Consider the following 115,343-nt stretch of genomic DNA (forward strand, 5'->3'; position numbering starts at 1 on the left):
GTACGTGATATCCAAAAAACTCAGGTCCAAAAATTTCAAGTCCCCTTTTACTTCTCCATTGCTCAAAAGCCTTTAGAGAAAACACCGTAACTTCCATACCCACTTTTGCATAGGGATTCAAAAGTGGCATATTTTTATCATTGTCCACTACATTTATTGAATCTGGAACCGTTACAAACACTTTTCCATTTTTCCAGGAAATTATATTTTCATTTTGAAACCAAATTCTTAAGTTTTGATTTTGATATTTTCCATTACCTTCAATATATATATTTCCAAAAGTAAATCCGGATTTATCTTCCCAACAAACCTTACTGACTTTTCCTTGAAACATGATGAATCCATCAAATTTTTCCACAATATCATAGGCAAAGTTTATATTTTTATTCCTAGCGATTCTGGCGATTTTGCCTACTTCCAGGCACATTGTAACAGTATTTTTGATAAGGGTATTTTTAATTACCTTCCATCTTGCAACATGATCTACCACCCCAACATGATTAAAGCTAGCAACAGCCGCTGCCCTGGCAAGGGCTTCTGCTCTTTCGTCACTTTCAACTTCTGTAAATATCATGGAATCTCCAAGCTTGTCTGCTACACCCATTGGAGTTATAGGTATCCCCTTTAAATTATAAGTTGAGTGTTGAAGGCAGGGAACACTTCTTCCCGCAGGATCCGCATCTATTATGGGCTTTCCGGTTCTAGCTGCCACGTCCAGTGCAGATGCCATATTGCCGCCGCCGAGCTCCGTTGTAACTACTCCATATAAGTCCTCTCCCAAATATTCTTCTATTGCATTGACAGCAGCCATTTCTGCAGTATATTTTATTTTGTACATATTTTTATATTTTTCTACCTGATCCTCAGAAAGAGGGCTTATAGAACCACATCCATATGGAGTTCCTACCAGGGCCTCATCTTCTATTTCACTTAAACCTGCGAGATAAAATTGATATCCTTCATTAAAAGAACCTTCTACCAATTTTATTCCATTTTCAAGACTTCCTCCTCCACCTGTGCCAACTATTGCAGCTCCAAGCAATATATCTCTCAAGTCCTGCATACTCAGCCTCTTCATAATTAAAGTCCACCTTCCTCCATATCATTTTTTAAATATTTCATCTACATATTTAACAAGATCAGGATGTATAATCCTACCATTGTCCATTATTTTTACGTTATCCACCCATATAGAAGAATTAAGACATATTCCATCACAATGGGATACAGCATTTTGTCCAAAAGGAGGCGCCTCACTTTTGCTCACATATCCTATTCCCCATTCAACAGCACCCCAGACCCTCTCGTCCTCTACTATATTCCCGGTAAGCATTGCTCCTGGTCCAAATCCATACGCTATATGGGCAAGCTTATACATACTGGGATCCTTCAATGATTTCAGCCATTCCTTAAATTCATCAGCTTGATGACCCCCTTCTATCTTAACGATGGTACTGTTCTCAATTTTCATCCTTATGGGTTCTTTTAAAAGCCCGCAAGGCGGAACAAGAGATCCGTCAAACACCAGCACACCGTTTATTGTGCCAAATCTAGGAATCACGTTTATCTGCCCCGGCATCATGAACATTCCAGGCTCATAAGCTTCTCCAGCATCACAAGCTACTACATGTGTGGGATCTAGTTGAAATTCAAGGTGAGTTCCAAGAGGCGTTTCAGCTGTCATAGCTGCGGCAGATCTATTCATCTCTGCTACTTTTCTCAAAAACTTCGCAAGTACTCTTATATTCACTTTTCCTATATTTCTTATCATAATATCCGGATTCATTCCCACAAGATTTATATATCTTAATTTTTTGTTGTTTTTAAATGCCACCTCAAAGGGTGTAGAATACAAAAGCCATTTCTCATTATATTCTATCCACACATCTGCTTTTGACAGTGCAGCTCCAAGAGCTTCAACTGGAAGCTTTGGATCTGCTGCCTTTCCAACTCCATCCGGAGTTGCAGTCCATATGACCATAGGCTTTCCCTTTACACTATATATGCTTGAAGCTGTGGTATTTACAACAGTTTCATTTGAAGAAGTATCTGCTGTTATCAAAACAGTTTCTCCTTCCTTGACTTTGAGTATTTCATTGACCAATTTATCTGCTGCCTTTTGTAATTCAAACTCGTATAATTTCATCAGATCACACCCTCCATATAAAATTTTAACCATTATGTTTTCTAACATCATAAATTTGTCACTGCCGAATCATATGACACCCTACCCTTCTCCCATCCTCCAACATAATCAATTCAGGCTCTTCAATACTGCATATACCCTTTGCATAGATACATCTAGTATGAAACCTGCATCCTTTTGGGGGATTTATTGAGCTTGGCACATTTCCCTTTAAAGTAACCATATCTTCTATATTTTCCATATTTATATCCGGTATAGCAGCAAACAGAGCCTGGGTATATGGATGCATTGGATGGTTGAACACAGTATCTGAATCCCCGTATTCAACAATTTTACCAAGATACATTATCGCAATCCTATCGGCCATATAGCTTACAACACTTAAATCATGAGATATTATTATATAAGTTAAATTGAACTTTTTTTTAAGCCTTTCCAACAATTCCAAAATTTGGGCCTGGGAAAATACATCTATAGATGATGTTGGTTCATCGAGAACAATGAGTTTTGGCATAAGTGCCAATGCCCTAGCTATCGCAATACGCTGTCTTTGACCTCCACTAAATTCATGAGGATATTTATAAGCACCATCTTTTGGAAGTCCAACCATTTCAAGAAGTTTTTCGACTCTTTTCATAATTTCAAAGTTATTTATTTTCTCCTGAACTTTAAGTGGTTCTCCCACGATATCTTTCACCAACATTCTAGGGTTCAAAGACCAAAAAGGATCCTGAAATACAATTTGTATGTACTTTCTTATACTTCTCAATTCCTTTTTACCCAGACTAAATAAATCTTTCCCGTCAAAAATAACTCTTCCAAAAGTCGGCGTTATCAAATCTAAAATAGTATTTACCAAAGTTGATTTTCCGCAGCCTGATTCTCCCACAAGCCCAAGAGTTTCTCCCTTTTTCACATCAAAAGATACATCATCAACGGCTTTTAAATAGGATTTAGTTTTAGAAAAAAGACCCTTTTTACCAATTTCAAAGTACTTTTTTAAATTTCTTACCTCTAATAATTTTTCATTCATCATCATTATCTCCTTTGTATAGACAGCATTTTACAAAGTGATTTTCCCCAAGTTGTAATAATTCTTGCTTTTTTCTGCACTTGTCCTGTCTTTTCAAACATCGGTCATAATATAAGCATCCTTTTCTATCATCTCCAGCATTTCCTTCTGTAAATACCAATTTGTTTAAATCTATTTCATTTTTTCTATTCTTCGGTACGGCATTTAAAAGCATCTGCGTATAGGGATGTTTGGCATTTTTTAATACTTCTCTAGTTTTCCCCCTTTCAACTATTTCTCCTCTGTATAATATTGCAGTATCATCACAAGTTGCAGAAACAAGTCCAGGATTATTTGCTATAAAAAACACTGTTACTTTTAGATTTTTTTGTAGTTCACGAATAAGTTTCAAAATACCTGCCTGTATTGTTACATCCAGGTTTCTCGTGGGTTCATCCGCGATGATAAATTGTGCTCCGCAGCTTAGCGCAAGTGCAATTATAACTCTTTGCCTCTGACCTCCACTTAATTCATGAGGATATTTTTTCATTATATTTTCAGCATCAGGGAGTTTAACAGTATTGATCATTTCCACCGCTTTTGAATATGCATCTCTTTTATTTAAATTTTGATTTTCCATTATTACTTTTATTATCTGATCTCCAATGTTAAAAACCGGATTTAAAGTAGACATCGGATCCTGAAATATCATGGATATTTTTTTACCTCTTATTTCACTCTGCATACGCTTCTGACTCATATTTAAGAGATTTTCTCCCTCCAAAGATATCTCTCCTCTCACCACTCTGCCAGGAGGCATTTGAAGGAGTTTCAGAATAGATAATGCTAGTACTGTTTTCCCTGTTCCGCTTTCTCCTATTATTCCATATGACTTCCCTCTATCTATTCTAATTTCATCTATATTGAGTACAGTCTTTTCTCCCTCAAAACTCTTAAAATTAATTTTAAGATCTTTTATATGAAAATACACTTTACTGCTCATATAACCACCTCACTTATCAGTTTTTTCTAGTTTTAGGATCAAGTATCTCTCTAAGTCCATCACCCAACAGATTGAATATGAGAACTGTAATAAATATGGCCAATCCAGGGAATATACTATACCACCAGGAATCCAAAAAATAATCTCTGCTTGTACTGACCATCAATCCCCATTCAGGAATGGGAGGCTGCGCACCCAGTCCTAAAAAACTCAAAGAGGCTATAGTCAAAATAACTCCTCCTATATCCATAGAAGCTTGAACTATTATAGGTGCTATACAATTGGGGATTATATGGCTTAAAATAATAGTATGAGGCGAAGCTCCTATAGCTTTCGCCGCCTTTACAAATTGCCTCTCTTTTATAGACACTGCCTGACCTCTCATTATTCTCGTATACCATGGCCACCATGACAACGCTATGGCAATCATAGCATTTTGAAGATTAGGTCCTAAAAATGCGGCAATAGCTATAGCAAGCAGCAAAGGTGGAAATCCTAAAAATATATCTGTAAATCTCATTATCAATTCATCTACAAATCCCCCAAAAAATCCGGCTACAGCACCTAATGGTATTCCTATAACAAGAGCCATCCCAACAGCCAAAAGAGCCGTTTTTAAGGAGATATTTGCACCTGCAATTATTCTTATAAATACATCTCTTCCAAGTTCATCTGTTCCAAAAATATGTTTTAGAGAAGGTGCCATCAATTTGTCCTGGGGAACTGCATTTTGAGCAATAATTTGAATAGACGGTACAAATATAGGAAGTATAAATGCAATGACAAGAAGAATTAAAACTCCATAATAGGCAATTCTGGTAAGTTTATTTCTTTTAAGTAAATAAACATTAACCCTTAATTTTTTGATTTTAGGTTTTATTGTTTTAGATAACTGCATACTATTCATCTTCTGCCATCCTCCCTATACTCTGACTCGTGGATCGAATGAAATTATTATATCTGCTATAAGGTTCAATAGTATATATGCACAGGCTGAAAACAGTGTGACCCCCATAATTGCGGGATAATCCAGTGATACAACAGCTGTGGATATATAATTTCCTATACCTGGCCAGCTAAAAATAGCTTCTACTAAAAACGTGTTGGTAAGTGTATATCCTATAGACAAAGCCAATACTGTAACTGTAGTTCCCATTGAATTTTTTAGGGCATATCTCCATATGATAAACCTCTCCTTAATTCCATAGGATCTTGCTGCTTTTATATAATCTTCCTCCAATATTTCCAAAAGGGAAGATCTCGTCATTCTCGCTACAAGCCCCATGGGATAAAGTGCTATAGTTACCGCCGGTAGAATAATATGCTTGGCAGCATTTAAAAATACAGGTATTTGGCCTGACAACAAACTGTCTAAAAGCAATAATCCCGTATTATGAGGCACATTATACAAGATGTTCATTTTTGTATCCAATTGCCCACCTAAAGGCAAAATCCCCAATTTTCTATAAAATATCAATTGTAAAAACAATGCCACCCAGAAGGTAGGTAGAGATACAGCCCCTACGGAGAAAAATCTACAGAAATGATCAAGTGCATGATCTTTTTTCCTTGCAGAATTCAAGCCAAGCGGTATTCCAATCAAAACTGCCATTATCGTAGACCAAAATACAAGTTCAATCGTAGGAGGCAAATAAGTTTCCAGCTCTTTTAAAACAGGTTGCTTAGTCCTAAGCGATGTTCCTAGATTACCATGGAACAGATCCACTACGTATTTTTCAAATTGAACATATATGGGTTTATCTAAACCCAATTCAATTCTTGCTTTCTGTATCTGCGCAGGCGTAGCTCTTGAACCTGCCCACTGTGCAGCTGGATTTGAAGGTATCACCCTAGTTAGAAAAAAGGTTATGAGAATTACTCCAAATAATACCACCACTCCAAGTAAAATTCTTTTTAATATATAACTTTTCAAATCTTCACCTCCTAGTTATCCTTGGATAAACTATTTTCTATAGCAGTCATAGAAAAACACTACTAGAGGATAAGCAGAATTTGCTTTAAATCCTCCTAAAGAAGAATTAGTTATCCATGCATCTTCTTTGTCGTAGATAAATACAGCTGGATTATCTTTAAGAAGAATTTTCTGTGCGTCTATAAATTTATTTTCTGCTTCTTCAATATTGGTGCTTGACATCTTATATCCATCATCAACCAATTGATCATACTGGCTATTTGAATAATAAGCTAAATTATACAGAGGATTTTTTTCACTGTGAAATAGATTATAGGCCCATGAATACGGACTTGAAATATCAGGCCACCAATACATCATGAGTATATCCTGTCTGCTCTGTATATCCGTACCTTTGGCTTGCTGCCATTGACTTTCCCAAGGCATAGCCCTTACCTCCAAGTTCACTCCAATTTTTGAAAGTTCACTTTTATACAGCTCTGCTGTTTTCTTTTCAGATTCATCTCCACTCATATAAGTAAGTGAAAGCTTCAACTGCCCTTCATTTATTCCAGCTTCTTTCAATAGAGATTTTGCTTTATCCAAGTTTAAGGAATACTTTGTCAAGCTGTCACCATGCCCCCACATTCCAACCGGTATAACTCCTGTAGATTGCTTTGCTAATCCTCCTGCCGCATACTTAACTGCATTTTCATATGGGAATGCATAAGTTAATGCCTCCCTGACTTTTTCATTATCCAGGGGTGCTTTCTTAGTATTAAAAAATGCTACTAAATTTGTAAATGAAGGCTCTATATCAACTTTTACATTTTGTGAGGATTTAAGAGCTTTTACATCTTCTGCAGGAAGATTGTTTGTTATATCAGCATCACCCTTTTCCACCATCTGCCTTCTAGATGAGGTCTCAGAAGTTTTCTTTATTACAGCTTTAGAAAAATGCTTTCCATTCCATCCTTTCCAATAGTCATTGAATTTAGAAAGTACCACTTCATCTCCCATTTTATTGCTGGAAAGCTTGTATGGTCCCGTCCCATCTTCATTGCCCTGTTCCAGCCAATTATCAGGTTTATCTTTAACCTTAGGTGAAATTATAAAAGCTGCATAAGGACAACTTGCTATCATGTCAAGTGGAGCTGCATAATTTAAGGTAAATTGAACAGTATAATCATCTATAGCCTTTATTTCTTTCACAGGAGCCCATATATAAGAAGCACCCACTTCTTTTTTCTGAGTTCTCTCTATAGAATATTTAACAGCATCTGCAGTCATTGTAGTTCCATCGTGAAATTTTACACCCTTTCTCAATTTAAAGGTCCATACAAGTCCGTCTGAGCTTTTTTTATAACTTGTTGCAAGTACATAATCGTATTTTTTAGTTGTAGGATTAAATCTGAGAAGTGTTTCGTAGACATTGTTTAACACAATAACTCCATTGGAAAATTCAACACTTGGATCCCAATTGAGTATCGGCTCACTATTATAGGCATAATAGGCAACATCATTTCCATCACTACTGCCACCACTATCACTGCTGCTTCCGCCGCATCCAGTAAACAATGACAAGATCATCATAAATACAGCTAAAAAACAAATTTTATTTTTCATAAGATAATGCCCCCTTATATCAAAATTATTTTGAAGCCACTTTTTTTTCTATAGGTACATAGTCCACATCAAATCCAAAAAATCTGGGATTTAGAAGTGAGATCCCCTCTTTGCTCCTCCATATCCCATGTGATTTAAACCCCAAAACAGCTATTTGGTCACCCTCCCTGCAATTAGGATTTGTTATTGGATAACCTTTTTCAGCATCTAAAACACATATAAGATCTGGACAAGTAATAAATATTTCATTATTTTTCCAGGAAATCATATTTTCATTTTTATACCATATCTTAAATTTTTCACCCCGGAATTGATTTTGTCCTCCTATAGATATCGTCCCTATTGTAAACCCATCTTTTATTTGAAATGTAGTTCCCTTTTCCACTTTTCCCTTAAAAAGCATATACCCTCCAGTATTTTTAATTATATTCTCTATTGGATCAACACCATTTTCTTCTGCTTCTCTTCTGGCCCTGCCAACTTTTTCAGCATAGCTCAGAGCATGCGGAACTACAGATCTTTTAAGTTCCATCCCATTTATAGGATGATCTGCCATTCCAACTTCGTTATCCGTAACCTCAGCCATAACCCTGGACAATGCTTCAGCTCTCTCATCTCCATGAACTTTGGTGACAATTATAGAATCTCCATATTTAGTTGCAATAGCAAAAGGACTTATAGGTTTGCTCTTAATGCAATATGTGGAAAATTGAAGCTCAGGTACTGCTCTCCCGGCTGCATCACAATCAACTATACATTTATTCATAATTGCAGCGGTTGCCATAGCTTGTCCTGTGTTACCCCCTCCATATTCTATAGAAACTATACCTTCAAATTCTATTCCCATATAATCTTCAAGTTTTTTCACTGCACGGATAGTTTCCATATTGTTTTTTTCACTATTCATTTCATCTTTCGGTTTAACTGAACCACAGTAATAAGGATTTACGTAATAAGAATCATCTCTAATTTCTTCAAACGCTAAAAGTTTAAATTCTCTTCCTTCATCAAATGTCCTTTTTACAGTTTTAATTCCTTTATCTAAATCTCCACCACCTCCAGTACTTAAAATCGTGCATCCAATCAGTATATCCTCTACTTCTTGATATAACAATTTTCGCATTAAAACTCCTCCAATATTAACAATTCGATAAATATACAACTATTTTATTGATATTTATTTACATAATTATATAACTAATTATGATATAATTTATTATAATTATTACAAATATCCATTTATTTTTTTTAGTTTTCTATAATTGATTTGGAAATTACATATCAATTCTGGAAACTGCATTATAACATTGTATAATAATGCAAATATTTTTTACATTTTATAAAAACTTTCAAAAAGTTCAGGAGCAAAAACCCTGTAAGACATAGGAGGGAGATAAATGGCAATCCAAATTAAAGACTTGCTATCATTGAATTTATTTAAAAGTGCTGTCATTGTATCCGGCAAAAATGGTATTTCAAATGAAATAAAAAGAGTTAATTTCGCAGATTGTCCTATTGTAGATGATATCTATGATAAAAATCTTGTAAAACAAGGTGATATATTCATAAGTAGTTTATATATAGTTAAAAATAGTACGGATAAAATGTTCAAACTTATTGATTTTTGTATAAAAAGCGAAAGTTGCGGTATGTTTGTAATAAACGAATATATAAAGAAACTGCCAGACAAAATCATAGAATTGTCTAATAGAAATAATTTCACCATAATATTAATCGATGCTGACATACCTTATGCAGAAATAATAAAAACTGTAACGGAAATGATCTTTCTCGAGCAATCTAACGTAATATCAGAGATGAGATTAGAAAAACTTTTAAATAAAAATATAACTACAAATGAAGTGATCTATTTAGCTAAGCTTTTAAATAGTAATTTCAAAAAAAATTATGCATCTATATATATAAATACAGATAATTTTACTCCTGGCAAAAATCACCTCATTAAGACTAATTTAAAAAATTTGACTAGATGTGAACTTTTAAGATATAAGAAAGGTTCTATACTCATTGTAAATTTTAATATCATAAGCGAATTCATTTCAACCGTTAACTATATAAAAAATTTGGTTGATTCTTATAAAGATACCTATTATATTGGTATAAGTAATTCTTTTTCCAATATTAAGGATTTTAATTTATGCATAAAGCAATGCATATCTTCATTTGAAATAGCAAAAATAATTGACGGTAATGTAGTTTATTACAAAGATTTAAATGTTTATAAAATCTTGTATCCACTAATAGATACCATATATCTCAATGATTTTTACAATGAAATTTTTATTCCAATAAAAAAATATGACGATTACTACAATGCTGATCTGATAAAAACCATAAACACTTATTTTGAAAATGACGGTGATTACAAGAAAACCTCTTTAAAACTTCATCAACATGAAAATACAATAAGATATAGAATTCTAAAGGCCAAAAAAATACTAAACCTTGAACACAACCATATAAAATTCATCGAACAAATGTCAATAGCCTTAAAAATAAATAAACTAAAAAATAATAAAAAATACTAACCAAATATAGATTTCAAATTTTTTTACTCAAAATCAATTTATTTTATATATTTTAGAATATTAACCAAAGTTATTGGCTATAATTTAAGACAGTATTGAAGGGGGATATGCATATGAAATTACCAAATCACATAGGTATAATTCCAGATGGAAACAGACGATGGGCTGTAAAAAATAAATTGAGTAAAGAAAAAGGTTATGTTTTTGGTCTAACCCCTGGTATGAAATTATTTAAACTATGCGAAAGATTAGGAATAAAAGAATTAACCTATTACGGTTTTACTACAGATAATACCAAAAGACCATTGATTCAGAGAAAGGCTTTTACTGAAGCATGTGTAGAAGCTGTAAAAATGCTTTCTAAAGAGGATGTTTCCCTACTGGTAGTGGGAAATACCGATTCTAATATGTTTCCAAAAGCTCTTCTACCCTATACCATTAGAAAAAATTTAGGCAGCGGTGGAATGAAACTTAATTTTCTGGTAAATTACGGGTGGGAATGGGATTTGGGAAAAACACAGCATTCCCGAACTACAAATAGACATTCCATTATTTCATCTCTAAATTCCCATGATATATCAAGAGTGGATCTGATAATACGATGGGGCGGCAGAAGGAGACTCAGCGGTTTTCTTCCTGTTCAATCAGTATATTCAGATTTTTATATAATAGATGATTATTGGCCGGATTTCAAAGCCGAGCATCTTATAAAAGCCCTAAAATGGTATAATAATCAAGATATAACCTTAGGAGGATAATTGAATTTACATATTACCTTATTACCTTATAGTATTTTATAAAATTTTTAAAAATTGTAATTAAAAGCCGTAATATTAGAAAAACTTTTCACTTATATATTGTGGTTTTTCGAAAATACTAAAATTGAGGTGATATAAACTATGTCAAAAAATAAAAAAAATCATAGAGAAAAAATCATAGAAAATCACGAAACTGCTTCATGGGCAAACATTACTAAGATCAAACCGCTTTCCAAGGTACCTATTCCAGATGAAAACGCGACTGAGAATTCTAAAGAATGGGTAGACAGTAATGAAAAATGAAATCTCAAAAAAATATATAACAAATAGTTATATTATAGGCTAAAAATTATGGATCGCTATTTTTAAAGCGATCCATAATTTTTAGCCTAGTTATTGTATTTGAGATAGTTTCTTGTATATGTCATATCTATCCATAGCATTTTTTTCTGATAACTTAAATAGTTCATCCACCCTTTCCGGGAATGTATTTTTGAGAGATGAAAATCTTATTTCTCCCTCTATATAATCCCTGAAAGATAATTTAGGTGGTTTAGAATCTAAAATAAATGGATTTTTATTCTCAAGTTTCAATAGAGGATTAAATCTATATAGATGCCAATATCCAGATTCCACTGCTTTTTTTTCTTCAGCTATGCTGGTTCCCATACCAGTTTTTATACCGTGGTTTATGCATGGTGCATAGGCTATTATCAGCGAAGGCCCTCTATAGTTTTCAGCTTCTGTTATAACTTTTAGAGCATGATTCATATTTGCCCCCATGGAGATCTGCGCTACATATACATACCCATAGCTCATTGCCATAAGTCCTAGATCTTTCTTTTTAAGGACTTTACCCGAAGCTGCAAACTTTGCCACGGCACCAGTTTGAGTCGCCTTTGAAGACTGTCCTCCTGTATTAGAATACACCTCTGTATCCATTACAAACAGATTTACATCTTCTCCAGAAGCCAATACATGATCTACACCTCCGAATCCTATATCATAGGCCCACCCATCTCCGCCTATTATCCACTGGGACTTTTTTACCAGATAATCCCTTTTATCCATTATTTCTCTCAGTACAGGATCTTTTTTATAATCACAGGATTCAATGGATTCTACTACTTTATCTGAAGAAACCTTAGATAAACTTCCATCTTCCATCGTGTTTAGCCACTCACTAAAGGCCTCTCTGATATTATCATACTTGCAGTCTTTTAAATAGGAGGTCATAAGAAGTTTAATTTTATCTCTCATCTGCTTTACAGCCAAAAACATACCATAGCCATATTCAGCATTGTCTTCAAACAGTGAGTTCCCCCAAGATGGACCCTTTCCATTTAAATTCTTAGTGTAGGCCATAGATGGTGCGCTTGCACCCCATATAGATGAGCAGCCTGTGGCATTTGCAATCATCATTCTTTCTCCAAAGAGCTGAGTTATAAGTCTTACATAAGGAGTCTCACCGCACCCAGGGCAGGCCCCATTAAACTCAAGAAGCGGTTTTATAAACTGACTTCCCTTTAAGGTATTCCTGCTCATTACATCCTCTTTTGGGACTATACTCATAGCATAATCCCAATTTTTCGATTCCACTTCCATCTTCTCTTCCAGTGGTTTCATAACAAGAGCTTTTCCCGGTGCCGGACATACATCCGCACAATTTCCACAGCCAGTGCAATCCATAGGACTTACCTGTATGCGAAAATCAAATTTTTCCAGCCCCCTGCCCACAGCTTTTTTACTCTCAAAACTTTCAGGTGAATTTTCTATCTCATCCTCATCTAGAAGGAATGACCTTATAGTAGCATGTGGACACACAAAGGCACACTGATTACACTGTATACATTTGTCAATCTGCCATTCCGGTATGGTCACTGCTATACCTCTCTTCTCATAAGCTGTGGTTCCAACAGGGTAAACCCCATCAGCTATATTAATGAAAGCACTTACAGGCAAATCATCTCCTTCATTTTTCGCCATAGTTCTTTGAATATTTCTCACAAAATCTGGTTCATCTCTTATTATCTCCATTTCCTCTACAGCGTCTTTCCACTTTTCAGGAACATTTACCTTTACAACAGCCTCCAGTCCTCTATCCACAGCTCTGTCATTCATCTCAACTATATTTTTCCCCTTACGTCCATAGGTTTTCTCTATGGATTCCTTCAAATATCTAATGGCATTACCTATTGGTATAACATTGGCCAGCTTAAAAAACACTGCCTGCATCACCATATTTATTCTGCCGCCAAGGCCTATTTCTCTGGCAATCTTAACTGCATCCACAATATAAAATTTTATATTATTCTGAGAAATATATTTTTTCATGGATGGGGGAAGTTTTTCATCCAACTCCTCTTGACTCCAGGGACAGTTTAATACAAAAGTCCCGCCTTTCTTCAAGCCTTTTAGTATATCATAATTATTTATAAAAGACCTATTGTGACAGGCTATATAATCCGCGCTATTCACAAGGTAAGGTGATTTAATAGGCTTTTTCCCAAATCTCAAATGAGATACCGTAGTTCCACCAGATTTCTTGCTGTCATAGGAAAAATAGGCCTGAGCATAAAGATCCGTATTATCACCTATGATCTTTACGGCAGATTTATTGGCTCCCACAGTACCGTCAGAACCAAGTCCCCAGAATTTGCAGCTTATAGTTCCCTCAGGAGTGGTTTCTATTGTACCATAATTTTTTAATGAAGTATTGGTAACATCATCTACTATGCCTATAGTAAACCTTTCTTTTGGCTCACTTTCCCTCATGTTTTCAAATACAGACAATATCTGGGAAGGGGTGGTATCCTTAGAACCAAGCCCATATCTTCCACCAAATATTGCAGGTGCATTTTGTCTTCCATAAAATATCTTGCATATATCCAGATACAGAGGCTCCCCCACAGAGCCCGGTTCTTTGGTCCTGTCTAAAACTGAGATTTTTCTAACAGTAGAGGGAAGTACCTTTAAAAAATGCTCTTTTGAAAAAGGCCTGTAAAGGTGCACCTTTATACACCCGACTTCTTTACCCTCTTTAATTAAATAATCTACAGTTTCATCAATGGTATCACATACGGATCCCATGGCCACAATTACACATTTGGCATTTTTATGCCCATAATACTCAAAAGGTCTATATTTTCTCCCAGTTATCTTATTTATTTCTTCCATATAGCTCTCTACTATCTCAGGAACTCTTTCATAAAATTTATTGGAAACCTCTCTGCTCTGAAAATATATATCTGGATTTTGCGCAGTTCCCTTAATTGTTGGATGTTCTGGATTTAAGGCCCTATCCCTAAATTCCTGTATTGCCTCATAATCTACCAATGGTTTAATATCATCATAGTCCATGACCTCTATTTTCTGGTATTCATGAGAGGTTCTAAATCCATCAAAAAAATGTAAAAATGGCACTTTAGACTCTATTGCACTCAGATGTGCAACAAATCCCAGGTCCATTGCTTCCTGAACATTAGAAGATGCCAGAAGAGCAAAACCCGTCTGTCTGCAGGCCATTACATCCTGATGATCCCCAAAAATTGAAAGTGCGTGGGTAGCAACTGCTCTGGCGCTCACCTGAAATACTCCCGGCAAATGCTCTCCTGCTATTTTGTACATGTTTGGTATCATCAGCAGAAGCCCCTGAGATGCAGTATAAGTAGTAGTCAATGCCCCTGCTGCTAGTGATCCATGCACTGCCCCTGCTGCTCCTGCCTCTGATTGCATTTCAGCTACTTTTACAGTCTGACCGAAAATATTCTTTTTCCCATGGGCAGACCATTCATCCACACCTTCGGCCATTGGAGTAGATGGAGTAATGGGATATATAGCAGCTACCTCAGTAAATGCATAAGAAGCATAGGCTGCAGCTTGATTTCCATCCATAGTCTTCATATTCTTAACCATAAAACTTGTCATCCTCCTTTATTATTTATAGATAGATATGTATAATATTCATAGAGTCTAGAGTCCCCATGAAATTCTCTCCACCTTTGTTTTTATCATTCCATTTTCTTCAATTTTAGGGTAGAAAGTATATCTTCTTTAACTTATTATTTGAAATATAAAGATTCTCATACATAAATATTTTAAAAATATCAGGTTTTCTAGATAATCACATTTAATTATTTTCTCTATATAATAAATAGATGGATTGAATTACATAGCTGTACTTTAAAAACGATTTTCTTTATCAATTGATAATGTTTATTATCTTATATTACTATTGACTTATAAGCTATTTTAGTCTATTATGATAGATATACTTAATTATCATTTGATAATTATTGAATCTTAGGAGATGTTTGAAATGGATGAAAGAGTAAAAACTGCTACACTCTCTATAATTTCTAATAGCAGTTTAATAATTATGAAATTAATAGTTGGGATATTTACAGGCTCGGTGAGCATTTTATCTGAGGCAATACATTCCACTATGGATTTAGCTGCATCCATAATATCCTTTTTTTCTGTCAAAATATCATCCAAGCCAGCAGATAAAGAGCATCCTTACGGTCATGGAAAATTTGAGGATGTATCTGGCGTACTGGAATCAATTTTAATTTTTACAGCCTCTATATTTATAATAATAGAGGCTTCCAAAAGATTAATTAGTGGGAAAGAAATAAATTCCTCCACTCTTGGATTTTTAATTATGTTTTTATCGGCAACTATAAACTTTTTGGTATCTAAAAGATTATACAAAGTGGCAGAAAAAAATGATTCTATGGCTTTAAGAGCAGATGCTCTTCATCTTAGAACAGATGTATATTCCTCTGCAGGAGTCGGCCTGGGGCTATTTTTAATATGGGTTACCAATCTTCATTTTCTAGATCCACTGATAGCTATATTCATAGCTCTCTTTATTTTAAAAGAAGCCGTCAATCTTTTAAAGTCTGCTTTTGATCCACTAGTAGATGTAAAATTATCCGACAGTGAGATCTCCATTATAACCAATACTATATCTAAATACAGCCCTGGCTGCGGCTTTCATAAATTGAGAACTAGAAAATCTGGAAATGAAAGATATGTAGATCTTCATCTGGTATTTCCCGGAAACATGCATATGAAAAAGGCTCATGATATATGCGATAATATAGAAAGCGAAATGGGTAATTCCCTTAAAAATACAGAAGTAATGATTCATTTAGAACCTTGCAATAATGATTGTAGAAATTGTGGACTCCTCAACAAGTCAAAATGTAAAAATAGATAGGAATTGAACATTCCTATCTATTTTAAAATTGATCTTTTTTATTCCACCTCATTTAGAGCTTTAATCAGCTTTCTCACGTTTATTCCATGTACCATGGCTGCTTCCTCTACTGTTTCGGCCAATGATGCAGGGCATCCTATGCATCCCATTCCAAAATCCATAAGTATTTCAGCATAGGTAGGATTTATCTTTAACACATCACCTATAGTCATATTTTTATTAATCTTAGCCATAATATTTAATCTCTCCTTACATTTTTTATTAAATATTCAGTATATATCCCTAATTATAATTTCCAGCATTTTAAATCTATATACAAGCTAAACAAGTGCGTTCAATGCCTTTAATAAATTGTCAACATCTATTCCATGTACCATGGCTGCTTCCTCTAAAGTCTCACCCTGAGCTGCACCACAAGCTACACATCCCATTCCAAATGCCATAAGCGTTTCAGCATGCCTCGGATGTAATCTGATTATTTCACCTATAGTCATATCCTTGGTTATCTCAGACATATTTTATACCTCATTTCATATTTATTTACATACTTTAATCAGCAGGTTTATATAATTACCTCATGAATAGTATAGAATAATTTTAATACTAAAATCATTTTACATCAAGCTTTACATAGATAAAATATTACAATACAATTTATTTAATCTTACCAACTAGTTTAAAACTTGAATCAGTGAGCTGGAAATTATTTTTCAATCCCTCTGTAACATAGACTTCTTTATTTTTAGTAATAAATATAGCATTCAACCCAGATATATTTTTTACATATTCTGCACCTTTATCTAAACCAAGATAAAATATATTCTTTGTCATGGCATCAGCATTCAGAGAAACATCTGTAACCAGAGTTACACTTGCCAAATCATTGTCCATAGGATACCCTGTAAAGGGATTTAATATATGGTGATACTTTTTTCCGTTCTTTTCAAAATATCTTTCATATATACCTGAAGTAACCACTGTTTTATTAGTTACACCTATAGTGCCAATTGGAGTTCCTCTTGCCTTGAAGGGGTTTTGTATTCCTATATTCCACGGTTTGCCATCAGGATCCCCATTTATAGTCAGAATATTTCCTCCTAAGTCCACAATTGCATGTTCAACTCCATTTTTTTTCAATACCTTTACCACCTCATCTGCTGCATATCCTTTTGCAATACCTCCCAGATCCAATGACATTCCAGGTTTCACGAGCATCGCTCTTTTACCTTTTTCATCAAGCAGAAGATTTTTATAATTAACCAGCGATTTTTTTTCATCAATTTCCTTTTGGGAAGGAAGTCTGGCATGATCCGTGCCTATTCCCCACAGCTTCACCAGCGGCCCGATAGTTATATCAAAAACTCCCGAGGATTGCTCTGAATAATATTTCCCCTTCTCAAGTACATAAAAGGTGTCATCAGACACTTTAACAAAATTCTTTCCTGCAGCATCTGCCACATTATCCACTTCTGTTCCCGACTTGTTCACGCTCATTTTATTTTCAATTTGCTTTACTCTGGAAAAGGCTTCATCCAAAGTTGTTTTGGACTCATGATCATATATGGTTATTGTGCATATTGTACCAAGCATAAATTCTGTTCTTGACATAGGTTCTGAACCAATGTCACTGCAGGAAGACAGCGGAATAATACATATCATTATGATTGCACTTAAAAAAATACTTAGTTTTTTTCTCTTGTACTTCACTGAATTGACTCCTTTTACTAAAAATTTTAACCTTCATGACCACTGCCATGTTATTTTAATTTCAATGGCAACCCGCAGACTGTCAAATATACTTCATTACTGTACTCAGCTATAAGCTGATTTACTCGTCCCAATATATCTGAAAATATTCTGCCCAGCCTATATTCCGGCACTACACTTAGACCAACCTCATTGGTTACAATTAATATACATTTTGAGCTTTCACTTATTGAAAAAATTATGTCTTTAACTTCTTCAATAATACAGTTCTCCAGTTTCTCTATTTCTTCATGATCTGCATTGTCTACGTCAACGCCATTTTCCAGAATTATATTGGTTATCATAGTACCTATACATTCCAACATTATATATTGACAACTGCTGTTTTTTATCACATTGCCCAATGCCCTATATCCCTCGTAAGTTATCCAATTGGGGTTTCTTCTGGATTTATGCTTTTCTATTCTATTTTTCATCTCTTCATCCGTGACCACAGCTGTTGCTATATAAAGAACCTTTTCCTTATCCTTTAAAAGCTTCTCAGCAAAGGTACTTTTACCACTTCTGCTTCCTCCTGTTACCAAAATTATTTTACCCATATCTTTATCCTCCAAACAAAGCACTATAGATTATCGGTTCAGTTCATGATTGCAACAGATACCATAAGCATCGTAACTATTTCCACCATTTCATTATCTGCTCCAAATAAATCTCCTGTAAGTCCTCCTATCTTTCTATTGCAATACAAATTGAACAAAGTTGCTACAATAAGAGCAGTTAATATAACCATAATCATATACTTCAGGTTCATATTGACTATAAAGAGCAGGATAGCCACAGTGATGCACGTAGTGATAAAAATTTGAAATTTTCCTATATTTCCTATAAAAAGATTCCCTGAACCTGTACTTTTTGCCGTTTTACCTATAAAAGCTATAAAAACTATAGAAAATCTGCCTATAACAGGGGCAGCTATTATTACAAAAGAGAATCTAGGGACTATAAAACAAAGAAGGCTATATTTCAAAAGCAAATCCATTACTATGGTAACACAAGCATAGCTTCCTATTCTGCTGTCCTTCATTATCTCTATTATTCTGTTATTTCCCTTAAAAGCAAAAAAACCATCACACATATCTCCCAGTCCATCTATATGTAATGCCCCGGTAAGTATTATTCCCACTAACATAACAACGGCTACAGAAACATTCACCGGCAATATGAGTACAGCCAATTTATACACTGCCCACTGTATTCCTCCTACTATAAGACCTATAACAGGCATAAAAATAGACGCCCTCTTAAAATTTTCTTTCCCACAATTTAAGTTTTTATTTACGGGAATTCTCGTTAAAAATTGAATCATCAAAAGAAAATCATTCATAAACTCCCTCATATAAATCCCTCCCAACACTCCAAAACCGCTAATATGAATTGGCCTATCCAATTAAAATTTACAACAATACAACTAAACATCAACATGAGTTATGCTGTCTATATACAAATTATCATACTCATATTTTACCAATGTAATATCACCATTTTTGGAGGCAAATTTCCAGAAAAAATCCAGATTATCATTTAGTATATAGCAGTAGGCAGATCTTATCACACCTCCATGAGTGACTATGAGAATATTTTTTCTATTTAATTTCAAAATATCCTCCATGAATCCACGTATTCTCGAATAGAACTCTATATAACTTTCACCGCCTGGAGGTGATTCATTTTTCCAATCACTGCACCACTTACCCCACTGCTCTGGATATAATTTTTTTATCTGTTCATAACTTTTACCCTCAAACTTTCCAAAATCCATTTCATCTATTCTTTTGTCTATATTGATCTTTTTAAAATTATGTCCTAAAATTATATCAGCTGTTTCAACAGCTCTTTTTCTCTCACTTACATATACTTCATCAAATTTTACACGATTTAAAAAAGCAGCTGCTCTTTTAGCCTGGCTTAAACCCTTTTCATTTAAGCATACATCCAGCTTTCCATAATAATACCTGTTATTATTTTCATCTGTTTGTCCATGTCTTACAAAATAAATATTCATATAAATTATTCCTTTACTCAGTCAATGATTTTATTATATAGCATTAAAATAAAATATACAAATTAAAAATCAAGGTTTTGTACAGCTTATCTTGACATATCAAAACAATTACTATAAAATTGTTTTTGACAAGTAATAATTTTTATTATATAGTTATAATTGATTATATAATGAGGATGGTGTCTATGGATAATTTAACTAGTATTTTTAGAAATAAAAAATTGAAACTCACTCCCCAACGTATTGCAGTATATAAATATCTACAATCTACTAAAGAACATCCATCAGCCGAGACAATATACAAGACTCTGCAGATAGATTATCCTACTATGAGTTTGGCAACTGTATACAAAGCTTTAAAAACATTGGTCGAAGTTAATCTCATACAGGAAATCAATGTGGGGGAAGGTAACTTCAGATACGATGGAAACGTTGAACCACACTCCCATATTCAATGTATAAACTGTGGAAAAGTAGATGATATAGAGGGAATTTGCTTTCAGGATCTAAATTATAAAATTAAAGATCTTGTAAACTACAAGGTATTGAGTAATCAGGTCTACTTTTATGGAATATGTGAAAACTGTCAAAAAAACTCAACAGACTAGATAAAAAAAATGACAACTGTCAATTGATTTACGACAGCTGTCATTTTTTATAGCATTTCAATAGGATTCTTCAACTACTTCATTCCATTCATTTCCCGTATATTTTCCTGAAAATATATCATCTATTTTCAGAGATATACTGTATCTAAAATTTTTAGGCATATTGTATATAACGGCTATATTATCTTCCGTACTATTTTTCAAATGTTCTATTATACTTTTATTTATACCTTTTTTAGGAGTATTTACTTTCCTATTTCCAGTTATAAAACCCTTATTATACAATTTTTTTTGGATATTGTCACTCAGTATAAATTTTATAAAATCATTTATTTGATCCATATTTTTGCTATTTACAGGTGTACTCATTATAACATCTGCCATAACTGGAACTTTAACATTATCAGATGCTGAATTGTCATATTGCAAACATTTTATCCTGGTATTTTTAATATCATTTATATAATAGGAAGATGTTATTATCACTGGTATATCATTTCCATTGAATTTTTGTATAGTACTTCCATTCCCAATCTCAAAGGTATCCTTATTTACATAACCATTTTTAACCATATCATTTAATCTGTGAAAACACTCCTGCATCTCCCCCAGTGATTTATAAGCTGAAGGTCCACTGTCATATATATCTTCTAGTTTTTTCATGGAAATCAAGTTATTTGACACTATAGAAAATAAAGCTGTATTTATATCCACATCCTCATTTAATACTACAGGTACTCTTTTTTGCAGAGAATTGAGAGCTTTCAAGCTGCCCATAAATTCATTCATGGAATTGGGCATTTTTAAATTCAATTTATTAAAAGCATCTTCATTACACAATATTTCTATAGTATAGGGAAATAATGCAATGCCATAGTATCTGTCATTAAATCTCCCAAAGGACTTCGATACGCTGTAATATCTTTCATTTAAATTATTTTCCCTGTATAAATTTCTCATATCAGACAGAGCACTTTTCCTAACTAAATTCAGCATGTCTGTTCTGGAAATAAATACAACATCCATATTGCTGTTGTCATTTATATCTCCATCTATTTTCTCACCTATGGAATTATCCACATTCAATTCAACCTTGGGATTGGCTTTTTTGTACTCATTTATAATATATTTTATCATATTTAAAGATTCTCTGTCTTTCACTCCAATATATAGATTTATTTGTCCATCATCACTTGCATTGCTATTTCCACCACAGGCAGATAAATTAAACAGTAATATCAGAGTTAGAAAAAATATTATTATTTTATTTCTATGAAGCATACATTTTCTCATCTCACTTCCAAATATAAACACTTCAAAAATTACTCATACTGAGTATGTACATAAAATTATGTTTCATACAGTCAATATTTTATAAATTTATTTTGTACATAAATAATTAAATATATAATAAATTCATATAATTAAATGGAGGTGAAATTTATGAAATTTAGAGTAATATTTCTAAAGAAACGACATATTTACTTTTTAATATTGTTAATCTTAATCATATTTTTATCTGTAACCTTTATAGTATCCAGACATTCTTCTCCTTCTTTCAATACTATCTCCAGCAGCAGAAAAATACGGGCAGATCTCAATGGTGACGGAAAGAATGATATACTGTCTATCATACGAGATGAAAACAGCTATCTAATAAAAGCAGTTATAGATAATAAAACTTTTAACTTCAATACTAATAAAAATTCACCAATAATTCAAAGCTATTCCCCATATTGGCCTTTAAGAATAACACTCATGGATGTATCCAGAAACAGAGTTCCTGAAATATTTGTGCAGGGTTCAATAAAAAATAAACCTGTTCAACGTGTCTTTATATATACTGGTACAGGATTTAAAAATATTATGTCAAATTCTAGCAACATACTTGGTTTTATGGATTGTAAAAACAACAGAACTCCAAAAATCATATCAGGTAAACTGAGTGAAAGCTCCATGTATCTCTCCAATTACATATTTTTAAATAATGGATTTAAAAACTATGATTATGAATACAGAAGTTCTCTTATGGGACAAGATACTATTTATACATTTGTAAAATTTATACAAAGTTTGCCTGAAAGCGAACCATATAAGCCAAAAGATATTTTTTCATCTAATATATCTAAAGAGAATATGGCCCTAATTGGCAACTTGACAGGAGAAAATAATACCTATGTATTTCAAGACGGTTTCTTCATGGAAAATAAATGCGATAAAGACGGCAATGCTTCTGAAATTTCCTGGTCATTAAATTTTAAGGGTATTTCCAGAACAGATAAAAATACAGTAAAAAATTATAAATTGGATTTAATTCTCGTACCTGACAGCAGTGATACTAAAAACTGTCGTTTCAAAATTGCCTCTATGTATAGAAATAGATAATTAAAAAGGGACCGTATATGCGGTCCCAAGGGGGATGGGGGGTTACACATCAAACAATAATTTATATTATTTGATGCTAAGGAGAATTTTATATCTCCTAATTACATTTATTATATTGTCCTAATATAAATAAATTATTCATATAAATTAAAATTTTTAATATTTTTTATATAACTCCTCTAATTCTAACTTAATATTTTTTCGCAGTTCTTCAGGTTCAATTATCTCAGCATCTTTTCCAAAACCCATCACCCATTTCTTCACATCTTCAATATCATCTATATAGAGACTTAAAATTATACTTCCATCTTCCAGATCGTCTATGCGCTGGTTGGTATTCCATTTTGTACTTTTTATAAAATGAGAGATGTTTCTGCTAAATTTTATTAGTACCTTTATCTTATCTCCCATAAACACTCCCCAATGCTGGTCTAAATAATCTTTAAGAGAGAATGTGTGGGGTCTCATATAAATATCATCGCTTATTTTCAAACTCTTGATTCTATCAAGCTTAAAAATTTCTATATCATCTTTCATATGACAGTACCCTACTACATACCAGTTCCCCTGTTTAAATACTAAGTCGTAGGGATCCACTTTTCTCATAGTCAGATTGTTTTTATTTACCGAAAAATAATTTACGTTCAGGCTTTTTCCTTTACTCATGGAATAACTTATCTGTGATATTTTATCCTCTAATTTTTTCAAATTGCCTATTGAATCTATAGAAAAGCCACCTGTGTCATCCATTTCACTTAAATTAATATCTGAATTTATAGAAACACTTTTTATCTTATAAACTGCATTCTTAAGCTCTTTTTCATATATGAATCCATTTTGCTTTGTAAGCACTTCTGAGGCCATGAGAAGTGCACTAAGTTCTCTTGCACTCAAATTTGCAGACTTCATGTAAAAATTTTTATCTATATAAAATCCACCATATCTTCCTTTTTTAGTGTACACAGGTACATTAGCTTTATTCAGACTACTTATATATCTATATACCGTTTTCTTATCCACCCCTAAAGTCTGGGCTAATTCCGATGCAGTAGTCAATCCCTTATATTGTATTATCATTATTATCTCTAATAAATTAGAAATTTTAGACATGTTTTTAACCTCCAGTGTAAAATTATCATAATATTTAATTATATCGTTACTTTCTATAATTTTTTTAGTGAAATTTTATATAAAATTAAATTTCTCTTATTATCCGGACATTTTACCATTACAATCTCCCATTTTTGTGTCAAATCTGTCCATCTTGAATAATATATAATATAAATTTAATTATGATAACTCAATGAATATAAGTATAAGTTCAACTTACCAAATACACAACATTAAAAACGAGGTGAATGTAAATGTCAAAACACCACAGGAACTATAATAATGGTTTTAATATAGGTGATATTTTAAACAATATAGATATAACTCAACTTCTATCCATATTATCCGCATTGGGTGGAAATAAAAATTTCTCCAATGATCAACTGGGTTCACTTATGGAAAATTTAAATTCTTCCAATGGAGGAACTCAGGGGAATTCTAACTTTAACGATTCAGATATAAAATCAAAACTGGCAGCATTGGAAAATAGATTATCTAAAATAGAAAACGGAGGAACTATAAAGGAAGAGCTTCTCCGTACAATAAAAGAGCTACAAGATTCCCCAGATGCAGCCAAAACATTAAATAATTATATAAATTCCATCAATTCCAGTAGAAACACACATAGAAGTTAATTAAAATTACATTAAAAAACACTATCAAAATTTGTAATTAGTTTCCGATAGTGTTTTTTACTTTAAAAATCAGCTTAATTTTTGCAGTAAAAGTGCTATTACAGTTACAGAATTAAATGCAAAATGATTGAACACTGCATACCAGTATCCCTTTTTATATATTAAATAACAATTATAAAGTCCAATCCACAGTATTATTGGAAATGCATTAAGGCTAAAATGAATTACAGCAAATAAAAAGCTGCTTAAAAATGCTCCCAGGTAAATTCCAATTCTCTTCGCAAATATTTTTTCAAATATAAGCCATCTAAATACAAATTCTTCTAAGACAGGTGCAAATATTATAACTATTGGAATCATTATTAAAAATTTTCCCAATGGCATATTTGCCATATGAGTAACTATTTCCTGCTGTTGTAATTCCAATTTAAAATTAGAAAGCACTGTTGTCTCAATTGCAGATATAAAAAAAGCAGCCAAATAAAATATGAATACCATCTTAAAAGCTTCAAAAATTTTAAAATTTTTAAAATCAAACTTATAGAATTCATCTGTATGTTTTATATACCACAAATTAATAACTACAAAAATAAATGGAATAAAATTTTCTGTAAATATGGAAAGAATTATATACAATACACTTATAATAAGCAAAATTACATTATTTCTTTTATCTTTCCGCCAGAACTTGATAAATACCAAAAGAGGTGGTACATAAACAAGTACAAAAACTAGAGCATTTTTTATAATATCCAACCTAAACATTATTAATTTCTCCTTGCTATTTTTATTAGCCTTACTAATTATTAATCTTCAGGAATTAAATTAAGCATGGAATCTAGAGTATCCAAAATTTCTTCTCTTCCCTTCTTATTTAAAGCAGAAAAAGTCAATACTTCATCATCTTTTTTCAACTCCAGAGTATCTTTTATAATTTTTAAATTATCGTATAATTTATTTTTAGAAATTTTATCAATTTTTGTAACTATAATAACAATTTTATATTTATAATGCTTAATCCACTTATACATAGTTATGTCATCTGCCGTTGGTTTATGCCTGCAATCCAATATAAGAACTATTGCTTTAAGTTGTTTTCTATCCTGCAGATATTTTTCTATTATTTTTCCCCATCCCTGTATTTCCCTTTTCGAAGCTTTCGCATATCCGTAACCTGGCAAATCTACAAAATAGAACATATCATTTATTAAAAAGAAATTGATCAGCCTGGTTTTACCTGGAGTACTACTTACTTTAACTAATTTTTTTCTATTTACAAGTGCATTTATAAGGGAGGACTTTCCTACATTGGATCTTCCAACAAAAGCTATTTCCTCCCTGTTGTCTTTGGGATATTGACTTGAATCTACTGCTGAAATTAAAAATTCTGATTGTTTTATTTTCATAAATAAATACCACCTAATCTCTGGTTAAAAGCGAATTTTTCAATACTACATCTATGTTGTCTGCCAATATATATTTCATCTTGTTTTTAACTGTATTGGGAATTTTCAATAGATCATTTTTATTTTTTTCAGGAATTATAACCGTATCTATACCAGCCCTATATGCTGCAAGGCTTTTTTCTTTCAATCCTCCTATAGGAAGAACTCTTCCTGTCAAAGTTATTTCCCCTGTCATGGCCACATTGTGCTTTATTTTTCTTTTACTTAAAGCAGATATCATAGCAGTAACCATAGTCACACCTGCCGAAGGACCATCTTTTGGTACTGCACCTTCCGGAACATGTATATGTAAATCATAATTTTTGTAAAAGTCACTTTCAATTCCATACTTATGTGAATTGGCCCTTATATAACTGTAACCAGCTTTAGCCGATTCCTTCATAACATCTCCCAGTTGACCCGTAAGCTGCAATTTGCCACTTCCAGGCATAACAGTAGCCTCTATAGGAAGAGTATCTCCTCCATATCCGGTCCATGCCATTCCCATGACTACTCCAACCTTATCTTCTTCATTTGCCTTATCATAGGTAAATATTTCAGAACCAAGGTAGTATTTAACCTTAGTTACGGTTATACTTATGGACTTTTTACCTTTTTCCATCATTTCTGATATAGCTTTTCTTATAAGGGATGCAACTCTTCTTTCCAGGCTTCTGACCCCAGATTCCCTAGTATAATTATCTATCAACTTATATATGGAAGAATCTGAGAAAGCAATCTCATTATTTTTAACTCCGTTTTCTTTCAATTCTTTAGGTACCAGGTATTTTTTACATATATTAAACTTTTCCTCAGAAGTATACCCAGATACTTCTATTACCTCCATTCTGTCAAAAAGGGGCCTTGGAACAGTTTCAAGGGTATTCGCAGTAGTTATGAACATCACATTGGACAGATCAAAATCCAGTTCAAGGTAATGATCCCTGAAGGTACTGTTTTGCTCGCTGTCTAATACCTCTAGAAGTGCATCTGCTGGATCTCCTCTGAAATCGCTGCTCATTTTATCTATTTCATCCAGTAAAAACAGTGGATTTTTTGATTTTGCCTGTCTCATGCCATATATTATTCTTCCTGGAATAGCTCCTACATAAGTTTTTCTATGTCCTCTGATCTCTGCCTCATCCTTCACTCCCCCCAATGACATTCTCACAAAATTTCTGTTTAAAGCATGGGCTATAGACTTTGCAATAGAAGTCTTCCCTACACCTGGAGGTCCTACAAGACAAAGTATTGGTCCTTTAAGAGACTTGTTCATTTTTTTAACTGCCAGATACTCAATTATCCTATTTTTAACATCTTTTAATCCATAGTGATCCTTTTCAAGTATTTCTCTGGCTAATTTTATATTTAAATTATCTTTAGTCTCAATATTCCATGGAAGACTCAATATCCAGTCCAGATAAGTTCTTATTACTCCTCCTTCTGAAGAATAAGAACCTGTATTTTTAAGTCTATCCAACTCATATAACGCCTTATCTTTAACACCTTTAGGCAATTTAGCTCTAGTTATCTTATTCTTATACCTCTTTATTTCTCTTTTGTCTTCATCTTCTTCCCCTAGTTCCTCCTGTATAGCTTTTAACTGTTCTTTCAGATAATATTCCTTTTGAACTTTATCTATTTTGTTTCTTACCTTAGCGCCTATTTTCCTTTCCAACTTCAAAATTTCTATTTCATTTACCAATATGGAAAGCAATTTTTCAAGTCTTTTTCCCACATCATAGCATTCAAGAAGTTCCTGCTTTTTTTCCTGTTTTAACATCAGATAGGAACTCACAGTATCAGCTAATCTTCCAGGACTGTTTAACTCTTCCAATGTTATTATAGTTTCTACCGGTATATTTCCAGATAACTTTATATATTCATTAAAATTTTTTTCTATAGCTCGCACAAGGGCTTCATAATTTTTATCCTCGCTATAATTTTTATCCTCTATTACTTCAACTTGAACTTTAAAAAATGGATCTTCACTGATATATTTTCTAAGCACTGCTCTGGATTCACCCTCTACAAGTACTCTCACTGTATCTCCAGGCAATTTCAATATCTGCTTTATATTACAAATTGTACCTGTTCTAAATATATCTTCTTCTCCAGGTTCTTCAGTTTTTACATCCTTCTGTGCAGTCAAAAATATTCTCTGCTCTGTAAGCATGGCATCTTCAAGTGCAAGTATTGATTTTTCCCTACCTACATCAAAATGCAGAACCATATACGGAAATATAGTAATACCTCTCAACGGAATTAGAGGAAGATCTCTTAAATTTTTATCCATATCTCTCTCCTCCTTTTAAAAGATTTTATAGTACAATAACATTTTCTGCTAACAAACAACAGATTAATTTATTATAACTATAAAATATATTTTTTTCAATTACCCTGTACTTTATCCACAATCATTTTATTGAATTAAACATAGATAACCTAAACTTTACCTAAAAAAGAGTACCGGAATCAGTACTCTTTTTGATATGAAGCTATGCAGTTTCAGGACCTTTTCGCGTTCTGGATTTTTTTAATTTAATAGGAGTTCTCTTCCCATTTTCAGCATTTATAACCTTTGGTTTTCCCTTTAACACTGCATTTTTATCTATTATTACCTTACATATTTCCTCTCTCGAGGGAATATCAAACATTATGTCTTTCATAGTTTCTTCTATAATAGCTCTAAGTCCTCTTGCTCCTGTGTTTCTCTCTAATGCCTCTTCCGCTATCGCATCCAATGCCCCATCTTCAAATTCCAGTTCTACATCATCAAATTCAAAGAGTTTTTTATATTGTTTAACAAGTGCATTTTTGGGTTCCTTCAAAATACTTATCAATGCATTTTTATCAAGCGCATCTAAAGTTACTATAATTGGAATTCTTCCTACAAACTCCGGTATAAGACCATACTTCAAGAGATCTCCTGGCATTATCTCCTTTAGAAGCTTTCCTACGTCCTTTTCCTTTTTAGATTGTATATTTGCACCAAAACCAAGAGTACTCATTCTAGTCCTTCTCTCTATTATACTATCTATACCGTCAAAAGCTCCACCGCATATAAATAATATATTAGTGGTATTGATCTGAATAAATTCCTGATGAGGATGTTTTCTTCCCCCCTGAGGTGGCACTGAAGCTACAGTACCTTCCAGTATCTTTAAAAGTGCCTGCTGTACACCTTCTCCCGACACATCCCTAGTTATAGATGGATTTTCTGATTTCCTAGCTATCTTGTCTATTTCATCTATATAAACTATTCCGCGTTCAGCTCTTTCTATATCATAATCAGCATTCTGTATAAGTTTTAACAATATATTTTCTACATCTTCACCCACATAGCCAGCTTCTGTAAGCGTAGTAGCATCTGCAATAGCAAAAGGTACATTCAGAAATCTTGCCAGAGTCTGAGCTAAAAGTGTTTTACCAGATCCTGTAGGTCCAAGTAAAAGTATATTACTTTTCTGTAGTTCTATATCATCACTTTCCTTATTAGAATTTATCCTTTTATAATGATTATATACTGCCACTGCTAGTGACTTCTTTGCATCTTCCTGACCTATCACATATTGATCAAGATAATTTTTTATTTCTATAGGCTTTGGAATTGAAGTCATGTCTATCTGTACATCTTCCTCAAATTCATCACTTATTATCTCAGAACAAAGCTCTATACATTCATCACAGATGTATACACCAGGTCCTGCAATTAATCTTCTAACTTGATCTTGTGTCTTACCGCAGAATGAGCACTTAAGTTGCTTTTTTTCATCATTTTTTGCCATTTCTACACCTCACTAAAGGTTATTTCTTTTTTGTAATAACTTCATCTATTAAACCATAATTTTTGGCTTCTTCTGCCGACATAAAGTTATCTCTCTCTGTATCACTTTCAACTTTTTCAAGAGGCTGACCTGTTTTCTCGCTTATTATAGTGTTTAGTTTTTTCTTTATTTTTAGTATTCTATTTGCATGAATTCCTATATCAGTCGCCTGCCCTTGAAATCCACCAAGAGGTTGATGTATCATTATCTCTGCATTTGGAAGTGCAAATCTTTTTCCCTTTGCACCAGCTGTAAGCAAAAATGCACCCATAGAAGCTGCCATTCCTATGCATATAGTGGACACATCTGACTTTATATACTGCATTGTATCATAAATTGCCATTCCAGAGGTTATAGATCCTCCTGGGCTATTTATGTAAAGATATATGTCTTTATCTGGATCTTCAGCTTCCAAAAACAGCAATTGTGCTACCACAAGGCTAGCCGTTACATCATTTACTTCCTCACTTAACATTACTATCCTATCCTTTAAAAGTCTAGAATAAATATCATAGGATCTTTCTCCTCTATTTGTCTGTTCTACAACTACTGGTACTAAACTCATAAATCTCTCCTCCTTTATACTATATCTTAAATTAGTATATATTAAAAAATAATTTATATCGCCTTACTACTATCCACCAACATATTTACTACCTTGCCATTCATTACATCTGTTTTCAAATATTCTTTCTGGCTATCGAGAATAAGCTTTGACATCTTTTGAATCTTATCCTCTTCTTTGCTGCCATACTGTTTAGCCATATCCTTTGCTCTCTCTAAAAGTTCCTCATCTTCCACTTTTATATCTTCCACTTTAGCTATTTCTCCAACAACTAAATCCGTTTTAACTCTCTTTTCTGCTGTTTCTTTCATATAATTTCTAACTTTTTCTTCTGTATTATTTGTATATTGATAATAAGTTTTAAGATCTAACCCCTGGTATTTCAATTTCATCTCTAAATCCTTAAGCATATTATCAACTTCTTTTTTAATCATAACTTCTGGTATATTCACTTCTGCATTTGAACAAACCGCATCTAAAACTGCTTCCTCAAATTCCCTGTCAGCTTTTAATTGATTTGCCTCCTGTTTCTTACTTCTTATGTCAGCCTTAACTTCCTCCAAGGTATCAAATTCAGATATTTCCTTCGCAAATTCATCATCTAGCTCCGGTAATTCCTTGATCTTTATTTCATTGACTGTAACTTTAAATACAGCTTCCTTTCCATTTAAATCCTCTCTTCCATATTCTTCGGGGAACTTCACATGGACATCCTTGGAATCACCAGTCTTTAGTCCAATAAGTTGATCTTCAAAATTATCTATGAAAGTTCCTGAACCAATTTCTAATTTATAATTTTTTCCTTCTCCACCTTCAAATTCTTTGCCATCCACTGTTCCCTTAAAATCTATTACGGCTATATTTCCCTTTTCTACAACTCCATCTTCTTTTGTTTCTATTCTAGCATTTTTCTGCTGCATTGTCTCTAATTCTTTTTCCACATCTTCCTCTGTCACTTCATATGTATTCTTTTTCACTTCAAGACCTTTGTATTCTCCAAGTTTTACTTTTGGAAACACAGTTACAGTTGCCGTATATACAAAATCTTTATTATCACCTATCTGAACTATATCAATTTGAGGATAATCCACAGGTTTTATGCTGTTTTCTTCCAGTGCCTTGGGATATGTATCATCACAGCAGAAATTTATAGCATCTTCATAAAAAACTCCTTCACCGTAATATTTCTTTATTATGTTCATTGGGGCCTTGCCCTTTCTAAAACCTGGTATATTAAACTTTTTGGCATTTTTCACAAATGCTTTTTTCATTGCTTCATTAAATTTTGAAGATTCTACAGTTATCTCTAATTTTACAACATTTTCTTCTATCGTTTCCTTCTTAACATTCATTACAAAATTCCTCCCACTAATTACTCTGTATGCTTATATCAACTATGCTATTATATCATATATCCATTCACATTTATATATTATACTTTCCACTTTTACTCATTGACCATAATTTAATTTCAATATTAAGAATAAATTATTAATTTGTACCTTTATATTATATATTTTACCACTAAAATTATAATATTCGTATTATAATTTCATATTAAGCAAACAAATTTCATAGTTTTTGACTGCAAATAATATTCCAGATATAGTTTTGGGACTCTTTCAGCTGACAATAATCTTTATAATTATCACTATATACTTCAATTATACCCACTTTATTATATCCTATTTCCTTTAACTTACAAAGTATTTTTTTATAATCCACATCTCCTTTTCCCGGAAGAAGGCAGGAATTTTTATCGTCTCTGTCATTTAGATGAAGATTTTCCATAGCACTTCCCATGACGTCTATATATTCTTCAGGTGTCCTGCCCGCTCTATAAGCCTGTTTTATATCCAGAGTAAAATATATGGGATTACTGCATTTTTCCCTAAGCTCATACAAAAAATCAGTATTGCTGGATAAACACCAGAAAACATTCTCCTGGCATAATTTTATACCCTGTTTTCCTGCTGCGTATGTCAACTTATTATAAATGTCAAAAATAAAACTGCTGTGAACCTCTTGTAATTTTCTATACTTCATACCGTGAAAAGTATAGCATTTAGCTCCCAGCAATTTTGCTAATTTACAAACTTTTTCAAATTTTAAAAAAGCATCATCCCTTCTTCTTTTATACTCATCAAATAAATAGGGTTCAAAAGAAGAAGAAAATGCATGAACTGAATTGATAACAAAATCATTTTTTAACTTTTGTTCCAAAAGCAACTTTCCAAAACTTTCTTCATACTCACTATCGCTGTTTAAAAATATCTCTCCCAATTTAAATCCTAAATTTCTCATTATAGTTATACTGTCTTCCGTATTTACATATGGATAAAAACTGGCAGATGACAATCCTATATCCATAATACCTCCTAAATTAACAAGCTAGTTATTATTGTCCACTGTACTACAAGAATACCCAGTCAGCAAGGTACATACCCCACCTACTGGGTAACAGAACCTGCTGCATTTACATAAACAGTTGCGCCATCTTCGATCACTGTAAGTCCCTTCTCGGTTAATCTCTGAAATTTTATATTTTCTCCCTGTATACCTTGAACCATAATGTGACTTTTATTCTGTATATTCTCTATCCACACATATTTTGAGGTCTTACCTATCCATGGTAGTTGACTTATATATGCGATATTATTGTCGTCCAAAAATTTCGGTGATAAACACCATATATAAGATGGATTGCTGGATATTTGGGCATTTTTTTCTATCACACTGCCGTTAGTAGATACATATTTAGGATTTGTTATATCCTGTTTATTGCCATTTATATCTACTAGAAGTATACTTTGAGATTTGCTGTCAAATAGCACTATATTTTTAGCAGAGGGACTTATATCATAATTTCCATTTCCAGGAGTGACACTTTTAAATTTTCTATCGCTGCCCTTACCTTCGTATGCCAAATTTACACTCTTGCCATCACTCAATTTTATTTTATAATTTTCTTCTTTTTTTACTGATTTGGATTTCTGATCTGTCGAAGATACCTTTGCACCATGGCTACTGTCCTTTACCTGTTTATTTTCAGCAGAAATATTACTTTTTACTTTATTTGTTTCCTTTACTGCGGCTTTAAATGCCCCTCTTATATAAATTACAGCTAAAGCTATTATTAATAAACACGCTATCACAAGTATAATCAAATTTCTCTTGCGTCGTCGCATTTTCTTCTCATATTCTTTGCTAAAAATACTTGGCTTAACCACTCAAAAATTCCTCCTATACTCAGTATTAAAATTATAAACTTAACCAATCATCATAGATAAAAAAACCATTCTAATTTTTTATCTATAATACATAAATACTCGTTATTTATTATAACTCAAAATCCTAAGAAATAGTACTAATTTTTTGTGAACCTTTCCAGATATATTTAATCTATTGCATCCACTTTATTTATCAAGTGATTCTTGGGTTCAGATGGAGTTTGCCTATAAGAAATACTTTTCTCCAGCTGAACCTTAGCAGAACTTATCCAGGCGCGTAGCAGTGCTTATCGTAAGCTTTAAGAAGTTGGGAGTATTAGCAATGTTAGCGTTCGGATAAAGCTAAGCCCTACTTAATTTATTTAAATAGACTTAACTGAGCTTAAGAATTACTCGATTTAAACACTCTACTCCCGGGCTTCACATATTCCATTCCATCCTTACACATAGGACAATCTTCTACATCATAAGTGCTTATGTCTAACTTTACTGCACTATATACAGGATAGGGTATATCTATATCTTTTGCTCTCCTGTCAACTATACAGCATATACCTATAACCTTACCTCCCAAATTATCTACAACTCTGGCAACTTCCAGTGAAGACTTCCCCGTAGTCACCACATCTTCGGAAATCAAGATCTTCTCTCCCGGATTTATCTCAAAACCTCTTCTTATAGTCATATCTCCATTTTGTCTTTCTGCAAATATCCCGGGTTTTCCAGTCTGTCTTGCAAGCTCATAGGAAACTATTATTCCACCCATTGCAGGCCCTACTATTTTGTCAAAATAGACACCCTTCAACTTTTGTACAACAACTGCCAATACTTTTTCCGCCCTATCCGGATATTGCAAAAGTTTAGCACACTGACAGTATCTATTGCTGTGCCTCCCTGAAGAAAGTAAAAAATGTCCCTCTAAAAGTGCCCCGGATTCTTTCAAATTATCTATAACTAAATTGCTCATAATTTTCCTCCTAGATTATTCCTCTTATTTCTTCTAAATCCTCTATTTTTTCCTCTGCCGCATATTTTTCAAGCCCCTCTATTATATCCAGACATATGTCAGGCTTAATGAAATTTGCAGTTCCAACTTGAATCGCACTGGCACCTGCCATGATAAATTCCACCGCATCCTCCCAACTGCATATTCCACCTATCCCAACTACAGGAACATTTACTGCCTTTGAAACCTCATACACCATTCTAAGAGCTATGGGCTTTATTGCAGGTCCTGAAAGCCCAGCAGTAATATTATCAAATACCGCTTTCTTATTTCTTACATCTACAGCCATGGCCTTAAAGGTATTTACAAGAGATATACTGTCTGCCCCTGCTTCACAGCAATTTAAGGCCATATCCACAATATCTTCTGCATTGGGCGACAATTTTACCATAAGAGGTTTACTGCATTTTTCTCTGACCGCTTTTACTACTTCATTGGCCACCCGGGATTTTATACCAAAAGCCATACCGCCGTTTTTCACATTGGGGCATGATATATTGAGTTCTACAATATCCACATCTGAATCACTCAGCTTTTCCACGGCCTCAATATATTCCTTCAAAGTACTTCCCCCCAGATTGGCTATTACAACTGTGTCAAATCTTTTCATCTCAGGCAGCTCAATTTCTATAAAATGATCAACACCTGGGTTTTGAAGTCCCACACTGTTTAATATACCCCCTGTAGTTTCGAAAATCCTAGTGCCGTAATTTCCCTCCCTTTTATTCAGTGTAATGCCTTTTGAACATATTGCCCCCAATTTTGACACATCGTAGATAGCATTGTATTCCTCTCCAAATCCAAAAGTTCCCGATGCAGCAATTACAGGATTCTTAAGTTTCACGCCGCATATATCCAGCAATTGACCAAACTCCCTTCCAAATAAAATAAACAGTTTCAACTTACCATACCAGCTCCCGGCCTGAAAAAACAGGACCATCTTTACATACCCTTTTATTTCCAAAAATTGTATTACAGGCACATCCCAAACAGGCCCCGATCCCACAGGCCATACGTCTTTCCATGGACATATACACTGCTACCTTTTTTCTCACACAACCTTCCGCCACTTTTTTCATCATGACTTCAGGTCCACAGCACAGTACCATATCATAAAATTCCGGTTTAAATCCCTCCGTGACAAAACCTCTTTTCCCATATTTACCCGATTCTGTAGTAATATATACATTATCAACAAGGGATCTGAATTTTTCTACAGAATATATTTCATCTTTAAATCCTGCATACAAATCCACTTTCAAATTTTTTCGATTTTCACTGCTGATTAAATTGTGATTTATCATATCCACGACAAGATAAAACATTGGAGCAATACCTATTCCACCAGTTATTACGGCAATGTTTCCCTCCAGTTTTTTCATATTGAATCCATTTCCCAAAGGCCCCAGGAGGTTAATTTTATCCCCTCTTTTTAAATTGCACAGTTTCTTGGTTCCATTCCCTATTACCCGATACAGGAAAGTTATTTTATTTTTTTCCAAAGCATGTATGCTTATGGGCCTTGACAATACAGGTTCCTTTTCCCAGCATCTCAGCATATAAAACTGGCCTGGGTTTCCCCTGAAACTACCGCTGACTTCAAGTTGATATATATTGTCGCTTATTTCTGCGTTTCCATATACTTCCTTACATGTATAATTTAACTTATCTTCCAATAGATTTTTTCTCCATTTCTCTCCATTATTATCTTAATTTCCATATATCTTCTCTCATTTTAATGCACGCTTCCCTGGCACATTCTCCATAGTTTTTTTCACCCATTTCCCTGTTCTTATAGGCAAGTAATATACCTCTGGAGGAGTTCACCACGCCGCCGTTGCCATTTTTAAGATAAACTGAAATATCCTCAGCTTTTCCACCTTGTGCTCCGTATCCGGGTATTAAAAAAAAGGTAGTATTCAAATTGCTTCTAAGCTGAGCTCCCTCTTCCTGATGAGTGCAGCCTATTACACCGCCGATACTGCTGTAACTGCAGTTCCCCAGATATCTTTTGCCCAGGTTGTTTATTTTTTCTCCCACTATTTCATATAATTTTCTCTTTTTTTCCGTATTTACATACTGTAAATCCCTAGCACCCCTGTTTGAAGTTCGTATAAGTATGAAGAGGCCTTTATTTTTGCCTGCAATATAAGGTATATAGGGCTCTATGGTGTCAAACCCCATATATGGATTGAGAGTGATAAAGTCACTCTCAAAATCTCCATTAAAGTGGGCTCTTGCATACATTTCAGCTGTCTTTGCTATGTCTCCCCTCTTAATATCGGCAATAACTATGGCATGCCTGCTCCTTATATATTTCAAAGTCCTGCTATAAGCTCTAATACCCTCAATTCCCAGGGCTTCATAGTAGGCAATCTGCACCTTATAACAGGCAGCTACATCAAAAGTGCTGTCTATTATATTTCTGTTGAATTCAAATACTGCATCCTCTGCACTTTCACAGGATTTCACTATATTTTTAGGTATGTATTCCAGGTCTGTATCCAGACCTACGCATACATTTCCCGTCTTCTCCACTCTGTCATATAATTCATCTATAATCATAAATAACCCCCTCGAATCAAAAATATCAAATTTCCTGTTCAAACACAGTCTTTCCTGCTTTTATTGTTTTAATCACTTTACCAAATACCCTACGTCCTTCAAAGGGAGTATTTTTACCTTTGGATTTAAATTCACAGCTTCTTATTATATAATCCACGTTTAAATCTACCAAAATCAAGTCTCCATCATATCCTGGAGTTATAAGTCCTTTCTGGACCTTCAATATTCTGGAAGGATTTCTGGACATCAACTGTGAAAGTCTATTTAAAGTTATGTGACCTCCCCTAACAAGCTTTGTATAACACAAGCTGAAAGCTGTCTCTATACCTGATATCCCAGCTGCACCTCTTTGCTTATCTTCTTTCGTATGAGGTGCATGATCCGTACTTATAGCATCTACCCAGCCTTTTTTTATACTGTCCACGAGGTAATTTACATCCTCTGCATCTCTTATGGGAGGATTCACCCTGTAATTGTTTCCTGAAAGGACTATATGATGAGGAGTAACTTCACAAGTTATATTTGCCCCATTGCTTTTAGCCCTTATTATATATTCCATGGATTCTTTGGTGCTTACATGGGCTATGTGCACAGGACATCCTGTATATTCCGAAAATGATATATTTCTCCAGGTCATTATATTTTCCGCCAGCCTCATGTCAATGTCCGAAAGGGATCCATCCTCTGAATGGCACATTACTATCTTTCCCAGTTTTCTAGCCTTCATCATAGCTTTCAGCATAATTCCGCCATTCATGACATCTTTTCCGTCTTCAGATATTATTTTTACATCTCCGCTGAGTTCATCCAAATGATTTATATCCTCTCCGTCAAAATTATTGGTTATAGTGGCACATTGATGTGCATCTATCAGTCCCACTTCTCTGATTCTTTTCAATACATAATTTATAGTTTTCATGCTGCTGCAGGGGGGATTCGTATTTGCCATGAGATTTACCATGGTATACCCCCCTCTGACTGCAGCCCTGCACCCACTTTCTATATCCTCTTTATCTGTAAATCCCGGTTCTCTAAAATGCACATGCAAATCTACCAAGGATGGCATTAGAACTAACCCTTTAGCATCTATTGTCCTGCAATTTCCTTCCAGATTTTTTCCAATTTTGTTTATAACTCCATTTTTTATATACACATCTCCTAGAAAATCCTGAGAACAATCCACTACCCTGGCATGCCTTATAAGAAGTTCCATTTATAATCATCCTTTCACGAACTCTAATCCTACTGTATACTTTATAGGGATATATTTTCATATATCTGATCACAGTATTCACATCTGTATTCCCCTGTCTTTTCATCCACCAGGTTAAAAATATGAGGTATATTTTTTTCTACAGAAGTTACACATCTTGGGTTTTTACATTCTATTATATTCTCCACCCTGCGCGGCAGCTTTAATTTTATTTTTTTATATATGGATTCATCCTTTATTATATCAATTGTTATGTTTGGATCTATAAACCCAAGTACATCAAAGTCCATTTCCAGATTGTTTTCTATTTTTATAATGTCTTTTTTCCCAAGCTTTCTGCTTTCAGCATTCATTATAAGAGCCACAGAATAATCAACTTTATCCAGCTCAAGATACTTATATATTTTCATTCCAAATCCAGCCTTTATATGATCAATGACAATTCCGTTCTTTATACTATTTATAGTAAGCATTATTCATTACCCCCTATTGAATTCCAAGTAATTTCATCATAAGAGCCATTCTAACGTACATGCCGTATTTCACCTGTTTAAAATAACAGGCCCTGGGATCCCTGTCAATTTCATAAGAGATTTCATTTACTCTCGGCAGTGGATGCAGCACTATCATATCCTCTTTCGCTCTGGACATCTTTTCTCTATCCAATATATAGCTGTCCTTCAACCTTACATAGTCCTCTTCATTAAAAAATCTTTCCTTTTGAACTCTTGTCATATAAAGAATATCCAAAGAGTCTATAACATTTTCCAAATTACTCGTTTCACTGTATTCAACATTCTTATTGTCCAGCTCTTTTTTTACATAATCGGGTATTTTCAATTCCTTGGGAGATATCAATGTGAAGCTGTTTCCTTCATACCTAGACATGGCTTTAATAAGCGAGTGTACTGTTCTTCCAAACTTTAAATCTCCACAACATCCTATCTTCAGATTGAACATTGTTCCTTTTATAGATTTGATAGTTAAAAGATCTGCAAGAGTTTGAGTAGGGTGCTGGTGCCCTCCATCTCCCGCATTTATAACGGGTATAGGGGAGTACATAGATGCAATTTTAGGTGCTCCTTCTTTTGGATGCCTCATAGCAGCTATATCCGCATAGCAGCCAATTACCCTTATGGTATCCGCTATGCTTTCACCTTTTGACACGGAACTTGAACGTGCATCTGAAAACCCTATTACCTTTCCGCCCAGTCTCATCATGGCTGATTCAAAGCTCAACCTGGTTCTAGTACTGGGTTCATAAAATAACGTAGCCAGTAACTTTCCCCGACATACCTGAGAGAATTTTTCTTCTCCCGAAATTATCTCATTGGCTAATTCAAATATTTCATCAAGCTCTTCTGTCGAAAAATCCATGATGTCGATTAAATGTCTTCCTTTTAACATTTTCCTTCCTCCTTCTCAGTATCTCTGTACTAAAATTAAAGGTTCAAAAAAGTGTCTCCTCAATTTGGAAGACACTTTTACTGAATATTATATAATATCTTAAATCATTACTAAGCCTTCCCAGTTTCTCTGAACTAGTTTTAAAGGGCTCCTACTATTTAATTTACCGTAGCTTAGAATAACACAATTTTAGTTTCAAGTCAATATTTAATTCATTTTTTGTGTTGTTAACTTGTGATAATGTCATCTTAAGATTAACTTTATAAAACGTCAATTTCAACTAAACTATAAAATTATATTAACACATTAATAATAACATTGGTGAATCACATAAGAAAATTACAGTATGTTTTTATGAATTCTAGATTATTAGCCATTAACCTTTATTCTTTCAACTTTTCCTACTAAGAATATGTAAGACAAAGCTCCCAAAAATGTAATCACACCAATTAATATAATAGCCGGTTGAAAGTTTCCCCCCTTGACAATAAATCCAATAGCTAATGGTATAAAAATCGATGATAAATTTCCTATAAAATTAAATACACCTCCTGTTAACCCTATTAATTCTATAGGAGCTATTGTAGATACAAAAACCCACGTTATTGATGCTAGTCCATTTCCTAGAAAAGCCAATGTCATAAACAAAACAACAAGCGATGGACTTTCAACAAAATTCGCTGCTACTATTGATGTTGATAATAATAGCCCAAATATTATAGGTGTTTTTCTTGCTATCCCAACTGACACACCTTTTTTAATTAAAGAATCCGAAATTATTCCAGAAATTATTACACCACAAAATGCTGCTAAAAATGGCAGTGAAGCTAAAAAACCCATTTTAATAAAACCTAAATGTCTATATTCTACCAAGTAAGTTGGAAACCAAGTTAGGAAAAACCATAATGTTGAACACACTGCAAATTGTCCTATATATATACCCCATAATTTACGACTAGTTAATACAATCTTAAAATCATTTATGGTAAATTTACGCTTAATCTTTCCCTCTTCATTTTTATTAGATATATCTACTATTGCTCCACCTTTTCGAATAAAATTAAGTTCCCGTTCATTAATCCATTTGCTTGCCTTAGGATCTCTATATAAAAAATACCATCCTGCAGCCCATAACATCCCAATCACTCCTGTAATGACAAACAAGGCTCTCCATCCAAAAATATTTTGAAGTGCAACTAATAAAGGAGTTAAAAATGCTAATCCAACAAACTGCCCTGATGTGTAAAATCCTATAGCAGATGCTCTTTCATTTTCTGGAAACCATGTAGTTACAACTCTATTATTAGTTGGAAATGCTGGTGCCTCAAAGATTCCCAATGATATTCTTAATCCTAAAAATGACGGAAATCCCTTAACAAAAGCTTGTAATAACGTTGACAATGACCACATTCCTAATGATATCGTATTCATTACCCTTGATCCAAACTTGTCCAAACATATTCCTCCTGGAATTTGCAAAAGTGCATATGCCCAACCAAAAGCCGAAAATATTAGTCCAAGTTGTACTGATGATAAATGTAATTCTTTACTAAACATTGGGGCAGCAATGGATACATTACTTCTATCCATGTAATTAATTATAACACATACAAAAACCATTGCTAATATTATCATTCTTGCTCTTGTAGGTTTTGTATTTTCAATTCTTATATTTTTACCAGTTTCCATATTTATCGTTCCCTTCTAAATATTATTAAGGTAAATCTAAAACACTATACAAAAAGTTTATATCTATCTTTCCAAAAACTACCATTCCGATATACTTCCATCATTATGTCTCCATATAGGATTTCTCCAGTTATGTCCTATCTTAGCCATCTTATCTACATAATTCTCATTAATTTCAATTCCAAGGCCAGGCCCATTAGGTATTTTTACATACCCATCGTTATAATCAAAAACTTCTTTATCCTTAAGATAATCTAACAAATCTGCTTTAACATTATAATGAATTCCCAAACTCTGCTCTTGAATAAATGAATTATATACAGTTGCATCAACCTGTAAACATGCCGCAAGTGCTATTGGTCCTAATGGACAATGGGGAGCTGCTGCAATATCAAATGCTTCTGCCATAGATATTATTTTTTTACATTCAGTAATTCCACCAGCATGAGATAGATCTGGCTGAATTATATCTACATATCCATCTATAAATACTTTTTTGAAATCCCATCTAGAAAACATTCTCTCCCCAGTGGCAATTGGTATACTTACAGCATTTGCGATATCTCTTAGGGCTTCATTATTCTCTGGCAATACTGGCTCTTCTATAAACATGGGTTTATATGGTTCTAATTCTTTTGCAAGAACTTTAGCCATTGGCCTGTGTACCCTTCCATGAAAATCTATTCCAATTCCAATGTCAGATCCAAGAGCTTCCCTTATCATAGCTATTCTTTCAACTGATTTATTTACTTTTTTATATGAATCAACAATTTGCAGTTCCTCAGAGCCATTCATTTTTACCGCCGTAAATCCTGCATTAACAGCCGACTTAGCTGCTTTAACAACATCCGAAGGACGATCTCCGCCAACCCATGAATAAACCTTAATCTTATCTCTACATTTTCCTCCCAGTAATTGATATATAGGAACATTAAAATATTTCCCTTTTATATCCCAAAGGGCCTGATCAATTCCTGCTATTGCACTCATTAATATAGGTCCACCTCTATAAAATCCTGCACGGTACATAATATTCCAATGATCCTCAATTTTCATTGGATCTTGATTAACCATATAATCCATAAATTCTATTACTGCAGCTTTAACAGTTGAAGCTCTTCCCTCAACTATTGGCTCCCCCCATCCTGATATTCCTTCATCAGTATTTATTTTTAGGAATAACCATCTTGGCGGTACTTGAAATAATTTATAACCTGTAATTTTCATAATAACCCTCCATAATATATTAAATTAATATTAAAATAATAATTTTTATTGAATTACACTATTATATTGTCTGGCGTTTCATTATTTAATTTTTTTACCACATTCCAAGAACATGTAGTACTTACTGAGTCTATAGCTTCTTTTGAATATGATGCTATATGAGGCAAGATAACAACATTATCTAATTTCAGCAAAGGATTTCCTTTTGCTGGTTCTTTTTCAACAACATCTAAACCAGCACCTGCCAAATGCCCATTAATAATATTCTTATACAGAGCATCTTCATTTATGATTCCACCTCTTGATGCATTGATTATAAAACTTCCTTTTTTCATTATTGACATCTGGGGTTCATCTATAAGATTTCTCGTACCCTTGTTTAGAGGAATATGCAAAGTTAAAAAATCCGAATTTTTAAGAATATATTGAAATCCTGATAATTGTACTTTATCATAATTATCTGGCAATTTATTTATAAACGGATCGTATGCTATAACTTTCATGTCAAATCCTAAAGCCCTTTTCGCAACCTTTTTACCTATTGCACCAAATCCTATAATACCTAAAGTCTTATTATGCACATCAACGCCAATAACTTTTGTCCATTCTCCACACTTTACTATATTTGAGGCATATGATAACCTTCTTGCAATGTCAATAATCAATCCAAAGGTCGTATCTGCTACCGCATCAGAATTTACACCTGCTACATTAGTTACACAAACATTATTCTTCTTAGCTGCATTTAAATCAATATTATCTACTCCAGTCCCATGTTTACAAATAATCTTTAAATTTTTACCTTTTTCTATTACTTTTTCAGTAATCTTATCTGCACCTACTATAAGTGCATCATATTTATCAATTACATTTAAAAAATCTTTTTCTTCCAAAAGACTTGGCTTACTTTTAAAATCATATTCTATATTATTTTGGCTCAATATTTTTAGTGGCCTATCACTCACCTGTCCAAATGATCTTGAAGTAATAAATACCTTTTTATTCAATTTAGCTCCTCCATTCTTATAAGTTCTAGAAAACCTTTTACCGCAAAGCTTTCTTTTTCCGGTTGTTGAAAAGTGTTAACAGGTATATATCTATTTAACTTTTTCATAAGAATTCTATAAATATTAGCTATTTTGTTATTTCCAACAATAGCTATACCTTTTATATCCATCCATTTATCTTCTAATATTTTCTCAAATGCTAATATAACTCCACCCATTATTACACCTTCTAAAAACGAAGTTTTTTCAACTTTATCTAATTTACTAAATATTTTCATAGTATTTACTAAATAAAGTGCCCTATTTATTCCATATTCCTTTAACGCTTGAAAACCCATTAACAACATTTCCTCATCAATCTTGTCTGTTTTACTGTCTATTGAGGTTGCTAAAATCGTACTCGTTGAAACTGCATAAAAAAGTTCCCCTGAAAACGTAGACAAAATATCTTTAATAGAGCCATGCTTAATATATACTATATGGGTATGAGATCCTGGTAAAAACACTGATACCCCATCTTCCTTCCAATCTTCCTTAACCATTGACAACATACCAAATGTTTCTATCTCTTCACCTCTCATATTATTAATAGAAGAAATATTATACCTATTAGCTACAAAATCTTCTCCTATCGTCTTTACTCCTCTAATTAAGTAAATTGATCTTTTAAAAAAATCAGGCTCATAATATTTATAAATAGTATCATAAAGTCTTTTAATTGAAACTGGAACAGTTATATGTGATACTTCCTTAATTCCAAATGGCGAAGTAACCATTCCTGAAGCATATACCCTATTGATATTATTATCTGACAAATTATTATTATTTAGTATGCTGTCATACAGCTCCTTTAAACCCTTTAGTAATACAATGTTGCTGCCTAATATAGACGAGTCTTTCGAACCCACATTCTTTTCTAAAAAATCAACAACCTTAAAGTCTTTAACTAAATAAATTCGTGTGTTGGATGTCCCTGAATTAAAATAAATATTATACATTAATTAGCGCCCTTCAATCTTATCTACATATTTTTTTGATAATTTTTTTATCATACCAAATTCTCCAGCTTGTACATTCTTTTTATTTACTAGATTTCCTCCGACACCAACACCCGATATCCCAGCACCCATCAATTGAGATATATTATCCAAATTAACTCCTCCTACTGCAAGTAGTGGAATATAGTTTAGCGGCCCGTATACAGCTTTAATATATCCTGCTCCCAATAAACCTGCTGGAAATAATTTAACAAAATCAGCTCCTGCATCATATGCAGTTACAATCTCTGATGGTGTAAAAGCACCTGGTATAGATATTTTATTTAACCTCTTAGTTTCTTTAATCACTTTTATATCCGTATTAGGCGAAATAATATAATCAGCCCCTGCTTCTATTGCATTATTTACTTGTTCAATTGTAAGGACTGTTCCTGCACCTACACAAATTTCTCCCTTAAATTCCTTTTTTATTAACTCTATGGATTCCAATGTAAAAAAAAAGCACCCTTTAGGTGCAATGCAAAATTTTCCCAGCTTCTATAAAATATGTATTCCTACTTTCCTCCAAGTTTTCTAGAAATTTCATTTGCTGCATCAAACATATCTTCTATAATAGCCTCCTTGTTGGAAATTATTCTAGTCTTTGATCCAGATATGCTAATAGCAGCTTCTATATTTTTGTCCACAGTAGAAATTGTTGTGCCAATACAATATAGCCCATATTCACTCTCCTCATCATCAATAGCATAGCCCTGACGTTTAAATTGTTCTAACTGTCTAATAAGTACATTTTTATCCGTAATTGTATGTTTAGTAACTGGTTTTAATTCAATATTTGAAAATATTTTTTCTTGTTCCTCTCTTGTCATAGCTGATAAAAATGCTTTTCCCAATCCAGTATTATATAAAGGTCTATGATATCCAGGTTGTGCAGTTGTATTAGCAGATCGATTTGAATCAATCTTCAATATATAAACAACTTCATATTGAGCACGAATAGCTAAAAAAGCTGTTTCTTGAACTTTTTGTGTTAATTTCTGTAGTATTGGTTTCGCCACAGCACCTATATCAAAAGATTCCATAGCTACTGATCCCAGCTGGATTAATCTTACTCCAAGAACATATTTCTTAGCTTCATCTCGTGCTACATATCCTGAACTATACAATGTTCTAATCAAATTAGAAGTACTGCTTTGTGGAATATCTAATTTTTTGCTTATATCTGCTATAGTCAATCCACTTTTATTTTTTGACAATAACTCAAAAATTTTTAAAACTCTATATGCTGATTTAACTTCCATTTCTTTCTCCTAAATTATTTTACGTATCTTCATCATAATATCATCTGACGTAAAACAACCTTATTTTAGCTAAAAATAATAAAACATTACTATATTTGCTATTTTATTATACATTATTAAACTTAATATTATCAAATTAACTAAAAGATTCTAATTTCTCATCTATTTATAACCTTTATCTGCATTCCCTCCATAACATCAAAAGCTTTTTCATTTAAGCTGTCATCATTACTGGCAGTACAGGATGCATCAACTATGATTTCAGCCTCTGGCAGCGCCGCTTTAGCTAAAACAGCATTGGATATAACACAGATATTGGACACAACACCAACTAACTCTACACTGTCATATCCGTTACCACTAAGATATTTCGCAAGTTCCATTGAGCCAAAAGTAGGTTTTTCAAAACGCCTGGTATTTTCATCATATAAAGTGGCAACTTTTCCGTATAAATTCCATCCTTCTGTATCCACGATACAGTGTGGAACAGGCAGATTCTTTCCCTCCTGAGTATTTAGATAATTATCTCCATGGGTATCAAAAGTGAACGCCACTTCATAACCGCTTCCCCTATATTGCTTAATCTTTTTTTCAATTCTACTTTCCAGTGCAACTGCTTTTTCAAACCCCAGACTTCCATCTACAAAATCTTTTTGATAATCCACAACTACCAGTATTTTTTTCACTGAAAATCGCTCCCTTATACACTCATATAATTTTTCTTTTATAAATAATTATATAACATCCAGTAAAAAAATCCTAATTCTAAAATTTCTTCAATATACTTTTAAGTTCAGACATCAAAATCACATTGTAAATAAAATTTAGGGGGAAATAAATGAATAAAATAAAATTTATCTATGATTTAATAGGTGTAATCAAACAAAAGGAAAATATTAAAGGCAGTTTCAACATGACAGGCGTAAAGGGAAATACTAAGCTGTTTGAGATGAACAACAATAACGGATTCCATATTCATTATCACGATGATCTTTATTTTCATAACAGTACTAAATTAAATCATGAAAATAGAGTAAATAAATTTAAATTTCTATTTGATGTGTTAAATAACATTAAAATTGAAAAAAACCAAGAAAGTGGCTATACTGTTTCTCTAATTTCGAATAAAATTTCTGAAGATGTGAAAAAACTATTATTTAATATCATAAACAATCAAGCTAAGGAGAAAAATGATAATTTCTACAAAAATTTTAGTTTTGAAAAGAGCTCTGATGAATTTCATGATTTTATGAAACAGCTTCATAAATCAAACAATTTTAAACTCCATATAAAACTGTCTGTAACTGACAAATACGAAGTTAAAAAATCTGTTATGGAAATAGAAAACCCTCAGTCCAGGATGAAGCTAAATGTAAATATTGATTTAACTTGATTTAAAATTTAATTTCTCATATTTTTAAACCAAAAAACTGAAAAAATTGATCCTGTTTAGTATAATATTATATAAGGTAAATTTCAAAATAGAGGATGTAGATCAAGTAGACACTCTTGCTAGAGTGGACTTTACGGTGAATTCCCTATGCAAATTCAATTTTACTTTACACTGAATATTAAAATACAAATCAACTAATAAGGAGTGTTTACAGATGAATTATTTAAAAGGCCAGGATTTATTGAGAAACCCATTTTCAAATAAAGGAACTGCTTTTACAAAAAATGAAAGAAAAAAATATGATTTGACAGGTTTCCTTCCGGATGCCGTAAGAACTATAGAAGAGCAGGAAAAATTAGCCTACGACAGATCAAAAAACTTTGGGAGCGATCTTGAAAAACATCTTTATCTCATGAACATATATGACACCAATAGAACTCTGTTCTATTATCTAGTTGGAAAACATATCGCTGAATTTCTACCTATAATTTACACCCCAACTATAGGAGATGCTGTCATAAATTATTCCAAAAATTACGATACTCCAAAGGACGCTGTTTTTTTGTCGATAGATCATCCCGAAGATATAAAAAAATCCATTCAGGCATTCCTCAAAGATCTGGATGAAATAAAGCTTATAGTTATAACTGATGGTGAAGGCGTACTTGGCATAGGAGACTGGGGAGTACAGGGCGTTGATATTTCTATCGGCAAATTGGCAGTCTATACTGTAGCTGCAGGGGTAAATCCCAGGAATGTCCTTCCTGTAGTAATAGATATGGGAACCAATAATGAAAAACTTTTAAATGATCCCTTTTATCTGGGAAATAAGCACAGAAGGGTTACAGGTAAAAAATATTACGATTTCATAGATCAATTTGTAAAGATAAGTCTCGAATTATTTCCTGAAGCACTTCTTCACTGGGAGGATTTTGGCCGCGGAAATGCCAGAACTATTTTGGAAAAGTATAGAAAAAAAATCTGTACCTTTAATGATGACATTCAGGGTACCGGTGTGATGATGAATTCTGCCATAAACGCTGTAGCCAGGGCCACAAATATACCTGTTAAAGATCATAAAGTGGTGATCTTTGGTGCAGGAACTGCTGGAATAGGTGTAACTGATCAAATATTCCAGGAAAAGATACGAAATGGCCTATCTGAAGAAGAAGCTAAAAAACAATTTTACCTTGTAGATCGTCAGGGACTTCTTACTGACGATATGGATACTCTTACGGAGGGACAAAAAAAATATACGAGATCGAAAAATGAATTTAAAAATCCTTTAAAAAATCTGGCTGAAATAATAAGAGAAGTCAAACCCTCCGTACTCATCGGCACCTCTGGTGTACATGGTGCCTTTACAGAAGAAGTAATAAAAGCTATGTCTGAAATAAATGAAAGACCTGCCATTATGCCCATTTCAAACCCTACAAGACTCTGTGAAGCAGCGGCACAGGATATAATAAAATGGAGTGACGGCAGGGCACTCGTAGTTACAGGAAGTCCGTCAGATCCTGTAACCTACAAAGGAGTAACTTATATCATAGGTCAGGCTAATAATGCACTTCTCTATCCTGGATTGGGACTTGGCATAATAGTTGCAAAATCAAGAATAGTGACAGATGACATGTTGTCTGCCGCAGCGCACGGTATTGCATCCCTGCAGGATCTCTCAAAACCAGGGGCTCCTATTCTTCCTCCAGTTGATAAACTTAGAGAAGCCTCCAAGCTTGTAGCCATTGCTGTAGTAAAGGAAGCTGTAAAAGAGGGCTTAAATAGAAAACCTATATCTGATGCTAAAAAAGCAGTAGAAGATGAAATCTGGGAACCCTATTATACAAGTAATTCTTAAATTGAGATAATGTGCTAACTTTCAAATAAAACAATGTGCCTGAATTTGATCTATACAAATCCAGGCACATTTCCACTTTAGTTTAAGTCATCTAATATAAATCAGATTCCCTCGCTCTCAAGGAAATCACGAAGCAAATTCATGCAGACAGCTTTTCTGTATTCCGCAGAAACCCTGCCCCTTATAGGGACAATTGCCCTATCGTATGCTGCAAGATAATCTTCCTTAACAGACTTTGCCTCCTCAATGGTCTTTCCCACGAACATTGAATCAATATCATCCTTTCTTAATATAATATCACTGACTGCACCAAATGCAGTAATAAATCTTTTAATTATGCTCTTGTCAATATTGATCACACCGGCAAAGGAAACCCTTGAAATAGCAAGAGCATTTCTTGCCCCTACTTTTTTATAATAGTAATTGTTAAAACCTGTTTTGTCCATAAGTATTTCAACTAACAATTCATCATCTTGCAGCGAAGTCTTATTTCGTCCAAGATAAAATTGAGTAATTGGAATAACACGTTCACCTTTACTGCTCACAAGTCTCAACTTAGAATCCGTAGCAAAAAATACCAATGCGCTGTCTGCTTTTGGGGAACCATTACATATATTACCTCCAGCAGTTCCCAGATTTCGAATTGCCGGTGCAGCGATCTGGGACACTGCTTCTTTTAAAATAGCTGGTGTCAATTTACTTTCAATAATTTCTGTAAAAGTACATGCCGCTCCAATACGGATATATTTTTCATCTTCTACAATCTTTTTCATTTCAGGTACTTTATTTAAAAATAGATATTCAGCATCTTTTCTTGGTTTAACCATTAAATCAGTACCTCCAGCATAAGGCGTGACAGACTCTTTTGCACGGATTTTCAGTGCCGCTTCCAAGGATGCCGCTTGATAACAATTTACCATAACCCTTTTCCCTCCTTTGCTGCTATAGAAATTGCATTAACTATAGCATTGTAGCCGGTACATCTACAGAGATTTCCAGAAATACCTTCACGGATTTCTTCTTCTGTAGGATTTGGATTTTTGGAAAGGATACACTCAGAAGCAAGTACCATTCCAGGAATGCAAAAACCACACTGCACCGCACTTACAGAAGCATAGGCCCTGCTTATTACTTCGAAACGCTTGGTTTCACGATAACCTTCAATAGTCATGACAGAACTGCCTTCAATACTTCCCATAGCCACCATACAGGAATTGACAAGTTTGCCATCGAGAATTACAGAGCAGGCTCCGCATTCACCCTCCTTACATCCGCATTTCACGCCTGTAAGACGGAATTCATTTCGAAGTATATCCAGCAAACGCTCATTTGCTTCCGCTGTAGATGCCACTTCTTTTCCATTGAGAATAAATTTTATCATTATTTAAGCACCCCCTGTAAAACCTTCATAGTATCTTCCTGGGTAAATGGTACCTTATTTAAATTTACACCAAGAGCATTTTCCATAGCTTCGATATAAGCAGGAGCTACACCGACAAGGGGAAGTTCGCCTGCGCCTTTTGCTCCATAAGGTCCATGAGTGTATGGATTGTTGATAATCTCCGTTACCAGATTAGGCACATCCACTGCAGTGGGAATAATATAATCAGTAAAACTGTTATTACGAATTCTTCCTTTTTCATTACAATTTATCTGTTCCATAGAAGCATATCCAATACCTTGAAGGAAGCCTCCCTGCATCTGTCCTTTTATAATATTCATATCAATGGGCACACCTACGTCATAAGTCCCCCATGCACCCAATACCTTTGTGGCTGCAGTTAGAGTATCTACTTCAACCTCAACCACATTAGCAGCCCAGGAATAAGTTGGATAAGCATCTCCCTTGAATTCTTTAAGGCTGAATGGAATTACAAAATCAGGTTCTATAAAGTGTTCTTCTACAACCTGTTCTTTTCCTGATTCCCACTGTTTTTTAAGTTTTCCCGCTGCACGTCTAAGCAGTTCTCCGACTACCATAAGGGAACGGCTGGCTACTGTAGGACCTGAATCAGGTACACGATCCGTATCTGGATTTTGTATTAAAACCCTGTCATAGGAAATTCCAAGTGTATCTGCAACAATTTTACTAAAAGTAGTTTTTATGCCTTGGCCTATATCAGAATTGCTGGCCAAAATCTCTACAGTATCATCTGAGTTTTTTCTTATTTTAACAACAGCTTTGATGAGATCGCGTTCTCCACTGCCCGTAAAACCGCAGCCATGATAGAACACAGACATACCAATTCCCTTACGATATCTTCCCCTCTGATTTTTATACTTCTTGCATTTATCACGATAATCAGTGAGTTCGTCAATTTGCTTAATCATTTCAGGTAAAGGTACATGGAAGTGATACTTACCGCTGGTGGACGTTGAATCTCCCTGTTTAACAATATACTTTTCTTTCAGTTCCAGAGAATCAACACCCATTTCCCTGGCAATATGATCCATCATCATTTCTACCGCAAAGAAAGTCTGGGGAGCACCAAAGCCTCGAAATGCACTGCAGGGTATAGTATTGGTCTTAACCGCACGTCCTACAACACGCAAATTTTCTATATCGTATACACCACTTGCACAAATTACACCACGCTGCAAAACTACAGGCGACAGAGTAGTATATGCACCGCTGTTAAACAATACATCAATATCCATGCCAGTAATTTTACCATTTTTTACAGCCACTTTATAAGTGCATATTGAAGGGTGCCGCTTTGAAGTAAATTCCATATCTTCACGCCTGTCAAATATAACTTTTACCGGTCTGTTAACTTTTTTCGCTGCTACCGCTACCTGGCAGGCAAGTATGGATGGAAATGCCTCCTTACCTCCAAATCCCCCACCAGTAACATCTTGAATAATCTGTACATCCTTTTCATCATATCCAAGTGCCTTTGTAACTGCACCATGTACATAATATGGGCACTGCATGGAACCACGTACAGTCATTCTTTCCCCATGAGGATAGGCAATCATACCTTGAGTCTCCAGATAGGCTTGTTCTTGATAGCCTGTTTGAAAAGTTTCCACAAAAACACGGTCTGCTTCCTTTAATGTCCTATCTATATCTCCTTTTGCATAATTATAATTAAAAAAAACAGTATTGGATTTGCGCATGTCTAGAACAGGTATCTGCTCTTCATATACTACAACAATTTCATTTAAAATCCTTTTAACTTCATCAAGTTCGGGACCAACAACCATCAAAATTGGATCACCGATATATTCCACAGTATTCTCAGCATATACAGGCGTATCATCAAGAACTATATGAACACGGTTTTCCCCTGTCACATCATTTTTATTCACAACATAATATCCCTCAGGTAATTTAGGTACAACAACATCAGCAATGCGTGCTTTTGCTTTAGTAGAGTGAAGAAGTTTGCCATAAAGCATTCCTTCCATTACACAATCATCTACATATAAAGCACGTCCACTTATTTTATCATCGTGATCCTTTTTCTTTATAGATCTGCTTATTTTTTCCATATAATTCCTCCTATATGTTTTATTCAATTCACAACTACAAAGATACTTATTCATTTTACCTTATGTGAATACGTTTAAATTCATATAGGGTAAAATAAAAAACCCTCTTAACATTTATAATAAGTAAACATATCTGTTACATTCATTATAAAATAGAGGGTATATTTCATCAAATTCTTTGTCAAAGGAACTTGCTTTACATAAAATTCTGGATTTTAAAATAGTCTGTCAAATTCATCTTTTGCATATTGACGCACGTTTTGTTCAAAAAGCTGATATTTTTCTAAGAACTTTGCTCCTTCTTTTGTTAAAAAAGTTTTCCCGCCTCTGCTGCCACCATGTCTTCTTTCAACCACTGCATAACCTAATTCTTGTTCCAGTTGATTTAACATATTCCACGCCTTACTGTAAGATAATGCCATATGTCTGCATGCACCTCTTACAGAGTGCATCTCTTTAATCAGCAGCAAAAGTAATTTTGTCCTCGAGTTAAAAAACATGGTTTCCTTTTCAATACTTATTCTAACAAAAGGATGAAGAATGTGTTGATTGTGCTTTTTTAGAAGTTGATCTAAGTGATCAATATCATCCATATCTTGAAGGATACCTTCATCTTCTATCTCCATCAGTTGTTTTTTCACTTTAATACTCCTAATGGCTCCTCTCATTCCCATATTTCCGTTATATTTTAAAATGTCTGGAATCAATTTTGAAGATATCAAAAGAGGGTGTCCAGATTTTCCATGATAGGATGGAGAAATAACCTCCGCACCACATTCCATCATCTTCTGAATGGTCTCCGGTGTAAACATTGGAATACTTACAGGGTTAAATATCACCTGATCACATTTATCTTGCAAAAATTCCAATCCAATTTTCGCAGAATCAAACATCTGTGAATTTTCATAATTCTTGTTTTCTAAAAATATAACTCCGTAATCAGCCAAATCATGCTCAACTTCCCTGGCTTCATATCCAGTTATCACTACAATCGGTGAAATTTCAACCTGCTGAAAGGTCAAAACAATTCTTTTTACTGCAGTAATAGATCCAATTTTCAATAATGAGCATTCATCATTACCTTCAGATATCTTTCCTGCCGCTACAATTATGCCACCTGTTATTTTTTCCTTTTTTTTCTTTATAATCATATCTTTTACCCCGTCAAAATAATGCAAATTTTCCATGCTTACTTTTTTAGCTAAAATTTTGTTGCTTTACACAGCGTGGCAGGGACCATTGATTTAGTCTTGTCTTAAATTATTTGCACTACCCTTTATTGCTTCTATGGACTTTAATATAAAATATGCTATCAAACTGCCTATTGTTGTATTTATTAAAAAAGGTACTACAAAAAAGAAAGCAGCTACGTCTTTACCAAGTATAAATTTTGCAATGGGAAATGAAAGAAGTGATCCTATAATACCTGTTCCTATAATTTCTCCTGCAACTGCAAAAAGTTTTTGATTTGTTCTTTTATAAAGTATAGCTGCAAAAAAAGCTCCTATCATACTTCCTGGAAAAGCCAAAAGTGTTCCAGTGCCAGTAAAATTTCTTATAAGTGAAATACAAAAAGCTGTCAATACTGCATAAACCGGCCCTAAAGTGACTGCCGCTATCACATTTATTATATGTTGAACTGGCGTACATTTAGAAGCTCCTATAGGAAAATATATGGCACTTCCACCTAGTACCCCAATGGCCGTAAGCATGGCTGCATATACAATTTTTTTTGTTTTCAAAATAATTTCCCCCTTATATTATATAATATTTAAAATATAATTTAGCTCTTGAGGGTGAAATTTTCACCTTGAAAATTTACGTAAAAATGCCTACCACTAAGGTAAGCACTAAATATAAATCAATCATAAATATTTTGCTTCCCTACGATAGTATTAACTATATCAGGTTTAAAGGGTCAGGTTTTAACCTTCTCAACCGGGAGGTCCCCCTACAAAACTAAATTAATAATATTAAATTTAACAACAGCATACTACTTAAATAGGATTTTGTAAAGTAACTATCTTCTCATCCAAACACTGTCTAATTAATTTCACTTCATTAATAGTTAAATCCATCATAAATGCCAATCTAGATTAAATAATTTTTGTATTTTTCATAATCAGATTTTTTACACTCTACAGATAAAAGTATGCCGTTATTTTCATAACTAGTTGACTTTATTCCTGCATTGTCATTAAAATAAGCTACTATATTTCCCCTATCATAAGGAATTAGAAATTTGCAGCAAATATAGCTTTCAAAAATTTTTCTACGAATTGCCCCCACTAATTTATCCATTCCCAATTTTTTCTTGGCGGAAATATATACATAGTCCTCCTTACTTTCAGGAATTTTGCCTTCCACTAAATCTATTTTGTTATAGCAGTAAATAACGGGAATATCCTCCACACCCAGTTCTCTCAATGTATCAATGGTGACATACATCTGTTTCTCATAATTGGCATTTGAGTAATCCACCACATGAATAAGCATGTCGGCTTCAGAAACTTCTTCTAGTGTTGAGCGAAATGCCTTTATTAAGTAGTGGGGCAATTTACTGATAAATCCCACTGTATCCGTCAATAAAAAGGACTTATTATCTGGCAGATCAATTCTCCTGACAGAAGTTTGCAATGTTGCAAACAGCATATCCTTTTCAAAAACCTGTTTATCATCTGACGGATTAAACAAATCCATCATGGCATTCATAACCGTAGATTTACCTGCATTAGTATATCCCACTAAAGCAATCACAGGTATATCTCTTCTTTTACGCTTTTTTCGTTGATTTTGACGTTGTGACACAAGCACTTCCAGTTCTCTATTCAGGCCACTGATTCTGTTTTCAATTTTTCTACGGTCAAGTTCCAATTTTGTTTCGCCGGAACCTCTGTTTTTAAGAGATGATCCCCCTCCTTGACGATCCATGGATTCCCCAAATCCAATCAATCGCGGGAGCATATACTGAAGTTTCGCTATCTCCACTTGAAGCTGGGCTTCTCTAGTCCTTGCTCTTTTTGCAAAAATATCAAGAATCAAAGAAGTTCTATCTATTATACCGCAATTTAAGCTTTTTTCTAAATTACGAATTTGAGAAGGTGACAACTCGTCATCAAAAATTACCACATCTGCATTTTTCTCATCAACTAATTCACATACTTCCTTAATTTTACCACTGCCTAGATAATGAGATGAATTCACTTTATTTAATTTTTGCGTCACCTCTCCAACTACTTCTATATCACATGCCTCTGCGAGGCTGAATAATTCCTGCATAAGGCTTGCAAAATCCTTATCATTATTAAGATTTGCTCCCGCTATTATAGCTTTTTTCTCCCGTTCCATATATATTCCTCCATTTTTATTGAAATAAAAAACACAGGCCTGCTACCTGCGCATTGAGTAAACGGAATATACGTAACTATTAGATATACGCAAAAGGGAGTGGATTTACGTTTTCCCTTTCTAATACATTTTTACATACATATACCATCATATATCCATATGTTTATAAGGTTTCTTAAAAATAGCCAGATCAATCCCGATTACTCTACACTTATAAGTAGAGCCTTTAATCACTATAAAATTAGTTAAATAAAGCATAAAATCGGAATCTGATACGCATTTTAAGCAGCCCTCCTTAAATCTAAAATCATTTATATGATATCATAGACATAGATGTTTTACAAGTGCATGATAAAAAACAATGTTGTTCATTTGACATACATATGTTAAAGTGTTATGGTTGTATGTATAACAATAAATATGAGAAATAATACAATGTTACTAGCGCTTAATCAATTTGAACGGGAAAACCAATTTTGGGGTGAATCCTGCTTAGGCAGGTAGGGTTAATTTCTTCGATCCGAATCCGTCAGCTAATCTCGCAAGCGTTGAAGGGAAGTTTTTGGTATACTTGAATTTGTATTTTTTAATGTACCTTTGAATTTACGGCTTTACAAGCTGCAGAGACTTCTCTGCAGCTTATTGTTTTTTTGATTGTTCATTGGCTTCCATATAACATAGACAATTTTTTATATTGTATTGTTAATTTTTAAAAGGAGTGTTTGGTTTGAAAAGGAAATACTGGAATATACCATTATGGAAAGACGTTGCAGAAGATGAGTGGAACAGTTGGAAATGGCAGATTTCTAATAGAATTACCACACTGGAGGAATTGGAACAAGTAGTAGATCTCACTGAAGACGAAAGAGAGGGAGTAAAAACTAGTCTTAAAAAACTAAGAATGGCAATAACTCCTTATTATGCAACATTGATTGATCCAGATGACTACAATTGCCCTATTAGAAGACAAGCAATTCCCACCATAGATGAGACCAAAATATCCAAATGTGATATAAATGACCCATTGCATGAAACTCTTGATTCCCCTGTTCCCGGATTAACCCACAGATATCCTGACAGAGTACTAATCCTTGTTACCGAAAAATGTTCTATGTACTGCAGACACTGTACAAGAAGACGCTTTGCAGGACACAATGATAATTCTCTATCAAACAATGATATACTAAAAGCTATAGAATATGTAAAAGCTCATGACGAAGTCAGGGATGTATTGATATCCGGTGGTGATGCCCTATGCATTTCCGATGATAAGCTTGAATTTATATTAAAGGAGATAAAACGGATAGACCACGTTGAAGTTATAAGAATTGGAACCAGAGTGCCGGTTGTCATGCCTCAGAGAATAACCAGTAACCTGTGCAGAATCATAAAAAAATATCACCCAGTTTGGATTAACACACAATTCAACCACCCAAATGAAATAACCGAAGAATCAATGTTGGCATGCAAGATGCTAGCCGATTCAGGAATTCCACTTGGAAACCAGTCAGTACTTTTGAAAAACATCAATGACTGTCCTTATATTATGAGAAACCTTGTACAGGAATTAGTGAAAAACAGAATAAGACCTTATTATATATACCAATGTGATCTATCCCAAGGTATTGAACATTTCAGGACGCCAGTTTCAACCGGTATAGAAATCATGGAACTTTTACGCGGCCATACCTCCGGATTTGCAGTGCCTACTTTCGTAATTGACGCTCCAGGCGGCGGCGGAAAAATACCTATAGGTCCCCAGTATTTGGTCTCACAAACACCTGAAAAATTAATACTCAGAAACTATGAAGGTGTATTGTGTACTTATACCGAACCATCTGATAAAAACCGCCACTGCAAACATTGTGGACTGTGTAAAAAATTCAAAAACACTCCATATGAAGGCTTAGAAAAACTCTTCAGAGATGAGAAAATATGCTTAACACCAATCAATAATGCCAGAATGGAAAGGAGAAAGCAGTATAATGAGGGCAAGCGGTTGTCAGTTAAATAACTATTATGTCAAAATAGGTAAGGATAAAATATTTGTAGACTATATCAACAGTCGTGTAAAAATAATCGACTTTTGCAATATATCCGTTCAAAATATAAAAAGACTTATTCATTTTGCCTCAAAACAACATATGGGGAAGATCATATGCAACTGTGATATTGAAAACCTGGATAACTTTATCAAAGCAGGTTTTCACTTGGAGGGGAAAATAGACGGTTATTTCAAGGGTAAAGATGCATTCTGTATGTCCTATTTTATCTCCAAAGATAGGACACTCTATAATGAACATTCTAAAGAAGATCTGATTTTAAAGCAGAGCTTAAATAAAAAGGATACTTTTATCTATAACAGTGACAATTCCAACTACCACATAAGAAATGCATCAGAAAGTGATATAGGGGGTATGATAAAATTATTTTCCCGGACATTTTCCACCTATCCATCTGAAATTTTCAGTGAAGATTATCTGAAAAACACTTTAAATAAAAAAGTTTTATATAAGGTAGCAGTGGATAATAATAACAGAATAATCGGTGTAGCTTCAGCGGATCTGGATAGAGAAAATTTAAATGCAGAAATAACCGACTGTGCCACCCATCCACATTATAGGAATAAAGGTATACTGTCTAATATAATCTATTCCCTTGAATTGGAACTGAAAAACATGGAATTTATTACTTTATACAGCCTGTCCAGAGCAATACATCCAGGTATTAATTTCGTACTCAGCAAACATGGCTATACATTTAGAGGAAAGCTCATAAATAATTGTAATATATGCGGTGGTTTTGAGAACATGAATATCTGGGTAAAAAACATCAATATGACTTGAAATTTATAGAGCAATATTACACTGTTCAAATAAGCATATGAAATCAAATATAAAAATAAACCTTTAAAATAATCTCAATAATTCACGATTTTTCATGGTACAAAATGGTACAAATATGATAATATCACTTACCAAACTTTTTTAAAATCCTAAAATCCATACATATTTGGATAATTTAATGAGCACACTAAATAAAAAAGGAGTGATATTGATGTTTAACCCGTTTGACCAAAAGCCCATGCCCCTGGAAGATGGTATCATGGACTGGAAAACCATATACCCAAAATCATATTCAAAGCAGACTATTGATCCATATACAAGGATCCGTATTATTTTAATGAATGGAATCGAGGTTGAAGCAGCTCTTTTCTCCCATCAATTCCATCGTCACTGCAATAACAACGATTTGCGCCGTGAACTGGCAATGCTGCGGCGGATTGAGCAGCAGCAGCAAAAACACATCAACTGGCTCAAACCAATTGACGAGACACAGCTGGAGACCACCATTGGCTACGAACATGTTGCCGTGGATCTGACAGCCTGGCTTGCCCAAAACGAACCGGATTCCAATGTAAAACAGTGCCTTGATTTCGCACTGCTGGAGGATTTCGATCATCTATACCGTTATTCCAACCTGTTGGATCTGGATGAAAATATTCCCTCCCAGCAGCTGGTGAAAAAATATGTAGACATAACCCCGGGACGGCCAACCATAGCAGAACACCGCTGTCCTAAAGAGGAAGTCAAAAGATTTGTGGACTTTAAAAAGGCAGATATTCGTACAAAGCTGAATACCATGATCATAACTGCCGGAGAACAGCAGACCATGAATTTCTATATGAATTTGGGAAACACATATTATAATGATCTGGGACGTCAGCTCTATCTGGAAATTGCCATGATAGAAGAACAGCATGTAAGCCAATACGGGGGACTTATAGACCCCAACTGTACATGGCTGGAAAGCCTTTTGCTTCATGAATACATGGAATGTTATCTCTACTATTCTTTCTATGAGGATGAGGTGGATGCCAATGTGAAATCAATCTGGGAGATGCATCTTCAGCAGGAAATATCCCATTTGCACAAGGCAGCTGAACTTCTTTCCAAATATGAAAATAAACAGTGGCAGCAAGTTGTACCAGGAGCTTTCCCAAAACTGCTTCAGTTTCATGACACAAGGGACTATGTACGAAATATTCTTGCCAGTCAAATTGAACTGACTGCAGACAATGAAGATTTTAAAAATATCCACCAGCTTCCTGCAGATCATAAATTTTTCTGTTACCAGAACAAAGTGAACCACGATATCAACTCAGTGGCAAGTCATATGGTAATTGAACAGCATCAGAGACAGAAAGGCGAGGACTACCGTGACGAATCCCAACCCAATCCAGTGCCGGATCTGTCAGACAGAAAACAGGACAATACCAGCATAGCAAGAACAAATAAATCCATGTCAATGGCTTAATTAAAAAAACAACATGCAGGTAACATCTTAAAAAATATTTCCTGCATGTTGTTTTATATTTATATTCTGCTGCTACTGATGTATGAATTTAAGTTGAGCTTCACAATAACAGGCAAATTTAAGCCTCTCTATTTTAAAATTTGCATCTGCAAATATCCTGGGCCAGCATTTAACATACTCTATTATTTTATTCTTTTCATCTTTCTCCAATTCATCCCAGGACACCATTGAAGAATTGGCATTTCCTTTTTCAGAGAGTCTATATTCATACTCACATTTTCCCAAAATATTCAACTCTTTTTCCGTAAAATCAATAATTTTTGGTTTTTCACTTTCAGACATTGAAATCAAATCATAATAAACTTTATAGAGCATATCAGGTATGTGCCTTGCATAATCTCTAATAGAATCTTTTTGTTCTTCACTTAGATTTTTCCAACATTCATCAGGTTTCATGACAATTTCATCTTTGTCATAGTAAATCATCACATGGCTGTAATTAAGTGCCCTGGAAATCTGATCAATTTTCTCATTGAAAAATTCGTCTTTCATTAAATAACGGAAAAATTCATCATCATCCACATGCAGCTTCAATTGATCCCTGGAAGGCAGATAGGATTGTTCCCATTTCTTTGCACTACTCAACCTGCTCATCTCCAATATAGCTTCCATAGATCTTGACTCATGTTTGTACCTGCCGACTTTTAAAAGTGCCCTCAACACACCCTTGTCTATCTGAACCTCCTGCCTTTCATTTATAAGATGCGGTGCCTTGCGTTCCAAAAGAGATCTCAGCAGCATCGCTCTGCGAATAATAAACAACTGATCTCCCTCATTAGTTTGATTTGGTCCTAAAATATTTACATATCCCCTCAATCTGCTCACAAAATCAGGGCCTTTTGCACTTTGAAATTCCTTAAAAAATTCTCCATATTCAGCCCTGTCCTTAATATCTTCTCCACAAAATTCCTCAAATGTACTGCTTGTACCCCCTGCAAATACAAAGATGGCCTTTCCGATAGGATGGATTGAATTGTCCTCTCTGAATATACCATCCTGCATAGGTGCCAGAAAATATTTCAGCCATCCCAGTTTTCTTTCAAAAGTAGAATCAAATTCATCAAAAAATACCAGAGGAATTTTACCTATCAAAGAAACATCTCTTATTTTATGAAAACTTATAATGAGATCCGATAATGTCCTAAACTGAGATAAATTAAAATCCAATTTTTCAATTAAGTTTGGAGCCACACACGAGGCAACTTCTGTTACTCCAAAAGATTTTCCGGAACCAGGTGTTCCAAATACAGCAATAGAAAGAGGACGAACTGAATTTTTAGAAAGAACATATTCAGACATGAGGTTTTTAATACTCTTATAAGCTTCAAATTCATCCCTGTCAACAGTTTTCAACTTTCCAAATTGCGCTATTGGTATATATTTAAGAGCACTTTCCTCCCCTTTTTTAACAATATTGTAAGCTATTTCTGCTAGATTGGTAGAACTTTTATCCTTAATAATATACCAGCATGACTGACATTTAGAATTATTTGAATTGGGCACTTCAATATCCTGTATGTATTCTTTATATATAAAATCATTTTCTCCTTCACTGAAAATTGAAGGATTAGGGAAAATGCTTTCCACAATATTTTTACCGAATCCATACATAAAGTATTTTTGTGTAGCTACAATCCCCTCCCGTATACCGTCGTCAACGGATTCATCAATGGATTTATTATTAAGTTTTCCCAAAACCAAAGACTTGGTCAATCCAGCAACAAAACAGGAAGTAAGTCCATACATTTTACCCTGAGCCTCCTTTATTAAATCCCCCTCAAAGGCATAGGTTAAAAAATAAAGTTGTGACCTAGGTTCTCCATTATTTCTATAGTATATAGCACCTTCTAAACCCAATGGTATAACCAGGCGGCTACATTTTGATAAAAAGGCAAGAATTGGATTATTTTTTATTTGCCAGACAAAATCAAGTGCCGTCTTTTCCCAGGAAAGATTTTTACTTATGTTAACCTCTTTGGAGCGCAGATCCTCTCCATTTATAACTATTAAAGTATTTTCCATATGAAACTGCTCCAAATGTTTCCAAAGTTTAGTTGAGTTAGAAGGGTTGTCCATTTTATATACAATCATCGGATGTTTATTATGCTCTTTTAAAGCTAAAGGCCAAAATTTTTCATTGTTGTTAAATCCATTGTTTTCATCATCCAATATAATTAGATCCGCATTTTCATTATCATCTATAATGGGAAACAATTTTGGATCTTTAAAAGGCATTTCTGTAAAACCCAAAAACTCTTTCACTCTGTATACTCTATTCCCATCTTTATCCTTGGATATTGCAGGGAAAAGGCTTAATCGTATAGTAGAATTAAGAATTCCCTCCGGCAAATTCCCCTTATCATAATCCATTTTAGGAGAAATAACATTGGCTCCTGTAGATAAAGTTACAAATTTAGCTAGAAGCAGGGCTTCTCCCTCACTTAATCTGCTGCATATATGTGGATACTGATGCCAATTTAAATCACTGATGTGCTCGTCGTTAATTTGCCAAAATAACAAGTTTACACATACATCACCAGATACAATGACATTAAAATCCTTGATTTCCACAGCTACAATCCCTTCTTTCTATTTATTAATATTTATTTTAACAGCTTCTTGATATTAGAGTCTATGATACAATTTTAGAGCACTTTTCCTAATTAAACAGTTTTCCATCAAAAGCTCTTTGTATCAGTGAATTAAAGCTTTCCTGCAGTTCTTTCAGACTTCGCTGCAGCTTTTTTTTCTGATTTTCTATATTTCTCACTATTGTTGTAAACTTATTTTGTAGTTCTATTGGTGGAAGAGGCAATTTCAAGTTGTTGATGATTTTAAGATTTAAAAATGTTTGCGCTCCACCTATGCAATACTTATTTACAATGTAGTCTTTTAAATAGTTTAATTCATATTCTATAAATATAGAATTTACCCTATTCCTATTTAATTTCAACAAAGCCACATTTTTCATGCTAAATTCTTCATGTAATGGATTAAAAGCGGCATTTCCCGCACCAGAACCTATATTAGTGTATAAAACATCACCATATTCTGGATTACATCTCTTATATATTTCTCGATGATCTTCCTCAGAAACAAATTCTAAATCAGATAAATCTAATTTAAAAGCTTTTACATTCTTACCGGTAATAAATTTAACTCCCTTTGCAACTCTTTTTGGAGCATTGTGGGTTCCATCGGTGATTTTATTACAAATATCCTTTAAGCTGATCTTCTCCCATTTATATTCGTTAAATTTCAAATCTCCAAACATATTGTAAAAAACACTCTTTATCAGCTCCTCCAGAAGCTCTATCTGAGTTTTCCTTTTATTCACTAACTCCTGAATTTTGCTTAATACCTTCACTATTTTAAGCTGGGAATCCATATTTAATATCGGTATCAACTGTTCTCCTATAATTCGATGCCCTAGATGTTTTTGAACTCCGCCTTTCATCCGATGTTGAATCATACGTTGAAATCTATTTGACGATAAATAATAAAATAGATAATCCCTGTTTAACAGTTTTTCATTAAAGTCTATCCTAAATAAATTATTACTCAACACTCCATGCTTCCCTCTAAATACAACCCCGGGTGATCCCGTATTAGCCATAACCAGATCCCTATTATCCACTACCTTTTCCGGATATACGTCTTCAACATACTTCTTTTTACTGGTTTTCTTAAAATCTGCAATATATAAATACCTAATATATCCTTGAACCTTACTGTCAATCTGCTTACTTTTAGGTATCTGTACTCCCTGCGTTATAGAACATATTTTCTTAAATTTAGTAAACTTCATAATTAATTACCTCTTACGTTTTAAAAACATATAAATCATGCGGCTAATTCAGAATATTTATCAAATTTATATATATAAAAAGTCAAATATCCCTCAGTACAGTAATAATTAAATAATATCCTCTAGTTTTTCAATCTCTTTCTCTTTTCCAATAGCTACAATTATATCTTTTCTCATAAATACGAAATCTGATGTAGGTAATACGCTTATATCGTCTCCCCTCCTTATAACTATAATATTCACTCCATATTTAGCCCTTATATCCAAATTACCCAGGCTTTTACCAACCCATTCTTCCGCACATAGTATTTCGGCTACCCTGTACTCAGGAGACAATTCTATAAAATCTAATATATTATTTGATACAAGATTATGAGCAACTCTTATAGCTGTATCTTTTTCAGGTAACACAACTTTATCAGCTCCTATTTTATAGAGGATTTTTACATGTAATTCAGTACTTGCTTTAGCAAGTACAAATTTCATACCCATTTCTTTCAACAATAGTGTGACTATAACACTGCTTTGAATATCAGTACCTATCCCTATTACAGCCACATCAAAACTATTTATACCAAGTGCTTTTAGATTTTCCTCTTCAGTTGCATCCGCGCAGACCGCCTGTGTCACATATGGGGCTATATCCTGAACATTTTCTTCTCGCAAATCCACTGCCAATACATCATTTCCAAGTTCATAGAGGGTTTTTGCTATTGACTTTCCGAATCTCCCCAATCCCACAATTAAATATTGTTTTCTTTTCACAAAATCACCTCAAATCTTAAAATTTTATCCAATCAATATTTTACCTTCAGGGTACTTTATAGATTTAGGTATTTTTCTGTTTACCATGGATAATATTATTGTAAGTCCTCCTAGTCTTCCAAAAAACATACTTATGACTATAATAATTTTACCTATAATGCTTAAATTAGGTGTAATTCCCAAACTCAACCCTGCAGTTCCAAAAGCTGACACACATTCAAAAAATATAGCTTCTAAAGATTGCTCACTCTCGGTTACACCCAATATCATGGAAAAAATCAATATCAATATCATATAAATTACCAATATTACAATAGCTTTATATACAAGATCTTTTTTTATGGTTTTTTTATAAATTTCAGTTTCCCGTCTGCCCATTATTACGGATACAGCTGTCATTATAATTAAAGCTGCAGTAGTTGTTTTTATTCCCCCTGCTGTAGAACCCGGAGCTCCACCTATAAACATGAATACAATTGTTAAAAGTTTACTGCTCTCGCTCATGTCAGAAATAGAAATTGAATTAAAACCTGCAGTTCTTAAAGAAACCGAAGCAAAAAATGAAGATAACATCTTGTCCCCTAAAGTCATATTTTTCATAGTCGCAGGATTGTTAAATTCAAACAGAAGAAAAAATATGGTTCCCAAAATCAAAAGTACAATAGCCATTGTTATACAAACTTTTGAATGCAGTGATATTCTTCTCACATCCCTAAAGCTCTTTAAATTATATATCTCCTGCCATACATAAAACCCAAGCCCCCCAATCATAATTAAAACGCTTATAGTAAGTATTACCATTTCATTATTATAATAGGGAACTAAACTCTTGCCTTTCCCCACTAGATCTATTCCCGCATTGCAAAATGCTGAAATAGAGTGAAAAATTGAATAAAAAAGGCCTTTGCGAAATCCAAATTGTGGAACAAACTGAAACGACAAAATAGCCGCACCTATAGATTCCACTGAAAAAGTAAATATCAATATGTATTTAGACATTTTTACAAGTCCCTGTATATTAAATGAGTTAAGCGATTCATGAATCAATAGTCTTTCTTTTAAAGTTATTTTTCTTCCTGAAACCAGTGCAATAAGCGTCGAAAATGCCATAAATCCTAGTCCACCTACCTGGATCAGAATTAAAATAACAGTCTTTCCAAAATAACTCCAATGTGTTCCTGTATCCACCGTTACAAGTCCAGTTACACAGGTGGCTGATGTAGCTACAAATAATGAATCTATAAAATTCGTATGAATATGATTTTGAGATGATATAGGAAGCCATAATAAGATAGTACCTATAAAAATTATAATCAAAAAACCCCATATTAAAATCTGAAGTTCATTTATCTTGAATAATTTTTTATTTCTAAATTTCATTAAAAATCACCCTTTATCACCTCTAAATACGACATATAATTCCATATTTTTTAAATTTTACTGTCTCAAACTTATTTACTGTCATTATATTATAACCCTATTTTTTTATTTCTCCTATGTTTTTCAGTAAAAACCATTTCCTCTTTATAATAATATTTATTCTATTTTAAATCATAAATTTCTATATAAACTACTTGAGTTCTCGATAATATCTTATCAACTTATTCCCTTATCATAAATAATCAATGCCGTATAATCATTTTGTGCATGGGCATATTTTATATCGATTACCACCTTGCCCTTTAGATCAATTTCAAGAGTATCTTTAATTTTACTCTCTAGATTCTCCAATGTGTTTTCATGTAATCCTTTAATTCCAATAGCATTACTTCTGTATGTTGACATACTTAACCATTCCCCCTATTGACTTTTTGTAGTCACTCTTTATTCAATATTTCTACAACAGGGACTGGCATCCTTTAACTTTCGTTCACCATTATTTGACTTATTTATATGTTTTTCTCACGCAAAATAAGCACCCCACATGACGGATGCTCATTTTGGTATTATACTTTCAAGGATGACACTTTTTTATTTTTCGCTAAGGGTATTTCCTTAGGACATATATAATTATACATAGTATTTATTACAACTTAATGCTATATTTATAAACTTTCTGTAAACATTATGAAAATAATCTTCTATTTAGCAATAATACATTTCATTGGTTATATTATTGGTGTTCATTTATCCTTAAATTACCAGAATAATAATTTGAACTTTGCATATTCTATTCATGTAAGAATATCAATGTGTTCTGAGTTATTAAAATATTGAAATTTCCTATAAACTTAGGATATTTGTAATTGAATACATTGAATGCTTAATTTATGCTGGGGATAATAAATCCCCAGTATTTAAATACTGAATGCATAATAGGAATGCAAAATTCCAAGCTCATAAATTGAATTTTATTTCAGCCATTACTGCACATATTGACAAAATATCTGTGAAATTGAAGATTATCTGTTAATTCAGGATGGAAGGAAGTGGCCAGCATATTATCCTGTCTTACAGCTACAATATTTTCATCAACTTTGCACAATACATCCACATCATTTCCTACTTTGGTGATATAAGGAGCCCTTACGAAAATCAAAGGTACTTCACCATTATAAACTTTATTTATCCTCTCATAGGTTAAAAAGCTGTTAATCTGACTTCCATAGGCATTTCTTTTAACAGTTATGTCCATTACCTGCAGGTGATTTTTTTTATCATTTTCAATATTTTTTGCAAGAAGTATCATACCTGCGCAGGTTCCCCACACCGGAAAACCATTCATTATTTTTTCTTTAAGCTTGTGAAAAATATCCGTTTCCCTTAATAGTCTTCCAATAGTCGTACTTTCTCCACCTGGAAGAATAATTCCCTGTAATCCATCTAATTCTTTAGGCTTTCTTACTTCAACCGTTTCACAGTGAAGGGCTTTTAAGTGATGAATATGCTCTATTACCCCACCCTGAAGTGCAAGTACCCCTATTTTCATCTTACCAGCCTCTTTCTTCAAATCTGCTGTCCAATTCACTGCAGTTTATACCCACCATTGGTTCCCCGAGATCTTCAGATACTTCAGCAATGCACTTGGGATCATTATAATTTGTTGTTGCCATAACTATTGCCTTAGCTCTTTTTTCCGGATTTCCCGATTTAAATATTCCCGAACCCACAAACACCCCTTCAGCTCCTAGTTTCATCATAAGTGCTGCATCGGCAGGCGTAGCTATTCCACCCGCAGCAAAATTAACTACGGGAAGCTTTCCATTTTTCCAAACAAATTCTAATAAGTCAAAAGGAGCCCCAAATTCCTTAGCTAATGTCATCAACTCCTCCTTTGACGAATTTTTAACTCTTACTATATCATCCATTATACTTCTCATATGAGTAACAGCTTGAACTACATCTCCAGTACCAGCTTCTCCTTTGGTCCTTATCATAGCTGCACCTTCGCCAATTCTCCTTAAAGCTTCCCCTAAATTCCTTGCACCGCATACAAAAGGAACGCTAAATCTTTTTTTATCTATATGATATCTATTGTCTGCAGGGGTTAGTACTTCACTTTCATCTATAAAATCAATTCCTATAGCCTCCAGTATCTCAGCCTCAACAAAATGTCCTATTCTAACCTTGGCCATAACCGGTATGGATACCGATGCCTTTATCTTCTTTATCATTTTGGGGTCGGACATTCTTGCAACTCCACCCTGTGTCCTTATATCCGCAGGTACCTTCTCAAGTGCCATAACCGCACATGCCCCTGACGTTTCAGCAATTATAGCTTGTTCGGCATTCACCACATCCATAATCACTCCGCCTTTAAGCATTTGAGCCAAATTTTTATTAAGTTCATACTTTGCCATAAATAAAACAACTCCTCACTTACTTTTTGAAGTTAATTATAATATGTACACCGTATAATTCAAATGTATCGTCACAATTTGGAAAACACTTTATTTATCCCTTTATAAGTTAAAAATAGAGTGCTGTAAAATTATTTTAAAGAACAGTTTTGCAGTACTCCACTTTGAATTTGATGTTTTTGTCTGATATTAAACATTCTGTTTACACTAATTCTTTTACTTCCTTTGGATCTTTAGTATAATCAGCCATCTTCACAAATTTTGTCTTTATCCTGTATATGACGGAATCTCCAATATTACCTTTATCTACATTTTCCTTTAATACCGGATACCTGACACTTATTCCATCCACTGCGCTCTTAAAGTCATCATCGCTCTGAAGTACTTCCGATGCCTCTCCAGTTACAGAAACACTTTTAAAGGTATTATAGGATTGATTCTCATTTTGGAAATAAAAAGTAACTATTGGATTTTTCTTTATATGACTGACCTTATTTGATTTTCTCCCCGTTTCAAAATACAGATTGGCTCTGGCATTTGAAAATGCTCCCATAACTCTCGCATATGGTGCACCGTCCTCACCTACGGTAATCAGCAACCCTGTCCTGGATTGTTCTATATATTTGATGGCCTCGTCTAATACTTTACTCATATGTAAAATCCTCCTTTTTTTATAATTATAGTTCAACAACTTTAATTTTACTATTTTTATTTTAATCACTTAGTATATATATTATATCTTCTCTATCCTTAAACAATAGCATGAACAATTTAAAATATTTTTTTATGTGTGAGATAATGCCATTTTTTCATAATGTTTATACAGTGAATAAAATTCACCTACATAATTTTTTTGCCAGGGCTTTTTCTTTCCACAAAAATGAATTATGGAAGTATTATTAATTACATAATCCATATCAATATTACCTTTACTTAAAATTTTATTATATTTATAATATCTAGGATCATAATTAAATAATATTTCATCAAATTTTTTTATATATTTGGAATACAGTGCATTAATTATATCCTGATCCGGCAAAATTAATTTATTTTTATTTTTCTTCACAAAATCATAAATCTCTTTTTCTTTTACAATTTCTCTTTGCAGATCAATATTCATTAAAAGAACCCCGGAATTATAATATGTTTCGATTTGATAAGGTTTTAATCGCAACTTATTGATTTCTTTAACTGTCAATATATTATGACATGCTGCAGCATAAAGATATTTAGAAATACCAATATCATATAATTTTCTTATTGGATTTATAACCAGAATATCGGGATCAAGATATAATATTTTATCCACATTTAAAGGTAGAAACTCAAATGCCAATAATCTATAGTACATTTCTTTAGTATAATACATAGTCAAAGGTGAATCTTTAAAATGTTCATTCTCCACTTTTATTATAAAAAGCTTATGGTTTTCCTTTTTTACAAATTTATTTACATTATAAATCTCATCTTCTTCCATATTTGAATACATCATATAAATATAAAATCTTTCTTCAGGATTATTCATAAATAAAGATTTCAGCATAACCTTTAATGGTTTTAAATAATTTGAATCCAGTGTAACAAGAATATTCATTTATATTTTCTCCTCACATATAATTAATTGAACTTCTACATTATTCTCATACTTATGAATTACCCACAATCAATAAATATTAAACAAAAATAACTCCAACCCCAAAAAAGTTAGAGTCATTATCCTTTCTATAACTAATAGTCATAAAAATATGATAATCAATATACTTACTTATTTTATCATAGTAAGCATAAAAATTTCAATGTTTCCTCTATTAACATTTCTTTACCATATCAGCAATGGAATAATCTGATGAAACTGTTATTGTCTTGACATTTCTTTGAAAACGCTCATACCTAAAACAGCAGTAATCGAGAAAATCATCACCGCTGTAGTGCCTAATCATGGCCCATACCATCCACAGCAAATCCTGTGCCATCATATAGCATTTTATTTTTAATATTTCTGAAGGCATGGGAAACTTACCATAATAGTCTAAAAGGAGATATTTAATTGCATCTTCAGTTAGTCTGGATTCAAGAATATACGCAGCTACATCCCAACTCGGATCGTTCATCCCGGAATATTCCCAATCTACAAGGTAGGTTCTTCCTTTATTATCCACCACAAAGTTTTCGGGCACCGTATCATTGTGACAGGGGACAGAAATTGTATTTTTAATATTCTTTTGCATAAAATCCAGCAGTCGTTTTTTTAATGCAGCATAGTCGAAGAAAAAATCTCCATTAAGTTCTTTAATAATATGCTCATATTTGTTTAACTCTTTTTCCCAATTAAAAGAATTGGGAAAATGTTTTTGGCTGGAGTGAATCTTTTTCATAAGAGCAGAAACAGCTTTTATATTAGCTGAAGAGCAAGGATCTATTTGGGCAATATTTTTACTATTTTCAATATATACACTGATTTTAATCCCACTTACCTCATCAAAATAAATGCACTCAGAGCTCAGGCCTAGCTCTGAAACAATTTTATTATTAAGCTTTTCAATTTTTCGGTCAATCATTAAATTGGTCATACCGCCTGGCTGCCGGACAACATACTCTGTTCCATTTATATTCATAATATAGTTGTAATTAGTAAGTCCACCTGCAAAACGAGTTTTGTCAAATATTATACTGTCGTCACTAAAAACAAGACGCAGTTTTTTTTGTACTAATTCTTCCATTTCCATAAATAATCCACCACACATATTCAATCTATTGTTTTGTTAATTAAGAAGACATAAGCAACCAAATAAATGCGCCAATTTATAATTTCCTGAAATCCATTACAAGGATCATTATAACAATAATATGCCTAAAAATCAACATATTACCTTATATGTCTCTTCTAGCTGATACCAGTATATAGAAGTCAGAAATCTAGAATTATATAGACATAGTTCTAGATTCCATTACAAATATTCCATTACAATAACTTCTATTGTAATAGTTCCACTTTTCAAAATAAAAGTGGATATTATTCAAAAAAAACGATATTATACAATATAATATTTTAACTAGATACAATAATACTAATAATATACATTAATTCTACAATAAATCAGTTATCTTATATGGTATCATAAATGATGGTAATTATTAAAGTTCAGTAGAAAATAGGAGAGGAAATCATGGAAGGTAAGTTTAAACTGAAATCCAATATTTATTTTAATAAGCAATCCATACAGCTTTTAGAACAAATTGAGGAACTTATATATATTTGTAGAAAATGCTATTTATAAAATGTTCAAAATCACAGAAAATAACTTATAAAATATTAACTTTGGTTTCTTTTTGACGAAACTCAAAGAGTAAGGTAAATTACTAGTTTACTTTCATATTCTTATGTATTACAATGAAGTTTAGATAATTTCTTCCTTCACGTACAATTATAAGGTCATAAGAGGTGCATTTACAGGTATGAATAAAACTAATAATCCACTTGAAAAATTAATATCCTCAAATTTATACGATCGTTATAGTGGTATTTTATCCTTATCAGATATTCCTCTGTTTCTGGCAGATACAAATGGTAATATTTTGCTTGAATTTATTCCATCTCCTGATTTTTGTACACATGTATGTCAGGAAAAGGGCGGAGAAGTATGCCCTGACTACAGATGTCGATTAAATCCCAAGGGCGAGGGTAGATTTGTATGTCGATATGGCCTTGAAAATATACTTTTTCCCATCAGAGTAGAAAATGAAACCTTAGGATACGTAGCCGGTATGCAGGTATATTTGAAGGATAATGAATATAAAAAATACATGATTAATATAAATCCCTCCAAAGAGAGCAAAGCTGAAGAATTAGAATTTGTTGCTAAATCGATTTCCTCACTGAAAACCGTGGAATCCAATAAAATTAAAATACATGAACGTTTATGCGGTCAAATTGCTAAAAATATTTCTCTTGACTTATCTGAAAATATAAGTTATTTTCATCAAGATGTGAAAAGGTTATCAATTGAAAAAGAGATACTGGAAAAAAAGATCATTGATCTAGAGGCAAAAAACATGTCTTTAGCAGTTAATCCTCATTTTTTGTTTAATACTTTAAACTGCATCGCCCGTGTGGCTTATTTTGAGCATTCTCACACAACAGAAAAACTCATTTATTGCCTTTCTGACTTGCTGCGATACAACTTAAAACAGGAAAACCAACTTCACACTATTGGCGCTGAAATCAATAATATTGAAAAATACCTGTATATTCAGAAAGTGAGATTTAAAAACCGCCTTGAATACAGCATAGATATTCCTGAAAATATTAAATCTTACACAATTCCCAATATGGTTATCCAGCCAATTGTTGAAAACTCCTTAATCCACGGAATTACACCAAAACGAGAAGGAGGTAAAATAATTATTTGTGCAGAGGAATGTAAAAGGGAAATTATTATTTCCATTATGGATAACGGAAATGGCTTTCCAAAGGACATTTTGCTAAACATGAAAAAATTTGAAAATAAATCGGGTTTAGGGCTTTGGAATACAGACAAACGCTTAAAACAATACTATGGGAAACAGTACGGATTGGAAATTGTAAAGTCTGATTATAGTGGTAGTACCGTTACTATCACAATTCCTACCCAGCCTATTGTGAGGTGATAGCAATGAGCGTGGTTTTGATTGTAGAAGATGAAATGCTTGAGCAAGAATTTCTTAGATCAGTTATGCTTGAAGAGCTTTTTCCAGAAGATAAGCTGCTGACCTGCGAAAGCGGAATACAGGCCATCAATCTAGCAAAGCAATATCAACCCAATGTTATCATAATGGATATAATGATTCCTGAATTGGACGGTTTAAGTGCCATTGAGAGAATCAGAAAATTTTTACCCAATGTATTTATTACAATTTTGTCCGCCTATTCGGACTTTTCCTATGCACAAAGAGCAATCAGGCTGCAAGTTTCCGAGTACTTGTTGAAACCTGTAAAACCCAATGTTATCAAACAGGTTTTCCGAAAAATGCTGGACTCAGCAAACGATTGTGATGCATTGACAGAAGAAAATCCTGACGAAAATATTAAAGATTCTAGAGGAAGTCAACGATACTTTATAGAGGAATCCATAAAATATATTAAAGAACATTATAGAGAAAAAATCACTTTGAAAATGGTTGCTTCTAGAGTATTTTTAAGTCCCAAGTATTTCAGTCGTGTTTTTAAGAAGGAAATGGGGGTTTCATTTTCAAATTATATAATCAATTTAAAAATTCAACATGCCTGTAGATTGTTAGAGACAACCAATTATCCCGCTTATCGCATTTCAATAGAATGTGGTTTTTCAGATCCTTCTTATTTTAACAGGGTATTTTGTACACAGATGAATATGACTCCTCAATCCTACAGAAAATATACACGTATGTCAGCACAGAGAGATTGAAAGTTATGAAATTATTGCAACATAGTATAAAATCTTTAAAGTACTAATTATTATAAATCTTTTATCGAACTCTAACATAAAATCGCTAGGGTTCTTTATTTATACAAATTATACCAACTATTTTAGCTAATAAAAATGGTTATTTTTATATACTAATATATGATTTAAAAACGTAAAAGGGGGATAAAATTTATGTTACAAAAAATGAGTTTAAAAGTAAAAATTAGCACTATAATTGGACTATTGCTGATACTAACTTTCGCAGCTACGTTTTCTATATTATTAGTCAGGTTATATAATAGCAGTATATCACAAGCTAAAACTCTCTCAGAGGAAATGTCAAAATCCTATGCATCCCAGGTTGACAGTCATTTTATAACACTTGAAACAATAGGTGATACATTCAAAGATTCAATAAACAGTCAGATAAAAAAAGGTGTTAAGAATAGAGATATTATCATTGATATGCAAAAAAATATATTGAATAAATATCCTAATATTTATGGAATAACAGTGGCTTTTGAACCAAATGCCTTTGACGGCAAGGATTCTTCCTATGCAGGAAAACCGGGATACGGCGAAAAGGGATTGTTTATACCCTATGTAACCAGAAGCAACGGCTCTTTTCATATTGAACCGGCATATAATTCTGAAACTGAGATGACCTGGTATAATACTCCTAAAAGAAGTAAACGAGTATTTGTGACGGAACCAACTGTATATAAAGTTAATGGCAATAATATCTCCATGGCATCTTTGGTAGTACCTATTTTAGATGAAAATAAAAATTTTCGAGGAGTTGTATCCATAGATTACAGACTTGAAACATTTCAAAATATTGTAGATCAAATAAAACCCATGGGAGGATATGCTCAACTTTTATCGAAAAATGGTATATATGTAGCAAATGGGGCCAATAAGAAGTTGATAATGACTGATGCAAAGAAAAGTGGTAGTGACTGGAATAATGTTGTAAGCCAAACATCTGCAGGCAAACAGATTCAAGCCATAGGAAAATCAATTTCAACAGGAGAGGACGTCTTCAGAGTAGCATACCCGGTAAAAATAAGTGACTATGATATGAATTGGAGTCTATGCATTGATATTCCCATGGCAAATATTTTAAAGGATTTCTATGCTCAATTAAGAGAAATAATACTTATGGCCTGTATTGGACTTGCCGCTATAATCCTGGTAACAGTATTAATTGTAGGTTATATGACCAAAGGACTTAAATATACGGAAGATCAATTGGATTTATTGGCACAGGGAGATCTCAGTAAGGAAATTAATTCTAAGTTTTCAAAATCCAAAGATGAAATTGGAAATATGATAAATTCTATGTGGAAAATGCAAAAATCAATTAAGAATATAGTAAAAGGCGTGAAAGACAATTCTTTAAATGTAGATCATTCAATAAGCAATGTGGAAAAAAGTATAGGTACCCTAAACTCAAAGATTGGTGATGTATCTGCAACTACAGAGGAACTCTCTGCCGGAATGGAAGAAACTGCGGCATCCTCTCAAGAAATGAACAACTCGGCATCTGAAATAAAGAAAACCGTTGAAAGCATGTCATCAGCAATCGAAAGCGGATTAAAATCTGCAGAAAAAATAAATACAAGAGCTGATGCTCTGAAATCCTCTGCAATTCAATCTCAACAGAATGTACATGACATGAGTTCAGATATGAATAAAAAATTACAACTGGCACTTGAAAAGTCAAAAGCTGTGGAGCAAATAAACTCATTGACAGATGAAATATTGGAGATAACCTCACAGACAAATTTACTTGCACTAAATGCATCTATCGAAGCAGCACGTGCAGGAGAAGCTGGAAAAGGATTTTCCGTTGTAGCAGATGAAATCAGAAAGCTAGCCGATTCATCTCAGAACATGGTCATCCAAATTCAAAATACCAATAAGGATGTAGTTCAATCCGTAGATGCACTTAGAAATAGTTCAAGAGATATAATGAAATTTATCGAAAAACAAGTGGTGCCTGATTATACTAATTTAGTTAAAACAGGAGAACAGTACAGCAAAGATTCTTCTGAAATCAAAAAATTGATTGATGATTTCAATAAAATATCTGAAAAATTACTTTCATCTATTTCTGATATAGTAAAATCCGTGGGAGAGGTATCTGCAGCATCGGAAGAAGGTGCACAGGGAACTACAAGCATAGCACAGATGTCTTCAGAAGTAGCTGAATTAAGCAATAACGTATTGAATCAGACAGCAGAATCAAAATCAAGCTCTGAAAAATTGAAAAACATGATTTCCATATTCAAGCTATAACAAGCTATAAAAAGAGAAAATGTACTTAAAATTTAATTTACACAAAGTAAATACAGATGGCTACCCTAATATGGTAGCCATCTGTACTAACATTTTTTAATGATTTACACCACTTAAATTTAAGCCTACTATTCCAGTGATAATTAAAATTATAGATATTACTTTACCCATGTTAATTTCCTCTTTAAAAAACATTATTCCAATAACTGATATTACTGTAATTCCTACCCCTGACCATATTGCATATGCAATACTTACATCTATTTTCTTTAAAGCCAATGAAAATACACTGTAGCATAAAAAATATGCAACAAACATACCTATGGATGGAAATAACCTCGTTAATCCATTGGAAATTTTCATTAACGAAGTACCTATTAGCTCCAACGTTATTGCTAAAAATAGAAAAAACCAGTGCATCATAGCCTCCCTTTATAAATTTTATAGTACCAATTACATTTGAAAAAAGAACGTATCCCGATTTGATTTACATGGATCCAGATACATTCTCTAAACAAACTATCATTTTGATTTTAGCATCTATCATAAGATGATAGCATATTATATCTTATTTTAAAGTCATCTTCATATGTCTTTTCAAATATCAAATTTTTGTCTACTCTTCATTTCCTTCAGAAATTTTAGGAAGAATAGATTCAACCTCAACATGCGGACGTGGAATAACATGAACTGAAATCAGTTCTTCACCAACACGCTGTGCTGCTGCTGCACCAGCATCAGTAGCTGCCTTTACAGCACCTACATCTCCTCTTACCATCACTGTTACAAGACCACCTCCAACATGTTCCTTACCAATTAAATGGACATTTGCCGCCTTAACCATTGCATCTGCTGCTTCAATACAACCTATTAAACCTTTTGTTTCAATCATTCCCAATGCATCATGTTGCATTTTTTTCTCCCTCCTAAAACCTTATTTATGATCTACAATTTATTTTTCATCTTCCTTTTCAATTTTAGGAAGAATACTTTCAACTTCCACATGCGGACGTGGAATAACATGAACTGAAATCAACTCACCAACACGCTGTGCTGCTGCTGCACCAGCATCAGTAGCTGCCTTTACAGCACCTACATCTCCTCTTACCATCACTGTTACAAGACCGCCTCCAACATGTTCCTTACCAATCAAATAAACATTAGCTGCTTTAACCATAGCATCTGCTGCTTCAATAGAACCTACCAAACCCCTCGTTTCGATCATTCCCAATGCATCATATTTCATTTTTTTTCTCCTTTCTTCCTAATACCTTATTTTATTATTGTAATTTTCGATACATTATTAAGATTCATGGCATTTGCTTCTTCTGTATCAACATGACATTCTAAAGCCGAAGCATCATTTGCCCTAATAACTACATTATTGTAAATACCACCTCGCGGCCCATCAACCTGAATGCTTACTATTTGCCCATCATGAACATCAAAATGCTGTGCATCTCCAGGTGTCATATGGATGTGACGCTGTGCAACAATCAATCCTTCTTTTATCTGAATGGATCCCTTTGGTCCAACTATAGTAATTCCAGATGTTCCGTGTAAATCACCTGACATTCTAATCTGTGGAACTGTCCCCAATTTAAAAGAATCTCCCTTTAGAACTTCCACCTGTGTCTTACTGCGTATTGGGCCAAGAATCCTAATCTTTTCAATGGCACCCTTTGGGCCGCAGATAGTCACAGTCTCCTTACACGCAAATTGTCCTGGTTGTGTTAGATCCTTAACTCTAGTCAACTGATATCCTTCTCCAAATAAGGTGTTAAAATCTACCTGTGAAAGGTGAACATGACGATTCGAAATTCCGATTGGAATTTTATACTCATCCTCTCTCCTACCTTCAGAAGGCATATTATCTTTGACAGTCTCCAGTAAAAGTTTGAGGACAGCTTCATACTTGTTGTCCATTTTAATTAGCTCCCTTCATCGCAGCTATTAATTCACTTACCAGCTTAGTAAGCTTTTCATTGTCAGTTGAATCAGAATTTGTACTATAACATTCCTTATCATAATTAGCTTTATTCTGGCAAGTACTCTTTGCAACATAGGAGGCAGGACTCGTAGCATAGCATCCTAAATCCCGCTGATTCCCACAGCTGCCAGAAAGTTCAGGATGATTGAACGTCGGATCATCTGAAGCCAATGTGCTGCAGTTTTTAATACCATATGCAACCCTCTTGATATTAATCAAATGCATCGGACTGACATTTTCAGAAACAGAACTTCCTCCCCATGTACCACAGCCTAATGTAAAGGAAGGCAATAACCCTGTACTTGCACCAGTGCCGCCCTGACTTCCACCGGTATTAACCAGAATACGGGATGCTGGCTTTTTAGCAAACTTCATTACCATATCTCTATCATTTGTATGGATGTTCATAGTATGACCAAGGCCATTTTGAAGCAATCTAATACTTAAATCACATGCTTCATGCCAATCTTTAACTGTATAAAAAGCAAGTACTGTTGTCAATTTTTCATAAGAAAGCGGATAACCGTCACCAACACCCTGTTGTTCTCCAAGTAAAACTTTTGTTCCCTCTGGAATTGAAATACCTGCAGCAGAGGCAATGACCTGTGGTGATCTTCCAACAAATTTTGCACTCATACTGTGGCCGCCATTTTTAAAAAGTAGATTACAAACTTTTTTGGTTTCTTCAGCTGTCATAAAATATCCACCCTGTTTTTTGAATTCAGTTACTATAGCATCATGATTGCACTCTTCAGCAATTACAGACTGTTCAGATGCACAGATAGTACCATAATCAAAGCTCTTACTAGCAATAACATCCCTAACCGCTTCGTGAACATCAGCTGTTTTCTCAATATAAGCTGGAGAATTACCAGCACCGACGCCCAATGCAGGCTTTCCAGAACTATAAGCAGCTTTTACCATCCCCGGTCCTCCAGTTGCAATTATCATGGAAACCTCTTTGCATTTCATCAACTCGTTCGTAGCATTCATAGACGGTGTTAAAATGCTGCCTATAATATTCGCAGGAGCACCTGCTTCTACTGCTGCATTACACATGAGACTAACAGCTTTTGTTGTACATTTTATTGCAGCAGGATGTGGTGAAAATACAATGGCATTACGTGATTTAATTGCTATCATTGATTTGAAAATAGCGGTGGATGTTGGATTTGTAGAAGGAACTATACCCATTACTAAGCCAACAGGTTCTGCAATATCAATTACCTTATCAACCGGATTTTCTTTGATTACACCAATTGTCTTCATATTTTTAATAGAATTATATACACAAGTAGAAGCCATATGGTTTTTATAAGTCTTATCTTCAACCTTTCCAAAACCGGTTTCTTCTACAGCCATTTTGGCTAAACAAACTGCATTTTCCTCTGCCACTTTAACCATATTGCGCAGAATTTTATCGATTTGCTCTTCAGTATAATTAGCAATTTGATCTGCTGCAATTTTTCCTAGACGTGCAAGATTTCTCGCTTCTTGTACAGAACGTAAATCATGATCAATATTTTCCAATTGTGATCCCTCCATTATTTTTCATAAAACTTTTATTATTTATTTTAATTTCTGCAACTGTGTTAACTATGCCCATAATACTTTCCAAACTCTGCAATCAGCAGCTTTTTACTTGCTCTAGAAATTTCCCTTCCTTTAATGCCAAAGTTTTCATATTTGCGTGCTAGATTTCTAAGTTCTACCACCTTATATTTGCTTAAAATCTCAATGGCTTTCTCAGGGCCACATTCAAATACTATCTTGTCTACAGCTTCCTTATTGTGCTTTTTACTCAAACCTTCTTTCAACAAAACTGTTGTTTCTTTTGGCATGGATTCCCTATTATTTGTCTCCTTTACTCCTAAATCTTCAATTGTTACTGTTTCTTTAACCTCAACAGGAACCTCTACAATGTTTTCCACTTCTTCTTTTAATTCGGCTTCTGCTGAAGCAGTAACTAAAATATCTTCACTTTCCGCTGGTACTGATGATACAATTATCTTGTCTAAATACTCATGTGGACGTGGAATTACATGCTGTGAAATCAGTAATGTGTTATTTATCAATTTAACTGCAGCTGCACCAGCTTCTACAGCTACTTTTGCTGCAGCTACATCACCAGTTACAGCAATCGAAACAAGGCCTCCTCCTACATATGTCTTCTCCAAAATATTCACATATGCTGCCTTGAGCATGGCATCTACAGCCACAATAGCTGCAACGAGTCCTTTCGTTTCGATTAATCCAAGTGCTTGCATCACTTAGTCCCCCTCTTAGTTCTAGCTTACAAGATCAGCCCAGTTGGCTGGATATGTAACATAGAATAACTTGACCTTGTCAGGAGATCCCCATATAACTTTGGATCCCGATGGAACATAGAGTACGTCACCCGGGTGTACAGTGAATGTCTTCCCATTAAGAGTAATTGTCAATGTACCTTCGATAACATAATCAATCTCCTCATAAGTCAGTTTCCAGTCAAAACTAGAATGATCAATTGTTAAAAATCCGGCACTCATAGAAGAATCATCTTTACTGATCAATTCCTGATAACATACTTTGGCATTTGGATTCCCAGTATCAAAGGTATCAAATTTTACTGAGTTTCCACGGACTAACTTCAAACCGCTACAATCACTTTCAGCAACATATGGTTTATTGGAAACTGAATCAAGTACACCTTTTAAAAGACCCTTATCCATCATGACCTTGAGCACTTTATAGATCATATCACTGCTAATTCCACTCTCACAATTTTTTAGAGGTTCAGGAGCTTTCTCCACAGAAGAGTTCTTCGTTTCGCAGGAACTTTTTGTTTCACAAGGCTCCTTTGTTTTGCAAACTTGAGTTTCTGTAGAAAACTCTATTCCACGAGCTCTGGCTGCATCCTTAGCCGATGGAGTAATAATCGTATTACAGTCAATATAAACTGTCTTTTGACCTTGCTTTTCCGCATCGTCAACATCTTTGACACAAATTAATTTTTTCATTCCTCCACATCCTTTCATTCATTGATATAATCATTGAAAACATCCTCCCATATATAAAAGCTTTTACATATTTAAAGTAAAGATGCCACCAGTATATCAGAGGGTGAAGGTATTACCTCTGCATTTACTAATAAACCTTTTTCCTCTGCAATAGCTTTTCCGGCCCCAATACCAGCTTCAACTGCAGCCACGTCACCAGTAAAAGTAAAGAATGACTTACCACCTAATCCATTTCCCAGGCGAAGCTCTAATGGCTGTAACTCTGCAGCTTTAAGGATTGCATCAGCTGCAGCAATCATTGTTGACAGAGAAAAAGACTCCATAATTCCCAAGGCTTGAATTTCATCTGGTACAGTTGCACCTGTTATTGCTGGAAACACTGCCGGACTTACATTTGGTATAACAATAGAATCAACTAAAAATTCTCCTGCCAGCCTTTCACCAATATCTACTGAATCTTTTACTGCTGCAACATCCCCGTCAACAATAGCAATATATTTGCCAGGACAGGTAGAACCTGCCGTAACTATTTCCACATGAGAAATTTTTACCATCTGATCTGCTGCATATATACCACGTGCAATGCTTGTAAATTCTACCATTCCTATTGCTTTCAACATATCATTCCCTCCTTATCACAATAAAACCATTTTCACTTTCGATAACCTTTCCTGAAATACTTGCATGAACGGCGGCACCTAGGCTATCTTCAGGAATTTTACCAACTTGCTGTCCCACCTGTACATAATCGCCAGGATTGACAATTGGAACTGCAGGCGCTCCTACATGCTGCCTCATCGCAATATGTACTAATTCAGGTTCCATATTAACTTCTGTCATAGGAGCCGGTCTATCAAAATTATTCAAACCTAACCTTGCAATAAGACGCTTACTTGGAATCAAACGATATTCACGACTTTTTCTGGCAGCAAATTGCGACTTAATCGGTTTATACCTTATATTCTGCTCCGCCAGTTTCCCCTTAAAATATAGATTTGCAGATTTGGGATAAAGCCCTGCGGGACATGAAAACAATTCACATAAATTACACTGACAGCACAGCTGTGCAATCTTCTGACCCTCAACATCATCTAATGCATAATTCAAAGCCCTCATTATCTTGTGCGGCTGCATATTATGTCCAAGAAGATAACGAGGACACATATCCGTACACATACGGCACTGTTCACAGGAAGATCTATTTACTCTTCTTGCCTGTTCTATATTAACGGATTTCCTTCGGATTAGAGAATGTTGCTTTTTCAAAATTACAAATCCCTTATTCTTCTTTGTAACATATCCATCTATATTATCCATGACAGGTCCCATCATAGGGCCGCCATCAATAACTGCATAATCATCAAAATTTTCTATACCACTCAGTTTTAACACATCTATAATAGGTGTGCCTACCGGTACTTTTACAGTCAATCGTTTGGGAATATCCCCTGCAACTGTAATATATTTCTCCGTAACCGGTTCTCCAAGATTAGCGTGATAAATATTCAATGCTGTTTCTGTATTAACTACCACACATCCAACTTTAATTGGGATACCCGTTTCTGGAACAACTCTACCTGTCAGCTCATAAACCAAAACCTGTTCATCACCTGCTGGATAAATATCTGGAAGTTCTTTGACTTCAATAAAATCACTTACTTGAAGTGCCTTGATCCTATTACGAAGTATGGAAATTACTTCTTTATGCTTTCCTTTAATACCTATAAGGCCCTTGGCAGCACCCACTAACTTTCCAGCTGCTTCAAACCCCTTAATTATCTCATCGGGAAACAGTTTCATCAGCTGCTGATCTACCCGCAGCAGCGGTTCACATTCAGCTCCATTAAGAAGTATATACTCTGCCTTTGATGTTAGCTTTGCATGGGTAGGAAACCCTGCACCGCCTGCACCGATAACGCCAGCTTCTCTCACCATATCAAGAAGACTCATCCTTACACCTCCTGAATTTATTCAAAATTGCAGTCTTCATCAATTATTCCGACAACAGCCGCATCAATTGGAATATCATCATTCCCCAGCATCCTTCGAGCTGATGAACCCGTACATACAATAACCCTATCTCCAATACCAGCACTGATGATATCTGCAACAATTAAACGCTTGCCAGCATCACTGCCGCCAATTACCTCTGCCAACATGAACTTCAGTCCATTAAGCGACTCTGCCTTTCTTGTTGCCCATATATTGTCAATCAATCTTGCCGTTAACATAAATCCTTCCCCTTTTTGAAATTGCGTTTAATCTCTCGAATTGCTGATTCAACAGATGCTGTATCGCCAAAAATTGCAATCATTATCATATTTTGAGGACAACTGCCTCTAATATCTTCTACCGTAACATCAACTGCCTTTTCGGCAATATCAGCTGCACAAATCATCTCTATCATTTTTCCCTGTACAAGGCCAACTGCATCAATGCGAATTGAATCTTTACTAATACCACTGGCCCCTGAGCGCCGCATAAGCATGTCTACAGCACCTTTTGAAGGAGATTTAATAATTCGGAACTCCATACACAACCATCTCCTATTACATACCTTCCTGTCTACAGCTAAGTGCTATACCCAAGGGAGTCACAAACATTGGATTATGTGGTTTATGAGTAAAAATCCCCGTCTGCTTTTCTATAATTTTTTCAATACCTGTCAAGCAGCATGTCCCTCCTACCAGGGATATTTCCTGTACATCATAACCTTTGATGTGATGGTTAATAATAGACGAAATTTTTTCAACTACTGGCTTTAATACCGGCAGCAGTTCCTTATGATTTTCAGAATTACGTTTGTAAAGTTCCGCTTTCTCAAAAGGCATGTTGTATGCACCGGATACGACCAGAGAAAGTTGAGTACCACCTGTGGGTTCATCAGCAATGTACACAACTTTTCCATCCTTAAGAATCGAAATTCCCGTGGTTCCACCGCCAATATCTACCACTGCACCATTCTTGATTTTGAGTACTTTATTGGCAGCTGTAGGTTCATCAAGCACGTTAGTCAATTCAAAGCCAGCAGCCTGAACCACATTTCTAACTGCCCCCGAATCCAGTTCATCTGTTCCAGGTGGAATGGCTGCAGCACCATAAATCAATTCTGTACCCAATTTTTCCTCGATTCCCCGTTTCATTTCCCTGACAATATTAATTGCACCAATATAATCTACAACCATACCATCGCGAACTACATCAGCATATCTATAATCGCCTGCTACCGGCCTATAGTTTTCATCTAGAACTGCTAAAACAACACAGGCAGTTCCTAAATCAACTCCCGTATAATAAACAGACGATTTATCCACAATAGGATGTTTTACTACATGTTCAAAATCATCTACAAGCTTATCGCAAAATTTAAAAGTCAATTTTTTCTCTGACATTTTTTACCTCCAAAAATAGAACAAATCCTTTGGGACAAGGCATTGATAATCTGATTAACTTTCCCAATAATATCTTTATACAGCAATTCATTTCCATCATCACTGTCTTCATAAGCTTCTAAAACAACCGGTTCAATTTCCCTAAGGGCACAGCGCAGCCTATGCAAGATTATAATATCCCTGCCATTTTTCAACTGCACATGGAAATCAGTAATCTCAAAACAATCATCTAAATCATTAGAAAAATTATCAGCATTTATTCCCGTACATTCCTTAAGGCAAAGATCTTCAATGGGGCTTTTACTATCCAGAGCATTCTTAATTTTAGTAAATTGTTTACCCAGATCAATAATGCTCTGTGCCAAAAAGACATCTCTGCTTAAAAATTCTTCCTCTGTGACAAAAAATAATGCCTCTACTGACTTCATTCTGCTGCGGAGTTTCTTTTTTTTCCAATCATCTTGTTTTTTTGGCAGCTCAGATAGATGCCTTTTATTTACATCATTTTTTTTTGCATAAGAACCATTGTCAAATTTATTTATTCCCCTATCTGCCAAAAATTGACGTGCTCCCGGCGTAAGCCTTGTCCCCGGTTCAATCTTATAATCTGTAAAAGGTTCTTTTCTATATAAATCCCTCAAATCAATTTCGGTAATAAATTTCATTTCAATCCCCCTTTACTTCTTTTTAAAAAATAAATACTCTTTTAAAGCATCAATACCTATCCTACTAGGGACACTGATTTTATAGTAAGGTTCTACAATTCCTATCTGTTTTAACTGTTTAAAGCAGAATTCTTCATTTTCTGCCATCAAATCAACTTTGGTAATTACACCAACTACAGGACATCTAAATGCTTTGGCAAAACCAGGGGAATACACATTAACACACCTTGACTGGTCAATTAACATCAAAACATGCGATGCATCCTGGGCAGCTGCAATTATATGCTTGTACATCCATGTATTTTCAATATAAGAACCTGGAACATCTATAGTATTTTTCCCATAAATAATATCCTGTGCTTTTCTCAATGGACCCCTATAGTCATTCAACGCATTTGCCAAGGTGGTCTTCCCACAATTCGTGGGTCCGATTATCATTATTCTCTTCCTTTTCATGTTCTTGTAATAGGAGCGGTTGTAAATTTCATCTCCATTTATTTTTTATTTCAACAACTCATCAATGCTTTATAACTGCAACCGGGAATTCATATTTTTTAATCCAACTCTCAATTCTGTCCAATTCATCACTACTCAAGCTTGGATCGCCCTTTATTGGATACTCTCTGCCCAGCTGTACATACTTATTTACCCCTAATTTGTGATAGGGAAGCAGATCTATACCTTTAAAATTCTTATAATCGCGGAAAGGCATCAAAAAATCAATTACACTCTCAATTTCATTTTGACTATCATTTATACCTTTCAATAAAGGCATTCTGACCTTTACATTGTACCTGCGATGAAGAAGTTCTTTTAGGTTATTTAAAATCCGCTCATTGTGAACTCCCGTAAGCTGATAGTGTCGTTCAGAATCGATATGCTTTATATCAAAAAGAAACAAATCCAAAAATTCAGCAATTTTAAGCATTGATTCCAGTTTTGCATAGCCGCAGGTTTCAATAGCAGTATTGATTCCCTCCTGCTTACATGCCATAAGCAGACTTGCAGCAAATTCCCACTGCATGGTTACCTCGCCGCCTCCCAGCGTGACACCCCCGCCTGAAACATCATAAAATCTCCTATCTTCCTCAATGATTTCCATAAGTTCGGAAACAGTTTTTACTTCTCCCATAACAGATAATGCAGACTGAGGACATACATTCTCACACTTACGACATCCCAGGCAATCAATACTATGATTGACCTCATGCTTCAATTTTTCTGAAATGGTATGTATTCCAACTGGACACACCGAAACACAGGCACCACAATCAATACAAGAATTTCTTTTAAACATAACTTGATATTTTCGTTCCAGTCCTTCAGGATTCGCACACCATCTGCAGCGCAGTGGACATCCCTTGAAAAACACCAGTGTTCTTACTCCCGGCCCATCATACATATTGTATTTTTGCACATTGAAAATGAACGCTTTTCTTTCAGTTATTGCTCCCTTCCTATCACTCATACCAACCATTCTCCTGTTTGACTCATTTTAATATTCAACTGAACAATTTAACTACACCCATCCTCTCTGTCACAGTTCGTAGAAAGACATGGGAACAGATAAATCAATTTAAATCCAACGGTATACTACACTTAAAAATGTGTCAGCATAGTCCTACTTATAATCTCATCTTGAACATCTTTGCACAGCTCAACGAAAAATGCACTGTAACCTGCTACACGGACAATTAAATCACGATACTGTTCAGGATGTTTTTGTGCTTCAACTAACGTTTTATTATCCAGGTAATTGAACTGCATCTGTCCATTACCAAAAAGACATGCAGTACGCAAAAGCGTGATAATGCCCTCCTCACCCTCCGGTGTATCAAGCAGCCCTGCCATAAGCTTAAAGTTATGGACCATACCTATATTCATGTTGTCACAGGACATTTTGGAAACAGATTTGATAATAGCAGTTGGTCCCTTATAATCTGCACCCTGTGATGGGCTGATGCCATCGGACAATGGCGTCCAGGCTTTACGTCCACTGGCAGATGCACCTGTCATTTGTCCAAACGGTGTATTATTGGATATGGATAAAGTTCCATGACTCAGGACAGAGTACAGTGTCTTATACTTGCGGTGTTCCATTTCCGTAAAGTTGATCAAATCCGCAGCAATCAGATCTACATAATCATCATCATTGCCGTACTTAGGAGCTTTCATACAATCGTTTCTAACCTGTTCGTATCCTACAAAATCAGCTTTCAGCGCTTCATTTAACTGCTGTAGTGTATATTTTTTATCATCAAATACCAGCTTTTTGATAGCGGCCATGGAATCTGTATAAGTAGCCAAGCCAGTCCATACAACGCCAGGTCCAAAGTTGTACATAGCACCACCGGCAGAAACATCTTTACCATGCTCCATACAGCCTTCATACATGATAGACATCAATGGCTTTGGAGCTAGATCTCTGTGGACACGTTGAGAAATAACTGTAGCAACATCAGTCCACTTCGTAATATATTTGATCTCTTCCTTAACAGCTTTGTCGAATTCTTCATAATTCTTAAACCTGTTCAACTCTCCCATATCAGGACAAACCTGCTTGCCATACCACAGAGGAACACCGTGGTTTAGAACCAATTCAATACAAATAGGCCACTGGGTGTAAGAAGTAGAAGTCCACTGATACAGCCGACCGGCCTTTTGAGGCTCTACACATCCCATTATGCAGTAGTCCCTGGCATCTTCTATGGATACTCCCTTTGCCAGCATCATCTTAATATGTGTATCATCAAAATGACAAGCTGGGAATCCTATACCTGCACGAATAACATCTACAATTTTTTTCAAATACTTTCTAGGCGACTTGTTGTGAATACGGCATGCCAGAGACGGCTGATAAACCTTGACATGGCGGACAGCATCCATCAGCAGGTAAGTCAAATCATTTGTAGCATCAAGGCCATCACGGGTAACACCGCCTACACACATATTGACAAATGGCTGATAGCCTGCAAAGAACTTGGAGCTGCTTTCACTGGTAATCCACATCATTTCAGACATTTTTATAAGCATACAGCCCGCGAGCTCAAATGCCTGAAAACTATTCATACGTCCCTGCTCCATATCTGCTTTGTAAAATGGATACATATACTGATCCACACGTCCAATAGACATTCCAGTCTGATTTTCTTCAACTACCAACAGTGATTCAATAGTCCATACAGATTGAATTGCTTCCCAGAAAGTACGGGGTTTGTGTGCGGGTACCCATGCATTGACTTCAGAAATCTTCTGCAGTTCCTCTTTACGTTTAGGATCCATTTCCTTTACAGCCAGTTCAGCCGCATAATCAGACATACGCTTAGCATAAATCATAACCCCTTCAGTAGTGTCGATAACGGATTTGTAAAAATAGATCTTGTCAATGTCCTCCGGATTTTCATAATCCAGTTTTTTTAAATGCTCCTTCGCTTCTTCCTGAATATCCTTCATACCCTTTTTCATCAGGATCACATCGTATCCAGGATTTGAATCGCCGCCGCCATTGACTGCATGGTAAGAACAATCTGAAACAAAGGATTCACCTGAAAGTTCCCATACTCCCGCTTCACGATACTGATCTTCACAGTATTCATCAACGGATTTACCCTTCCAGAAAGGGAAAAGCTCTTCACGCATAATCTTTTTATCTTCTTCGGAAATATAAAATGGATCTTGAGGGCGTGTTCCAATGGTATCAATTTCGTCCGCCAGCCATCTCCAGGATATGTCGGGAGAAAAGGCTCCTGCACGAGGTGCTCCACAAGGTGCTCCTACAATAAGTTCATTATCTTGAATTACAAGTGGTGCAGTTTCACAACAGTGGCGGAAGCATTTGGCACGCAGTAAAATTTTAGGCATACCAGGATTTTCTTTGGCAATTTTAGTTATTGCTCTGGCACGATATGTGGTTATGGAAGGTTTTTGCTTCAAATAATTTTCCTTAAGTTTTTTCAAACGCCCTGTCATTCCATTGGGGACTCCCTTATCATCGCTACAACATGTTTGAGAATTAGAAGCAGAACTTTCATCTTCTTTTGTGATTTCTTTCGAAACACCCTCAAATATTTTCAATAAAGCAACTTGTTCATTTGCAGACATATTTTTAGTTGCTTCTGCAAATTTACTTGAAAATTCACGAATATCCAAAATACTTACCTCTCTTCTTTTATAATTATTTCAGATTCAGTTATCTGATTTTTCCATCTGTAGTTTATATACATCTGTCTATGCATTACTTAATCTCTTCTATAGCTTTTTTTAAAATGTGCTGAAGCATCTGTACATCCTCCGGATTATAATCCAGTGGTCTTGCTTCATTACCCATACAGGTTTTTCCTTCTGGTATCACTCTGCCAGTAACTTCTCCTACTTTTCTTACACCATAACCGACTTTGCGGATATAGATGAGATTCATCGGTGAAACATTATCAGAAGTCATGCCCTTACCCATGGATCCGCTGCCCAGAGTCAAAGCAGGAAACAAATTAGTTGTAACACCCATGCTGCCAAAGGAAGCAGGCGTATTAACAAGTATCCTTCCCACCGGCTTTTTCAATGCAAACTGTCTAATTACTTCTTCATTTTTTGAGTGTATAACAAGAGTATGTCCATGTCTTTCGCTGAGAAGCAGTTCAATACATTTTTCACAGGCATGCATCCAATCATCCTCAATATAATAAGCTAGTACAGGACAAAGTTTTTCTCTTGAATAAGGGTTGTTCTCGGAAACATATTTCTGTTCCGAGATCAATACCTTCACACTACTTGGAACACAAAAGCCTGCCTTCTTAGCTAATTTTTGTGCTGATTTTCCTACTATTTCTGTATCCATACTCCCATCGTATCTAAAAAAAATAGAACCAAGTTTTTGTGTTTCTTCTTCTGTCATAAAATACCCGCCGTTATTCTGAAATTCATGCTTAACATCAGCTGCAATACAGCTATCCACAACAACTGATTGTTCTGCCGCAGACACTATTCCATTGTCAAAAGTCTTGCTGGCAATAATATCTCTCACCGCCTGTTTAATATCAGCTGTACGCTCAATAAACGCCGGCCCATTGCCGGTTCCTCCGTAGATAACAGGCTTTCCTGATGTATAAGCTGCCTTAAGCATTTTGGAAACGCCCGTATCCATAATCAATGACGTTGACTCATGATTCATCAATGCAATCGTCCCGCTGTGCGTCACAGTATGCAAATAGGCAAGTGCACCTTCCGGCAATCCATAACCCTCTGCTGCACGAATCATAATATCAAGCGTTTTACAAATTGTTTTTTTTGCTCTGGGGTGCGGAGAAAAAATAATTGCATTACCAGACTTGATTGCAATTAAAGCCTTGTAAATAGTGGTAGAAACTGGGCTAGTCGCGGGACATAATGCAATAATTACACCCATCGGCACCCCTACATCCATGGTCTTGTTCTGTTTATCCTCACCAATAATTCCCACACAACGCATTCCTCTAAGCCTAGCTGGCAGGCACTTACTGACAAATCGATTTTTTACATATTTATCCTGCCATTTACCATAATCAGTTTCATCTTGGGACATCACGGCAAGTTCACGGGCATGCTTTCCTATTTCTTCCGCTATACGCTCAACAATCTCATCCAGTTTTTCCTGAGGAAAAGCTGCCAGAAGTTTTTGTGCATCTCTTGCATTTTCCACAAGAATTCTAGATTCTTGTATGGAGAGCAAATCATTGTCAATAATATTCATTTCTGACTCTCCCTTTCATCATTTATTGACCAAATATCTTAATTTTGTGCCTTCTACATTTCATATAATGCAGCTATATCTTCCGCCTATTGAGGAAGCAAATTTTCAAGTGAATAACGTGCAATAATTTTTTCAAGATCTGGATGGGGACTTGCAATAACAACTGAACTATAGACTTCGGCATCCATATTTTCTACAGCTTTTACACCGGCCTCTACAGCTGTCTTACATGCCCCTACGTCTCCACGAACCAGCACGGAGATATAACCGGAAGCTACATTTTCATAACCAATCAATTCAACATCTGCAGCTTTACACATTGCATCTGCAGCTTCCAAAACAAAAACCAAACCGAATGTTTCTATTAGACCTAAAGCTATGCATTTATCCATCTGTATTCCCTTTCCCTCATTTTATTTTTATGCATCCACATCATGTACCGAAACAATATCCCCAACACCCTTAATGGGCCGCGGCATAACATTGTGTGCTGTCAATTTGCCTATTGCAGCGGCAGCGGCAGCTCCAGCTTCCACAGATGCTTTAACAGCAGCAACATCACCTTTTATCATAATTGTGACAAGAGTAGAGCCTATATTTTCATAGGATATGAGCTCAACATCAGCAGCTTTCAACATCTTATCTGCTGCTTCAACTGCAGGAACCATACCTATCGTTTCAACAAGCCCCAATGCTTCTTCTCCGTAATACCTCACTTCATAAACCCCCTCTTTCTATATCAAATTATCAACCCTTAATATATTTATTAATTGTAGCTGCACCCTCTTCAGGTGCTCTATAGTAAACTTTCAAAATACCTTCTTTGTCCATTTCAAATCTCGTTTCTTCAAGGAGTCCATTGGCTTCAGCAGTCATTAGTGCAAAGACTACAGCCTTCTTTTTAAGTGCTTTAAAATTGCCATACTCACTTTTTAAAGCCTCAATAACGTCTTCTGCACAAGCTTCTTTAACTGTCGTAAAATATTTTAAAATAGCATAGTTAAGCGGTTTTTTCATACTACTTAACCTCCTTTTTTCTGAATAAATCCATTGGGTTCATGGATATTACCAAAATACCAAATATCATCAATATAGCGGCAATCCAGGCAATAGGAGGTAATCCCCAACCTTCCATACCGCCAAATACACCAAGCACTATCCAGCAGCAGAAAGGTCCCCAAAATGAATAAGTACCATTACAAGCCATGCCAAGAGCAGCACCGCACATACTGTTGCCTCTATACCAGCACATGTATGATGCAAATGCACAAAGACCACTTAAGGCAAACCAAATCATGGCAGATCCGCTTGAAAAAGCCTGGCCAGCAAGATTAGCTGAAAGTTTAATATTACCTGCCATTGCAGCAAAAATAGGAAGCAATATAATCAAATTTGAGATACCTGATGTCACCTGACGAATAGTAATACCAATTTCACAGTCAATCATAGATGTACCATAACCAGCAACACAACCCTCAAATCCCCATCCAAGAGCAGCGATAAAAGCAATGCAAACACCTAAGAATGCACCCTTTGGTGCACTTCCGCCAATACTTGTGCTGCCAATCATAAAACTGGCAATAACACAAATAGCAATGCCCAGCATCATGCGTTTGTTTAATTCTTGTTTAAACAAAATTCTGCCTAAAATAGCACCAATAGCTGGACAAAGGGCAGTAATAGGAATGACAATTGAACCTGCCATTTGAAGGCCTACAACATAAGCCGTACTGGAAATAGGACCTCCTATAAGAGCAGCTAATATCATCACACGACCTGGAGTAGTGTTAAGACACCTAAAAAAATCCCCTATTTTACCTTTAATACTTGCATAAAGCAATGCCCAAACAGCACTGCAGGAATCATTCACTGCACTGCCAAGTGCACCTAGTAGATATGTAATGACGAAAGCAGATAAGCCTGCTGTATTAGCACCATACCAATCGCTCCAGATCCCCTTTGACATACCCAATGTTAAAAATGCTGAATAGAATCCATACATGACAGCTGAAAATAAAGCAATTGATATGCCTTTTTTAAAAAATTGTGATGATAGTTTCTTCTTGGCAGCAATTGCACGTACATTAGCCGCTTCTGTAACTTCGCACATAAATAAAACTCCCCTCTTTTAGAACTAAACTTTAGCGAAAACGTTTTTTCTTTTTAATGATATATTATATATTAATATTAACTTAATACATCAGCTTCTTCATGGCATAAAGTACAATATTTTACTGCATAATATCCTCTAGTTTTTTTGAATTTTTGTACTATATCTACTTTTTTGTATTAATAACATTTTTTTATCCCGGTATGCAGACATAAAAAATGCACCTTCAAATGTTATCTTATTATTTAACATTTGAGGTGCACTGTAAAATCACTGATATTTTTCTAAAATCATTTCATTGACTTGATAATACTGTCAGCAAGTTCATCCATTGAACCGGCATCGTCCTCTTTCATTCTGGAACTCAATGATATTTCATTATCCAAAATAGTCATCTCTTTCATCTCTTCCAGAAGTTTATGCATCAATTTACCCGACTGAGGAGCCCAAGAACCATTTTCTATAAGGGCAAAAGTACGCTTTTGAAGATTCAACGCCTTCATATGCATCAGGTAATCAAGCATTGGCGGATAAATTTTCAGATTGTAGGTTACACACGCAAGAACCACATGGCTGTATTTAAATGTCTCGGAAATTAAATAGGATACATGGGTTTTTGAAACATCGTACATAACCACATTATTCATTCCCTTTTCCACTAATCTGGTTGCCAGATTATTTGCAGCAGATTCCGTATTGCCATACATCGTCGCATAAACTATCATCACACCTTTTTCTTCCGGTTCATAACGGCTCCATTTATCATATTTCTCAAGAAAATATCCCAGATTACTGCGCCATACCGGACCATGCAGTGGACAAATAGTTTTAATATCCAGCTTGCTGGCTTTCTTCAAAAGTGCCTGAACATGAGGTCCATACTTACCTACAATATTTGTATAATATCTCCTGGCATCATCAATCCAGTCCCTGTCAAAGTCCGTTTCATCATCAAACAGCTTTCCACCCAATGCGCCAAAGCTGCCAAATGCATCGGCAGAGAACAATACACCATTTGTAGCATCATAGGTAACCATGACTTCCGGCCAATGTACCATCGGGGCAGTTACAAACACCACTTTATGTTTTCCAAAGGACTTAGTGTCGCCTTCTTTAACTTTTTCCACTTTTTCATCTAAATTGAATCCAAACTGATTCATAAACATAAAAGCTTTTTCAGTGCATATAATCTTTACATCAGGATAGCGGAGAAGTATCTCTTCAATGCAGGCCGCATGATCCGGTTCCACGTGATTGATTACCATGTAATCTAAAGTTCTATTTTTAAGAACTGCTTTTATATTTTCAAGAAACTGGCGGCAGACTGCCCAATCCACTGTATCAAAGAGCACAGTCTTCTCATCCAAAAGCACATAGGAGTTATAGGAAACTCCCCTTGGAATTGGATGAATATTTTCAAATAAGGCAAGACGATTATCGTTCCCTCCAACCCAATAAAGATCTTCATCTACTTTTCTAACACAATACATGTATTTAATCCTCCCTATTTTGTTTATTAATTATAATTTAGCATTCTATAAATGCACCTTTTTCTTCACCACAAGCAGGACAAGTCCATTCCTCCGGTATATTTTCAAAAAGCGTTCCCGGGTTTATTTCACCCTCAGGGTCACCCACAGCTGGGTCATATTCGTAACCGCAGCCATTACAAACATAATGTTTCCAGTTTGGAACAACTTTCTTAGGAACTGCTCTCTTCATCTTCTTCATTGGCGGTGCCTCCTTTTTAGGCTGTCCATTATCCAGTGCAGCAGTAAGCAATGGCACAATTTCTACTAAGTCTCCGACTATACCATAATCAGCATTTTTAAAGATTTTGGCATTAGGATCTATATTTATGGCAACAATTGTAGAAGCATCCACTATGCCCTTTAAATGCTGACCCGCACCGGAAATACCGCAGGCAATATACAAATTTCCCTTGAATTTTTGACCGGACATACCAACAAAACGATTCAGTGGTACATACTTAAGGGTTTCAGCTACTGGACGTGAAGAACCTATAGCCGCACCTGCTTGTACTGCTAAATCTTCTATAAGCTTCATATTTTCTCTTTTACCTACACCCATGCCTATACTTACTACTCTTTCTGCTTTATTTATAGGAGTATCTATTGGAATTCCAACTGTAAAATCATATCCATCTTCCTTAAGAGCTTTTACGAGTGCATCAACTTTTTCCTTGGAAGTTCCCTTGTTAAAAACAATTTTCTTACGATAACCCGTAGCTGGTCCATGCTGAGAAGTTTTAATTCCAGATTGGCCTTTAGGAGCTTTACCAACAATATGAGCGGCAATAACCACACGCTGAATCTCATTGGTTCCTTCATATATAGTACAGATTTTGGCGTCTCTATAGGCGCGTTCAACCTCCATTCCTTTCATATAACCGCTTCCTCCAAATATTTGAAGGGCATCATTGACAATCTCAAGTGAAGCATCCGAAGCGTATTGTTTTGCCATAGCAGCCTCCACACTGTAACGTTCATGGTTTCCCTTCAGCTCTGCCGCACTGTAAATAAGCAGTCTGGAAGCTCTAAGCTTCGTAGCCATATCCGCCAGTTTAAAAGCAATGACCTGCTGTCGACAGATTGGTTTCCCAAACTGTATTCTTTCTTTCGAGTACTCTAAGGCATTCTCATATGCTCCCTGTGCTATGCCGAGAGCTTGGGCTGCAATACCAATACGGCCTCCATCCAGAGTAGACATAGCGATCTTAAAGCCTTCACCCTCCTTACCTAAAAGATTTTCTTTAGGTACTTTTACATTATTAAAAACAAGTTCTGCAGTAGCTGAGGATCGAATACCCATCTTATCATAATGTTTTCCAAAACTAAAGCCTTCCCAGCCTTTCTCCACAATAAATGCACTTATACCGTGAGTACCTATATTTGGAGTAGTAACTGCAAAAACTATATAAACATCAGCTTTTCCTGCATTGGTTATAAATATCTTTTCACCATTTAAAATGTAGTGATCACCTTCCAATACAGCAGTAGTCTCTGTGCCGCCAGCATCACTACCTGCATTTTCCTCAGTCAAACCAAATGCACCAAGCTTTTCACCTTTAGCCAGCGGGACTAAGTATTTTTGCTTTTGTTCTTCAGTTCCATAGGCGGCAATTGGATATGTGCCCAAGGATGTATGGGCAGAAAGAATTACACCTACCCCGCCATCAATTCTTGACAACTCTTCTACAGCTATAGCATAACTGATTACATCCAATCCAGCTCCTCCATATTCTTTTGGATATGGAATACCCATAATTCCCATATCCGTCATTTTATGAACAATTTCATCTGGAAATTGATTCTCTTGATCCAGTGTGAATGCTATAGGTTTAACTTCCTCTTCAGCAAATTTTCTGATTTTCATTCTCAAATTTTCATGTTGTTCAGTAGTTTTAAAAAACATTTATGCCCCTCCCTTTTATTAAATAATATTACTTTAGTATCAATCTAAAACCTATACACTAATTATAGCCCTCAGCATTTTTCCTAACAATCTTAATTTTGACTCATTTTTCTCATAAATCTCCATTAAAATGGCAATAAATTTTATTCTACCTATCTGACACTTTTTATCTTCCTATTCCTTTTATTTTTAGAGTTTTGATATTATTTAAAAAAAATTGTTCATTAATAATTGTTCTGCAATAAATTTTATTTAAAACTACAGAAAATATTTCATAATTAAAATATTGATAATTTTTTCGCAATAATTTTCTTAATTGCACATTGATGTTCTTCTAAGATCATTTCATTGACCTGATAATACTGTCAGCAAGCTCATCCATTGAACCAGCATCATCCTCTTTCATTTTGGATCTCAATGACATCTCATCATCTAAAACAGTCATTTCCTTCATTTCATTTAAAAATTCCCGCATCAATTTACCCGACTGAGGAGCCCAGGAACCATTTTCTATAAGGGCAAAAGTACGCTTCTGAAGATTCAACGCCTTCATATGTTCCAGATAATCAAGCATTGGGGGGTAAATTTTCATGTTGTAGGTTACACACGCAAGAACCACATGGCTGTATTTAAATGTTTCGGAAATCAAATAGGATACATGGGTTTTTGAAACATCGTACATAACCACATTATTTATTCCCTTTTCCACTAATCTGGCTGCCAGATTATTTGCAGCGGACTCTGTATTGCCGTACATTGACGCATAAACTATCATTACACCTTTTTCTTCAGGTTCATAGCGGCTCCACTTATCATACTTTTCAAGAAAATATCCCAGATTGCTGCGCCATACCGGACCATGCAGCGGGCAAATAGTCTTAATATCCAACTTGCTGGTTTTCTTCAAAAGTGCCTGAACATTAAAACCATATTTGCCTACGATATTTGTATAATATCTTCTTGCGTCTTCAATCCAATCTCTGTCAAAGTTCACTTCATCATTAAATAATTTTCCACCTAGTGCTCCAAAGGTACCAAATGCATCGGCAGAAAATAATACACCATTTGTGGTATCATAGGTAACCATGACTTCCGGCCAATGTACCATCGGAGCAGTTACAAACATAACCTTGTGTTTTCCAAAGGATTTGGTGTCTCCCTCTTTAACCTCTTCTACTTTTCTGTCTGCAACAAAACCAAACTGCCTCATAAATACAGCAGCTTTTTTAGTACATATAATCTTTACATCAGGATAGCGGAGAATAACCTCTTCAATGCAAGCTGCATGATCCGGTTCCACGTGATTGACTACCATGTAATCTAAAGTCCTGTCTTTAAGAACTGCCTCTATGTTTTCAAGGAACTGGCGGCAAACCGCCCAATCCACTGTATCAAAGAGTACAGTTTTCTCATCCAAAAGCATATAGGAGTTATAGGAAATTCCTTCAGGAATTGGATGAACATTTTCAAATAGGGCAAGGCGATTATCATTTCCACCAACCCAATAGATATCTTTGTCTACTTTTCTAACACAATACATGTATCTAATCCTCCCTGTTATGTTTATTGATCAAAAGGCCACTGTACCACGCCCAATCTTTTCAAAGTGTGGATGTGATAAGCACTATTGTGCCCCCTGGATACTTTGCTAAAATGTAAAGTTCAAAGTGTAAATTTCAAAGAACAAATGATGTAAAATGCAGGACTTCCAAATACACTTTTTTTCGTATATTGTATCTTTTTTACTATTAATTTTAGTATACTATAAAATACAAGCAAATTGAACTAAAGTAATAGAATTTTCACCTTTATCTTGTGATCCTTAAAATCATTGACCTAATTAAAAACAAAACAGCAGGCTCAATTTATCCCGCTGTTTGTCATTAATCTGTACTTCTATTTTATTACCAACTATATCCTTTCATAATTTACCTAATAAAATTTGTCATGATATGATCTTCATCATCAGGTGGAGAAAATTTCTCCTTTCCATCATGAATTACTTTGAGAAGCCATGCCATGGCCCTTGCGTTTTTGCGAAGTGTCTGTATTCCCTCGCCATCCTGCATAACCTCACCTTTATTCATACCATAGGCTGAGGTCCAATATTGAGATGGTGGTAAAATTGTTTCCGCCAGATTGAGATAGTTATTTAACTGATGTACTACATCCACACCTCCTGCACGCCTTACCACAGAAATAGAAGTTGCCACTTTAAATTTAAAATAACCTGAACTTGTAAAGAATACTCTATCCAAAAAAGATTTCATGGTTCCTGCAATTCCGGCATAATAGGTAGGTGATGCCAGAATAAATCCATCTGCCTCTCTCATTTTCTCTGCTGCTTCATTGACAATATCATCTTTAAAAACACATCTGTTTTTCTCAGAAGTTACACAGTATCCACATGCTGTACATCCATGGATATTTAAATGTCCAATCTGAATAATCTCAACATCTATATTTTGATTTCGCAATTCATCTGCCATTACCTTTAAAGCTTGACTTGTATTTCCATCCTTCCGCGGACTTCCATTAATTGCTATAACTTTCATAATCTATAACCTTCTTTCAAATATTCATTACTATAACTATAAACCTTTTAGATAGCTGTAAGTCAATAGTATATAACAAAAAATTTATTTATCCGAAGACTGCCATTTGCTAATACCCCCACTCCTTAAAAGGAGATAATGCCTTTCTTGCATTTGCCTTAGAGTTAACTGTAAGATGTATAATAATAAGATAAAACATGATTTGAGGTGATTAATTTGGAATACACTATTTCCCAAGCAGCCAAAAAAATGAACTTAACCACATATACACTAAGATATTATGATCGGGAAGGATTGCTGCCTTCCATCAGAAGAAACAAATGGGGAAACCGTATTTTCACTCAGGATGACCTGGAAATGCTTTCTATAGTCTGTTGTTTGAAAAATACGGGAATGAGCATAAAAGATATAAAACAGTTTACAGACTGGCAGAATCAGGGGAATTATACACTACATGCCCGCAATGACATGCTCCTAAGGCACAGAGAAAATGTGCTAAAGCAAATAGACTCTTTAAAGAAAAATCTACGTTTAATTGACCATAAACTCAGCTATTATCATGATGCCTGCAGTGCTTATGATTCTGACCTGCCTGTTCCCCACTGCTGCGGTTATTCAAAAAAAGATCTGGATTAAAATAGTCCTCTTTCTCACATAACTTATTTAGGAAATCTAAAATGACCTGTTATTCTAGGCATCCAGTACATGATTTCATTACCTTCTCTGGCATAGGGCGGTGCACTGTGTATTATATATGGAATACCGTCTGCCCTTCTCTTGTCGGAAACTACAGCTATGTGTTCGCTATTGTCAAAAGTCAGGATATCGCCCGGCTGCCACTGTTTCAGATTTTCAAAATCATTGGGTTTCAGCTGAGTAGTGATACTGGCTGCATGGTTCTTAAAATAAATATAGAGAACGGACACCCTCCTAAAATCTATATTCGGATCAATTCTTTTAAGAACACCTGCATAATTACTAGGATTATTTTTTATGTCCTCATCCACCATATCCTTAAGATTATACCCTGCATTCTTAAAAGCCCTCCAGACCAGGTCAGTACACACACCTTCATTTTCCGAAGGGTATCCGCCTACATAATACCCGCTTTTATATTTTACTTTTTTACGGGCTTCTTTTCTCGCTCCAAGAAGTATATCTTCCTGATCCCTTATGCCATCTCCGTCTTTATCCGAATTCTCAAATACTATTGTTTTCTTTAGTTTTTCATCAATTGTATCATGCTTTTTTTCATCAACCGTATTTTTACTCTGTACCTTTGCTGTATTTTTATCGTGAAATATATTTCTATGTGTAAAAAGTTCAAACCCTGCAGCAGTCAAACAAATCAAACACAAAAACACTATAAAAAACTTTTTCCTCATTTATTGACCTCTTGCTCCTTAATCTTTTTCTTATAAATACCAATTTTTCATAATATCGTAATGTATCAATACTCAACCCAACTTTTTTAGAAAATTCTCCAATGTGATAATTCAAATATATTCACCTGCCTATTGACATGGAGCCAACTTCAGCATGTAATACAATATTATCAAATACAAGGAGGTAATACAACCATGAAAAGCCGTCACGAATTGGGAGTAAACAAGTTATCAGTTCTGCCATGTGAAGCGATTTATCCCTGATAAACTGCAGAAATTCCTTCTTCTCGCCTTCACTCAATTCATGTTCACCTGAAGTGAATTTTCATGTGAGCTCCCCCTGTTTGGGAAGGACAAACTTCTCGTTTACACAGTTGGCAACAGTGGAGAACCTAGCAAAAATAACTACTCTTTCTTTTCTCTAAGGCACAAATAAGTCAATACCCAGAAAAGAATGAACCCAACCCCAGTCAACACTGCTGAAGTAATTCTGCCATTACTGCCTGACATCCAGTTTTCCGTCACGGGCAGCCTTGAAGCAATTCCAATAAGACCTAAAATCCATATGAAAGGCAGAAAAGGCCACCACATCCTTCCATCCTGCTTACTTCGGATAAATGCCAGAATAACACTGCCAATAAGCAAAATGGATATTATGAAAATTCCCAGAGAATTTGACAAATGTACAGTCAGCAGTGGTGGAATAAATATTTCAATCAATATAAATGAACCAATCATCAAAGAACAGATGAGCCATGTAAACAGAAAGGAAGCAACCTTTCCTCTAATAACTTTTGTATAAATACTCTTGTGTATTATAAAAAATACAATTCCTACAAATAAAAAGCTCAGCAGGCCGTATATAATCAATACGAGAAGGTTTATTCCCTTATCCGGAGATGCCAATGCACTCAGCAGTTCAAAAAAGGAGCTTATGCCAAAAACCAGACCTACCAATTTCAATGTTTCTTTCCTGCTGGATTTACCAAGGTTCTGAATCAATTCATCCGCCGCCAGCTGGGGCCTTTTCCCAAAAAATTCTTCAGCAGATTGTCCATCCTCCTGGGCAGAAATTATATCCTGCAAAATCTGCAGTAATAAGTTTTCTATCTCATAATCGTCATAAAATAATCCGGCACTGCGGAGGTATACCAGAAGCTGTTCATAATACTCTCTATTCTCCTCCCTCAATTTTTCGCGTAACTGATTATTTTGTTCAACAATTTTGTTTACAGAATTATTTTGTTTATTCATCCAATTTTCCCCCTTTCAAACATATCAGATTATCAACTTTACACACCAAATCCTTCCATTGTTCAATAAAATCCCCGCAGTGGGTTTTTCCTTCCGGAGTTATACAATAATACCTCCTGTCAGGACCTTCCGGGGAAGGTTTTATTACACTGGAAAGATAACCTTGCTTTTCTAGCTTCTGCAGCAGCGGATATACGGTACCGGCAACTATTTCCTTAAATCCGTGTTTTCTTAACAGCTGAATCATCTCATACCCGTATACCTCATTTTCTAAAACAATCAAAAGCACGCATCCTTCAAGTACGCCTTTCAAGAGCTGAGTTTGCTTCAAATTATCCCTCCTGACCTCATCTATTATGCAATACATATTAGTGTCGATATTATTATACAATAATACATCTATTATGTAAAGCATAATAGATGTATTATATTGTCTCAATGAATGGATATTATGATCAAACACATCAGAAGCATTGGATATTCAATAGGTGCACCAATATAATCTAGAATCCTCAACTATACATTATGTGCGGTAATTTCCTCATTATTTTTAACTCTTCTATTATTATATACAGATAAAAGTATTACTGAAATCAAAAGTAAAAGACTCCATAAAGCTGCTTTAAACAACAATAGTACAAATGATATGATGAGTATGGAAATTGCAATTTTTAGTTTGATACTGTGCAGTAACTTGAATCCGGCAGCCAATCCGATTATTGCATTGGACAGGAAAAATACATTGGCACAGGTTATAATTTTATCCATATTTATAAGGTTTGCAGCAGACAGGGATAAAACTGCAAAATGTATGCATACAAGTGTTATGATAGCTTTAGTCGGGCTTTCATATCTGTTCATATATGACAGATATGCAGGCAGCTTATTGTTTGCTGCGCGCTGTGCACTCATTCTTGAAACTCCTCCAACTACCATAAGATAGGTGCACATACACAGTCCTGACGCAGCAATGGTGATTACAGGTAAAGAAAATGAACCAAACAGAGGTGTCATGATTGCCAATATATCGTGATTGCTGGCAGACACATTTTGTATGGAAAGGGCAACAATAATATACAAGCTGATAATGACTATTAAGCTCACAGTCATTGCTTCAATAAGCGTTTTTTTAGGATTTTTTATATCTTCAATATAGTTGCCTACAACTTCCCATCCTATGATTGCCCAAAATAAAAGCAAGAGAGTATATCCGAATTTGGAGATGGAAAAGGATGTCTGGTATACATGTATATCTGAAGCAAAAATCAACGTATACATACTTCCGCAAAACAATAATACTGCCGTAAATCCTGTTAAAACCAAGGTGAATTTTCCAAGAGCCTTTACACCATACATAAGAACCAGGGCACATATGATTTCCATTCCAAATGCAATGATCTCCACTTTTATATTTGAAAACAGACTAAAGTTTTTTAAAAAGTCTGCAGCTGTAATCAAAACTGCCGTAGGGCCAAAACAAACTGCGGCTGTGAGAAAATTTGAAGTCAGTTCTCGAAAAAAACCTCCAAAGGCATTTCCAACTGCAATTGCAACGCCTTCATTTCCAGGACTTTTCAGACTCAAGAATATAAAAACATAGGCAAATATAATGCCAAGCAGCATTATAATAATCCAGGCAGCTATCGCCCACCCCCCAACCAGCTTGTAGGCAATTGGCGGCAGCAGTATTATTCCTGATCCCAGTACCGAGCCTGCTATGAGGCCGGAAAGTGTTATTGTTCCAATATTTTTACTCATATTTTACATTTAGTGACAGGATGTAATAATAAAAATCAAGCCTTCACTAAACTTCACCTCCTATTTTTTCTTCAATCTTATTGCAGCCAGCTGTACTTTTTAAAAAATTTAATTAAAAAATTATTGAATTTTCGATAGATTTATATTATCATAAGATTAACTATTAATAAAATTGAATTATTTGAAAATACAATTCGATTTTGTTGAAGTTAAGGAGGTATACCATGGAGTTTAGAAATCTGATAACATTTTCGGAAATTGCCCATTTGAAAAGTTACACCAGAGCAGCAGAGGAATTGGGATATGCTCAGTCTACTATTACAACCCAGATTAAGCTTTTAGAGGAGGAGCTTGGTGTAAAATTGTTTGAAAAAATCGGAAGGAAAATACATCTTACTTTAAAAGGCGAAGTATTTCTCAAATATGCAGAAAATATAATAAGTCTTACAGAGGAAGCCAGAGAAGCAGTGGGCGGCGTAGATATTCCCCGTGGAATTTTAAGAATAGGAATTGTGGAGTCCCTGTGTACTATGAGGCTTCCAGAACTGCTTAAAAATTATCATATGAAATACCCTGAAGTGGAAATCATAATTAAAGTTGGAGTTTGTTCGGATTTAAGAAGTATGCTCAAAAACAATATAGTTGATCTGGCATTTATACTGGATAAAACAACTGCTGATCCAGATTTGATATGCTGTGTATCCTACAATGAACCCATGATATTTTTGACCTCTCCTGTAAATAGACTTGCCGGCAAAAAACAAGTTACAATGGAAGATATTAAAGATGAGCCTTTGATTGTAACGGAAAAGGGCTGCAGCTACAGAAATATCTTTGAGAAAATGTTTCAAAAATCAGGTCTGAAGCCCAATATAGCCTTGGAAGTCGGAAGTGTTGAAGCAATCAAAAGTTTTACCATGAGTAATCTGGGAATAACCCTGCTTCCCGTTATGACTGTAGAGAAAGAACTAAAAAGTAGACAGCTTGTTGGGTTTGATTTGGACGGATGTGAATTCAATATGGCCACACAAATACTATATCACAAGAACAAGTGTGTGACAGCTGCAATGAGGGCTTTTATATCAGAGGCCAGGGGCTAGAATTTCAAGAGAGGACTTATTTTGAATGTTAGATAAAAAAATATTACCTTGAGGAAAAGTATCCCATTCCTCAAGGCAATACATTCCCAGCAGATATTTAAACCATATTCTCTGGCTTGATAATATGGTCAAACTGTTCTTCTGTTAAATATCCCAGTTCTGCAGCTGCATCCTTCAAACGGATTCCTTTTTTATGGGCAAGCTTTGCAATCTCAGCAGATTTATCATAACCGATGTATGGATTAAGTGCAGTTACAAGCATCAAGGATTTATCCAGGTTTTCCTTCATTTTATCCACCTCAGGTTTTATCCCCGATGCACAATTATTGTTAAAGGATACAATTACATCTGACAACAGCCTGACAGATTGTAAAAAATTATATATGCACACTGGCATGAACACATTCAGCTGGAAGTTTCCCTGTGAAGCACCAAAAGAAACTGCAGTATCGTTGGCAATTACCTGGCAGGCCACCATAGTTACAGCTTCGCACTGTGTCGGATTTACCTTTCCCGGCATTATAGAGCTTCCAGGTTCATTTTCAGGAATGGTTATCTCCCCAAGACCACACCTGGGACCGCTGGCATACCATCTGACATCGTTGGCAATTTTCATCAAATCCGCTGCCAGAGATTTCATGGCACCATGGGCATAGACCAGATCATCCCTGCTGGTTAAAGCATGAAACTTATTTTCAGCAGTGACAAAATTTGTGCCAAGATAATTGCTTATTTCCTCTGCTGCAATTTTACCAAAATCAGGAGGTGCATTGAGCCCAGTTCCCACAGCCGTTCCTCCCAGCGCCAATTCTCTCAGGCCTTCTATAGATTGTTTTATATTTTTCTCTCCCTTGATGAGCATCTGCTTCCATCCGCTTATTTCCTGAGAAAATGCTATGGGGACAGCATCCTGCAGATGGGTCCTTCCCGTCTTTATAACCCCCCTGTTTTCTGTTTCAAGATGCTCCATGGTACCTTTCAGTATATCTACTGCTGGAAGTAATTTATTCTCTATTTCCACTACGGCAGCTATATGCATGGCCGTTGGAAAGGTGTCATTTGAGCTTTGGGACATGTTTACATCATCATTGGGATGAATAAGCTTTTTACCCAATATCTGATTTGCCCGGTTGGCAATAACTTCATTTACATTCATGTTGCTCTGTGTCCCGCTGCCTGTCTGCCAGACCACCAGTGGAAAATTATCATCCAATTTGCCTTCATAAATTTCATCACAAACCTGTTGAATTACCTTCATTTTTTCATCATCAAGCTTGCCCAGCCTGTTATTTGCCTTTGCAGCTCCTTTTTTTAAAATACTGAATGCCCTGATCACCTCTATAGGCATCTTTTCTGTACCAATTTTAAAATTTTCAAAACTCCTCTGGGTTTGGGCACCCCATAATTTATCGGATAGGACTTTCACTTCTCCCATTGTGTCCTTTTCTATTCTATACTCCATAAAATACCTCCTGTTTATTTTTTATTAAATACAAAATGTACTGATTCGTAAAATAGAAACAGTGCGAATTATTTTTTTTTACAAATATTTTTGCATATATTTATATATAATTGAGTTAAACAAGCTCCTATTACTCCAAGTATAAAGTTATTAATTATATTATTTTTTAGTTTAACAATATCAAACCCTATAGTAAAAATCAAAAAGAATATTAAGAATATAATTAAAAAGTTGATTACTTGAAATAACTTACTACTTTTCATGTATCATCGCTCCCATTATTCATGATAATTCACCATTATGAATTACTCCCGCAAATAAATTTTTTCAGCTCCTTCAATGAAAATACCAGACTTATTTGCACTATAAAAGATTCGAGTTTTATTAATTGATACTGCAATTATACTATAGTATAATCAAAACATAAATCCTATCAAGTGATTCTTAGGTTCAGATGGAGTTTGCTTATAAGGAATACTTTTCTCCACCTGAACCCTAGCGGAACTTATCCAGACGCGTAGCAGTGCTTATCTCCCACTTTGAGAAGCTGGGAGTATTAGCAATGGTAGCGTTCGGATAAAAATATAGAGGAGGTTATGAAGTTATTATGAAAGATTTAAAAAAGAACTGTAAAGTTGCCCTTATACAGGCATCACCTGTTCTGTTTAATAAAAATGCAACTATCGACAAAGTTGTTCAGGAAATTCTTAAAGCTGGAAAACAAGGTGCCGATGTCATTGTATTTCCCGAATCCTTTGTTCCCTGCTATCCCTATGGAATGACTTTTGGCTTCACTGTAGGCAGCCGTATGGAAGAAGGCAGAAAGGACTGGAAAGTCTATTATGACAATTCCGTCATTGTACCAAGTGCCGACACAGACCGCATTGCCAGGGCAGCTGGTAAGGCACATGCCTATGTAAGTCTTGGCATTACAGAAAGGGATATCAATAATTGTACCCTCTATTGCACTAATCTGTTTTTCTCACCGGAGGGAAAGCTTGTGGACAGACATCGTAAATTAAAGCCAACCGGTGCGGAGCGCTTCATATGGGGTGACGGTAATAAAGGTGCCTTTCCCATCATCGATACTCCCTGGGGAAACATGGGCAGTTTAATCTGCTGGGAAAACTATATGCCTTTGGCACGTACAGCTCTTTATATGAAAGGAGTTACACTCTATCTTGCACCCAACACAAACAACAATGAAGAATGGCAGACTACAATACGCCATATAGCAATAGAAGGACACTGTTATGTAATTAATGTCAATCAATATGTAACAAAAGATATGTATCCTGATATTTTCCACTGTCCGAATGAAATGGCAAATTTGCCAGAAGCTGTTCTTACCGGCGGCAGCTGTATTGTGGATCCATTTGGGCACTATGTCAATGAACCTGTATGGGACAAAGAAGAAATCATTTACGCAGACATCGATATGAATCAGGTTCCGCTCAGCCGAATGGAATTTGATGGGACAGGTCATTATTCACGTCCAGATGTCTTGGAACTTGTTGTTCATGAATAACTTTTCCACAGGTCCAGAAATAATATAAGCATAGTGCTAAAATCGGTGCAGAAAAGCAAAATAAAACAGGCTCTACAATTTTTCAAAAGTCAGGGGGTGCACTGAGTCCTACCCATATAATCATCACTCTCAGTGCCAATTCCCTTAAAACTTCTATAGATTTTTTATATTTTCCTTTCTATCTTTCAATTACCTGCTTCTATTTGCCTATGAGAAAAATCTTTTCCAGAAAGCTAAAGATCATCTGGTTTGCTGATTTCCCTGCGGTGCTGAAGGTGAATACCTATATGTCCTATTTCCAAAATCACTGTGGAAATAAAAAGCCACATTACTTTACCATATACAGCAAGCAGCAAAAACGCAACAACAGGCAGTGTGGCACTTGCTGCAGGAATACCGAAAAAGCTGCTGTAAAAGTCGCCCAATGTCTTTTTGCTTTTAAAATATCTAACCCACCAGCAGTCCAATTACAGTCATGATATGATAAATGCTATTTTTCATTTTCCATCCTCCTCATAAATAAAAATATCTTCAATATTCATGTTAAAATATCTTGCTATTTTAAAGGCCAGTATTATCGACGGGTTATATCTGCCGTTTTCAAGAGAACCTATTGTCTGCCTCGATACTTCAAGAGCCGCCGCCAGATCTTCCTGTTTCAAATCATGCTGCTTTCGTATTTCTTCCAATCGATTTTTCACATTTTAATCCTCCTTATGGAAAGCAAGCTTTCCATATATCAAGTATATCAGATGGTGATAACTTAATCTATGGATACTTTAAAAATATATAAATTGTAAAATAAGAAATGGTGTATTTATGAAAAATGATATGAAAATCAACAGATATCTGAAAAAAGCAGAAGAGGCTTTTGAACAGAACAACCTGATTAAAGCGCTGAATCTATACAAGAGGGTTGATGAGGGACTTGAAAGAGTAAGACAATTGAGATAATATACAAGCAGCAGCTGTATTGTGGATCCGTTCGATCACTATGTCAATGAATCTGTATGAAACAAAGAAGAAATTATTTATGCAGACATTAATATGGATCAGGTTCCACTTAACCTTATGAAAAAGGCATTTTCCTTTTGCGACATATTAAATTAACCATTTAAGTTTTGAATAATAAAAATATCAATGTACCATCTGGGATAATAAGTACTATAATTAAAAAAGTGACAATTTTAGATTTCATATATTTTCATGTTATTTAATTTATTATCAGGAGAGGAGGGAAATAATATGACTGAAAAATATGGGGTTTATAATTTTGAGAATGACCCTTATAATTATGTTATAAAAACTTTTTGCAATAAATGGAAACCATATATTATAAGAGGTATATCCTATGATGGAACCACTCGGTTTAGCAGGTTTACAAAACAACTTCCTATATCTGAAAAAGTTCTCACGACAACGCTAAAGCAACTAGAAGCTGATGGGATAATCCAACGCACCGTTTACCCTGAAGTACCTGTTAGAGTCGAGTACAGTCTTACAGATATAGGAAAAAGCATACTGCCAATTTTAGATATACTTTATGATTGGGGATGGAAACGTATGAAAAACTTAGGAATTGAAATAGACCCTCTTGGTGAAATGTGGCATGGATATCGTGAGAAAGATAATTCAATAATGGACAATCCATTCAAAAAAAAATAATTTTTCGGATAAAAAGAAGCTGCATGCATTTAGACAATCGCATGTAGTTTTTTTATATATATGTCAAAAAGAAAGTAACTTTAATTTTTGTATATTACTGCAAATATTTTCTGCTTTCCGAAAAATTGTATGTACTTCACAGCCATATTTAATTGTCCTATACTAAAATTATACTTGATTATAAAAAAACAGTAGAAAGGAGTTTATTTATGAATACGTTTCCTCATATGTTCTCACCTTATACTATCAAAGGTGTAAAATTTAAGAACCGGGTATTTGCTTCACCCATTACGACTAATCGTATTGTAGACCATGGATACCCTACCCCTGAAGGCATTGATGCTTTTGAAACCAAAGCAAGGGGAGGCTTTGCTGAAGTTACAATCACCGAATCTTTTATAGATAACGAATACTCTGCCCGCCATGAACACGGTTTAAACGTTTATTCCAAGAATATGACCACATTCCACATGGAGAGTATAATGACACTTACTGAGGCAATAAAAGCTCATGGAGCTGTTGCCTCCATCCAATTAAATCATATTGGTGCAATCAATCATCCAGATACAATTATCAATCATAATAATCCCATTGGTCCTTCTTCATTTATACGCAAGGATGGAGTTCAAGTAGATGAAATGACCGTAGAAATGATAAAACATGTAGCTAATAATTATGCTGAAGCAAGTTGGAATTGCAAAGCACTTGGCTTCGACATGGTTATGCTGCACGGCGGCCATGGATGGCTATTATCTCAGTTTATCTCTCCCCGTATGAATCATAGAACAGATGAGTACGGTGGCAGCATGGAAAATCGTGCTCGCTTTCCCATTATGGTTTGTAAAAAAATTCGTGAGCTCTGCGGTGATGATTTTCTGATTGAATACCGTGTTTCCGGTTCCGAACGTATTGAAGGCGGCATGACGCTTAACGACTGCATTGAATTCTGCAAGATCATTCAAGATTATGTTGATATCATACATGTTACTAGCGGTGTTTACCATTCTCACGTAGAGACAAAGGCTTTCTCCTCCATGTATGACAAACATGGCTGCAATTTGGATCTTGCTGCTGCCGTTAAAGCTGCTGTACATGTTCCTGTTGTAGCTGTAGGCGGATTCAATGATCCACAACAGGTTGAGGATGCAATTACTTCTGGCAAATGTGATTTTGTAGCACTAGGTCGCCAGCAATTTGCAGACCCTGAATTCTGCAACAAGGCACAAACTGGACGTGCAGATCAAATCGCTCCTTGCCTGCGTTGTTCTTGTTTTAATCCTCTGCCTCCAAATCCAAATGAGCGTCCGATTCCTGAATTATGGCACTGTACAGTAAATCCCTGGTCATCACGAGAGTTACGCTGGAGACAAGCCCCCCTTCCAAAGGGAAGACGCAAGGTGCTGATCATCGGTGGTGGCGTTTCTGGAATGTATGCTGCATTAACAGCAGCCGAGCGCGGTCACAATGTAACCCTATGTGAAAAAACATCAAAACTAGGCGGCTTATTGTGGTTTACCGATGTAGATACTCACAAAGAATCTTTAAAACGCTTTCGTGATTCTCTTGTAGCTCGCTGTAAATATGTTGGCGTTAATATTATGTTAAATACAACTGTTACTCCCAAACTAATTGAAGGCATGAAGCCTGACGCAGCCATTTGCGCAGTCGGCTCTCATCCTTTTATTCCACCCATTAAAGGAATTGAAAATGCAACACATGCTATAGAAATCTATAAAAACTTATCTTTATTAGACAAGAAAGTTGTTTTAATCGGAGGTGGTGCAATCGGATGTGAGTCCGGTTTCTTCTTTGCAGAACATTGTGGCTGCCACGTACATATTCTTGAAATGAGAGATGACGTATGTAAAGATTCAAATGACTCTCAGCGTCGTGCTTTAATTCCAAGAATGAAAAAAGTGGGCATGACATGGGATTGCAATGTATCAGTTAAAGAAATCATCAACAATTGTGTAAAATTTATGGATAAGAATCAAAATGAGCATTTCATTGATGCGGATAACATTATATATGCCTGTGGTAACCGTTCCAATGATGAGATTGTAAAATCTTTGGAAAACATCGTTCCATGGTTTATAGTTACTGGAGATGCCAAAAAAGCCCGTACAGTAAAAGAGGCAACTTATGAAGGCTTTTGTGCTGCTATGGACATCCTTTAGATATAATAGATTACTAACAGAGTTTTACATGAATTTTTTTGTCATTGATTCACATTAATTTTAATATTAATTAACTACCTAAATTACAGGTTTTCTTATAATTATTATTTCTCTCTTAGATTAATATAGTAATGTAAAAACTTTTCTACATCACTATATTAATCTAGAAAATATTGCATAATTTTCTGCTAATTTTTCATTCCAACAAGGCATATCCATTTCCCGTTCTGATTTTCATCATCTCATAATTTTTCCCAATGGAATCCATCTTGAGAATCATTTTTCCACCCAATCCCCTGGGCTTGCATGTATTCTAAAATAATTTATCAAACGTTTCATTCTTCCCTCAAAAAAGCATTTTTCATATGCCATAATAATATCTCATCATTTTTAGCATGAATAAAAGGCCTTTCAGCCATATAATTGCTGGAGACCTCCTCTTATTTTTACCTAAAAATATTTTACTTACTCTCAATAAGTTGATCATACTTAATACTTTTTTTACAATAAAAAACTATTTTATTTTATCCAAAAAATCTACCATGATCTGAATAAATTTATCTGGTTTTTCGAAATGAATATCATGCCCGGATTTTATCTTTACCATTTCATTTCCCTTGAGCAGACTATGTACATTTCTGGCATCTTGGTCACTGTTGGCTGCATAAAGCACTCCATCCTTTCCATATAATGTATTTGCCTTAATATATACTGAGGGGCAATTTATCTTAGATAAAATTTTCTCCTGATTAATTCCTTTAAACCAGTAACCTGTATAAAACGTTTCCGAAAAATCCAAATCAAAGTCATCTATATAAAGGGTACCGTGAATCCATTTATATGGTACATACCATAATTTCAGAGGTTCTCCACTATGCTTTTCTCTATAGTTTCTCGTACTTCTTGCTATAATGGATCTCAAATTTCCAAATAGTCCCCAAATATAACTATTTTCCATATAATACACTACATAATCTTTAATTTCTGTTTGACTTTTAAAATTATGTACTGTTTCAAAATTCTCCCGCCAAACAAAAGTGTTTTTCATCTCTTCCGGTTCCACACTAAAAAATGGCGGATCCTCCAGAACTACTCCCAATACATTTTCCGGTGAATTAGCTGCAATCCACGCTGCCAAAATTCCTCCGGAGGAGTGACCTGATATTACAACCGGATTTCCAATAACATCTTCAATAAACAGGATAAGATCCTGCCCCATAGCAGCTCCTGTATATTTTGAGGAATCATGACTGGATTTCCCATGTCCATGACAATCAACAGCATACACGTGATAATACTTAGCTAATCCCGGGAGCACTCTTGAATAATCCTCCCACTTCATAGACTGCCCATGTATCAATAAAAGAGCCGGTCCATTATCAGGTCCTTCAGCATAATTCAGCAGAGTTCCATCATCAAGAGCTATGCGTTTTTCCCTATATCCAGTGCTGTACGTTTCCTTCAACGGTTTTTCATCGTAATGCATGTTCTTATAAGCATAGATGCTGACAGCAACTACTGCAGCAGCAACAATTACAACTAAAACAATCAAAAATATATTCATATTCATCTCCTTTTGTATTGAATAAATTACCTACACCTTAATTATCTCCTTGCTTTTCCGGAAATATGTTCAATATTTATTTTTATCACTTTCACTTTTGAATTTGCCTTTTTCAGGTACTCTCTGCCTTTTCCCACATATTCTTTTGAATACTTTTCCAGCATTTTCAGCATGACCGCATTTTTTTCATCATCGAAAATCTCTTCCGCCCTTCCAAATATAATTACACTTTCATAATTGGTAGTGAATTTATCCGGCAGAACATAATTTTTCCCAACTACACAAAAAGAAACTCTGTTTTGGTTTACTATATTATCCAATTTATGTCCCTGTTCAGCACTGTGAAAATATATGGAATTATCGGCATAGACATAATTTAATGGTACTCCATAAGCATATCCATCTTCACTCACTGTAGATAAAACACCATATTCACAGCTCTTTAATATTTCTATAACTTCAGTATGCCCAATCTCTCTGTCTTTTCTTCTCAAATCTCTAAACATAATTATTCCTCCATATCATCGGGATATAATTTTAATTTTACACCATTTCATCTTTTAAATAAATCTCAAACTTATGTCCAGAGCTTTTACCGAATGTGTAAGGGCACCTATTGATATTATATCCACTCCTGCAGCAGCAATACTCCGCACATTTTCTTCAGTGACATTTCCTGAAGCTTCCAGAACAAATCTTCCATCTATAAATTTTACAGCCTTTTTCATCTCATCCACGTCCATATTATCCAGCATTATTACATCCGCTTCGGTATCAGCTGCTTCCTGGAGCTGCTGCAGGTTTTCCACTTCCACTTCTATCTTGACAGTAAAAGGCAGGCTGTTCTTTATTTTTGCAACAGCTTTCTTTATGGAACCCACTGCCTTTATGTGATTGTCCTTTATCATCACATAATCTGAAAGATTCATCCTGTGATTATACCCTCCTCCCACCTTAACCGAATACTTGTCCAGCATCCTGAATCCCGGGAGCGTCTTTCTGGTATCCACTATTTTAACATCATAATCCTTTACAAGTTCCATCATTCTTCTGGTTTTGGTTGCAATACCGGACATCCTCTGCATTATGTTGAGGGCAACTCTCTCTCCCTTTAATATGGATCTGGAACTGCCCTTTATCTCTGAAATGACACTGCCTTTCTCGACTCTGCCGCCATCTTTCATTTTTGCAGCAAATACTATGCTGTCATCCAAAATTTCAAATACCCTTTCCGCCACAGCAATACCTGCAGCAACACCGGATTCCTTTGAAATAAACCTGCCCTGTGAAATCTGGTCCTCAGGTATCAAATTATCAGTGGTTACATCTCCATAACCTATATCTTCCACCAGTGCTTCCTCTATCAGTTTGTCAACCATTAAAAAATTCAATCAAATCACCTCAAAACCTTATTGTGTTCAGAATAATTTTCAACATAGTTGCTTCCTATGGAAGCTTTGGACTCAAGAATTGAAATCACAATACTTCTGGCCACCTGATACATATTATATGTCTCCACGGCTTCCACACTTTCAAGACTTGAAGCCTCCATCTTAGAGAGCTTGTCCTCAATAATATTCAATGCTGCTTTAAGATCATCTACATTTCTTATTATTCCTGCATGTTTTTCCATAAGAATTTTTAAAGATCTTTTAAGCCCATGGAAATCGACTTCCTCATTTTTTCCATTCAAGGTGTCTTCATTTTCCAATTCCGGCAGGCTGCATATTTTTCCGCATGAAATTTTTTCAGAGATATCCTCTGCGGCTCTTTTCCCAAATACAAGAGCTTCAA

General features: G+C 34.9%; 112 protein-coding genes, 2 pseudogenes and 2 riboswitches (2 of these 116 cut by a window edge). Of the genes and pseudogenes, 21 read left to right on the forward strand and 93 right to left on the reverse strand.

The window, feature by feature from the left end; all coding sequences use genetic code 11:
- The 8 genes in view from ACFHWD_RS00535 to ACFHWD_RS00570 are tightly spaced (at most 58 nt apart) and all read right to left on the reverse strand, a layout consistent with a single transcriptional unit that may run on beyond the window.
- On the reverse strand, positions 1-1,078 hold the 5' portion of the coding sequence (locus ACFHWD_RS00535; RefSeq protein ID WP_179977911.1) for a DUF917 domain-containing protein. The gene continues 38 nt to the left of window position 1, outside the view; only the first 1,078 of its 1,116 coding nucleotides appear in the window; it begins with the start codon at positions 1,076-1,078; the stop codon falls past the left edge of the window.
- A gap of 24 nt (positions 1,079-1,102) precedes the next feature.
- Entirely contained in the window at positions 1,103-2,146 is a 1,044-nt protein-coding gene (locus ACFHWD_RS00540; RefSeq protein ID WP_378059812.1) for an aminopeptidase, read from the reverse strand.
- Positions 2,147-2,204: 58 nt separating this feature from the next.
- Positions 2,205-3,179 carry an ABC transporter ATP-binding protein gene (locus tag ACFHWD_RS00545; protein ID WP_150356936.1) on the reverse strand — a complete coding sequence of 325 codons (975 nt, stop codon included), beginning with the start codon at positions 3,177-3,179 and terminating at the stop codon, positions 2,205-2,207.
- Positions 3,172-4,161, reverse strand: coding sequence for an ABC transporter ATP-binding protein (locus tag ACFHWD_RS00550; protein ID WP_378059814.1), 990 nt, complete (start codon positions 4,159-4,161; stop codon positions 3,172-3,174). Before ACFHWD_RS00550 ends, ACFHWD_RS00545 begins: the two co-directional genes overlap by 8 nt.
- Positions 4,162-4,177: 16 nt before the next feature.
- Entirely contained in the window at positions 4,178-5,068 is an 891-nt protein-coding gene (gene nikC, locus ACFHWD_RS00555; protein WP_179977913.1) for a nickel transporter permease, read from the reverse strand.
- A gap of 15 nt (positions 5,069-5,083) precedes the next feature.
- The gene (locus ACFHWD_RS00560; RefSeq protein ID WP_150356939.1) at positions 5,084-6,094 is read right to left on the reverse strand and encodes an ABC transporter permease; all 1,011 of its coding nucleotides are present in this window, start codon (positions 6,092-6,094) and stop codon (positions 5,084-5,086) included.
- 30 nt (positions 6,095-6,124) lie between these two features.
- Positions 6,125-7,699 (reverse strand): ABC transporter substrate-binding protein, encoded by a 1,575-nt coding sequence (locus ACFHWD_RS00565; RefSeq protein ID WP_179977914.1) that lies wholly within the window; start codon positions 7,697-7,699, stop codon positions 6,125-6,127.
- A gap of 25 nt (positions 7,700-7,724) precedes the next feature.
- Positions 7,725-8,822, reverse strand: a complete 1,098-nt coding sequence (locus ACFHWD_RS00570) for a DUF917 domain-containing protein (RefSeq protein ID WP_179977915.1) — start codon at positions 8,820-8,822, stop codon at positions 7,725-7,727.
- Between the two features lie 274 nt (positions 8,823-9,096).
- Here ACFHWD_RS00570 and ACFHWD_RS00575 point away from each other — a divergent pair, with 274 nt between their 5' ends.
- The 3 genes from ACFHWD_RS00575 to ACFHWD_RS00585 all read left to right on the forward strand — a co-directional run bounded on the left by ACFHWD_RS00575 (position 9,097) and on the right by ACFHWD_RS00585 (position 11,309).
- Positions 9,097-10,248: a PucR family transcriptional regulator gene (locus ACFHWD_RS00575; protein ID WP_378059817.1), complete on the forward strand. Its 1,152-nt coding sequence runs from the start codon at positions 9,097-9,099 to the stop codon at positions 10,246-10,248.
- 113 nt (positions 10,249-10,361) lie between these two features.
- Positions 10,362-11,006 (forward strand): undecaprenyl diphosphate synthase family protein, encoded by a 645-nt coding sequence (locus ACFHWD_RS00580; protein WP_150358520.1) that lies wholly within the window; start codon positions 10,362-10,364, stop codon positions 11,004-11,006.
- Positions 11,007-11,147: 141 nt separating this feature from the next.
- Positions 11,148-11,309 (forward strand): DUF3787 domain-containing protein, encoded by a 162-nt coding sequence (locus ACFHWD_RS00585; RefSeq protein WP_150358519.1) that lies wholly within the window; start codon positions 11,148-11,150, stop codon positions 11,307-11,309.
- 90 nt (positions 11,310-11,399) lie between these two features.
- Here ACFHWD_RS00585 and nifJ read toward each other — a convergent pair whose 3' ends face one another.
- Positions 11,400-14,921 carry a pyruvate:ferredoxin (flavodoxin) oxidoreductase gene (gene nifJ, locus ACFHWD_RS00590; RefSeq protein WP_378059820.1) on the reverse strand — a complete coding sequence of 1,174 codons (3,522 nt, stop codon included), beginning with the start codon at positions 14,919-14,921 and terminating at the stop codon, positions 11,400-11,402.
- Between the two features lie 403 nt (positions 14,922-15,324).
- Between nifJ and ACFHWD_RS00595 the strand changes: the two genes are divergently transcribed.
- Positions 15,325-16,230, forward strand: a complete 906-nt coding sequence (locus tag ACFHWD_RS00595; RefSeq protein ID WP_150358517.1) for a cation diffusion facilitator family transporter — start codon at positions 15,325-15,327, stop codon at positions 16,228-16,230.
- A gap of 38 nt (positions 16,231-16,268) precedes the next feature.
- On the opposite strand, the gene ACFHWD_RS00600 is transcribed toward ACFHWD_RS00595, so the two are convergent.
- From ACFHWD_RS00600 to cobC, 6 genes are all read right to left on the reverse strand, one after another.
- Complete coding sequence (locus ACFHWD_RS00600) at positions 16,269-16,463, reverse strand: DUF1858 domain-containing protein (protein ID WP_150358516.1); 195 nt, start codon at positions 16,461-16,463, stop codon at positions 16,269-16,271.
- Between the two features lie 87 nt (positions 16,464-16,550).
- Positions 16,551-16,745, reverse strand: coding sequence for a DUF1858 domain-containing protein (locus ACFHWD_RS00605; protein WP_150358515.1), 195 nt, complete (start codon positions 16,743-16,745; stop codon positions 16,551-16,553).
- A 139-nt stretch (positions 16,746-16,884) separates the two neighbouring features.
- Positions 16,885-17,937 carry an FAD:protein FMN transferase gene (locus ACFHWD_RS00610; protein WP_229980425.1) on the reverse strand — a complete coding sequence of 351 codons (1,053 nt, stop codon included), beginning with the start codon at positions 17,935-17,937 and terminating at the stop codon, positions 16,885-16,887.
- A 50-nt stretch (positions 17,938-17,987) separates the two neighbouring features.
- Positions 17,988-18,536 (reverse strand): bifunctional adenosylcobinamide kinase/adenosylcobinamide-phosphate guanylyltransferase, encoded by a 549-nt coding sequence (cobU, locus tag ACFHWD_RS00615; RefSeq protein WP_150358514.1) that lies wholly within the window; start codon positions 18,534-18,536, stop codon positions 17,988-17,990.
- A gap of 38 nt (positions 18,537-18,574) precedes the next feature.
- Complete coding sequence (gene cobS, locus ACFHWD_RS00620; protein ID WP_150358513.1) at positions 18,575-19,333, reverse strand: adenosylcobinamide-GDP ribazoletransferase; 759 nt, start codon at positions 19,331-19,333, stop codon at positions 18,575-18,577.
- 72 nt (positions 19,334-19,405) lie between these two features.
- A complete protein-coding gene (gene cobC / locus ACFHWD_RS00625) occupies positions 19,406-19,999 on the reverse strand; it encodes an alpha-ribazole phosphatase (protein WP_150358512.1) in 594 nt (197 codons plus the stop codon).
- 185 nt (positions 20,000-20,184) lie between these two features.
- Between cobC and ACFHWD_RS00630 the strand changes: the two genes are divergently transcribed.
- Positions 20,185-20,607 (forward strand): Fur family transcriptional regulator, encoded by a 423-nt coding sequence (locus tag ACFHWD_RS00630; protein WP_150359057.1) that lies wholly within the window; start codon positions 20,185-20,187, stop codon positions 20,605-20,607.
- Between the two features lie 57 nt (positions 20,608-20,664).
- On the opposite strand, the gene ACFHWD_RS00635 is transcribed toward ACFHWD_RS00630, so the two are convergent.
- The gene (locus ACFHWD_RS00635; RefSeq protein ID WP_378059825.1) at positions 20,665-21,921 is read right to left on the reverse strand and encodes an ABC transporter substrate-binding protein; all 1,257 of its coding nucleotides are present in this window, start codon (positions 21,919-21,921) and stop codon (positions 20,665-20,667) included.
- 129 nt (positions 21,922-22,050) lie between these two features.
- Between ACFHWD_RS00635 and ACFHWD_RS00640 the strand changes: the two genes are divergently transcribed.
- Entirely contained in the window at positions 22,051-22,992 is a 942-nt protein-coding gene (locus tag ACFHWD_RS00640) for a VCBS repeat-containing protein (protein ID WP_150359075.1), read from the forward strand.
- Positions 22,993-23,148: 156 nt separating this feature from the next.
- Here ACFHWD_RS00640 and ACFHWD_RS00645 read toward each other — a convergent pair whose 3' ends face one another.
- Complete coding sequence (locus tag ACFHWD_RS00645; protein ID WP_179977918.1) at positions 23,149-24,102, reverse strand: YafY family protein; 954 nt, start codon at positions 24,100-24,102, stop codon at positions 23,149-23,151.
- Positions 24,103-24,356: 254 nt separating this feature from the next.
- Between ACFHWD_RS00645 and ACFHWD_RS00650 the strand changes: the two genes are divergently transcribed.
- Positions 24,357-24,737 carry a hypothetical protein gene (locus ACFHWD_RS00650; RefSeq protein ID WP_150357960.1) on the forward strand — a complete coding sequence of 127 codons (381 nt, stop codon included), beginning with the start codon at positions 24,357-24,359 and terminating at the stop codon, positions 24,735-24,737.
- A 69-nt stretch (positions 24,738-24,806) separates the two neighbouring features.
- Here the strand turns inward: ACFHWD_RS00650 and ACFHWD_RS00655 are convergent, their stop codons facing one another.
- The 22 genes from ACFHWD_RS00655 to ACFHWD_RS00760 form a co-directional block, all read right to left on the reverse strand.
- Positions 24,807-25,502 (reverse strand): CPBP family intramembrane glutamic endopeptidase, encoded by a 696-nt coding sequence (locus tag ACFHWD_RS00655; protein ID WP_150357959.1) that lies wholly within the window; start codon positions 25,500-25,502, stop codon positions 24,807-24,809.
- Between the two features lie 41 nt (positions 25,503-25,543).
- Positions 25,544-26,143, reverse strand: coding sequence for a ribosome biogenesis GTP-binding protein YihA/YsxC (yihA, locus tag ACFHWD_RS00660; protein WP_378059829.1), 600 nt, complete (start codon positions 26,141-26,143; stop codon positions 25,544-25,546).
- A gap of 13 nt (positions 26,144-26,156) precedes the next feature.
- Positions 26,157-28,478, reverse strand: coding sequence for an endopeptidase La (lon, locus tag ACFHWD_RS00665; RefSeq protein ID WP_150357957.1), 2,322 nt, complete (start codon positions 28,476-28,478; stop codon positions 26,157-26,159).
- Between the two features lie 202 nt (positions 28,479-28,680).
- The gene (gene clpX / locus ACFHWD_RS00670; RefSeq protein WP_150357956.1) at positions 28,681-29,970 is read right to left on the reverse strand and encodes an ATP-dependent Clp protease ATP-binding subunit ClpX; all 1,290 of its coding nucleotides are present in this window, start codon (positions 29,968-29,970) and stop codon (positions 28,681-28,683) included.
- 19 nt (positions 29,971-29,989) lie between these two features.
- Positions 29,990-30,574 carry an ATP-dependent Clp endopeptidase proteolytic subunit ClpP gene (gene clpP / locus ACFHWD_RS00675; RefSeq protein ID WP_150357955.1) on the reverse strand — a complete coding sequence of 195 codons (585 nt, stop codon included), beginning with the start codon at positions 30,572-30,574 and terminating at the stop codon, positions 29,990-29,992.
- Positions 30,575-30,627: 53 nt separating this feature from the next.
- Positions 30,628-31,926 (reverse strand): trigger factor, encoded by a 1,299-nt coding sequence (gene tig / locus ACFHWD_RS00680; protein ID WP_150357954.1) that lies wholly within the window; start codon positions 31,924-31,926, stop codon positions 30,628-30,630.
- A gap of 220 nt (positions 31,927-32,146) precedes the next feature.
- Positions 32,147-32,944: a sugar phosphate isomerase/epimerase gene (locus ACFHWD_RS00685; RefSeq protein ID WP_229980432.1), complete on the reverse strand. Its 798-nt coding sequence runs from the start codon at positions 32,942-32,944 to the stop codon at positions 32,147-32,149.
- 80 nt (positions 32,945-33,024) lie between these two features.
- A complete protein-coding gene (locus tag ACFHWD_RS00690) occupies positions 33,025-33,804 on the reverse strand; it encodes a hypothetical protein (RefSeq protein ID WP_179977919.1) in 780 nt (259 codons plus the stop codon).
- A gap of 382 nt (positions 33,805-34,186) precedes the next feature.
- Complete coding sequence (pyrE, locus tag ACFHWD_RS00695; RefSeq protein ID WP_150357952.1) at positions 34,187-34,771, reverse strand: orotate phosphoribosyltransferase; 585 nt, start codon at positions 34,769-34,771, stop codon at positions 34,187-34,189.
- A 10-nt stretch (positions 34,772-34,781) separates the two neighbouring features.
- Positions 34,782-35,672 carry a dihydroorotate dehydrogenase gene (locus ACFHWD_RS00700; RefSeq protein ID WP_150357962.1) on the reverse strand — a complete coding sequence of 297 codons (891 nt, stop codon included), beginning with the start codon at positions 35,670-35,672 and terminating at the stop codon, positions 34,782-34,784.
- Between the two features lie 40 nt (positions 35,673-35,712).
- Positions 35,713-36,486 carry a dihydroorotate dehydrogenase electron transfer subunit gene (locus tag ACFHWD_RS00705; protein ID WP_150357951.1) on the reverse strand — a complete coding sequence of 258 codons (774 nt, stop codon included), beginning with the start codon at positions 36,484-36,486 and terminating at the stop codon, positions 35,713-35,715.
- 28 nt (positions 36,487-36,514) lie between these two features.
- Complete coding sequence (pyrF, locus tag ACFHWD_RS00710; RefSeq protein WP_150357950.1) at positions 36,515-37,375, reverse strand: orotidine-5'-phosphate decarboxylase; 861 nt, start codon at positions 37,373-37,375, stop codon at positions 36,515-36,517.
- 25 nt (positions 37,376-37,400) lie between these two features.
- On the reverse strand, positions 37,401-38,588 hold the full coding sequence (locus tag ACFHWD_RS00715; RefSeq protein WP_378059834.1) for a dihydroorotase family protein: 1,188 nt from the start codon (positions 38,586-38,588) through the stop codon (positions 37,401-37,403).
- A gap of 41 nt (positions 38,589-38,629) precedes the next feature.
- Entirely contained in the window at positions 38,630-39,061 is a 432-nt protein-coding gene (locus tag ACFHWD_RS00720) for an aspartate carbamoyltransferase regulatory subunit (RefSeq protein ID WP_150357948.1), read from the reverse strand.
- A gap of 13 nt (positions 39,062-39,074) precedes the next feature.
- Complete coding sequence (pyrB, locus tag ACFHWD_RS00725) at positions 39,075-39,995, reverse strand: aspartate carbamoyltransferase (RefSeq protein WP_150357947.1); 921 nt, start codon at positions 39,993-39,995, stop codon at positions 39,075-39,077.
- A gap of 369 nt (positions 39,996-40,364) precedes the next feature.
- Positions 40,365-41,684 carry an MFS transporter gene (locus tag ACFHWD_RS00730; protein ID WP_150357946.1) on the reverse strand — a complete coding sequence of 440 codons (1,320 nt, stop codon included), beginning with the start codon at positions 41,682-41,684 and terminating at the stop codon, positions 40,365-40,367.
- A 78-nt stretch (positions 41,685-41,762) separates the two neighbouring features.
- Positions 41,763-42,911 carry a galactonate dehydratase gene (dgoD, locus tag ACFHWD_RS00735; protein WP_150357945.1) on the reverse strand — a complete coding sequence of 383 codons (1,149 nt, stop codon included), beginning with the start codon at positions 42,909-42,911 and terminating at the stop codon, positions 41,763-41,765.
- A 53-nt stretch (positions 42,912-42,964) separates the two neighbouring features.
- A complete protein-coding gene (locus ACFHWD_RS00740; protein WP_179977921.1) occupies positions 42,965-43,918 on the reverse strand; it encodes a phosphoglycerate dehydrogenase in 954 nt (317 codons plus the stop codon).
- A complete protein-coding gene (locus ACFHWD_RS00745) occupies positions 43,915-44,916 on the reverse strand; it encodes a 2-dehydro-3-deoxygalactonokinase (protein ID WP_150357293.1) in 1,002 nt (333 codons plus the stop codon). The genes ACFHWD_RS00740 and ACFHWD_RS00745 overlap by 4 nt, the downstream gene beginning before the upstream one ends.
- Before the next feature lie 3 nt (positions 44,917-44,919).
- Positions 44,920-45,405 (reverse strand): bifunctional 4-hydroxy-2-oxoglutarate aldolase/2-dehydro-3-deoxy-phosphogluconate aldolase, encoded by a 486-nt coding sequence (locus ACFHWD_RS00750; RefSeq protein WP_150357292.1) that lies wholly within the window; start codon positions 45,403-45,405, stop codon positions 44,920-44,922.
- Positions 45,406-45,470: 65 nt separating this feature from the next.
- Positions 45,471-46,217 carry an IclR family transcriptional regulator gene (locus ACFHWD_RS00755; RefSeq protein ID WP_179977923.1) on the reverse strand — a complete coding sequence of 249 codons (747 nt, stop codon included), beginning with the start codon at positions 46,215-46,217 and terminating at the stop codon, positions 45,471-45,473.
- A 158-nt stretch (positions 46,218-46,375) separates the two neighbouring features.
- Complete coding sequence (locus ACFHWD_RS00760) at positions 46,376-46,903, reverse strand: cysteine hydrolase family protein (RefSeq protein WP_179977924.1); 528 nt, start codon at positions 46,901-46,903, stop codon at positions 46,376-46,378.
- Between the two features lie 152 nt (positions 46,904-47,055).
- Here ACFHWD_RS00760 and ACFHWD_RS00765 point away from each other — a divergent pair, with 152 nt between their 5' ends.
- Both ACFHWD_RS00765 and ACFHWD_RS00770 read left to right on the forward strand, forming a co-directional pair.
- Positions 47,056-47,610 carry a hypothetical protein gene (locus ACFHWD_RS00765; RefSeq protein ID WP_150357289.1) on the forward strand — a complete coding sequence of 185 codons (555 nt, stop codon included), beginning with the start codon at positions 47,056-47,058 and terminating at the stop codon, positions 47,608-47,610.
- A gap of 175 nt (positions 47,611-47,785) precedes the next feature.
- Positions 47,786-49,465 carry an NAD-dependent malic enzyme gene (locus tag ACFHWD_RS00770; protein ID WP_268905676.1) on the forward strand — a complete coding sequence of 560 codons (1,680 nt, stop codon included), beginning with the start codon at positions 47,786-47,788 and terminating at the stop codon, positions 49,463-49,465.
- 101 nt (positions 49,466-49,566) lie between these two features.
- Here the strand turns inward: ACFHWD_RS00770 and ACFHWD_RS00775 are convergent, their stop codons facing one another.
- The 6 genes from ACFHWD_RS00775 to hflX form a co-directional block, all read right to left on the reverse strand.
- A complete protein-coding gene (locus tag ACFHWD_RS00775) occupies positions 49,567-50,385 on the reverse strand; it encodes a xanthine dehydrogenase family protein subunit M (RefSeq protein ID WP_150357287.1) in 819 nt (272 codons plus the stop codon).
- On the reverse strand, positions 50,379-50,846 hold the full coding sequence (locus tag ACFHWD_RS00780) for a (2Fe-2S)-binding protein (protein ID WP_150357286.1): 468 nt from the start codon (positions 50,844-50,846) through the stop codon (positions 50,379-50,381). Before ACFHWD_RS00780 ends, ACFHWD_RS00775 begins: the two co-directional genes overlap by 7 nt.
- Positions 50,846-52,960: a xanthine dehydrogenase family protein molybdopterin-binding subunit gene (locus tag ACFHWD_RS00785; protein WP_150357285.1), complete on the reverse strand. Its 2,115-nt coding sequence runs from the start codon at positions 52,958-52,960 to the stop codon at positions 50,846-50,848. Before ACFHWD_RS00785 ends, ACFHWD_RS00780 begins: the two co-directional genes overlap by 1 nt.
- 215 nt (positions 52,961-53,175) lie before the next feature.
- A complete protein-coding gene (locus ACFHWD_RS00790) occupies positions 53,176-54,111 on the reverse strand; it encodes an NTP transferase domain-containing protein (RefSeq protein ID WP_150357284.1) in 936 nt (311 codons plus the stop codon).
- Between the two features lie 93 nt (positions 54,112-54,204).
- A complete protein-coding gene (gene thiW, locus ACFHWD_RS00795; RefSeq protein WP_150357283.1) occupies positions 54,205-54,702 on the reverse strand; it encodes an energy coupling factor transporter S component ThiW in 498 nt (165 codons plus the stop codon).
- A 121-nt stretch (positions 54,703-54,823) separates the two neighbouring features.
- Positions 54,824-54,923: riboswitch (TPP riboswitch) on the reverse strand.
- 128 nt (positions 54,924-55,051) lie between these two features.
- Positions 55,052-56,308, reverse strand: a complete 1,257-nt coding sequence (gene hflX, locus ACFHWD_RS00800) for a GTPase HflX (protein ID WP_179977929.1) — start codon at positions 56,306-56,308, stop codon at positions 55,052-55,054.
- Positions 56,309-56,743: 435 nt separating this feature from the next.
- Positions 56,744-56,871, forward strand: a riboswitch (cyclic di-AMP (ydaO/yuaA leader).
- A gap of 164 nt (positions 56,872-57,035) precedes the next feature.
- Between hflX and ablA the strand changes: the two genes are divergently transcribed.
- From ablA to ACFHWD_RS00815, 3 genes are all read left to right on the forward strand, one after another.
- Complete coding sequence (gene ablA, locus ACFHWD_RS00805; RefSeq protein WP_150357281.1) at positions 57,036-58,322, forward strand: lysine 2,3-aminomutase; 1,287 nt, start codon at positions 57,036-57,038, stop codon at positions 58,320-58,322.
- Positions 58,294-59,154, forward strand: coding sequence for a putative beta-lysine N-acetyltransferase (gene ablB, locus ACFHWD_RS00810; RefSeq protein ID WP_150357280.1), 861 nt, complete (start codon positions 58,294-58,296; stop codon positions 59,152-59,154). Before ablA ends, ablB begins: the two co-directional genes overlap by 29 nt.
- A gap of 211 nt (positions 59,155-59,365) precedes the next feature.
- A complete protein-coding gene (locus ACFHWD_RS00815; RefSeq protein ID WP_150357279.1) occupies positions 59,366-60,625 on the forward strand; it encodes a hypothetical protein in 1,260 nt (419 codons plus the stop codon).
- A gap of 72 nt (positions 60,626-60,697) precedes the next feature.
- Here ACFHWD_RS00815 and ACFHWD_RS00820 read toward each other — a convergent pair whose 3' ends face one another.
- From ACFHWD_RS00820 to ACFHWD_RS00865, 10 genes are all read right to left on the reverse strand, one after another.
- Positions 60,698-63,256, reverse strand: coding sequence for a Ryanodine receptor Ryr (locus ACFHWD_RS00820; RefSeq protein WP_150357278.1), 2,559 nt, complete (start codon positions 63,254-63,256; stop codon positions 60,698-60,700).
- Positions 63,257-63,344: 88 nt separating this feature from the next.
- Complete coding sequence (locus tag ACFHWD_RS00825; RefSeq protein ID WP_150357277.1) at positions 63,345-64,493, reverse strand: restriction endonuclease subunit S; 1,149 nt, start codon at positions 64,491-64,493, stop codon at positions 63,345-63,347.
- 108 nt (positions 64,494-64,601) lie between these two features.
- Positions 64,602-65,258, reverse strand: coding sequence for a potassium channel family protein (locus ACFHWD_RS00830; protein WP_378059843.1), 657 nt, complete (start codon positions 65,256-65,258; stop codon positions 64,602-64,604).
- A 24-nt stretch (positions 65,259-65,282) separates the two neighbouring features.
- Positions 65,283-66,638: a TrkH family potassium uptake protein gene (locus tag ACFHWD_RS00835; RefSeq protein WP_150357275.1), complete on the reverse strand. Its 1,356-nt coding sequence runs from the start codon at positions 66,636-66,638 to the stop codon at positions 65,283-65,285.
- 216 nt (positions 66,639-66,854) lie between these two features.
- Positions 66,855-67,043 carry a hypothetical protein gene (locus tag ACFHWD_RS00840; RefSeq protein ID WP_150357274.1) on the reverse strand — a complete coding sequence of 63 codons (189 nt, stop codon included), beginning with the start codon at positions 67,041-67,043 and terminating at the stop codon, positions 66,855-66,857.
- Between the two features lie 571 nt (positions 67,044-67,614).
- Positions 67,615-68,187 (reverse strand): pyridoxal 5'-phosphate synthase glutaminase subunit PdxT, encoded by a 573-nt coding sequence (gene pdxT / locus ACFHWD_RS00845; protein WP_150357295.1) that lies wholly within the window; start codon positions 68,185-68,187, stop codon positions 67,615-67,617.
- Position 68,188: 1 nt separating this feature from the next.
- Positions 68,189-69,058: a pyridoxal 5'-phosphate synthase lyase subunit PdxS gene (pdxS, locus tag ACFHWD_RS00850; RefSeq protein WP_150357273.1), complete on the reverse strand. Its 870-nt coding sequence runs from the start codon at positions 69,056-69,058 to the stop codon at positions 68,189-68,191.
- 202 nt (positions 69,059-69,260) lie between these two features.
- Positions 69,261-69,710 carry a pyridoxamine 5'-phosphate oxidase family protein gene (locus tag ACFHWD_RS00855; protein WP_150357272.1) on the reverse strand — a complete coding sequence of 150 codons (450 nt, stop codon included), beginning with the start codon at positions 69,708-69,710 and terminating at the stop codon, positions 69,261-69,263.
- A 132-nt stretch (positions 69,711-69,842) separates the two neighbouring features.
- Complete coding sequence (locus ACFHWD_RS00860) at positions 69,843-70,655, reverse strand: glycosyltransferase family 8 protein (RefSeq protein WP_179977935.1); 813 nt, start codon at positions 70,653-70,655, stop codon at positions 69,843-69,845.
- A 214-nt stretch (positions 70,656-70,869) separates the two neighbouring features.
- Positions 70,870-71,787, reverse strand: coding sequence for a choline kinase family protein (locus ACFHWD_RS00865; RefSeq protein WP_150356852.1), 918 nt, complete (start codon positions 71,785-71,787; stop codon positions 70,870-70,872).
- A gap of 730 nt (positions 71,788-72,517) precedes the next feature.
- Between ACFHWD_RS00865 and ACFHWD_RS00870 the strand changes: the two genes are divergently transcribed.
- The 3 genes from ACFHWD_RS00870 to ACFHWD_RS00880 all read left to right on the forward strand — a co-directional run bounded on the left by ACFHWD_RS00870 (position 72,518) and on the right by ACFHWD_RS00880 (position 76,785).
- A complete protein-coding gene (locus ACFHWD_RS00870; RefSeq protein ID WP_150356853.1) occupies positions 72,518-73,708 on the forward strand; it encodes a histidine kinase in 1,191 nt (396 codons plus the stop codon).
- A gap of 5 nt (positions 73,709-73,713) precedes the next feature.
- Entirely contained in the window at positions 73,714-74,484 is a 771-nt protein-coding gene (locus ACFHWD_RS00875; RefSeq protein ID WP_150356854.1) for a helix-turn-helix domain-containing protein, read from the forward strand.
- A gap of 192 nt (positions 74,485-74,676) precedes the next feature.
- A complete protein-coding gene (locus ACFHWD_RS00880) occupies positions 74,677-76,785 on the forward strand; it encodes a methyl-accepting chemotaxis protein (RefSeq protein ID WP_150356855.1) in 2,109 nt (702 codons plus the stop codon).
- Positions 76,786-76,881: 96 nt separating this feature from the next.
- Here ACFHWD_RS00880 and ACFHWD_RS00885 read toward each other — a convergent pair whose 3' ends face one another.
- The 25 genes from ACFHWD_RS00885 to ACFHWD_RS01005 form a co-directional block, all read right to left on the reverse strand.
- Positions 76,882-77,205: a multidrug efflux SMR transporter gene (locus tag ACFHWD_RS00885; protein WP_150356884.1), complete on the reverse strand. Its 324-nt coding sequence runs from the start codon at positions 77,203-77,205 to the stop codon at positions 76,882-76,884.
- A 196-nt stretch (positions 77,206-77,401) separates the two neighbouring features.
- Complete coding sequence (locus ACFHWD_RS00890; protein WP_150356856.1) at positions 77,402-77,698, reverse strand: BMC domain-containing protein; 297 nt, start codon at positions 77,696-77,698, stop codon at positions 77,402-77,404.
- A 39-nt stretch (positions 77,699-77,737) separates the two neighbouring features.
- The gene (eutM, locus tag ACFHWD_RS00895; RefSeq protein ID WP_150356857.1) at positions 77,738-78,031 is read right to left on the reverse strand and encodes an ethanolamine utilization microcompartment protein EutM; all 294 of its coding nucleotides are present in this window, start codon (positions 78,029-78,031) and stop codon (positions 77,738-77,740) included.
- 26 nt (positions 78,032-78,057) lie between these two features.
- Entirely contained in the window at positions 78,058-78,711 is a 654-nt protein-coding gene (locus ACFHWD_RS00900) for a phosphate propanoyltransferase (RefSeq protein ID WP_150356858.1), read from the reverse strand.
- Between the two features lies 1 nt (position 78,712).
- Positions 78,713-80,305 (reverse strand): acetaldehyde dehydrogenase (acetylating), encoded by a 1,593-nt coding sequence (locus ACFHWD_RS00905; RefSeq protein WP_378059849.1) that lies wholly within the window; start codon positions 80,303-80,305, stop codon positions 78,713-78,715.
- Positions 80,306-80,367: 62 nt separating this feature from the next.
- Entirely contained in the window at positions 80,368-81,042 is a 675-nt protein-coding gene (locus tag ACFHWD_RS00910; protein WP_150356860.1) for a BMC domain-containing protein, read from the reverse strand.
- 21 nt (positions 81,043-81,063) lie between these two features.
- Positions 81,064-81,774 carry a cupin domain-containing protein gene (locus tag ACFHWD_RS00915; protein WP_150356861.1) on the reverse strand — a complete coding sequence of 237 codons (711 nt, stop codon included), beginning with the start codon at positions 81,772-81,774 and terminating at the stop codon, positions 81,064-81,066.
- 71 nt (positions 81,775-81,845) lie between these two features.
- Positions 81,846-82,394 carry a BMC domain-containing protein gene (locus ACFHWD_RS00920; RefSeq protein ID WP_150356862.1) on the reverse strand — a complete coding sequence of 183 codons (549 nt, stop codon included), beginning with the start codon at positions 82,392-82,394 and terminating at the stop codon, positions 81,846-81,848.
- A gap of 1 nt (position 82,395) precedes the next feature.
- Complete coding sequence (locus ACFHWD_RS00925) at positions 82,396-83,724, reverse strand: 4Fe-4S dicluster domain-containing protein (RefSeq protein WP_150356863.1); 1,329 nt, start codon at positions 83,722-83,724, stop codon at positions 82,396-82,398.
- Between the two features lie 17 nt (positions 83,725-83,741).
- Positions 83,742-84,005, reverse strand: coding sequence for a EutN/CcmL family microcompartment protein (locus ACFHWD_RS00930; RefSeq protein ID WP_150356864.1), 264 nt, complete (start codon positions 84,003-84,005; stop codon positions 83,742-83,744).
- Positions 83,999-84,307, reverse strand: a complete 309-nt coding sequence (locus ACFHWD_RS00935; protein ID WP_150356865.1) for a BMC domain-containing protein — start codon at positions 84,305-84,307, stop codon at positions 83,999-84,001. The genes ACFHWD_RS00930 and ACFHWD_RS00935 overlap by 7 nt, the downstream gene beginning before the upstream one ends.
- A 16-nt stretch (positions 84,308-84,323) precedes the next feature.
- The gene (eutJ, locus tag ACFHWD_RS00940) at positions 84,324-85,166 is read right to left on the reverse strand and encodes an ethanolamine utilization protein EutJ (RefSeq protein WP_150356866.1); all 843 of its coding nucleotides are present in this window, start codon (positions 85,164-85,166) and stop codon (positions 84,324-84,326) included.
- The gene (locus ACFHWD_RS00945; RefSeq protein ID WP_150356867.1) at positions 85,148-85,831 is read right to left on the reverse strand and encodes an ethanolamine utilization protein; all 684 of its coding nucleotides are present in this window, start codon (positions 85,829-85,831) and stop codon (positions 85,148-85,150) included. The genes eutJ and ACFHWD_RS00945 overlap by 19 nt, the downstream gene beginning before the upstream one ends.
- A gap of 12 nt (positions 85,832-85,843) precedes the next feature.
- Entirely contained in the window at positions 85,844-86,287 is a 444-nt protein-coding gene (locus ACFHWD_RS00950; RefSeq protein ID WP_150356868.1) for a EutP/PduV family microcompartment system protein, read from the reverse strand.
- A 61-nt stretch (positions 86,288-86,348) separates the two neighbouring features.
- Positions 86,349-87,299: a choline TMA-lyase-activating enzyme gene (gene cutD, locus ACFHWD_RS00955; RefSeq protein WP_150356869.1), complete on the reverse strand. Its 951-nt coding sequence runs from the start codon at positions 87,297-87,299 to the stop codon at positions 86,349-86,351.
- Between the two features lie 131 nt (positions 87,300-87,430).
- Entirely contained in the window at positions 87,431-89,980 is a 2,550-nt protein-coding gene (gene cutC / locus ACFHWD_RS00960) for a choline trimethylamine-lyase (RefSeq protein ID WP_150356870.1), read from the reverse strand.
- Positions 89,981-90,065: 85 nt separating this feature from the next.
- The gene (locus ACFHWD_RS00965; protein WP_378059856.1) at positions 90,066-91,556 is read right to left on the reverse strand and encodes an aldehyde dehydrogenase family protein; all 1,491 of its coding nucleotides are present in this window, start codon (positions 91,554-91,556) and stop codon (positions 90,066-90,068) included.
- A gap of 86 nt (positions 91,557-91,642) precedes the next feature.
- Positions 91,643-91,948: a BMC domain-containing protein gene (locus ACFHWD_RS00970; protein ID WP_150356872.1), complete on the reverse strand. Its 306-nt coding sequence runs from the start codon at positions 91,946-91,948 to the stop codon at positions 91,643-91,645.
- Between the two features lie 27 nt (positions 91,949-91,975).
- A complete protein-coding gene (locus ACFHWD_RS00975; protein ID WP_150356873.1) occupies positions 91,976-92,272 on the reverse strand; it encodes a BMC domain-containing protein in 297 nt (98 codons plus the stop codon).
- Between the two features lie 31 nt (positions 92,273-92,303).
- Positions 92,304-92,573, reverse strand: a complete 270-nt coding sequence (locus ACFHWD_RS00980; RefSeq protein ID WP_150356874.1) for a hypothetical protein — start codon at positions 92,571-92,573, stop codon at positions 92,304-92,306.
- A 1-nt stretch (position 92,574) separates the two neighbouring features.
- Entirely contained in the window at positions 92,575-93,666 is a 1,092-nt protein-coding gene (locus tag ACFHWD_RS00985; protein WP_150356875.1) for a hypothetical protein, read from the reverse strand.
- A gap of 290 nt (positions 93,667-93,956) precedes the next feature.
- Entirely contained in the window at positions 93,957-95,156 is a 1,200-nt protein-coding gene (locus ACFHWD_RS00990) for an FprA family A-type flavoprotein (protein WP_150356876.1), read from the reverse strand.
- A 37-nt stretch (positions 95,157-95,193) separates the two neighbouring features.
- Positions 95,194-97,101: an acyl-CoA dehydrogenase family protein gene (locus tag ACFHWD_RS00995; RefSeq protein ID WP_150356877.1), complete on the reverse strand. Its 1,908-nt coding sequence runs from the start codon at positions 97,099-97,101 to the stop codon at positions 95,194-95,196.
- Between the two features lie 340 nt (positions 97,102-97,441).
- On the reverse strand, positions 97,442-98,641 hold the full coding sequence (locus ACFHWD_RS01000; protein ID WP_150356878.1) for an FprA family A-type flavoprotein: 1,200 nt from the start codon (positions 98,639-98,641) through the stop codon (positions 97,442-97,444).
- A gap of 388 nt (positions 98,642-99,029) precedes the next feature.
- Entirely contained in the window at positions 99,030-99,656 is a 627-nt protein-coding gene (locus ACFHWD_RS01005; protein WP_150356879.1) for a flavodoxin family protein, read from the reverse strand.
- Between the two features lie 216 nt (positions 99,657-99,872).
- Here ACFHWD_RS01005 and ACFHWD_RS01010 point away from each other — a divergent pair, with 216 nt between their 5' ends.
- On the forward strand, positions 99,873-100,292 hold the full coding sequence (locus ACFHWD_RS01010; protein ID WP_150356880.1) for a MerR family transcriptional regulator: 420 nt from the start codon (positions 99,873-99,875) through the stop codon (positions 100,290-100,292).
- Between the two features lie 23 nt (positions 100,293-100,315).
- Here the strand turns inward: ACFHWD_RS01010 and ACFHWD_RS01015 are convergent, their stop codons facing one another.
- The 6 genes and pseudogenes from ACFHWD_RS01015 to ACFHWD_RS01040 all read right to left on the reverse strand — a co-directional run bounded on the left by ACFHWD_RS01015 (position 100,316) and on the right by ACFHWD_RS01040 (position 104,053).
- Positions 100,316-101,041, reverse strand: coding sequence for a DUF1287 domain-containing protein (locus tag ACFHWD_RS01015; protein ID WP_150356881.1), 726 nt, complete (start codon positions 101,039-101,041; stop codon positions 100,316-100,318).
- Positions 101,042-101,080: 39 nt separating this feature from the next.
- Positions 101,081-101,156 (reverse strand): annotated as a pseudogene (locus ACFHWD_RS01020) (MerR family DNA-binding transcriptional regulator); the annotation flags it as partial.
- Positions 101,157-101,162: 6 nt separating this feature from the next.
- Positions 101,163-101,342 (reverse strand): hypothetical protein, encoded by a 180-nt coding sequence (locus tag ACFHWD_RS01025; RefSeq protein WP_150356882.1) that lies wholly within the window; start codon positions 101,340-101,342, stop codon positions 101,163-101,165.
- A 104-nt stretch (positions 101,343-101,446) separates the two neighbouring features.
- Positions 101,447-102,295, reverse strand: a complete 849-nt coding sequence (locus ACFHWD_RS01030; protein WP_378059861.1) for a DUF1129 family protein — start codon at positions 102,293-102,295, stop codon at positions 101,447-101,449.
- Positions 102,288-102,626: a PadR family transcriptional regulator gene (locus tag ACFHWD_RS01035; protein WP_179977942.1), complete on the reverse strand. Its 339-nt coding sequence runs from the start codon at positions 102,624-102,626 to the stop codon at positions 102,288-102,290. Before ACFHWD_RS01035 ends, ACFHWD_RS01030 begins: the two co-directional genes overlap by 8 nt.
- A gap of 185 nt (positions 102,627-102,811) precedes the next feature.
- Positions 102,812-104,053, reverse strand: a complete 1,242-nt coding sequence (locus ACFHWD_RS01040) for an APC family permease (protein ID WP_378059863.1) — start codon at positions 104,051-104,053, stop codon at positions 102,812-102,814.
- Positions 104,054-104,277: 224 nt separating this feature from the next.
- Here ACFHWD_RS01040 and ACFHWD_RS01045 point away from each other — a divergent pair, with 224 nt between their 5' ends.
- Positions 104,278-105,153 carry a LysR family transcriptional regulator gene (locus ACFHWD_RS01045; RefSeq protein ID WP_229980457.1) on the forward strand — a complete coding sequence of 292 codons (876 nt, stop codon included), beginning with the start codon at positions 104,278-104,280 and terminating at the stop codon, positions 105,151-105,153.
- A 97-nt stretch (positions 105,154-105,250) separates the two neighbouring features.
- Here ACFHWD_RS01045 and fumC read toward each other — a convergent pair whose 3' ends face one another.
- Positions 105,251-106,615, reverse strand: a complete 1,365-nt coding sequence (gene fumC, locus ACFHWD_RS01050; RefSeq protein WP_378059866.1) for a class II fumarate hydratase — start codon at positions 106,613-106,615, stop codon at positions 105,251-105,253.
- A gap of 607 nt (positions 106,616-107,222) precedes the next feature.
- Here fumC and ACFHWD_RS01055 point away from each other — a divergent pair.
- Entirely contained in the window at positions 107,223-108,143 is a 921-nt protein-coding gene (locus ACFHWD_RS01055; RefSeq protein ID WP_229980461.1) for a carbon-nitrogen hydrolase family protein, read from the forward strand.
- A 233-nt stretch (positions 108,144-108,376) separates the two neighbouring features.
- Here the strand turns inward: ACFHWD_RS01055 and ACFHWD_RS01060 are convergent.
- Positions 108,377-108,607 (reverse strand): annotated as a pseudogene (locus tag ACFHWD_RS01060) (hypothetical protein); the annotation flags it as partial.
- A gap of 33 nt (positions 108,608-108,640) precedes the next feature.
- Positions 108,641-108,844 (reverse strand): helix-turn-helix transcriptional regulator, encoded by a 204-nt coding sequence (locus tag ACFHWD_RS01065; protein WP_150356578.1) that lies wholly within the window; start codon positions 108,842-108,844, stop codon positions 108,641-108,643.
- 118 nt (positions 108,845-108,962) lie between these two features.
- Here ACFHWD_RS01065 and ACFHWD_RS01070 point away from each other — a divergent pair, with 118 nt between their 5' ends.
- The 3 genes from ACFHWD_RS01070 to ACFHWD_RS01080 all read left to right on the forward strand — a co-directional run bounded on the left by ACFHWD_RS01070 (position 108,963) and on the right by ACFHWD_RS01080 (position 111,985).
- Entirely contained in the window at positions 108,963-109,097 is a 135-nt protein-coding gene (locus tag ACFHWD_RS01070; protein ID WP_268253718.1) for a hypothetical protein, read from the forward strand.
- Positions 109,098-109,388: 291 nt separating this feature from the next.
- Positions 109,389-109,808 (forward strand): winged helix-turn-helix transcriptional regulator, encoded by a 420-nt coding sequence (locus ACFHWD_RS01075; RefSeq protein WP_378059869.1) that lies wholly within the window; start codon positions 109,389-109,391, stop codon positions 109,806-109,808.
- Between the two features lie 209 nt (positions 109,809-110,017).
- Positions 110,018-111,985, forward strand: coding sequence for an FAD-dependent oxidoreductase (locus tag ACFHWD_RS01080; protein WP_378059871.1), 1,968 nt, complete (start codon positions 110,018-110,020; stop codon positions 111,983-111,985).
- A 514-nt stretch (positions 111,986-112,499) separates the two neighbouring features.
- Here the strand turns inward: ACFHWD_RS01080 and ACFHWD_RS01085 are convergent.
- The 4 genes in view from ACFHWD_RS01085 to nadB are tightly spaced (at most 54 nt apart) and all read right to left on the reverse strand, a layout consistent with a single transcriptional unit that may run on beyond the window.
- Positions 112,500-113,549: an alpha/beta fold hydrolase gene (locus ACFHWD_RS01085; protein ID WP_150356575.1), complete on the reverse strand. Its 1,050-nt coding sequence runs from the start codon at positions 113,547-113,549 to the stop codon at positions 112,500-112,502.
- Positions 113,550-113,590: 41 nt separating this feature from the next.
- Positions 113,591-114,055, reverse strand: coding sequence for a pyridoxamine 5'-phosphate oxidase family protein (locus ACFHWD_RS01090; RefSeq protein WP_150356574.1), 465 nt, complete (start codon positions 114,053-114,055; stop codon positions 113,591-113,593).
- 54 nt (positions 114,056-114,109) lie between these two features.
- The gene (gene nadC, locus ACFHWD_RS01095) at positions 114,110-114,940 is read right to left on the reverse strand and encodes a carboxylating nicotinate-nucleotide diphosphorylase (protein ID WP_150356573.1); all 831 of its coding nucleotides are present in this window, start codon (positions 114,938-114,940) and stop codon (positions 114,110-114,112) included.
- 5 nt (positions 114,941-114,945) lie between these two features.
- On the reverse strand, positions 114,946-115,343 hold the 3' portion of the coding sequence (nadB, locus tag ACFHWD_RS01100; protein ID WP_378059874.1) for an L-aspartate oxidase. The gene runs 1,171 nt beyond the window's last position; 398 of the gene's 1,569 nt are visible here — the last part of the coding sequence; the start codon falls outside the window, past its right edge; its stop codon occupies positions 114,946-114,948.

The organism is Clostridium sp. MT-14, assembly GCF_042436595.1.
In the GTDB taxonomy this organism is placed as follows: Bacteria; Bacillota; Clostridia; order Clostridiales; family Clostridiaceae; genus Clostridium_B; species Clostridium_B aromativorans.

Excerpts from the sequence above, each read along its gene's own strand:
- ACFHWD_RS00685 (WP_229980432.1), bottom strand. The coding sequence starts at position 32,944 with ATGGATATAGGATTGTCATCTGCCAGTTTTTATCCATATGTAAATACG.
- ACFHWD_RS01015 (WP_150356881.1), bottom strand. The coding sequence starts at position 101,041 with ATGAGGAAAAAGTTTTTTATAGTGTTTTTGTGTTTGATTTGTTTGACT.
- ACFHWD_RS00570 (WP_179977915.1), bottom strand. The coding sequence starts at position 8,822 with ATGCGAAAATTGTTATATCAAGAAGTAGAGGATATACTGATTGGATGC.
- ACFHWD_RS00865 (WP_150356852.1), bottom strand. The coding sequence starts at position 71,787 with ATGGAAATGGAAGAATTAGTACAAAAAAAACTGCGTCTTGTTTTTAGT.
- ACFHWD_RS00585 (WP_150358519.1), top strand. The coding sequence starts at position 11,148 with ATGTCAAAAAATAAAAAAAATCATAGAGAAAAAATCATAGAAAATCAC.
- ACFHWD_RS00985 (WP_150356875.1), bottom strand. The coding sequence starts at position 93,666 with ATGTGCGAAGTTACAGAAGCGGCTAATGTACGTGCAATTGCTGCCAAG.
- pdxS (WP_150357273.1), bottom strand. The coding sequence starts at position 69,058 with ATGGCAAAGTATGAACTTAATAAAAATTTGGCTCAAATGCTTAAAGGC.
- ACFHWD_RS00965 (WP_378059856.1), bottom strand. The coding sequence starts at position 91,556 with ATGAATATTATTGACAATGATTTGCTCTCCATACAAGAATCTAGAATT.
- ACFHWD_RS00840 (WP_150357274.1), bottom strand. The coding sequence starts at position 67,043 with ATGTCAACATACAGAAGTAATGCTATTGGAATTAAAGGATTACATGAA.
- cobC (WP_150358512.1), bottom strand. The coding sequence starts at position 19,999 with ATGAATATTTATTTTGTAAGACATGGACAAACAGATGAAAATAATAAC.
- ACFHWD_RS00605 (WP_150358515.1), bottom strand. The coding sequence starts at position 16,745 with ATGTCTGAGATAACCAAGGATATGACTATAGGTGAAATAATCAGATTA.
- clpP (WP_150357955.1), bottom strand. The coding sequence starts at position 30,574 with ATGAGTTTAGTACCAGTAGTTGTAGAACAGACAAATAGAGGAGAAAGA.
- ACFHWD_RS00775 (WP_150357287.1), bottom strand. The coding sequence starts at position 50,385 with ATGGTAAATTGTTATCAAGCGGCATCCTTGGAAGCGGCACTGAAAATC.
- ACFHWD_RS00655 (WP_150357959.1), bottom strand. The coding sequence starts at position 25,502 with ATGTTTAGGTTGGATATTATAAAAAATGCTCTAGTTTTTGTACTTGTT.
- pyrF (WP_150357950.1), bottom strand. The coding sequence starts at position 37,375 with ATGATTATAGATGAATTATATGACAGAGTGGAGAAGACGGGAAATGTA.
- lon (WP_150357957.1), bottom strand. The coding sequence starts at position 28,478 with ATGGATAAAAATTTAAGAGATCTTCCTCTAATTCCGTTGAGAGGTATT.
- dgoD (WP_150357945.1), bottom strand. The coding sequence starts at position 42,911 with ATGAAAATTACAGGTTATAAATTATTTCAAGTACCGCCAAGATGGTTA.
- ACFHWD_RS00920 (WP_150356862.1), bottom strand. The coding sequence starts at position 82,394 with ATGTTGAAAGCAATAGGAATGGTAGAATTTACAAGCATTGCACGTGGT.
- ACFHWD_RS00970 (WP_150356872.1), bottom strand. The coding sequence starts at position 91,948 with ATGGATAAATGCATAGCTTTAGGTCTAATAGAAACATTCGGTTTGGTT.
- ACFHWD_RS00935 (WP_150356865.1), bottom strand. The coding sequence starts at position 84,307 with ATGGAGTTCCGAATTATTAAATCTCCTTCAAAAGGTGCTGTAGACATG.
- ACFHWD_RS00855 (WP_150357272.1), bottom strand. The coding sequence starts at position 69,710 with ATGAGTAAAGTATTAGACGAGGCCATCAAATATATAGAACAATCCAGG.
- pyrE (WP_150357952.1), bottom strand. The coding sequence starts at position 34,771 with ATGAGCAATTTAGTTATAGATAATTTGAAAGAATCCGGGGCACTTTTA.
- ACFHWD_RS00565 (WP_179977914.1), bottom strand. The coding sequence starts at position 7,699 with ATGAAAAATAAAATTTGTTTTTTAGCTGTATTTATGATGATCTTGTCA.
- ACFHWD_RS00580 (WP_150358520.1), top strand. The coding sequence starts at position 10,362 with ATGAAATTACCAAATCACATAGGTATAATTCCAGATGGAAACAGACGA.
- ACFHWD_RS00720 (WP_150357948.1), bottom strand. The coding sequence starts at position 39,061 with ATGCTTACTATAAATAGTATAAAGAACGGAATTGTCATTGATCATATA.
- eutM (WP_150356857.1), bottom strand. The coding sequence starts at position 78,031 with ATGAAATATGATGCATTGGGAATGATCGAAACGAGGGGTTTGGTAGGT.
- ACFHWD_RS00650 (WP_150357960.1), top strand. The coding sequence starts at position 24,357 with ATGTCAAAACACCACAGGAACTATAATAATGGTTTTAATATAGGTGAT.
- tig (WP_150357954.1), bottom strand. The coding sequence starts at position 31,926 with ATGAATGTTAAGAAGGAAACGATAGAAGAAAATGTTGTAAAATTAGAG.
- ACFHWD_RS00950 (WP_150356868.1), bottom strand. The coding sequence starts at position 86,287 with ATGAAAAGGAAGAGAATAATGATAATCGGACCCACGAATTGTGGGAAG.
- pyrB (WP_150357947.1), bottom strand. The coding sequence starts at position 39,995 with ATGTTAAAAGGAAGACATTTAATCGACATCATGGATTTTTCGACAGAA.
- ACFHWD_RS00875 (WP_150356854.1), top strand. The coding sequence starts at position 73,714 with ATGAGCGTGGTTTTGATTGTAGAAGATGAAATGCTTGAGCAAGAATTT.
- ACFHWD_RS00640 (WP_150359075.1), top strand. The coding sequence starts at position 22,051 with ATGAAATTTAGAGTAATATTTCTAAAGAAACGACATATTTACTTTTTA.
- ACFHWD_RS00910 (WP_150356860.1), bottom strand. The coding sequence starts at position 81,042 with ATGCAAGCACTTGGATTAATCGAAACGAAAGGACTCGTTGCAGCTATT.
- ACFHWD_RS00630 (WP_150359057.1), top strand. The coding sequence starts at position 20,185 with ATGGATAATTTAACTAGTATTTTTAGAAATAAAAAATTGAAACTCACT.
- ACFHWD_RS00990 (WP_150356876.1), bottom strand. The coding sequence starts at position 95,156 with ATGTATTGTGTTAGAAAAGTAGATGAAGATCTTTATTGGGTTGGAGGG.
- ACFHWD_RS01080 (WP_378059871.1), top strand. The coding sequence starts at position 110,018 with ATGAATACGTTTCCTCATATGTTCTCACCTTATACTATCAAAGGTGTA.
- ACFHWD_RS00780 (WP_150357286.1), bottom strand. The coding sequence starts at position 50,846 with ATGATAAAATTTATTCTCAATGGAAAAGAAGTGGCATCTACAGCGGAA.
- cobS (WP_150358513.1), bottom strand. The coding sequence starts at position 19,333 with ATGAGGGAGTTTATGAATGATTTTCTTTTGATGATTCAATTTTTAACG.
- ACFHWD_RS00930 (WP_150356864.1), bottom strand. The coding sequence starts at position 84,005 with ATGTTAACGGCAAGATTGATTGACAATATATGGGCAACAAGAAAGGCA.
- ACFHWD_RS00755 (WP_179977923.1), bottom strand. The coding sequence starts at position 46,217 with ATGGAAGTTAAATCAGCATATAGAGTTTTAAAAATTTTTGAGTTATTG.
- ACFHWD_RS00825 (WP_150357277.1), bottom strand. The coding sequence starts at position 64,493 with ATGAAGTTTACTAAATTTAAGAAAATATGTTCTATAACGCAGGGAGTA.
- ACFHWD_RS00790 (WP_150357284.1), bottom strand. The coding sequence starts at position 54,111 with ATGATTATAAAGAAAAAAAAGGAAAAAATAACAGGTGGCATAATTGTA.
- ACFHWD_RS00815 (WP_150357279.1), top strand. The coding sequence starts at position 59,366 with ATGTTTAACCCGTTTGACCAAAAGCCCATGCCCCTGGAAGATGGTATC.
- ACFHWD_RS01085 (WP_150356575.1), bottom strand. The coding sequence starts at position 113,549 with ATGAATATATTTTTGATTGTTTTAGTTGTAATTGTTGCTGCTGCAGTA.
- ACFHWD_RS00925 (WP_150356863.1), bottom strand. The coding sequence starts at position 83,724 with ATGAGTCTTCTTGATATGGTGAGAGAAGCTGGCGTTATCGGTGCAGGC.
- ACFHWD_RS01090 (WP_150356574.1), bottom strand. The coding sequence starts at position 114,055 with ATGTTTAGAGATTTGAGAAGAAAAGACAGAGAGATTGGGCATACTGAA.
- ACFHWD_RS00600 (WP_150358516.1), bottom strand. The coding sequence starts at position 16,463 with ATGGCTAAGATTAATAAAAATATGACTATAGGTGATGTGTTAAAGATA.
- pdxT (WP_150357295.1), bottom strand. The coding sequence starts at position 68,187 with ATGAAAATAGGGGTACTTGCACTTCAGGGTGGGGTAATAGAGCATATT.
- ACFHWD_RS01005 (WP_150356879.1), bottom strand. The coding sequence starts at position 99,656 with ATGAAAGTTATAGCAATTAATGGAAGTCCGCGGAAGGATGGAAATACA.
- ACFHWD_RS00890 (WP_150356856.1), bottom strand. The coding sequence starts at position 77,698 with ATGCAACATGATGCATTGGGAATGATTGAAACAAAAGGTTTAATAGGT.
- ablB (WP_150357280.1), top strand. The coding sequence starts at position 58,294 with ATGAGGGCAAGCGGTTGTCAGTTAAATAACTATTATGTCAAAATAGGT.
- ACFHWD_RS00995 (WP_150356877.1), bottom strand. The coding sequence starts at position 97,101 with ATGTTTTTTAAAACTACTGAACAACATGAAAATTTGAGAATGAAAATC.
- ACFHWD_RS01000 (WP_150356878.1), bottom strand. The coding sequence starts at position 98,641 with ATGTATTGTGTTAGAAAAGTAGACAAAGATATCTATTGGGTTGGTGGA.
- fumC (WP_378059866.1), bottom strand. The coding sequence starts at position 106,615 with ATGGAGTATAGAATAGAAAAGGACACAATGGGAGAAGTGAAAGTCCTA.
- ACFHWD_RS01030 (WP_378059861.1), bottom strand. The coding sequence starts at position 102,295 with ATGAATAAACAAAATAATTCTGTAAACAAAATTGTTGAACAAAATAAT.
- ACFHWD_RS00980 (WP_150356874.1), bottom strand. The coding sequence starts at position 92,573 with ATGAAAAAACCGCTTAACTATGCTATTTTAAAATATTTTACGACAGTT.
- ACFHWD_RS00575 (WP_378059817.1), top strand. The coding sequence starts at position 9,097 with ATGGCAATCCAAATTAAAGACTTGCTATCATTGAATTTATTTAAAAGT.
- ACFHWD_RS00835 (WP_150357275.1), bottom strand. The coding sequence starts at position 66,638 with ATGAAATTTAGAAATAAAAAATTATTCAAGATAAATGAACTTCAGATT.
- ACFHWD_RS01055 (WP_229980461.1), top strand. The coding sequence starts at position 107,223 with ATGAAAGATTTAAAAAAGAACTGTAAAGTTGCCCTTATACAGGCATCA.
- ACFHWD_RS00730 (WP_150357946.1), bottom strand. The coding sequence starts at position 41,684 with ATGGAAACTGGTAAAAATATAAGAATTGAAAATACAAAACCTACAAGA.
- ACFHWD_RS00745 (WP_150357293.1), bottom strand. The coding sequence starts at position 44,916 with ATGTATAATATTTATTTTAATTCAGGGACATCCAACACACGAATTTAT.
- ACFHWD_RS01040 (WP_378059863.1), bottom strand. The coding sequence starts at position 104,053 with ATGAGTAAAAATATTGGAACAATAACACTTTCCGGCCTCATAGCAGGC.
- clpX (WP_150357956.1), bottom strand. The coding sequence starts at position 29,970 with ATGGCAAAAAATGATGAAAAAAAGCAACTTAAGTGCTCATTCTGCGGT.
- ACFHWD_RS00880 (WP_150356855.1), top strand. The coding sequence starts at position 74,677 with ATGTTACAAAAAATGAGTTTAAAAGTAAAAATTAGCACTATAATTGGA.
- yihA (WP_378059829.1), bottom strand. The coding sequence starts at position 26,143 with ATGAAAATAAAACAATCAGAATTTTTAATTTCAGCAGTAGATTCAAGT.
- hflX (WP_179977929.1), bottom strand. The coding sequence starts at position 56,308 with ATGGAACGGGAGAAAAAAGCTATAATAGCGGGAGCAAATCTTAATAAT.
- cutD (WP_150356869.1), bottom strand. The coding sequence starts at position 87,299 with ATGAGTGATAGGAAGGGAGCAATAACTGAAAGAAAAGCGTTCATTTTC.
- ACFHWD_RS01075 (WP_378059869.1), top strand. The coding sequence starts at position 109,389 with ATGACTGAAAAATATGGGGTTTATAATTTTGAGAATGACCCTTATAAT.
- ACFHWD_RS00915 (WP_150356861.1), bottom strand. The coding sequence starts at position 81,774 with ATGAAAAAATTAATTTGTGTCAAAGATGTTGACGATGCGGAAAAGCAA.
- ACFHWD_RS00785 (WP_150357285.1), bottom strand. The coding sequence starts at position 52,960 with ATGGAAAAAATAAGCAGATCTATAAAGAAAAAGGATCACGATGATAAA.
- ACFHWD_RS00645 (WP_179977918.1), bottom strand. The coding sequence starts at position 24,102 with ATGTCTAAAATTTCTAATTTATTAGAGATAATAATGATAATACAATAT.
- ACFHWD_RS00765 (WP_150357289.1), top strand. The coding sequence starts at position 47,056 with ATGAATAAAATAAAATTTATCTATGATTTAATAGGTGTAATCAAACAA.
- ACFHWD_RS00550 (WP_378059814.1), bottom strand. The coding sequence starts at position 4,161 with ATGAGCAGTAAAGTGTATTTTCATATAAAAGATCTTAAAATTAATTTT.
- ACFHWD_RS00545 (WP_150356936.1), bottom strand. The coding sequence starts at position 3,179 with ATGAATGAAAAATTATTAGAGGTAAGAAATTTAAAAAAGTACTTTGAA.
- ACFHWD_RS00715 (WP_378059834.1), bottom strand. The coding sequence starts at position 38,588 with ATGGAACTTCTTATAAGGCATGCCAGGGTAGTGGATTGTTCTCAGGAT.
- ACFHWD_RS00595 (WP_150358517.1), top strand. The coding sequence starts at position 15,325 with ATGGATGAAAGAGTAAAAACTGCTACACTCTCTATAATTTCTAATAGC.
- cobU (WP_150358514.1), bottom strand. The coding sequence starts at position 18,536 with ATGGGTAAAATAATTTTGGTAACAGGAGGAAGCAGAAGTGGTAAAAGT.
- ACFHWD_RS01045 (WP_229980457.1), top strand. The coding sequence starts at position 104,278 with ATGGAGTTTAGAAATCTGATAACATTTTCGGAAATTGCCCATTTGAAA.
- ACFHWD_RS00870 (WP_150356853.1), top strand. The coding sequence starts at position 72,518 with ATGAATAAAACTAATAATCCACTTGAAAAATTAATATCCTCAAATTTA.
- ACFHWD_RS00900 (WP_150356858.1), bottom strand. The coding sequence starts at position 78,711 with ATGGACAACAAGTATGAAGCTGTCCTCAAACTTTTACTGGAGACTGTC.
- ACFHWD_RS00540 (WP_378059812.1), bottom strand. The coding sequence starts at position 2,146 with ATGAAATTATACGAGTTTGAATTACAAAAGGCAGCAGATAAATTGGTC.
- ACFHWD_RS00885 (WP_150356884.1), bottom strand. The coding sequence starts at position 77,205 with ATGCACTGGTTTTTTCTATTTTTAGCAATAACGTTGGAGCTAATAGGT.
- eutJ (WP_150356866.1), bottom strand. The coding sequence starts at position 85,166 with ATGTCAGAGAAAAAATTGACTTTTAAATTTTGCGATAAGCTTGTAGAT.
- ACFHWD_RS00945 (WP_150356867.1), bottom strand. The coding sequence starts at position 85,831 with ATGAAATTTATTACCGAAATTGATTTGAGGGATTTATATAGAAAAGAA.
- nikC (WP_179977913.1), bottom strand. The coding sequence starts at position 5,068 with ATGAATAGTATGCAGTTATCTAAAACAATAAAACCTAAAATCAAAAAA.
- nifJ (WP_378059820.1), bottom strand. The coding sequence starts at position 14,921 with ATGGTTAAGAATATGAAGACTATGGATGGAAATCAAGCTGCAGCCTAT.
- ACFHWD_RS01070 (WP_268253718.1), top strand. The coding sequence starts at position 108,963 with ATGAAAAATGATATGAAAATCAACAGATATCTGAAAAAAGCAGAAGAG.
- ACFHWD_RS00860 (WP_179977935.1), bottom strand. The coding sequence starts at position 70,655 with ATGAATATTCTTGTTACACTGGATTCAAATTATTTAAAACCATTAAAG.